General features: G+C 71.7%; 106 protein-coding genes and 3 pseudogenes (2 of these 109 cut by a window edge). 49 read left to right on the top strand and 60 right to left on the bottom strand.

Going from position 1 to position 111,967, the window contains the following annotated elements:
• Window positions 1-573 carry the 5' portion of a demethylmenaquinone methyltransferase gene (locus tag ACFYSH_RS01670; protein WP_359465321.1) on the bottom strand. It extends 120 nt beyond the left edge of the window, so the window shows 573 of its 693 coding nt (coding positions 1-573); its start codon is at window positions 571-573; its stop codon lies beyond the left edge, outside the window.
• A gap of 156 nt (window positions 574-729) precedes the next feature.
• Between ACFYSH_RS01670 and ACFYSH_RS01665 the strand changes: the two genes are divergently transcribed.
• Entirely contained in the window at window positions 730-894 is a 165-nt protein-coding gene (locus ACFYSH_RS01665) for a hypothetical protein (protein WP_359465322.1), read from the top strand.
• Window positions 891-1,829, top strand: a complete 939-nt coding sequence (locus ACFYSH_RS01660) for a DUF3152 domain-containing protein (protein ID WP_388750274.1) — start codon at window positions 891-893, stop codon at window positions 1,827-1,829. The genes ACFYSH_RS01665 and ACFYSH_RS01660 overlap by 4 nt, the downstream gene beginning before the upstream one ends.
• Window positions 1,830-1,844: 15 nt before the next feature.
• Here the strand turns inward: ACFYSH_RS01660 and ACFYSH_RS01655 are convergent, their stop codons facing one another.
• From ACFYSH_RS01655 to ACFYSH_RS01640, 4 genes are all read right to left on the bottom strand, one after another.
• Window positions 1,845-2,489 carry a hypothetical protein gene (locus ACFYSH_RS01655; RefSeq protein WP_388750271.1) on the bottom strand — a complete coding sequence of 215 codons (645 nt, stop codon included), beginning with the start codon at window positions 2,487-2,489 and terminating at the stop codon, window positions 1,845-1,847.
• An 8-nt stretch (window positions 2,490-2,497) separates the two neighbouring features.
• On the bottom strand, window positions 2,498-3,697 hold the full coding sequence (gene mqnC / locus ACFYSH_RS01650; protein WP_359465327.1) for a cyclic dehypoxanthinyl futalosine synthase: 1,200 nt from the start codon (window positions 3,695-3,697) through the stop codon (window positions 2,498-2,500).
• A 72-nt stretch (window positions 3,698-3,769) separates the two neighbouring features.
• The gene (locus ACFYSH_RS01645) at window positions 3,770-5,416 is read right to left on the bottom strand and encodes a serine/threonine-protein kinase (RefSeq protein WP_388750267.1); all 1,647 of its coding nucleotides are present in this window, start codon (window positions 5,414-5,416) and stop codon (window positions 3,770-3,772) included.
• Window positions 5,417-5,857: 441 nt separating this feature from the next.
• Window positions 5,858-6,736, bottom strand: a complete 879-nt coding sequence (locus ACFYSH_RS01640) for a menaquinone biosynthesis protein (protein WP_359465330.1) — start codon at window positions 6,734-6,736, stop codon at window positions 5,858-5,860.
• A 284-nt stretch (window positions 6,737-7,020) separates the two neighbouring features.
• Between ACFYSH_RS01640 and ACFYSH_RS01635 the strand changes: the two genes are divergently transcribed.
• From ACFYSH_RS01635 to ACFYSH_RS01625, 3 genes are all read left to right on the top strand, one after another.
• Complete coding sequence (locus tag ACFYSH_RS01635) at window positions 7,021-7,224, top strand: cold-shock protein (RefSeq protein WP_003967102.1); 204 nt, start codon at window positions 7,021-7,023, stop codon at window positions 7,222-7,224.
• A 321-nt stretch (window positions 7,225-7,545) separates the two neighbouring features.
• Window positions 7,546-10,512 (top strand): BTAD domain-containing putative transcriptional regulator, encoded by a 2,967-nt coding sequence (locus tag ACFYSH_RS01630; protein ID WP_388750264.1) that lies wholly within the window; start codon window positions 7,546-7,548, stop codon window positions 10,510-10,512.
• 196 nt (window positions 10,513-10,708) lie between these two features.
• A complete protein-coding gene (locus tag ACFYSH_RS01625; RefSeq protein ID WP_359465334.1) occupies window positions 10,709-10,882 on the top strand; it encodes a hypothetical protein in 174 nt (57 codons plus the stop codon).
• Between the two features lie 205 nt (window positions 10,883-11,087).
• Here the strand turns inward: ACFYSH_RS01625 and ACFYSH_RS01620 are convergent, their stop codons facing one another.
• Entirely contained in the window at window positions 11,088-11,615 is a 528-nt protein-coding gene (locus ACFYSH_RS01620; protein WP_359465336.1) for a hypothetical protein, read from the bottom strand.
• Window positions 11,616-11,843: 228 nt separating this feature from the next.
• Between ACFYSH_RS01620 and ACFYSH_RS01615 the strand changes: the two genes are divergently transcribed.
• The gene (locus ACFYSH_RS01615) at window positions 11,844-12,512 is read left to right on the top strand and encodes a hypothetical protein (RefSeq protein ID WP_359465337.1); all 669 of its coding nucleotides are present in this window, start codon (window positions 11,844-11,846) and stop codon (window positions 12,510-12,512) included.
• 23 nt (window positions 12,513-12,535) lie between these two features.
• On the opposite strand, the gene ACFYSH_RS01610 is transcribed toward ACFYSH_RS01615, so the two are convergent.
• Entirely contained in the window at window positions 12,536-14,911 is a 2,376-nt protein-coding gene (locus tag ACFYSH_RS01610; protein ID WP_359465338.1) for a PQQ-binding-like beta-propeller repeat protein, read from the bottom strand.
• Window positions 14,912-15,117: 206 nt separating this feature from the next.
• Window positions 15,118-15,912, bottom strand: coding sequence for a VOC family protein (locus ACFYSH_RS01605; RefSeq protein ID WP_359465339.1), 795 nt, complete (start codon window positions 15,910-15,912; stop codon window positions 15,118-15,120).
• Between the two features lie 433 nt (window positions 15,913-16,345).
• On the opposite strand from ACFYSH_RS01605, the gene ACFYSH_RS01600 reads away from it, so the two are divergent.
• The 4 genes and pseudogenes from ACFYSH_RS01600 to ACFYSH_RS01585 all read left to right on the top strand — a co-directional run bounded on the left by ACFYSH_RS01600 (window position 16,346) and on the right by ACFYSH_RS01585 (window position 19,401).
• Window positions 16,346-16,993: a TetR/AcrR family transcriptional regulator gene (locus ACFYSH_RS01600; RefSeq protein ID WP_359465340.1), complete on the top strand. Its 648-nt coding sequence runs from the start codon at window positions 16,346-16,348 to the stop codon at window positions 16,991-16,993.
• Between the two features lie 143 nt (window positions 16,994-17,136).
• Window positions 17,137-17,802 (top strand): pyridoxal 5'-phosphate synthase, encoded by a 666-nt coding sequence (locus ACFYSH_RS01595; protein WP_359465342.1) that lies wholly within the window; start codon window positions 17,137-17,139, stop codon window positions 17,800-17,802.
• Between the two features lie 89 nt (window positions 17,803-17,891).
• Window positions 17,892-18,119, top strand: a pseudogene (locus ACFYSH_RS01590) (hypothetical protein); the annotation flags it as partial.
• A 94-nt stretch (window positions 18,120-18,213) separates the two neighbouring features.
• Window positions 18,214-19,401 (top strand): NAD(P)/FAD-dependent oxidoreductase, encoded by a 1,188-nt coding sequence (locus ACFYSH_RS01585; RefSeq protein ID WP_359465344.1) that lies wholly within the window; start codon window positions 18,214-18,216, stop codon window positions 19,399-19,401.
• A 94-nt stretch (window positions 19,402-19,495) separates the two neighbouring features.
• Here the strand turns inward: ACFYSH_RS01585 and ACFYSH_RS01580 are convergent, their stop codons facing one another.
• Together ACFYSH_RS01580 and ACFYSH_RS01575 are read right to left on the bottom strand one after the other, a co-directional pair.
• Complete coding sequence (locus tag ACFYSH_RS01580; RefSeq protein ID WP_388750257.1) at window positions 19,496-20,818, bottom strand: MFS transporter; 1,323 nt, start codon at window positions 20,816-20,818, stop codon at window positions 19,496-19,498.
• A 79-nt stretch (window positions 20,819-20,897) separates the two neighbouring features.
• Entirely contained in the window at window positions 20,898-21,323 is a 426-nt protein-coding gene (locus ACFYSH_RS01575; RefSeq protein ID WP_359465347.1) for a DUF2809 domain-containing protein, read from the bottom strand.
• 62 nt (window positions 21,324-21,385) lie between these two features.
• Here ACFYSH_RS01575 and ACFYSH_RS01570 point away from each other — a divergent pair, with 62 nt between their 5' ends.
• A complete protein-coding gene (locus tag ACFYSH_RS01570; RefSeq protein ID WP_359465348.1) occupies window positions 21,386-22,384 on the top strand; it encodes a helix-turn-helix domain-containing protein in 999 nt (332 codons plus the stop codon).
• Window positions 22,385-22,480: 96 nt separating this feature from the next.
• On the opposite strand, the gene ACFYSH_RS01565 is transcribed toward ACFYSH_RS01570, so the two are convergent.
• The 3 genes from ACFYSH_RS01565 to ACFYSH_RS01555 all read right to left on the bottom strand — a co-directional run bounded on the left by ACFYSH_RS01565 (window position 22,481) and on the right by ACFYSH_RS01555 (window position 24,496).
• Window positions 22,481-22,942, bottom strand: coding sequence for an ATP-binding protein (locus ACFYSH_RS01565; protein WP_359465350.1), 462 nt, complete (start codon window positions 22,940-22,942; stop codon window positions 22,481-22,483).
• A gap of 560 nt (window positions 22,943-23,502) precedes the next feature.
• Window positions 23,503-24,039, bottom strand: a complete 537-nt coding sequence (locus ACFYSH_RS01560; protein ID WP_359465351.1) for an EF-hand domain-containing protein — start codon at window positions 24,037-24,039, stop codon at window positions 23,503-23,505.
• A gap of 82 nt (window positions 24,040-24,121) precedes the next feature.
• Entirely contained in the window at window positions 24,122-24,496 is a 375-nt protein-coding gene (locus tag ACFYSH_RS01555) for an STAS domain-containing protein (RefSeq protein ID WP_359465352.1), read from the bottom strand.
• Window positions 24,497-24,784: 288 nt separating this feature from the next.
• Between ACFYSH_RS01555 and ACFYSH_RS01550 the strand changes: the two genes are divergently transcribed.
• Both ACFYSH_RS01550 and ACFYSH_RS01545 read left to right on the top strand, forming a co-directional pair.
• The gene (locus tag ACFYSH_RS01550) at window positions 24,785-25,366 is read left to right on the top strand and encodes a sigma-70 family RNA polymerase sigma factor (protein WP_359465354.1); all 582 of its coding nucleotides are present in this window, start codon (window positions 24,785-24,787) and stop codon (window positions 25,364-25,366) included.
• Window positions 25,363-26,634, top strand: a complete 1,272-nt coding sequence (locus ACFYSH_RS01545) for a zf-HC2 domain-containing protein (protein WP_359465355.1) — start codon at window positions 25,363-25,365, stop codon at window positions 26,632-26,634. The genes ACFYSH_RS01550 and ACFYSH_RS01545 overlap by 4 nt, the downstream gene beginning before the upstream one ends.
• Window positions 26,635-26,643: 9 nt before the next feature.
• Here the strand turns inward: ACFYSH_RS01545 and purU are convergent, their stop codons facing one another.
• Both purU and ACFYSH_RS01535 read right to left on the bottom strand, forming a co-directional pair.
• Window positions 26,644-27,543 carry a formyltetrahydrofolate deformylase gene (gene purU / locus ACFYSH_RS01540; protein ID WP_359465357.1) on the bottom strand — a complete coding sequence of 300 codons (900 nt, stop codon included), beginning with the start codon at window positions 27,541-27,543 and terminating at the stop codon, window positions 26,644-26,646.
• A gap of 28 nt (window positions 27,544-27,571) precedes the next feature.
• On the bottom strand, window positions 27,572-28,018 hold the full coding sequence (locus tag ACFYSH_RS01535) for a hypothetical protein (protein WP_033297487.1): 447 nt from the start codon (window positions 28,016-28,018) through the stop codon (window positions 27,572-27,574).
• Window positions 28,019-28,192: 174 nt separating this feature from the next.
• On the opposite strand from ACFYSH_RS01535, the gene ACFYSH_RS01530 reads away from it, so the two are divergent.
• Window positions 28,193-29,461 (top strand): ABC transporter substrate-binding protein, encoded by a 1,269-nt coding sequence (locus ACFYSH_RS01530; RefSeq protein ID WP_388750249.1) that lies wholly within the window; start codon window positions 28,193-28,195, stop codon window positions 29,459-29,461.
• A gap of 61 nt (window positions 29,462-29,522) precedes the next feature.
• On the opposite strand, the gene ACFYSH_RS01525 is transcribed toward ACFYSH_RS01530, so the two are convergent.
• Window positions 29,523-31,010 (bottom strand): hypothetical protein, encoded by a 1,488-nt coding sequence (locus tag ACFYSH_RS01525; RefSeq protein ID WP_388750246.1) that lies wholly within the window; start codon window positions 31,008-31,010, stop codon window positions 29,523-29,525.
• A 195-nt stretch (window positions 31,011-31,205) separates the two neighbouring features.
• Window positions 31,206-32,588: a transcriptional regulator gene (locus ACFYSH_RS01520; protein ID WP_359465363.1), complete on the bottom strand. Its 1,383-nt coding sequence runs from the start codon at window positions 32,586-32,588 to the stop codon at window positions 31,206-31,208.
• 253 nt (window positions 32,589-32,841) lie between these two features.
• Here ACFYSH_RS01520 and ACFYSH_RS01515 point away from each other — a divergent pair, with 253 nt between their 5' ends.
• From ACFYSH_RS01515 to ACFYSH_RS01505, 3 genes are read left to right on the top strand one after another with little or no spacing between them, the layout of a single operon-like run.
• Window positions 32,842-33,519 carry a bifunctional DNA primase/polymerase gene (locus tag ACFYSH_RS01515; protein WP_359465364.1) on the top strand — a complete coding sequence of 226 codons (678 nt, stop codon included), beginning with the start codon at window positions 32,842-32,844 and terminating at the stop codon, window positions 33,517-33,519.
• Between the two features lie 38 nt (window positions 33,520-33,557).
• Complete coding sequence (locus ACFYSH_RS01510; protein WP_388750242.1) at window positions 33,558-34,379, top strand: ABC transporter ATP-binding protein; 822 nt, start codon at window positions 33,558-33,560, stop codon at window positions 34,377-34,379.
• Window positions 34,376-36,022: a transporter gene (locus ACFYSH_RS01505; protein WP_359465367.1), complete on the top strand. Its 1,647-nt coding sequence runs from the start codon at window positions 34,376-34,378 to the stop codon at window positions 36,020-36,022. Before ACFYSH_RS01510 ends, ACFYSH_RS01505 begins: the two co-directional genes overlap by 4 nt.
• An 84-nt stretch (window positions 36,023-36,106) precedes the next feature.
• Here the strand turns inward: ACFYSH_RS01505 and ACFYSH_RS01500 are convergent, their stop codons facing one another.
• Both ACFYSH_RS01500 and ACFYSH_RS01495 read right to left on the bottom strand, forming a co-directional pair.
• Complete coding sequence (locus ACFYSH_RS01500) at window positions 36,107-37,000, bottom strand: alpha/beta hydrolase (protein WP_359465605.1); 894 nt, start codon at window positions 36,998-37,000, stop codon at window positions 36,107-36,109.
• A 724-nt stretch (window positions 37,001-37,724) separates the two neighbouring features.
• The gene (locus ACFYSH_RS01495) at window positions 37,725-38,417 is read right to left on the bottom strand and encodes a metal-dependent transcriptional regulator (RefSeq protein WP_359465369.1); all 693 of its coding nucleotides are present in this window, start codon (window positions 38,415-38,417) and stop codon (window positions 37,725-37,727) included.
• A gap of 208 nt (window positions 38,418-38,625) precedes the next feature.
• Between ACFYSH_RS01495 and ACFYSH_RS01490 the strand changes: the two genes are divergently transcribed.
• Window positions 38,626-39,381 (top strand): SIS domain-containing protein, encoded by a 756-nt coding sequence (locus ACFYSH_RS01490; RefSeq protein WP_359465370.1) that lies wholly within the window; start codon window positions 38,626-38,628, stop codon window positions 39,379-39,381.
• A 13-nt stretch (window positions 39,382-39,394) separates the two neighbouring features.
• On the opposite strand, the gene ACFYSH_RS01485 is transcribed toward ACFYSH_RS01490, so the two are convergent.
• Together ACFYSH_RS01485 and pdxH are read right to left on the bottom strand one after the other, a co-directional pair.
• Window positions 39,395-40,753: a PAS domain-containing protein gene (locus ACFYSH_RS01485; RefSeq protein WP_388750238.1), complete on the bottom strand. Its 1,359-nt coding sequence runs from the start codon at window positions 40,751-40,753 to the stop codon at window positions 39,395-39,397.
• A 476-nt stretch (window positions 40,754-41,229) separates the two neighbouring features.
• Window positions 41,230-41,862: a pyridoxamine 5'-phosphate oxidase gene (gene pdxH / locus ACFYSH_RS01480; RefSeq protein ID WP_359465606.1), complete on the bottom strand. Its 633-nt coding sequence runs from the start codon at window positions 41,860-41,862 to the stop codon at window positions 41,230-41,232.
• 257 nt (window positions 41,863-42,119) lie between these two features.
• Between pdxH and ACFYSH_RS01475 the strand changes: the two genes are divergently transcribed.
• Window positions 42,120-43,229, top strand: a complete 1,110-nt coding sequence (locus tag ACFYSH_RS01475; RefSeq protein WP_388750234.1) for a citrate synthase 2 — start codon at window positions 42,120-42,122, stop codon at window positions 43,227-43,229.
• A 48-nt stretch (window positions 43,230-43,277) separates the two neighbouring features.
• On the opposite strand, the gene ACFYSH_RS01470 is transcribed toward ACFYSH_RS01475, so the two are convergent.
• The 4 genes from ACFYSH_RS01470 to ACFYSH_RS01455 form a co-directional block, all read right to left on the bottom strand.
• Entirely contained in the window at window positions 43,278-45,287 is a 2,010-nt protein-coding gene (locus ACFYSH_RS01470) for a WD40 repeat domain-containing serine/threonine protein kinase (RefSeq protein WP_388750231.1), read from the bottom strand.
• A gap of 189 nt (window positions 45,288-45,476) precedes the next feature.
• Entirely contained in the window at window positions 45,477-46,130 is a 654-nt protein-coding gene (locus ACFYSH_RS01465) for a hypothetical protein (protein ID WP_388750228.1), read from the bottom strand.
• 90 nt (window positions 46,131-46,220) lie between these two features.
• Window positions 46,221-46,535, bottom strand: coding sequence for a hypothetical protein (locus ACFYSH_RS01460; RefSeq protein WP_388750225.1), 315 nt, complete (start codon window positions 46,533-46,535; stop codon window positions 46,221-46,223).
• Window positions 46,532-46,765, bottom strand: a complete 234-nt coding sequence (locus ACFYSH_RS01455; protein WP_388750222.1) for a hypothetical protein — start codon at window positions 46,763-46,765, stop codon at window positions 46,532-46,534. The genes ACFYSH_RS01460 and ACFYSH_RS01455 overlap by 4 nt, the downstream gene beginning before the upstream one ends.
• A 155-nt stretch (window positions 46,766-46,920) precedes the next feature.
• Here ACFYSH_RS01455 and ACFYSH_RS01450 point away from each other — a divergent pair, with 155 nt between their 5' ends.
• Both ACFYSH_RS01450 and ACFYSH_RS01445 read left to right on the top strand, forming a co-directional pair.
• Window positions 46,921-47,745 (top strand): Scr1 family TA system antitoxin-like transcriptional regulator, encoded by an 825-nt coding sequence (locus ACFYSH_RS01450; protein WP_388750834.1) that lies wholly within the window; start codon window positions 46,921-46,923, stop codon window positions 47,743-47,745.
• Entirely contained in the window at window positions 47,732-47,956 is a 225-nt protein-coding gene (locus ACFYSH_RS01445; protein WP_359465381.1) for a DUF397 domain-containing protein, read from the top strand. The genes ACFYSH_RS01450 and ACFYSH_RS01445 overlap by 14 nt, the downstream gene beginning before the upstream one ends.
• Window positions 47,957-47,975: 19 nt before the next feature.
• Here ACFYSH_RS01445 and ACFYSH_RS01440 read toward each other — a convergent pair whose 3' ends face one another.
• A complete protein-coding gene (locus ACFYSH_RS01440) occupies window positions 47,976-49,343 on the bottom strand; it encodes an AAA family ATPase (protein WP_388750219.1) in 1,368 nt (455 codons plus the stop codon).
• 52 nt (window positions 49,344-49,395) lie between these two features.
• Window positions 49,396-49,551, bottom strand: a complete 156-nt coding sequence (locus ACFYSH_RS01435) for a hypothetical protein (protein ID WP_388750217.1) — start codon at window positions 49,549-49,551, stop codon at window positions 49,396-49,398.
• 394 nt (window positions 49,552-49,945) lie between these two features.
• Between ACFYSH_RS01435 and ACFYSH_RS01430 the strand changes: the two genes are divergently transcribed.
• Window positions 49,946-50,950: a MarR family transcriptional regulator gene (locus tag ACFYSH_RS01430; RefSeq protein WP_388750214.1), complete on the top strand. Its 1,005-nt coding sequence runs from the start codon at window positions 49,946-49,948 to the stop codon at window positions 50,948-50,950.
• A 338-nt stretch (window positions 50,951-51,288) separates the two neighbouring features.
• Complete coding sequence (locus tag ACFYSH_RS01425; protein ID WP_359465388.1) at window positions 51,289-51,939, top strand: DUF6461 domain-containing protein; 651 nt, start codon at window positions 51,289-51,291, stop codon at window positions 51,937-51,939.
• A 78-nt stretch (window positions 51,940-52,017) separates the two neighbouring features.
• Here the strand turns inward: ACFYSH_RS01425 and ACFYSH_RS01420 are convergent, their stop codons facing one another.
• The 6 genes from ACFYSH_RS01420 to ACFYSH_RS01395 form a co-directional block, all read right to left on the bottom strand.
• Window positions 52,018-54,579: a hypothetical protein gene (locus tag ACFYSH_RS01420; RefSeq protein WP_359465390.1), complete on the bottom strand. Its 2,562-nt coding sequence runs from the start codon at window positions 54,577-54,579 to the stop codon at window positions 52,018-52,020.
• 38 nt (window positions 54,580-54,617) lie between these two features.
• Window positions 54,618-55,553, bottom strand: a complete 936-nt coding sequence (locus ACFYSH_RS01415; protein WP_359465392.1) for an STM4015 family protein — start codon at window positions 55,551-55,553, stop codon at window positions 54,618-54,620.
• A 209-nt stretch (window positions 55,554-55,762) separates the two neighbouring features.
• Window positions 55,763-56,347: a TetR/AcrR family transcriptional regulator gene (locus ACFYSH_RS01410; RefSeq protein ID WP_359465393.1), complete on the bottom strand. Its 585-nt coding sequence runs from the start codon at window positions 56,345-56,347 to the stop codon at window positions 55,763-55,765.
• Window positions 56,335-57,072 (bottom strand): enoyl-CoA hydratase family protein, encoded by a 738-nt coding sequence (locus ACFYSH_RS01405; protein ID WP_388750210.1) that lies wholly within the window; start codon window positions 57,070-57,072, stop codon window positions 56,335-56,337. Before ACFYSH_RS01405 ends, ACFYSH_RS01410 begins: the two co-directional genes overlap by 13 nt.
• Window positions 57,073-57,187: 115 nt before the next feature.
• Entirely contained in the window at window positions 57,188-57,991 is an 804-nt protein-coding gene (locus tag ACFYSH_RS01400) for a MerR family transcriptional regulator (RefSeq protein ID WP_388750207.1), read from the bottom strand.
• A complete protein-coding gene (locus tag ACFYSH_RS01395) occupies window positions 57,984-58,520 on the bottom strand; it encodes a VOC family protein (protein ID WP_388750204.1) in 537 nt (178 codons plus the stop codon). Before ACFYSH_RS01395 ends, ACFYSH_RS01400 begins: the two co-directional genes overlap by 8 nt.
• A 104-nt stretch (window positions 58,521-58,624) precedes the next feature.
• On the opposite strand from ACFYSH_RS01395, the gene ACFYSH_RS01390 reads away from it, so the two are divergent.
• A complete protein-coding gene (locus ACFYSH_RS01390) occupies window positions 58,625-59,200 on the top strand; it encodes a YrhB domain-containing protein (RefSeq protein WP_359465399.1) in 576 nt (191 codons plus the stop codon).
• Window positions 59,201-59,239: 39 nt separating this feature from the next.
• Window positions 59,240-59,434, top strand: a complete 195-nt coding sequence (locus ACFYSH_RS01385) for a hypothetical protein (RefSeq protein WP_388750201.1) — start codon at window positions 59,240-59,242, stop codon at window positions 59,432-59,434.
• A gap of 74 nt (window positions 59,435-59,508) precedes the next feature.
• Here ACFYSH_RS01385 and ACFYSH_RS01380 read toward each other — a convergent pair whose 3' ends face one another.
• From ACFYSH_RS01380 to ACFYSH_RS01345, 8 genes and pseudogenes are all read right to left on the bottom strand, one after another.
• A complete protein-coding gene (locus ACFYSH_RS01380) occupies window positions 59,509-61,086 on the bottom strand; it encodes a 4-coumarate--CoA ligase family protein (protein WP_388750198.1) in 1,578 nt (525 codons plus the stop codon).
• A 93-nt stretch (window positions 61,087-61,179) separates the two neighbouring features.
• Window positions 61,180-62,343: an acyl-CoA dehydrogenase family protein gene (locus ACFYSH_RS01375; protein WP_359465402.1), complete on the bottom strand. Its 1,164-nt coding sequence runs from the start codon at window positions 62,341-62,343 to the stop codon at window positions 61,180-61,182.
• Entirely contained in the window at window positions 62,340-64,304 is a 1,965-nt protein-coding gene (locus tag ACFYSH_RS01370; protein WP_388750195.1) for a biotin carboxylase N-terminal domain-containing protein, read from the bottom strand. The genes ACFYSH_RS01375 and ACFYSH_RS01370 overlap by 4 nt, the downstream gene beginning before the upstream one ends.
• A 24-nt stretch (window positions 64,305-64,328) precedes the next feature.
• On the bottom strand, window positions 64,329-65,924 hold the full coding sequence (locus ACFYSH_RS01365) for a carboxyl transferase domain-containing protein (RefSeq protein ID WP_359465404.1): 1,596 nt from the start codon (window positions 65,922-65,924) through the stop codon (window positions 64,329-64,331).
• Window positions 65,921-67,624, bottom strand: a complete 1,704-nt coding sequence (locus ACFYSH_RS01360) for an acyclic terpene utilization AtuA family protein (RefSeq protein ID WP_388750192.1) — start codon at window positions 67,622-67,624, stop codon at window positions 65,921-65,923. Before ACFYSH_RS01360 ends, ACFYSH_RS01365 begins: the two co-directional genes overlap by 4 nt.
• Window positions 67,621-68,427: a TIGR03084 family metal-binding protein gene (locus tag ACFYSH_RS01355; protein WP_388750190.1), complete on the bottom strand. Its 807-nt coding sequence runs from the start codon at window positions 68,425-68,427 to the stop codon at window positions 67,621-67,623. Before ACFYSH_RS01355 ends, ACFYSH_RS01360 begins: the two co-directional genes overlap by 4 nt.
• Before the next feature lie 123 nt (window positions 68,428-68,550).
• Window positions 68,551-68,913, bottom strand: coding sequence for a signal peptidase I (locus ACFYSH_RS01350; RefSeq protein ID WP_359465409.1), 363 nt, complete (start codon window positions 68,911-68,913; stop codon window positions 68,551-68,553).
• Window positions 68,914-69,261: 348 nt separating this feature from the next.
• Window positions 69,262-70,218: pseudogene (locus ACFYSH_RS01345) on the bottom strand (DMT family transporter); the annotation flags it as partial.
• A gap of 141 nt (window positions 70,219-70,359) precedes the next feature.
• Here ACFYSH_RS01345 and ACFYSH_RS01340 point away from each other — a divergent pair.
• Window positions 70,360-71,331, top strand: a complete 972-nt coding sequence (locus ACFYSH_RS01340; protein ID WP_388750187.1) for a LysR family transcriptional regulator — start codon at window positions 70,360-70,362, stop codon at window positions 71,329-71,331.
• 89 nt (window positions 71,332-71,420) lie between these two features.
• Here ACFYSH_RS01340 and ACFYSH_RS01335 read toward each other — a convergent pair whose 3' ends face one another.
• Window positions 71,421-73,187 carry an LCP family protein gene (locus tag ACFYSH_RS01335; protein ID WP_388750184.1) on the bottom strand — a complete coding sequence of 589 codons (1,767 nt, stop codon included), beginning with the start codon at window positions 73,185-73,187 and terminating at the stop codon, window positions 71,421-71,423.
• Between the two features lie 437 nt (window positions 73,188-73,624).
• Here ACFYSH_RS01335 and ACFYSH_RS01330 point away from each other — a divergent pair, with 437 nt between their 5' ends.
• From ACFYSH_RS01330 to ACFYSH_RS01295, 8 genes are all read left to right on the top strand, one after another.
• Window positions 73,625-75,154 carry an ATP-binding protein gene (locus ACFYSH_RS01330; RefSeq protein WP_388750182.1) on the top strand — a complete coding sequence of 510 codons (1,530 nt, stop codon included), beginning with the start codon at window positions 73,625-73,627 and terminating at the stop codon, window positions 75,152-75,154.
• A complete protein-coding gene (locus tag ACFYSH_RS01325) occupies window positions 75,151-75,597 on the top strand; it encodes a roadblock/LC7 domain-containing protein (RefSeq protein ID WP_359465415.1) in 447 nt (148 codons plus the stop codon). Before ACFYSH_RS01330 ends, ACFYSH_RS01325 begins: the two co-directional genes overlap by 4 nt.
• The gene (locus ACFYSH_RS01320) at window positions 75,594-75,965 is read left to right on the top strand and encodes a DUF742 domain-containing protein (protein WP_359465417.1); all 372 of its coding nucleotides are present in this window, start codon (window positions 75,594-75,596) and stop codon (window positions 75,963-75,965) included. The genes ACFYSH_RS01325 and ACFYSH_RS01320 overlap by 4 nt, the downstream gene beginning before the upstream one ends.
• Window positions 75,946-76,605 carry an ATP/GTP-binding protein gene (locus ACFYSH_RS01315; RefSeq protein ID WP_359465419.1) on the top strand — a complete coding sequence of 220 codons (660 nt, stop codon included), beginning with the start codon at window positions 75,946-75,948 and terminating at the stop codon, window positions 76,603-76,605. The genes ACFYSH_RS01320 and ACFYSH_RS01315 overlap by 20 nt, the downstream gene beginning before the upstream one ends.
• On the top strand, window positions 76,602-77,837 hold the full coding sequence (locus ACFYSH_RS01310; protein WP_359465421.1) for a cytochrome P450: 1,236 nt from the start codon (window positions 76,602-76,604) through the stop codon (window positions 77,835-77,837). Before ACFYSH_RS01315 ends, ACFYSH_RS01310 begins: the two co-directional genes overlap by 4 nt.
• Window positions 77,834-79,042: a cytochrome P450 gene (locus ACFYSH_RS01305; protein WP_359465423.1), complete on the top strand. Its 1,209-nt coding sequence runs from the start codon at window positions 77,834-77,836 to the stop codon at window positions 79,040-79,042. The genes ACFYSH_RS01310 and ACFYSH_RS01305 overlap by 4 nt, the downstream gene beginning before the upstream one ends.
• Window positions 79,043-79,137: 95 nt before the next feature.
• Window positions 79,138-80,256: a phosphoserine transaminase gene (gene serC, locus ACFYSH_RS01300; RefSeq protein ID WP_388750177.1), complete on the top strand. Its 1,119-nt coding sequence runs from the start codon at window positions 79,138-79,140 to the stop codon at window positions 80,254-80,256.
• Window positions 80,257-80,405: 149 nt separating this feature from the next.
• On the top strand, window positions 80,406-81,017 hold the full coding sequence (locus ACFYSH_RS01295) for a Uma2 family endonuclease (protein WP_359465427.1): 612 nt from the start codon (window positions 80,406-80,408) through the stop codon (window positions 81,015-81,017).
• Between the two features lie 101 nt (window positions 81,018-81,118).
• On the opposite strand, the gene ACFYSH_RS01290 is transcribed toward ACFYSH_RS01295, so the two are convergent.
• From ACFYSH_RS01290 to ACFYSH_RS01280, 3 genes are read right to left on the bottom strand one after another with little or no spacing between them, the layout of a single operon-like run.
• Window positions 81,119-81,655, bottom strand: a complete 537-nt coding sequence (locus tag ACFYSH_RS01290; RefSeq protein ID WP_359465429.1) for a GNAT family N-acetyltransferase — start codon at window positions 81,653-81,655, stop codon at window positions 81,119-81,121.
• A gap of 21 nt (window positions 81,656-81,676) precedes the next feature.
• Window positions 81,677-82,507: an ABC transporter permease gene (locus ACFYSH_RS01285; protein WP_359465430.1), complete on the bottom strand. Its 831-nt coding sequence runs from the start codon at window positions 82,505-82,507 to the stop codon at window positions 81,677-81,679.
• Window positions 82,504-83,499, bottom strand: a complete 996-nt coding sequence (locus ACFYSH_RS01280) for an ATP-binding cassette domain-containing protein (protein WP_359465431.1) — start codon at window positions 83,497-83,499, stop codon at window positions 82,504-82,506. Before ACFYSH_RS01280 ends, ACFYSH_RS01285 begins: the two co-directional genes overlap by 4 nt.
• 100 nt (window positions 83,500-83,599) lie before the next feature.
• Between ACFYSH_RS01280 and ACFYSH_RS01275 the strand changes: the two genes are divergently transcribed.
• Both ACFYSH_RS01275 and ACFYSH_RS01270 read left to right on the top strand, forming a co-directional pair.
• Window positions 83,600-84,373 (top strand): TetR/AcrR family transcriptional regulator, encoded by a 774-nt coding sequence (locus ACFYSH_RS01275; RefSeq protein ID WP_359465432.1) that lies wholly within the window; start codon window positions 83,600-83,602, stop codon window positions 84,371-84,373.
• Window positions 84,374-84,416: 43 nt separating this feature from the next.
• Window positions 84,417-84,818, top strand: a complete 402-nt coding sequence (locus ACFYSH_RS01270; protein ID WP_359465433.1) for a PPOX class F420-dependent oxidoreductase — start codon at window positions 84,417-84,419, stop codon at window positions 84,816-84,818.
• Window positions 84,819-84,881: 63 nt separating this feature from the next.
• Here ACFYSH_RS01270 and ACFYSH_RS01265 read toward each other — a convergent pair whose 3' ends face one another.
• Window positions 84,882-85,880, bottom strand: a complete 999-nt coding sequence (locus ACFYSH_RS01265) for a WD40 repeat domain-containing protein (RefSeq protein ID WP_388750171.1) — start codon at window positions 85,878-85,880, stop codon at window positions 84,882-84,884.
• Here ACFYSH_RS01265 and ACFYSH_RS01260 point away from each other — a divergent pair.
• Window positions 85,879-86,637 (top strand): GDSL-type esterase/lipase family protein, encoded by a 759-nt coding sequence (locus ACFYSH_RS01260; protein WP_359465436.1) that lies wholly within the window; start codon window positions 85,879-85,881, stop codon window positions 86,635-86,637. The two genes, ACFYSH_RS01265 and ACFYSH_RS01260, sit on opposite strands and share 2 nt — an antisense overlap.
• A 109-nt stretch (window positions 86,638-86,746) precedes the next feature.
• Window positions 86,747-87,703: an endonuclease/exonuclease/phosphatase family protein gene (locus ACFYSH_RS01255; RefSeq protein ID WP_359465437.1), complete on the top strand. Its 957-nt coding sequence runs from the start codon at window positions 86,747-86,749 to the stop codon at window positions 87,701-87,703.
• Between the two features lie 22 nt (window positions 87,704-87,725).
• Here the strand turns inward: ACFYSH_RS01255 and ACFYSH_RS01250 are convergent, their stop codons facing one another.
• From ACFYSH_RS01250 to ACFYSH_RS01230, 5 genes are all read right to left on the bottom strand, one after another.
• A complete protein-coding gene (locus tag ACFYSH_RS01250) occupies window positions 87,726-88,322 on the bottom strand; it encodes a TetR/AcrR family transcriptional regulator (RefSeq protein ID WP_359465610.1) in 597 nt (198 codons plus the stop codon).
• Window positions 88,323-88,647: 325 nt separating this feature from the next.
• A complete protein-coding gene (locus tag ACFYSH_RS01245; RefSeq protein ID WP_388750167.1) occupies window positions 88,648-89,541 on the bottom strand; it encodes a DUF4429 domain-containing protein in 894 nt (297 codons plus the stop codon).
• A gap of 423 nt (window positions 89,542-89,964) precedes the next feature.
• Window positions 89,965-90,972 carry an LLM class flavin-dependent oxidoreductase gene (locus tag ACFYSH_RS01240; protein ID WP_359465439.1) on the bottom strand — a complete coding sequence of 336 codons (1,008 nt, stop codon included), beginning with the start codon at window positions 90,970-90,972 and terminating at the stop codon, window positions 89,965-89,967.
• A gap of 65 nt (window positions 90,973-91,037) precedes the next feature.
• A complete protein-coding gene (locus ACFYSH_RS01235) occupies window positions 91,038-92,372 on the bottom strand; it encodes an NtaA/DmoA family FMN-dependent monooxygenase (protein WP_388750163.1) in 1,335 nt (444 codons plus the stop codon).
• Between the two features lie 129 nt (window positions 92,373-92,501).
• Window positions 92,502-93,080, bottom strand: a complete 579-nt coding sequence (locus tag ACFYSH_RS01230) for a TetR/AcrR family transcriptional regulator (protein ID WP_388750160.1) — start codon at window positions 93,078-93,080, stop codon at window positions 92,502-92,504.
• Window positions 93,081-93,195: 115 nt separating this feature from the next.
• Between ACFYSH_RS01230 and ACFYSH_RS01225 the strand changes: the two genes are divergently transcribed.
• From ACFYSH_RS01225 to ACFYSH_RS01215, 3 genes and pseudogenes are all read left to right on the top strand, one after another.
• Window positions 93,196-93,678, top strand: a complete 483-nt coding sequence (locus tag ACFYSH_RS01225) for a flavin reductase family protein (RefSeq protein ID WP_388750157.1) — start codon at window positions 93,196-93,198, stop codon at window positions 93,676-93,678.
• A gap of 78 nt (window positions 93,679-93,756) precedes the next feature.
• On the top strand, window positions 93,757-95,097 hold the full coding sequence (locus tag ACFYSH_RS01220) for an NtaA/DmoA family FMN-dependent monooxygenase (protein WP_388750154.1): 1,341 nt from the start codon (window positions 93,757-93,759) through the stop codon (window positions 95,095-95,097).
• 48 nt (window positions 95,098-95,145) lie between these two features.
• Window positions 95,146-95,834, top strand: a pseudogene (locus tag ACFYSH_RS01215) (transposase); the annotation flags it as partial.
• A gap of 347 nt (window positions 95,835-96,181) precedes the next feature.
• Here the strand turns inward: ACFYSH_RS01215 and ACFYSH_RS01210 are convergent.
• The 3 genes from ACFYSH_RS01210 to ACFYSH_RS01200 all read right to left on the bottom strand — a co-directional run bounded on the left by ACFYSH_RS01210 (window position 96,182) and on the right by ACFYSH_RS01200 (window position 99,237).
• Complete coding sequence (locus ACFYSH_RS01210) at window positions 96,182-96,799, bottom strand: DUF1707 domain-containing protein (protein ID WP_359465446.1); 618 nt, start codon at window positions 96,797-96,799, stop codon at window positions 96,182-96,184.
• A 290-nt stretch (window positions 96,800-97,089) separates the two neighbouring features.
• On the bottom strand, window positions 97,090-98,430 hold the full coding sequence (locus ACFYSH_RS01205) for an FtsX-like permease family protein (protein ID WP_388750151.1): 1,341 nt from the start codon (window positions 98,428-98,430) through the stop codon (window positions 97,090-97,092).
• Between the two features lie 3 nt (window positions 98,431-98,433).
• Complete coding sequence (locus ACFYSH_RS01200) at window positions 98,434-99,237, bottom strand: ABC transporter ATP-binding protein (protein WP_359465450.1); 804 nt, start codon at window positions 99,235-99,237, stop codon at window positions 98,434-98,436.
• A gap of 211 nt (window positions 99,238-99,448) precedes the next feature.
• Between ACFYSH_RS01200 and ACFYSH_RS01195 the strand changes: the two genes are divergently transcribed.
• The gene (locus ACFYSH_RS01195; RefSeq protein WP_388750148.1) at window positions 99,449-99,727 is read left to right on the top strand and encodes a metal-sensitive transcriptional regulator; all 279 of its coding nucleotides are present in this window, start codon (window positions 99,449-99,451) and stop codon (window positions 99,725-99,727) included.
• Between the two features lie 30 nt (window positions 99,728-99,757).
• Here ACFYSH_RS01195 and ACFYSH_RS01190 read toward each other — a convergent pair whose 3' ends face one another.
• On the bottom strand, window positions 99,758-100,252 hold the full coding sequence (locus ACFYSH_RS01190; RefSeq protein WP_359465453.1) for a zinc ribbon domain-containing protein: 495 nt from the start codon (window positions 100,250-100,252) through the stop codon (window positions 99,758-99,760).
• Between the two features lie 278 nt (window positions 100,253-100,530).
• Here ACFYSH_RS01190 and nadE point away from each other — a divergent pair, with 278 nt between their 5' ends.
• From nadE to ACFYSH_RS01175, 3 genes are read left to right on the top strand one after another with little or no spacing between them, the layout of a single operon-like run.
• A complete protein-coding gene (gene nadE, locus ACFYSH_RS01185) occupies window positions 100,531-101,373 on the top strand; it encodes an ammonia-dependent NAD(+) synthetase (protein ID WP_359465455.1) in 843 nt (280 codons plus the stop codon).
• Entirely contained in the window at window positions 101,370-102,344 is a 975-nt protein-coding gene (gene pip, locus ACFYSH_RS01180) for a prolyl aminopeptidase (RefSeq protein ID WP_359465457.1), read from the top strand. Before nadE ends, pip begins: the two co-directional genes overlap by 4 nt.
• A 49-nt stretch (window positions 102,345-102,393) precedes the next feature.
• Entirely contained in the window at window positions 102,394-103,389 is a 996-nt protein-coding gene (locus ACFYSH_RS01175) for an aldo/keto reductase (RefSeq protein WP_359465459.1), read from the top strand.
• A 146-nt stretch (window positions 103,390-103,535) separates the two neighbouring features.
• Here ACFYSH_RS01175 and thpR read toward each other — a convergent pair whose 3' ends face one another.
• On the bottom strand, window positions 103,536-104,108 hold the full coding sequence (gene thpR, locus ACFYSH_RS01170) for an RNA 2',3'-cyclic phosphodiesterase (protein ID WP_388750145.1): 573 nt from the start codon (window positions 104,106-104,108) through the stop codon (window positions 103,536-103,538).
• A gap of 99 nt (window positions 104,109-104,207) precedes the next feature.
• On the opposite strand from thpR, the gene ACFYSH_RS01165 reads away from it, so the two are divergent.
• Entirely contained in the window at window positions 104,208-104,789 is a 582-nt protein-coding gene (locus tag ACFYSH_RS01165) for a Uma2 family endonuclease (RefSeq protein WP_388750143.1), read from the top strand.
• A 54-nt stretch (window positions 104,790-104,843) separates the two neighbouring features.
• Here ACFYSH_RS01165 and ACFYSH_RS01160 read toward each other — a convergent pair whose 3' ends face one another.
• The gene (locus ACFYSH_RS01160; RefSeq protein ID WP_359465462.1) at window positions 104,844-106,178 is read right to left on the bottom strand and encodes an MFS transporter; all 1,335 of its coding nucleotides are present in this window, start codon (window positions 106,176-106,178) and stop codon (window positions 104,844-104,846) included.
• A 94-nt stretch (window positions 106,179-106,272) separates the two neighbouring features.
• Entirely contained in the window at window positions 106,273-106,713 is a 441-nt protein-coding gene (locus ACFYSH_RS01155) for a MarR family transcriptional regulator (protein WP_359465463.1), read from the bottom strand.
• 134 nt (window positions 106,714-106,847) lie between these two features.
• Here ACFYSH_RS01155 and ACFYSH_RS01150 point away from each other — a divergent pair, with 134 nt between their 5' ends.
• Window positions 106,848-107,063, top strand: coding sequence for a hypothetical protein (locus ACFYSH_RS01150; RefSeq protein WP_359465464.1), 216 nt, complete (start codon window positions 106,848-106,850; stop codon window positions 107,061-107,063).
• A 36-nt stretch (window positions 107,064-107,099) separates the two neighbouring features.
• On the opposite strand, the gene ACFYSH_RS01145 is transcribed toward ACFYSH_RS01150, so the two are convergent.
• Window positions 107,100-108,554: an NCS2 family permease gene (locus ACFYSH_RS01145; protein ID WP_359465465.1), complete on the bottom strand. Its 1,455-nt coding sequence runs from the start codon at window positions 108,552-108,554 to the stop codon at window positions 107,100-107,102.
• A gap of 183 nt (window positions 108,555-108,737) precedes the next feature.
• Between ACFYSH_RS01145 and ACFYSH_RS01140 the strand changes: the two genes are divergently transcribed.
• Together ACFYSH_RS01140 and ACFYSH_RS01135 are read left to right on the top strand one after the other, a co-directional pair.
• On the top strand, window positions 108,738-109,034 hold the full coding sequence (locus ACFYSH_RS01140) for a DUF2530 domain-containing protein (protein WP_359465466.1): 297 nt from the start codon (window positions 108,738-108,740) through the stop codon (window positions 109,032-109,034).
• Window positions 109,035-109,126: 92 nt separating this feature from the next.
• Window positions 109,127-111,535 (top strand): HAD-IC family P-type ATPase, encoded by a 2,409-nt coding sequence (locus ACFYSH_RS01135; RefSeq protein WP_388750138.1) that lies wholly within the window; start codon window positions 109,127-109,129, stop codon window positions 111,533-111,535.
• A 13-nt stretch (window positions 111,536-111,548) separates the two neighbouring features.
• On the opposite strand, the gene ACFYSH_RS01130 is transcribed toward ACFYSH_RS01135, so the two are convergent.
• Window positions 111,549-111,967, bottom strand: partial view of a DUF5707 domain-containing protein gene (locus ACFYSH_RS01130; protein WP_359465470.1) — the final stretch only. Its footprint extends 433 nt past the window's final position; 419 of the gene's 852 nt are visible here — the last part of the coding sequence; the start codon falls outside the window, past its right edge; the stop codon is at window positions 111,549-111,551.

Here is a 111,967-nt window from a genome sequence, read left to right as displayed (position 1 = left end):
GATCGACTCCGCCAGGTAGACGTAGGCGTCCGGGTTGGACGACACCGCCCGGGCCACCGGGGGCAGCGCGCGCATCAGGTACTCGGTGTAGACGGTCCGGAAGGGCGTCCAGGTCGGCTGGGAGAACTCGCAGATGACCACGCGCCCGCCGCGCTTGGTGACCCGGTACAGCTCGCTCAGCGCGGCGCCGGTGTCCTGGATGTTGCGCAGCCCGAAGGAGATCGTGACCGCGTCGAAGGTCTCGTCCTTGAACGGGAGCTTCGTGCCGTCGCCCGCGGTGAACGGCATCCACGGGTGGCGCTCCTTGCCGACCCGGAGCATCCCGATCGAGAAGTCGCAGGGCACCACATAGGCGCCGGCCCGGGCGAACGGCTGCGAGGAGGTGGCCGTCCCGGCCGCCAGGTCGAGGATCTTCTGCGCCGGGCGGGCGTCGACGGCCCGGGCGACCTCCCTGCGCCAGAGCCGCGCCTGTCCGAGCGACAGCACATCGTTGGTGAGGTCGTAGTTCGCCGCCACGTCGTCGAACATCGAGGCGACTTCGTGCGGCTGCTTGTCCAGGGATGCTCGGGTCACCCTCCCATTCAAGCAGCCCGGCCCCCTGTCGCTCGCGGCGGCGTGGGACGGCGTCGGCCATTCGGACACGAAGTCCTCCTCGATCATCCGCGTTCGAGGGAACAGCACCGCCCTGATCGTCGTCTCTCCCGACGAGGGAAAGGGGTTTCCGCGCCGGTGACCACCCGGCAACTCCTGGACGGCGTACGGGAGAGCGGTCTGCCGGACGTCGTGCGGTACGCGGACGAGCACCCGGTGCTCGAGAAGCACACCAGCGTGCGGGCGGATGAAGCGTCCTCCTGCGCAGCCACACCGAGACCACGGATGATCACCAGGACATGAACAGTGACGACGCACCTCGAATACGGAACGCCGGTGCCCGCCGGACGGCCGGGAGACCTGCTCCGGGGGCCCGGCCCTCCCGCGCCCAGTCCCGGAAGCGCTCCAGGGCCCGCCGAAGACGGGTGCGGCGCCGGCGCGCCGGATTCGCCGGTGCGGTGATCGCACTGGCGGCGGTCGCCGCGTTCCTCTACCTCGACCCGCCGTGGCGGGACGACGGCGCCGCGGTCGCGGCCGGCCAGGAGACGCCCCCGGCCTCCCCTGAGCCCTCGGTCCCACCGAAGGCGTCGGCGGCGCCGAAGGCATCGGTGAGTCCCAAGGCGTCGGAGTCCGCCGAGAGCTCACCGAGCGCCGAGGAGTCCGTCGATCCGGACTCCGTGCCGAAGTCGGGTCCCGGCACGTTCACCGTGGCCCGTGAGGGCGTCTCGTCCGACGGCGGCGGCAGCCGCTACCGCGTCGAGGTGGAGGACGGCATCGGCGTGGACCCGGACAGCGCCGCCGAGGACATCGCGGAGATACTCGCCCACCCCCGCGGCTGGAGCAAGGGCGGGACCCGCACCTTCCGGCAGGTCGCGGACGGGTCGGCCGGGCTGGTGATCAAAATAGGAACGCCTGAGACCACCGACCGGCTCTGCGGGCAGTACGGACTGAACACCGGGGGCGAGGTCAACTGCCGCGGCGGGGAGAACGTCATGGTCAACCTGGCGCGCTGGCAGCTCGGTTCACCCACCTTCGACGGCCCGGCGACCGAGTACCGCGCGCTGATCATCAATCACGAGGTGGGCCACTGGCTCGGGTACGGGCACGAGACCTGCCCGGGCCCCGGGAAGCCGGCGCCCGCGATGATGCAGCAGATCAAGGGGCTGAAGGGCTGCAAGTCCAACGCCTGGCCCTACGACACGAACGGCCGCTACCTGAGCGGGCCCAAGGTCCCGTGACCCGTGCCCCCGTCCTCACCGCCGCCGGTGGACCAGCCGTCCGCCGAGCACCGTGGCGACGCAGGTGACGGCGCCCGCCGTGACCAGCGTCGCCTCGTCCGGTACGTCGAAGACGGCGAGGTCCGCGCGGCCGCCGACGGCCAGCGGGCCGTGCGCCGCTCCGGCGAGATCGTGCCCCCTGACGAAGGGGTCCAGGCCCGGTTCGCCGGCCGGGGGCCCGGCCGGAGGAACGACCGTCAGGCCGGCACGGCCCACGGCGGCACGTACGGCGTGGTCCTCGAACGGGCCCGCCACATGGGTGGTGCCGTGGCGCAGCATGCGCTGCAGTCCCCGGCGTACGCTGCCGGCCCGGCGGGGCTCGTCCATCCGCCCGTCCAGCCGCTCGAAGTCGGCTCCGGTCAGCGGTTGTTCGCCGAGCTCGTCCGCCTCACGCGGGTCGGGGTGGTAGAGGCGGGTCAGCAGGGCGACCCCGTCCCACTGGCGCAGGCCGGGCGTGAGGACGCCCGGCCACTGCCGGACCCGCGCCGCCGGGTGTGCGGCCGTCACCGCGGCGTACGGCCCGAGGGCGACGATCCGGTCGCCGTCCACCGCGACCGCTCCCCCGTCGATGCCCGCCGCGCCGGCCGGGAGGACCAGTGGCGCGGCGTGAACGGTCAGCACCGGCTGACTCAGTTGGCGTCGAGGAGCTTCAGCTCCGGGTGCGCCGTGCCGCCCGCGATCGCCGTGGAGGAGATGTGCGAGACGACGCGCTCGTCGACCGGGTCGTTCGCCGGGTCGTCGTGGACGACCAGGTGCTCGTAGGTCGTGGCGCGCTGGGCGGGGACGCGGCCCGCCTTGCGGATCAGGTCGATGATCTCGAGCCGGTTCGAGCGGTGCTTGGCTCCGGCCGAGGAGACGACGTTCTCCTCCAGCATGATCGAGCCCAGGTCGTCCGCGCCGTAGTGCAGGGACAGCTGGCCGACCTCCTTGCCGGTGGTCAGCCAGGAGCCCTGGATGTGGGCGACGTTGTCGAGGAAGAGCCGGGCGATGGCGATCATCCGCAGGTACTCGAAGAGCGTGGCCTGCGTCTGCCCCTTCAGCTTGTTGTTCTCCGGCTGGTAGGTGTACGGGATGAAGGCGCGGAAGCCGCCCGTCCGGTCCTGTACGTCGCGGATCATCCGCAGGTGCTCGATGCGCTCGGCGTTGGTCTCGCCGGTGCCCATCAGCATGGTGGAGGTGGACTCGACACCGAGGCCGTGCGCGATCTCCATGATCTCCAGCCAGCGCTCGCCGGACTCCTTGAGCGGGGCGATCGCCGTACGCGGCCGGGCGGGCAGCAGTTCGGCACCGGCGCCCGCGAAGGAGTCCAGGCCTGCCGCGTGGATGCGCTTGACGGCCTCCTCGGCCGAGACGCCCGAGATACGGGCCATGTGCTCGATCTCGGAGGCGCCGAGCGAGTGGATGACCAGCTGCGGGAACGCCTTCTTGATCGCGGAGAAGTGCTCCTCGTAGTACTCGACGCCGTAGTCCGGGTGGTGTCCGCCCTGGAACATGATCTGGGTACCGCCCAGCTCGACGGTCTCCGCGCAGCGGCGCAGGATGTCGTCGAGGTCGCGGGACCAGCCCTTGGCGGTGTCCTTGGGCGGCGCGTAGAAGGCGCAGAACTTGCAGGCCGTGACGCAGACGTTGGTGTAGTTGATGTTGCGCTCGATGATGTACGTCGCGATGTGCTCGGTACCGGCGTAGCGGCGGCGGCGCACGGCGTCGGCCGCGGCTCCCAGCGCGTGCAGCGGTGCCGACCTGTACAGGTCGAGCGCCTCCTCAGGAGTGATCCGCCCGCCTTCGGCGGCGCGGTCGAGGACGGGCTGGAGGTCGGCCTTCTCGGTCACCGGGCTGTCACCTTTCGGCGGTTTTTCAACGGATCGACGGACCGATTCAGCGTACGCCAGCCCCTGCCGGGCTCAGCCGCCGGACCGGGTGAGCGTGCCCTTCGGGTGGCCCGCGGCTTCCTCGTGGGACTGGTAGCGGAGTGTGCCGGCCTGCGTGAGTGTGAAGACGAGGTCGGCGTCGCCCCCGGTGCACAGGGAGCTGTCGGCGTTTCCCGGATCGGTCCGCTCCCTGATGTTCAGCTCCTTCGCCGTGCCGGAGACGAGGGTACCGATGCCCTTGCAGACGACGCTCGAGCCGAGCACGTCGAGCCGGTGGGTCAGCCGGACCACGTCCTCGCCCTTCGCACCCTCGGTGAACACGGCGGTGACCGTTCCGTGCGGCAGCCCGCTGCGTTCGGTGGCGGACCCCTTCCACGTACCGGCGAAGGCCGGGGGCAGCGCGTCGACCGGGGCGGACGCCCCGGCTTCCGGTGACCGGTCGGCTGCCGGGGGCCGCGCGGCGTCGGCGCCCTGGTCGTCGTCGCCGCCGCCGGCGAACAGGTCTCCCAGCGTCGCGACACCGACGGTCACCACGGCGAGCGCGCCCGCGACGGCCAGCGTGACCGTGCAGCTGATCCGCCGCCCCCGGCGCGTACCGGTCCGCGGACCCGTGTCCGCAAGGCCGGCGACACCGGCGTCGGGGCCCCGTTCCCCCGTGGTGCCGCCCGACGTGACCGGCGGCTCGGCCGGCAAGGGCGGCAGCGGCGGGCCGAAGGCTCCGAGCGCCGCGCTCCCCAGGGAGGCGTTGCTGAACGGCACGGGCCCGGACCGCACGGGTGCGTCCTGCGGCTCCAGGTCCAGCAGCGCCACCGCCGACCTGCTGACCTCACGCTCCAGCGGGCCCGGCAGCCAGCCGGGGGCCACCAGTGCCGCGGCCCCGCCGGGCGCCAGCCGGCGGGCGAGCGCGGTGGGGGCGGGCCGGTCGGCGGGGTCCTTGGCGAGGCACCGGATCACCAGCTCCCGCAGCTCGCCCTCCAGGTCGCCGAGTTCGGGTTCCTCGTGCACCACCTTGTAGAGGAGTACGGCGGAGGAGTCACCGAGGAAGGGCGCGGCGCCGGTCGCCGCGTAGGCGAGCACGGCGCCGAGGGAGAAGACGTCGGCCGCGCCGGAGATGTCCTGGCCGCGGATCTGCTCCGGCGCCATGTAGCCGGGCGAGCCCACGGAGACGCCGGTGGAGGTGAGGGAGACGGTGGCACCGAGGGCCCGGGCGATGCCGAAGTCGATCAGCCGGGGGCCGTCGAGGGCGAGCAGGACGTTGGACGGCTTCACGTCGCGGTGGATGAGTCCGTGGGCGTGCACGGCGTCGAGCGCCTCCCCGAGCCCGGCCCCCAGGGTCCGTACCGCGTACTCGGGCAGCGGGCCGTGGCGGGTGACCGCGTCGGAGAGCGGCGGCCCGGCCACGTAACCGGTCGCCACCCAGGGCACGGCCGCGTCGGGGTCGGCGTCCAGCACCGGGGCCGTCCACTGCGCGCCGAGACGCCGGGCGGCGTCCACCTCACGCCGGAACCTCTCGCGGAACTGCTCGTCGAGGGCGAAGTGAGGGTGCACGACCTTGACCGCGACGGTACGTCCGCCGGCGCTGCGGCCGAGATAGACCCGGCCCATCCCGCCTGCCCCGAGCCTGCCCAGGAGCCGGTAGGCGCCGATGGTGTGCGGTTCGCCGGCTTCCAGCGGCTGCATACGGTCTCCCCCTGTGGTCCCCGGGACTCGCACGGAAGCCTAGGCCGCCCGGGTCACACGGTCACCGAGACCCCTTCCGTCGATTTCGCCCCTATGGGCACGAAGCAGGGATTTCGCCACACGGAAAGGCGTGAATACATCGTTCGTCCCCACCGACCGGGGTTCGCCCCCACCGATCGGGCTTCACCGGAGGGATACCGGAAGGCACTCCGGGAGACATCCGCTATTCGCCCGCGCGTCCATGCGCCCGCCACTCGCGACGGAACTCCGGACACGCGCGCCCTTTCACGGGAACGGAATGCCGGAGTCACGCGTCAGGGGCAGTCGGGGGTAAAGGACGGCGGGGACGGGGAAGGACCGGGAAAGTACGGGATTCACCTTCTCTCCCGCACCATTCCCGTGTGCCCGATCCCGTGCGGTGGACCCCGCGTGCCGTGGGTGTCACCCTCCGAGCAGTTCGACCTTCACGTCCGCCGGGAAGCCGGTCGTCGGACCGGTCCGGCGGGCGAACTCGCGCACGCCCGCCAGCTGGTCCGGGCCGAAGCGGAAGTCCAGGGTGGTGAAGTAGCGCTCCAGCACCTCCGCGTCGAAGGACTCCCAGCGCGCCGCCTGCTCCGCGACCTTGGTGACCTCCTCCAGCGAGAGGTCCCGGGAGGCCAGGAACGCCTCGTGCACCTTCTCGACGTAGTCGGGGTGCGAGGCCAGATAGTCCTTGCGCGCCGCCCATACCGCGAAGACGAACGGCAGCCCGGTCCATTCCTTCCACATCGCGCCCAGGTCGTGGACCTGCAGTCCGAGCCTGGGGGCGTCGTGCAGGTTCGCGCGCAGCGCGGCGTCGCCGATGAGCACGGCCGCGTCGGCCTCCTGCATCATCAGGCCGAGGTCCGGCGGGCAGGTGTAGTAGTCGGGTTCGACGCCGTACCGCTCGGAGAGCAGCAGCTGGGCCAGCCGTACGGAGGTGCGCGAGGTGGAACCGAGGGCCACCCGGGCCCCGTCCAGCTGCTCCAGGGGCAGCTGGGACACGATCACGCACGACATGACGGGGCCGTCGCAGCCGACGGCGATGTCGGGGAGGGCGACCAGTTCGTCGGCATTGCGCAGGAACTCGACCAGGGTGACGGGACCGATGTCCAGGTCCCCCCTGACCAGCTGCTCACTGAGTCTTTCCGGGGTGTCCTTCGAGAGCTCCAGGTCGAGCAGGGTCCCCGTCCGCGCCAGGCCCCAGTAGAGGGGGAGGCAGTTCAGGAACTGGATGTGGCCGACGCGCGGCCTGCTGCGACGGTCGTCGCCTTCTACGGGAGAGACGGTTGAATTGTCCACATCGCGAGGCTAGACCTGTCCCTGCGGGCGCGCGCCAGCGGGGCGTCCGGACTGTTCCGCGGAGCCTTGTCCGTCAGCTCTCCGACGGCCCGATGAAACATCCGGGTGAAGTGATCTTTCCCTCTACCGCTCCCCACAGACTGCGTGCTAGGCTCGCCGCAAGTTGCAGTTTGGTTTCCCTTGCAGTACAGAGCCTGCGGAGCATGTAACCCGCAGGCTTTTGTAGTTTTCAGACTTGTTTGCAGGTTCTGGAGCAGGGCAACCCTTTGGCCCAAGGAGGGCTTATGGCTACCGGAACCGTCAAGTGGTTCAACGCTGAAAAGGGCTTCGGCTTCATCGCCCAGGACGGCGGCGGCCCGGATGTCTTCGTCCACTACTCCGCGATCAACGCGTCCGGGTTCCGCTCCCTCGAGGAGAACCAGGTCGTGAACTTCGACGTCACTCAGGGACCCAAGGGTCCGCAGGCTGAGAACGTCACCCCGGCCTAGTTGCCCGGGTCGGCCGATCGCGGCCGAGTGAGCAGTACCCAAGGAGCCCCGCTCCCCCGCTCCGGCGGAGGAGCGGGGCTCCTGCCTTTCCGGCAGGCGCCCCGGGACGCCGCGCCTGCACCGGGAACGACCACCCCCCGGCACATCGCCGGACACCCTGAACGGACCCTCGCCCCCCGGTCATTGAAGAGGGCCTGTGCAGAGCCACACCCGATGCTGACGAGCCCGCCCAAAACAAGGCAGACTGTTGACCGCGATACCAACGGTACGTCGCAGTGCGGGATGTGCAGGACCGGCGGGGCAAGCAGGACAGGGGGCATCATGGACCGCGACAACGGACCCGGTGTGCGTGTTCCGGAGCAACGCGCTCCACGGGAACGGGCGGCCGGCACCGAACTGCGCTTCACCGTGCTCGGCCCCGTACGCGCCTGGCGCGGCAGCGAAGCCCTGCCGTCGGGGTCCCCGCAGCAACGCGCCCTGCTGGCCGCGCTGCTCCTGCGCGACGGCCGCACGGCCACCGCCGCCGAACTCATCGACGCCCTCTGGGGCGAGGACCCGCCCTCCCAGGCACTGGCCACGGTACGGACGTACGCCTCCCGGCTCCGCAAGGTCCTCGGTCAGGACACCCTGGTCAGCGAGGCCGGCGGCTATGCCGTCCGCATCCCCCGCGCGGCCCTCGACCTCACGCTCGCCCAGGACCTGGCCGCCGACGCGGACAAGGCGCGTGGCGCCGGGGACCGCGGCCAGGCCCGCACCCTGATCAACAAGCTGCTCGGCCTGTGGGACGGCGAGGCGCTCGCCTCCCTCCCCGGCCCCTACGCGGAGAACCAGCGCACCAGCCTGGAGGAGTGGCACCTCCAGCTCACCGAGACCCGTCTCGACCTGGACCTGGAGCTCGGCTGCCACGCGGAGGCGGTGTCCGAACTCACCGCGCTCACCGCGGCGCACCCCCTGCGCGAGCGCCTGCGCGAGCTGCTGATGGTCGCCCTGTACCGCAGCGGCCGACAGGCCGAGGCCCTCGCGGTGTACGCCGACACCCGTCGCCTGCTCGCGGAGGAACTGGGCGTCGACCCGCGCCCCGCACTCGCCCAGCTCCAGCAGCGGATCCTCCAGGCCGACGAGGAACTGGCCCGCCCCGCGGACGAGCCGGCCCCGGCGCCCGCCCCGGTCCGCCCGGCCCAACTCCCGGCCACCGTCCCGGACTTCACGGGCCGCGCCGCGTTCGTACGCGAGCTCGGCGACCGGCTCGTGTCCGCCGAGGGATCGGTCATGGCGGTCTCCGCGCTGGCCGGCATCGGCGGCGTGGGCAAGACGACGCTCGCCGTCCACGTCGCCCACCAGGCACGCCCGCACTTCCCGGACGGCCAGCTGTACGTCGACCTGCAGGGCGCGGGCGCCAGAGCCGCCGAACCCGAGACCGTCCTCGGCGCGTTCCTCCGCGCCCTGGGCACCGCCGACTCCGCGATCCCGGACTCCCTGGACGAGCGGGCCGCGCTCTACCGCTCCACCCTCGACGGCCGCCGGATCCTGGTCCTGCTCGACAACGCCCATGACGCGGCGCAGATCCGGCCCCTGCTCCCCGGCACGGAAGGCTGCGCGGCGCTGGTCACCAGCCGCGTGCGCATGGTCGATCTGGCGGGCGCGCACCTCGTGGACCTGGACGTGATGTCCCCCGAGGAGGCCCTGCAGCTCTTCACCCGCATCGTCGGCGACGAACGCGTCCGCGCGGAGCGCGAGGCGGCCCTGGACGTGGTGGCCGCGTGCGGCTTCCTGCCGCTGGCCATCCGCATCGCCGCCTCCCGGCTGGCCGCCCGCCGCACCTGGACGGTCTCGGTGCTGGCTGCGAAGCTCGCCGACGAACGCCGCCGCCTCGACGAACTCCAGGCCGGCGACCTCGCGGTGAAGGCCACCTTCGAGCTCGGCTACGGCCAGCTGGAGCCGGCCCAGGCGCGGGCCTTCCGTCTCCTGGGCCTGGCGGACGGCCCGGACATCTCCCTCGCGGCAGCGGCCGCCCTCCTGAACCTGGACCACCACACGGCGGAGGACCTCCTGGAGACCCTGGTCGACACCAGCCTCCTGGAGTCAGCGGCCCCGGGCCGCTACCGCTACCACGACCTGGTGCGCCTCTACGCGCGTGCATGCGCCGAACGCGACGAACAGCCGCCGGTGGAAAGGGAGCTGGCTCTGTCGCGCCTGCTGGACTTCTACCTGGCGACCGCGGCGGGGGTGTACGCGTTGGAGCGGCCGGGGGACCGGACGGTCGATCATCTGGATGCCACCGAGCATCCCGGCCTCGAGTTCGCCGAGCACAAGGCCGCGCTGGACTGGCTCTACACCGAAGCGAGTTCACTTCTGGCCTGCGCGCAGCAAGCGGCTGTCTCGGGAAGGGTCCGGCGCGGCGTCGATCTCATGCTGGCGGCCAAGGATCTCGCGGAATCGGGAGCCAACTCCCGCCAGTACGAGTCCGCTGCCATCGCGGTGAGAGACGCAGCCGTCGTGGCGGGCGATCCGCGTTCCGAGGCACGCGCGCGCACCACGCTCGCCCAGGTGCACAGCATCGCGGGCCGTTTCGCCCAGGCTGAGGACGAAGCCCGACGCGCCATGCTGCTGGCTCCGGCGATCGAGGACGTCTGGACGAACTGCAACGCCCCGAACGAACTCGGAATCATCGCGGGGTACCAGAACCGGCTCAGCGAGGCGGAGCCCCTCCTGCAACAGACCATCGCCGCGTTCCGGGCCGACGGGAACCGGCCTGGCGAAGCCAGTGCCCTGTGCAACCTCTCGCGGATCCAGCTCGCCATCGGCCACACGGACAGCGCGGTGGAGCTCGCCGGCGAAGGGGTCGCCCTCTACAACCGCTTGGGGCTCACGCTGCGTCTGGCCAACGGACGATACGCACTCGGCCTCGCACTGGCACGTGCCGGCCGTCAGGGCGAAGCCCAGGAGAGACTGCATGAGGCACTCGCGGTCTTCCGGGAGAGCCGCCAGCGGCTGTGGGAAGGCATGACGCTCTTCCGGCTGGCCGAGGTACACCTCGACGCCGATCGCCCTGGTGAAGCCGCAGCTCTGTCCGAACAGGCCCTCGCGGTCCTCCTGCACATAGGCGGTGAGTGGCGACGCGCCAATGTCCTGACCGTGCTGGGCAAGGCGCTGCAGCGGATCGGGCAGGTGGACCGCGCGAAGGTGTGCTGGACCGAGGCCCTGTCGACCCTGGAGCAACTGGAGGCGACCGAAGCGGACGCCGTCCGCCTCCTGCTGTCGCCGGCGCCGTCCCCCAACAGCCGCTGACGACACGTTCATCGTTCGTTTATCACGACCCGGCACTCTGATTCGTGTCAGAGCGTCGCGTCGGGGGGCAGACGATCCGACCGGTCGGACCGCGCACTAAGGTGAACGGCTCTGAACAGCCCGTCCGGCAGTCCACGGGGGAACAGCCGGACGGGCTTCGCCGCCCATCCATGCACCGGAATATGGAGTTCACGACATGAGCGATGCCAAGAAGATCGAGCTCCCGAAGGCGGGCGCCGCGGGGGACGTCAAGCCGACGGACAGCCACATGACCGGCGAGCCCGAGATCACGACGCTGGACAGCCACATGACCGGCGAGCCCGACATCAAGCCGACGGACAGCCACATGACCGGTGGCGACCCGCTCTAGTCCTACAGAAGACGGGGGGAGCGGCCGCGGCGGCGCGGAGGGGGAGCCGTCGCGGCCGCTGCATGTCCGCGCACACGTGTGGGGCCCGAGCCGGCCGGCTCGGGCCCCACACGTGTGCTCCCCCGTCACGACGCCCGGACCGCGACCCCAGGCCGGCGCGGCTTCCGCATGTCGTCCTCGTCAGAGGCGAAGGCGGCGACCGGCGTCAGTAGCGCAGCTCCGCCGTCACCAGGCAGCGCTTCACGCGGGCGACCGAGCGCGGGCTGTCCATCCGCACCGTCACGGTCTCGGTCTCGCCGGAGTCGAGGTCGACCGTCGCCTCGCCCTGGTCGACGATCCGGCCCTGGGCGTCCTCGAACGTCACGTCCACGTCGTACGCGTGCATGAGGGCAGCCGTCGAGCGGATCTCGATCGTCGACGACGTCACCGCCTTGCGCTTCCCCTTCTTCGGCTGGACGCACCGGACGACGCGGATGTCGGGGGCCTCCGAGGCTGTGGGGGAGGGCGTCGGCGTGGAGTACGTGGAGCCACCGGAGGAACTCGACGAGCTGTCGTAGTCATCGTCGTCGTGATCCCGGTAGCTGCCGTTGCTCTTCTCGGAACTGGAGCAGCCCCCGCCGCTCGAACCGCCGCCGCTGCGGCTCTTGCCGCCGCTGCTGGACGTCGAGAATCCGGTGAGCGCGAGCACCACCACGACCAGTACCGCCGCGAACCTCATCCGTCGCCGCACCATCGATGCAGTCCCCCTAGCTGTAGTCGGCTTCTTGGCCGTCGCACGGCCGCGCGACACCGTAACGCACAGCGTTCCGGGCACGTCCCCCTGGTGCGGTCATGGCCCTGTCACGGTCTTGTCATGGTCTCCGCCGGCGTCGTCTCCGATGGCAGGGACAATCGGCCCGGCGTAGCGTCGATCCGGGGATTCGGTGCGCACAGCCGTGCGCCATGGCCCGGGAGGCTGTCGATGATCCGCAATGTCCTCGGCTCCGTCGTCGCACTCGTGGGGGCGGCGGCGGCCGTGCAGAGCCCCTTCCACACGTGGTTCGACAACCGCCTCGGGCGGGACTACCGCGTCCAGGACCTGTTCGACGGCATCAGCGACGCCTCGTCGTCCGTCCTGGGGTCGATCCTGCTGCCCTTCCTGTTCGCCGCGCTGGTGACCCTCGTGGGCGTCGTGTTCCGCTCGCGCCCGCTCGTGGCACTGGCCGGTCTGATCGTGCTCGGCTTCACCGTGCTGTGGATGGTCCGGCAGGGGCAGGAAGCCGGTGGCCTCACGGTCGACGGTGACGGGGACGGGCTCCGGTGGGGCGTCGCGCAGGCGCTGGCGGGCGGTCTGCTCCTCCTGCTGGGCGCGCTGCTGATGTCGGGGCGGCGGCGCACACGGGCGCGGCGTTCCCCCGACCCCTATCCCGTGCCGCCGGACGACCGCCCGGACACCTGGCCGCCGACGCAGGAGCCGGGGCCGGCCGCGCAGACCTCCCCCGGGCCGGAGCCCGAAGCGGATCCGTACACCGGGCCGGGCCGGCACCGGGCGGCCCCGTCCGGCGACGCGGACACCGCCCGGCACCCCGTCCAGTACCCCGACGAGGGGGACCAGCAGGACCGGGACAGGTACCACCCGCCCCACCCCTGAGGCCGCGCCGGGCCCCGCGGGCGTCAGGCCCGGGCCCGGTTCCCCGTGCCCGTGCCCTTCAGCGCGTCCAGGGCGTACACACAGCGGTCCTTGCTGCACGCGTAGACGACGCCCGCCTGCGCCACCGGGGAACCCGTGATCTCGCCGCCCGTGGCCAGCTTCCAGCGGAGCTGGCCGCCCGCCGCGTCCAGGGTGTACAGCACGTGGTCCGCCGAGCCGAAGTGGAGCCGGCCGTCCGCGACCACCGGTGCGCCGACCACGTCGCCTCCCGCCGCGAAACGCCACTTCGGGGTGCCGGTCACCGCGTCCAGGGTGTACAGCGCGCTGCCGCTGCCGACGTGCACGTTGCCCGCCGTCACCAGCACCGGTTCGACGGACTGCCGGGCCTCCGTCGCGATCCGCCAGCGGTCCTTGCCCGTCGAGGCGTCCAGGGCGTACACGGTGCCGAGGTAGTCCGCGAGGTACACCCCGCCGCCCGTGACCGCCGGTCCCGGCGCGAAAGCGGGCGGGGAGAGGAAGACGGCCGGTGACTCGAAGTGCCAGCGGACCCGGCCGGAGACCGAGTCCACGGCCAGCACCCGGGCCCCGGCCGCGACGTACACGAAACCGTCGGACGCGGGGGTCACCCGGACCGGCACACCGCCGCAGGAGGCGGCGTCGCCGATGGGGTACGACCAGCGCTCCGTGCCGGTACGCGCGTCGACGGCCCGCAGCCGGGCGTCCTGCCACAGGTACACCGTGCCGTCGTGGAGGACGGGGCCGGCCTCCGGCGTCTCGAAGTCCGTCTGGATGCCGGAGGTCTCCCACAGCTTCTCGCCGCTGGACGCCTCCCACGCCTGTACGCCGCCGCCGCGCGTCGCGGTCAGGACGGTGCCCCGGTCGGCCTTGAGGGCGTACACCCAGGCGTCGGTCCGCAGCCGCCACCGCTCGGCGCCGGTCGCCGCGTCCAGCGCGTACAGCGACGGACCGTCCGAGGCGTGGATCCGGCCTCCGTCCACGGCCATCGACCAGGCCACGTCACGGGTCTTGAACTGGCGGCGCCCGTTGCCCACGTCCAGGGCGTGCACCTCGAAGGACGTGACGTACAGCAGGTCGCCCACCACGACGGGCGTGCCCCACACGTCGTTCGACATACGGAACCGCCACGGCCGCCAGCGGTCCGGTGCGGCGGGCGCGGCGTCCGGGCCCGGCGCGGGGGCGGGCACGGGAGCGGTCGGCGCGGCCGAGGTCTGTCCGCCGGGAGCGCGCACCCAGCCGGTCGCCGGGTCGGCGTGCGCCGCGGCGGGGCCCCGTACGTCCACCGGGCGCGGACCGGGCCCGATCGGCACCTGGGCGCCGGGCAGCCGCACGGGGCCGCCGTCGGGGGCGGGCGCCGACACCGGCGCGGGGGTCGGCGCGGTCCGCAGATCGCCACCGCCACGCCAGGCCCCGCCCCAGTCGGCCCCGGGCGGGGGCTGCCGCGGGGGCGGCGGCACGACCACGGGGGCGGGTGCGGCGACGGCGCGCCCACCACCGCGGCGCTGCTCGATCATCGCGGTCGCCACGGTCGGCAGCCAGGCCGACGCCGTGCCGCTGTCGTCACCGCCGGAGGCGAACAGGTGCGGGGCCAGCTGCGCCTGCAGATCCGCCGGGCTGGGCCGCCGGGCCGGGTCCATCTGCATGCAGGACTCGATGAGCGGCCTCAGGTCGTCGGGCAGCCCTTCGGTGTCGGGGCCCTCCCGCAGCAGCATGAACACGGTCTCGACCGGATTCGCCCCGTGGAAGGGCGCGTGGCCCGTGGCCGCGAAGACGAGGGTCGAGCCGAGCGAGAACACGTCACTGGCGCCGGTGACGCTGCGCGAGTCACGGGCCTGCTCCGGAGACATGTACGCGGGCGTCCCCACCGCCACGTTCGTCATGGTCAGCCGGGTGTTGGAGACGCCTGACGCGATCCCGAAGTCGATCACCCGGGGTCCGTCCTCGACCACGAGGACGTTGGAGGGCTTCATGTCACGGTGGACGAGACCGGCCCCGTGGATCGACTGCAGGGCCTCCGCGATCCCCGCGGCCAGCCAGCGCACGGCCTGCGTCGGCATCGGCCCGCACTCACTCACTATCTCCTCGAGCGAGGGTGCGGGGACGTAAGCGGTGGCCAGCCAGGGCACGGCCGCCCTCGGATCGGCGTCGACCACGGCGGCGGTGTAGAAACCGCTGACCGCGCGCGCCGCCTCCACCTCTCGTGTGAAGCGGACCCGGAACAGCTGGTCCTCCGCCAGTTCCGTACGGACCGTCTTGATCGCCACCCGCCGGCCCGACGCCGACCTCGCCAGATAGACCAGCCCCATGCCGCCGGCCCCGAGCCGTCCCAGCACCTCGAACGGGCCGATCCGCCTCGGGTCATGCTGCGTCAGCTGCTCCACTTGCCTGCCACCTCCCCGTACGGACCTCAGGAACAGAAGCCCGCGAAATCCCGCCCTGTGCAGCGTCTCACCACTGGGCACCACTTGGCGGTGCGCACCCTGATTCTTCCTGTCCGCGGGCCTGGTTGCGAACCCGGGGGCGGATCAGGGTGTTGTGTGTCACTCCATCCCTTTCAGGACACCGCGGGACGGACACCGCGGGTCGGCTACGGCAGCCGCTCGGCCGGCTGGAGCACGGCGAAGGCCGCCCCCTGGTCGTCCTGGAGGACCGCCGTCCGCCCGTACGGGATGTCCAGGGGCGGGGACGTGATCCGGCCACCGAGGCGTACGGCCGTCTCGGCGGCGCGTTCGCAGTCGGCGACGGCGAAGTAGACGAGGAAGTAGCTGGGCAGCATCGCGGGGAACGCGTCCGTGAGGACCGCGCGGCCGCCGACCGCGGTGTCCTCGCCCGGTTCGGTCCCGGCGGGGGACCACATCCGGAAGGGCTCGACGGCGCCGTCGGCACCCGGCAGTTCGATGTCCGTCCCACGGAATCCGAAGACCTCCTCGTAGAAGGCGTCCACCCGCTGCGGCTGCCGGGTGTACACCTCGGTCCAGCAGAAGGCGCCCGGTGCGTTCCGCTTCTCGAAGCCCGCGCGCTCACCCGCCTGCCAGAGGCCGAAGACCGCGCCGCCGGGGTCGGCCGCCTGCGCGAGGAACCCGGCCGCAGCGGCCCGTACGGGATCGGTGATCACCTGGCCGCCCGCCTTGCGGACCAGGGCGACGGAGGCGCGGATGTCATCGGTGGCGAAGTAGACGCCCCAGGTCGTGGGCATGCGGCCGTCCTGCTTCGCGGCGAGCGCGGCGACGAGTGCACCGTCGCTGCGGGCGTCGGCGAAGGGCATGCCGTCGCCGGCGTGGAAGGTCCAGCCGAAGAGCCCGCCGTAGAAGCGCTTGCCGGCCTCCAGATCGGCGAGTTGCACATCGACCCAGCACGGCGCGGACTGCGCGAATACGGCCATGGCCCGGCTCCTTCCGGTCGCTGCGAGGTCGCTATGGCGTTTCCGCGGCACCACGGCGGTGGCGCTGTGGAGCACCGGTGCGCTCAGCACCGGGGCAGCCGTGATGCCCGTCACACTCAACGTAACGTCGGGAGCCTTCCGGCGCGCCCCGAGGGTCGTATGGAACCTTTGCCCGAATCGTGAAGGCGGGGCGGTCCGTGTGGACGCAGGTTGTCCACCGAAGTTATCCACAGGCTGTTGATAACAACATCACTCCGGAGCACGCCCGGCGCCGACGGCGCGGACGGCGGGGCAATTCCATAAACACTTACGCCCGCGTGAATAGACGCGTACCCCCACGGAGAATTGGCCCGTCCGCCCGCCCCGCACCGGGGCGTTCCCCATTTGCAGTCGGCCAGATCGCGCTCGGATCACCCCTCGGTAAGCTGACGGCATGACAGGACAAGTGCGCACCGTCGACGGCCGCGTGGCTGGTCGGCGAGGTCAGGCGACGCGGCAGAAGCTGCTCGAATGCCTCAGCGATATGCTCAGCTCCTCGCCGTACCGGGACGTCAAAGTCATCGACGTGGCTCGGAAGGCGGGGACTTCACCCGCGACTTTCTACCAGTATTTCCCCGCCGTCGAGGGCGCCGTTCTCGAACTCGCCGAGGAAATGGCCAAGGAAAGCGCCGGACTGACCGAACTGGTCGGCGGCCGCTCCTGGGTCGGCAAGGCCGGCTGGCAGGCCTCCGAAGAACTCGTCGAGGGATTCCTCGACTTCTGGCGACGCCACGACGCGATCCTCCGTGTCGTCGAGCTCGGCGCGGCCGAGGGCGACAAGCGGTTCTACAAGATCCGCATGAAGGTCCTGAACTCGGTCACCAACTCCCTGACGGACGCGGTCAAGGAGCTCCAGGCCAAGGGCAAGGTGGACAAGGACGTCAGCCCCGCCGCGGTGGCGGGCTCCCTGGTCGTCATGCTGTCGGGGGTCGCCTCGCACCAGAAGGGCTTCACCGGCTGGGGCGTGAAGCAGGCCGAACTCCGCCCGAACCTCGCCCTGTTGGTGCACCTGGGCATCACCGGCAAGAAGCCGGCCAGGTAGGCCCCGGCAGCCCCGTCCCCCCGCACCCGCCGGGCGCCGCGCCCTCCGCGGCGCCCCACGTCCTGTCTCACCGACGGCGGACCACTCCCGTGGTCCGCCGTCGGCGTTTTCCGCATCGGCGCGCGAGGCTGTGCAATGGGGGCATGAGCGATGCACAGAAGGACTTCCGCGACCTGCTCCACGCACAGCGCGTCTGGGACGTGCCCCTCCCCGGCTTCGACCCGTCGGCGGCACCCGCCACTCCCCTCCCCCTGTTCCACACCTGGTTCGCCGAGGCCGTGGCGGCCGGGCAGCCGGAACCGCACACCATGACCCTGGCGACCGCGGACGCCGAGGGCCACCCCGACGTGCGCACGCTGATGCTGCACGACGCGGACGAGCGCGGCTGGCACTTCGCCACGCACGCCACCAGCGCGAAGGGCCGCCAGCTGGCCGCCCGCCCGTTCGCGGCGCTCGGCTTCTACTGGCCCGCCCAGGGCCGCCAGGTACGCGTGCGGGGCACGACCGCCCCCGCGAGCCGCGAGGAGAGCCGCGCCGATCTGCGGGCCAGGTCCACCGGCGCGCTGGCCGCCGCGCTGACCGGGTCGCAGAGCGAGGTGCTGCCGGCGTACGAGGACCTCGTACGGGCCTCCGAGAACGCCTGGGAGCGCGCGCAGGCCGAGCCGGACGCCGAGGCGGGGACCTGGACGCGGTATGTGGTCGAGCCGCAGGAGGTGGAGTTCTTCCAGGGCGACGCCCGGCGCCGGCACGTACGGCTGCGCTACCGCCGGGACGGTGCGGGCTGGACCCGCGAGCTCCTCTGGCCCTGAGCCCGGCACCTGTCCGGTTTCACCGGGAGAGGCGCACCATGGTGCGGCTACACCTGGCTCCTCGCTCGTCAGGAACCCGGTGCCGAGGGCACCTGCTCTGCTCGATGATCGGGTTCCGGAATCCGGAGGGCCGTGCACTGGCGCTGGTCCACCTCTACAAGCGGGGCACCTTCTATCCGTTCGCCCCGGCCACGGGCGGCGGGGAGAAGCGCGACAACCAGCTGGAGCTCCAGGTGCGGGCCGTGCTCGGTGACGACCTACGGGTGGAGGGCGACCTCGCGCGCTGGTTCCCGGTGTGGGGCGCTCCGGGGCTCTGAGCGGGCCCGGGAGCGCGCCCCCGTGATCATTTCGCAACCGATTCCCGTCCGGACCGGGAACCCATCATGTTCATGTCCTATTACGCTCCGGAGCATGCCCGCATCCACCCCCGCCCCCGGTGACGCCCTGACCTCCTCCATCGACCGCACCGACGACCGGCCGGTCTATGTGATCGGCGGCGGACCGGGCGGCCTCGCCGCCGCGGCGGCCCTGCGGGACCAGGGCGTACGGGCGGTGGTGCTGGAGAAGTCCGACCGCGTCGGGGCGTCCTGGCGCCGGCACTACGACCGGCTGCACCTGCACACGACCCGTCGCTGGTCCGCCCTGCCGGGGCTGGCCATGCCCCGCAGGTTCGGGCGATGGGTGTCGCGCGACGACATGGTGCGCTACCTGGAGAAGTACGCCGAGCACCACGAGCTGGACGTGGTGACGGGTGTCGAGGTGTCCCGGATCGACCGGACCGCCGACGGCACCGGCTGGCAGCTGAGCGCGACCGGTGGCCGGGTGCTCACCGGGCGGGCGGTGGTGGTGGCCACCGGCTTCAACCACACCCCGCTAACCCCCGCGTGGCCCGGCCGTGACGGCTTCACCGGCGAACTGCTGCACGCCGCGGAGTACCGCCACCCGGCTCCGTACGCGGGCAAGGACGTCCTCGTCGTCGGGATCGGCAACACCGGGGCGGAGATCGCCGTGGACCTGGTCGAGGGCGGCGCGTCCCAGGTGCGGATCGCGGTGCGCACGGTCCCGCACATCGTGCGCCGCTCCACGGCCGGCTGGCCCGCCCAGGCGACCGCCGTCCTGGTCCGCAGGCTGCCGGTCCGTCTCGTCGACGCGGCAGGCCGCCTGATGTGCCGCGTCTCCGTACCCGACCTGGCGGACCGGGGCCTTCCCCGCCCGGACACGGGCCTGTACTCCCGGGTCGAGGAGGGCGCGATCCCCGTCCAGGACGTCGGGCTGATCAAGGCGGTGAAGGGCGGACGGGTGGTGCCCGTGGCGGCGGTCGAGTCGTTCGACGGGGACGCCGTGGTGCTGGCCGACGGCACCCGGCACACCCCGGACGCGGTGATCACGGCGACCGGCTACCAACGCGCCCTGGAGGACCTGGTCGGCCACCTCGGCGTACTGGACGCGAGAGGCCGCCCGGTGGTGCACGGCGCCCGCACCCCGGACGGGGCACCGGGCCTCTACTTCACCGGGTTCACCAACCCGATCAGCGGGATGCTCCGCGAAATGGCCCTGGACGCGCGGAGAATAGCCATCCGCCTGGCCAGGAAGGGCTGAGCCCGCACGCTGAGCGCAGGGCCTGGGCGATCTCCGGAACAAGGCACTGTCGCCTCCTCACGCACACGAGTCCTGTCCCCGGGGGACCGCCCTCTCAGCCGACCCGTGCCGGCGCGGCCTCACCCGCCTTGCGGCGGATCACCAGGGCCATCAGGGCGGCCGTCGCGCACAGCGCCCCCGCGCCGTACCAGACCAGGTCGTACGATCCGGTCACGTCCCGGACCACCCCGCCGAGGAAGGCCACCAGGGCCGCCCCCAGCTGGTGCGACGCCAGGACCCAGCCGAAGACGATCGCGCTGTCCTCGCCGTACTGCTCCCGGCACAGGGCCAGGGTCGGCGGCACCGTGGCGACCCAGTCCAGCCCGTAGAAGACGATGAAGAAGACCATCGGCGGATGCACCGTCGGGGCCATCAGCACCGGCAGGAACAGCAGCGACACACCACGCAGCGCGTAGTAGACCGCCAGCAGCCGGCGGGCGTCGAAGCGGTCCGTGAGCCAGCCGCTGAAGATCGTGCCGATGACGTCGAAGACGCCGATGACGGCCAGCAGCGAGGCCGCCGCGGGAATCCCCATGCCGTGGTCGTGGGCCGAGGGGACGAAATACGTGCGGATCAGGCCGTTGGTGGACGCGCCGCAGATCGCGAACGAGCCCGCCAGCAGCCAGAAGGGCCCCGTGCGGGCCGAGGTGAGCAGGACGCGTACGGCGCGGGTCGCGGCGCCCCTGACGGGCGCCGGCTTCTCCACGTACGTGCCGCCGTACGGGGCGAGCCCCACGTCCGCCGGGTGGTCGCGCATCAGCAACCAGACGAACGGGACGACGACGAGCGCCGCCAGCGCCACCGTCACCGAGGCCGGGCGCCAGCCGTGGTCGACGACGATCCAGGCGCACAGCGGCAGGAAGACCAGCTGGCCGGAGGCGCCGGCCGCGGTCAGGACACCGGTCACCAGACCGCGGCGGGCCACGAACCAGCGGTTGGTGACGGTCGCGGAGAAGGCCATCGCGATCGAGCCGGTGCCCAGGCCGACAAGGAGGCCCCAGTAGAGCATCAGCTGCCAGGACGCCGTCATCCACACACTCGCCAGCGCCCCTGCCGCCACCGCGCCGAGTGCGACGACCACGACCCGGCGCATGCCGAAGCGGTCCATCATCGCCGCGGCGAAGGGCGCGGTCAGCCCGTACAGCGCCATGTCGAGGGAGACGGCGAGACCGATCTCGCCGCGCGACCAGCCGAACTCCTCGTTCAGGGGCTCGATCAGGAGCCCCGGCAGGGAGTTGAAGGCGGCGCCTCCGATGATCGTCACGAAGGCCACGGCGGCGACGATCCACGCACGGTGCACCCGTGGCCCGGAGTGGCTGCGAGGAACGCGCCCGGCCGCCGCGCCGCCGGGTGTCGTGCTGTCGGTTGTCTGCGTCACGCCGCTCAGCATCCGGCCGGGAGCCACCCCCCGACGAGTGGCTGGACGGACACGCTTCGCAGGAATCGGGCCACCGCGGTCAGGACCGCGCCAGGGCGCGTCCGGACCGCAGGCGGCTGTGGGCCGCCCAGGCCAGGGCCGCCCCCACCCCGTACCAGAGCAGGTCCGGTGCGTTGAACGTCGAGCCGAGCACCAGCCGCGCCACCGCGCTCTGCCGCGCCAGGTCGGCCGGTACGCCCGTCAGCTGGGCAAGTTCCACCGCCCAGCTGAAGGCCAGCGCGGCGCCCGCGGCCGTCGGCGGCCGCACCCGGGGCACCACGACGACGACCAGGACGTGGATCAGCACGGTGTAGAGGGCGTCGCCCGCGTACTTCGCCACGTCGCCGCCCGCCGCCGCACGGACGCCGAGCCCCGCCGCCACGGTCAGGAGTGCCGCCGCCGCGGCCGTCGCACGGATGGCGGCGGCGCGGGGAACGACCGTGCGAACGGTCTGCGTTTCCTTCATGACCGGTACGTTTATCAGGCCGCAGCCGGTCCTACCCAATCCGCGGGAGAGCAGGAGCCCAGATGCGCCACCGTGTCGTCGTCCTCGCGCTCGACGGGGTGATCCCCTTCGAACTGGGCATCCCCCAACGGATCTTCGGCCGCGCGCGGGCCGCTGCGGAGGCCCCGGCCCCCGGCACGGGCGAGAAGCTGTACGACGTCGTGACCTGCTCCGTGCGCCCGCCGGGCCCGGTCCGCACCGACGCCGACTTCAGCATCATGGTCGAGCACGGCCCCGACGCCCTCGCCACCGGCGACACCGTCGTCGTCCCGGCCTCGTACGAACTCGGTCCCGTGTACGACGAGGGCCGGCTCACCGACGAACTGGCCGCCGCGCTCGCGTACATCAGGCCGGGGACCCGCATGGTGTCCATCTGCACGGGCGGCTACCTCCTCGCCGCGGCCGGATATCTCGACGGGCGCCCCGCCACCACCCACTGGTCCTCGGCCGACCACTTCCAGCGGCTCTTCCCCCGGATCCGCGTCGATCCGGACGTCCTGTTCATCGACGACGGGGACGTGCTGACCTCGGCCGGTGTGGCCGCCGGGATCGACCTCTGCCTGCACATCGTGCGCCGCGACCACGGCACCGCCGTCGCCAACGACGTCGCCCGCCGCACCGTCGTGCCCCCGCACCGCGACGGCGGCCAGGCGCAGTTCATCCGGCGTCCGATGCCCGAGGCGGGGCTCGCCACGACGACGGCCGCACGGACCTGGGCGCTCGGGCGGCTGGAGCAGCCCATCTCCCTGCGCGACATGGCCGGGCAGGAGTCGATGAGCGTACGCACCTTCACCCGCCGCTTCCGCGAGGAGGTCGGCATCAGCCCCGGACAGTGGCTCACCCGGCAGAGGGTGGAGCGGGCACGACACCTGCTGGAATCCACCGCCCTGTCGATCGACCAGGTGGCACGGGACGCCGGTTTCGGTACGGCCACCTCCCTGCGGCAGCATGTGCAGGCTGCACTGGGGGTCTCGCCCACGGTCTACCGGCGGACATTCCGCTCGACGCTCGCGGGGCGCTGAAGGGAGCCCTTGAGGGCTCTCCCCTGTGCGAGCGCAGCCGAGAGCCCGGGGAAGCAGCTGTCCTCGCGCGCCCGCCCGGGATCAACGGGACAGCCCTCAGAGACAGGCCCGGTCGCCGGGCTGCTCCTGGACCACCGGGATCATCACCGGGCCACCGCGGTCGACCTCGCACCAGATCCGCTTTCCGGCGCCCTCCCGCTGCCAGCCCCAGCGGTCCGCCAGGCCGTCCACCAGCTCCAGGCCACGGCCGCCCGTGTCCTCGCCTGCCGCGTGACGCGGCTGGGGCGGACAGCAGCTGGTGTCCGCCACCTCGACGCGCACCGTCCCCGCCGATCCGGCCGGATCCGCCGCACCGACCAGCATCCGCAGTACGGCCGGACAGCCGGTGTGGACCACCGCGTTGGTGACGAGCTCCGAGATCAGCAGGATGAGCGTCTCGGCGAGCGGCTCGTCATCCCCCAGCCCGGACCCGGCCAGCCGTGACCGCGCCCATCTGCGGGCCCTGCCCACCTCCGCGGGGTCGGGCCCGACCTCCATCTGCACCTGAAGCACCTGCACCGCTCACACCATCCGAACCGGCGGACACATCGCCTAGCGCCTCCTCAGGGTCACGGAACGTGACTCCTCTGCGAGACAGCATGGTTGACGTACAGTCACCGCAACAAGCGCTTCGGGCATATTCCAGCGCGAAGGAGTACGCGTGGTCCATACTGTGCGACGCGTGCTGCGGAGAGTCGAACAGAAGCGCGCCGGAGCGTCGGAGACCGGGTCCCCGTCGAGCCCGTCGCAGCTCCGTGCGTTGCGAGCAGGGCACCGTGCGCCATCCGGGGCGGCCGCAGGGGCCGTACCCGGAACCTCCGGTTCCAGTACCACTCGCATCCCACGGAGGGTACCCGAGCGGGGGCCGCCGACTCCGCCCGGTGACGGGTCGCTCCGGGGGCGCACCCGCGCTCCGGATGCGTTGAGTGACCCGCGGAGTACGGTCCGCGCGCCCCCCGGGCAGCCCCGACCACCCCGGATGCACCGCGGCGGCCCGGCCCGGGGCGGCACCGGGGCCGGGCTGTGGGAGGCCACGAACTGCTCACATCGTTGGGCGTGTTGACGGGTACCGGCGGGGATTACGCGTCGGGCTCGATCACGGTGAAGTACGCGGAGAAGGCGGCGACCGCCTCCGCCTCGGCGATCCGGCCGTCCTGGTCGGTGTCCAGGCTCCGGGCCGCGACACTCGCGATGTCGCCCGGGGCGCCCAGCACCAGGAGTGCGCGCTCCACCGCGGCGACCGGGGCCGAGGTGGGCGCGGCCCCCTCCGGGTCCGCTCCGGCGGCGACGGCGATCGCCGCGCGCAGGAAGGGGCGCGCGATCTCCGCGAAGCGTTCGGGGCTGTCACGCAGCCTCTTCACGGCCCCGCCGACGAACTCCTCCCGGGTGACGCGCTGGTCCCCGTCCACGTCGGCGATGCCGGCCATGCCCTGCCAGAAGGCCTCGGCACCCGTGTAGAGCGACTGGCCCCGGTCGCAGCGGGCCGTCGTACCGAACTCGGTGAGCAGACGGGCCGCGGCGGCGTTGAAATCGGCGCGATCGATGTAGCCGTTGCCGTCCTGGTCGAAGGCGGCGAAGCGGTGGGCGATCTTGCGCTCGTACTCTGCGCTGTCCATGCGGGGAGCGTACGACGCCGGGAGGCCTCACGTGTCACCACCGGTCTTCGGCGGTGTGACAACTCCGCGTCGATCCGCCCGGTCAGGCGGTGAGCGGCCTGGACACGTCGTCGGTGGCCGCGTCCGCGTCGGAGTAGACGTCGAACAGACGGCGTACCCCCAGGGCGCCGAGCACCTTGTTGACGTGTGAGCCGTCGACCGCGCCGCGGGCCGGGAGGATCAGCCGCAGCCTGCCGCCGCAGGACTTCATGAGGCGGCGGGAGGCGATCAGGACGTTGACGCCGCTGGAGTCGCAGAAGAGGACGCCGGAGAGGTCGAGGACGACGTCGTGCCGTCCCGCGGCCACCGCCCCATGGACGGACTGGCGCACGACGGGTGAACTCACGAGGTCGAGCTCGCCATGGATCCGCAGCACGGTCCACGCGTCCTGCTCGGTCTCGTACACCTTCAGCGTCACGCGACTCGGCCTCTCGTTCCGGGGGCTCCGGAGGATCCGGAAGTTTCCGTTCCACCTCGCGGCTTCCCGCTCACCCGCCCGTGAAACGCCTTTGCGCTCACGGGCCTGGCACAGGTTCGTCCCAAAGATGATCACTTCAGGATCGTTTATGTGATCACTCAAGGGCAAGGGGAAAACGTCCCCTATCATTCAGCGCCACTCGAGGGACGTACTTACCGCAAAGGTACGTGTTCGAACTGTGCGTCCGACTACATTCGGGGTGACGCGAGGCACAGGGCTGGGGGCTGGATGGCGAAGGACGCACCACCGCGCTGGGACCGCCGGATGCAGCAGCGGCTGGCACACGGCGAGGCGGCGGCGCTCGGCGAGCTCTACGACCGGTTCGCCGCCCTCGTGCACAGCCAGGCCCACCGCATGCTCGACGACGAGGACGCGGCGGACCAGGTCACACGTGAGGTCTTCGGCTACGTCTGGGAGAACCCCGACGCGTACGACCCCCGGCACGGCTCCATGCGCTCCTGGGTGGCGCGGCTCACCCACCGCCAGTCCGTACGGCGGCTCCGCAGCGAACACGGCGAGGCGGGAGGGCCCGACGCGGACGCGCGGGCGGAGGAGCTGGACCACCGGGTGCTCAAGGCAACCGCCGCGGCCCGCGCCGACTACATCGTCGCCTCCATGCCCGCGCCGCTGCGCGCCGCCCTGGAGCTCGCGTACGTCCAGCGCCGGGACTACCGGCAGACCGCCGCCGACCTCGGCGTCACCGGGGACGAGGCCAGGCGCCGGCTGCGGCTGGGCCTCCAGCTGCTCTCCACCGCGAACACCCGGCCGTCGGCGGACTCGGCACCTCCCGGATACGGACCGACACCGTGACCGGGGGCCACGGCGGCGAAGGCCGTGACGGGGACCCGCCGGCCGGGCCGCGCATACCGAAACCCCGGGCGGCCGCGGACGCCCGGGACGAGCTGCCTCCGGTCCGGTCCAGGGGCGCCGAGCCGCCGGAACCACCCGGGCCACCGGATCCGCCCGCCGCACCGCTCCCCCACCAGGTGCTGAAGTCCCTGCTCGGCGCCTGGGCCCTGGCCGCCTGCTCCGCCGAGGAGACGGCCGCCGTCGAGGAGCACCTCACGTCGTGCGCGCCCTGCGCCGAGGAGGCGCTACGGCTGCGCGACGCCGTGGGACTGCTGCACACCGACGGCACCCTTGACCTGGACCCGATGCTCCGGTCCCGCGTCCTGGAGGGCTGTCTGGGCCGCCGCCCGGCACGCGTCCCCGTCCCGTCGTGGGCCGCGCCGTACGACGCGGAGACCGCACGGCTCGACGCGCTGCTGCGGGACATCGGGGACGCGGAGTGGCACGCGCCGGTACGGCTGAAGTGGTTCGAGGACGACCGGCAGGTGAACCGCAGGACGACCGTCGCCGGAGTGATCGGCCATCTGATGGCCGTCGACGGCCTGGTGTCCAGGGCCCTCGACCTGGACGACCCGCTCGGCAGAAGTGACCGGCCCCTGCCCCCGACGCCGACGGAGCGCACCGAGGCGTGCTGGTCCGCCGCCACCCGGCCGCTCACCCGGACCGTACGGGAGCCCTGGCGTGAGCAGAGCCACTCCCTCGTCCGTACGGTGTCGTTCGCCGGCCGCGCCATCGCGGAGCGCTCCGTCCCGTACGGGTACTTCGCCCTTCCGCTGCAGGACTCGCTCCTGGAGCGGGCCTTCGAGTGCTGGGTGCACGGCGGTGACATCGCGCACGCCGTGGACTACCCCTACGAACCGCCCGCCGCCGCCCATCTCCACCGGATGATCGACCTGGCGGCCCGGTTGCTGCCCGCCACGCTCGCCGGGCGCCGCCGCGCGGGGCTGGCCGCACCGGCCCGCCACCTGGTCACGGCGGGCGCTCCGGGACGCTCCCTCCACCTGGAGGTCGAGGGGCGTGGTGGCGGCGACTGGTACATCGCGCTGGACTCACCGGCCGCCCTCGGCTCCCCCGACCACACGGTCGCGCAGGTGGCGCTCGACGGCGTGGAGTTCTGCAGACTGGTCGCCGGCCATGTGCCGCCGGCCGAGGCCGCGGCCGGCCAGCAGGGCGACCGCGAGGCGATCCGCGACGTCCTGTTCGCCGCCGCCTCCCTCAGCCGGCTGTGAACACGGTCCTCAGGGGAAGACGACCGTGCGACGGCCGTTGAGCAGGATGCGCTGTTCCGCGTGCCACTTGACCGCGCGGGCCAGTGCCTGGCACTCCACGTCGCGCCCGATGGCGACGAGCTGGTCCGGCGTGACGCCGTGCCCGACGCGCTCGACCTCCTGCTCGATGATCGGCCCCTCGTCGAGGTCGGCGGTCACGTAGTGCGCCGTCGCACCGATCAGCTTCACACCGCGGGCGTGGGCCTGGTGGTACGGCTTCGCGCCCTTGAAGCTCGGCAGGAAGGAGTGGTGGATGTTGATGATCCGGCCGCTCAGCTGCTTGCAGAGATCGTCCGAGAGCACCTGCATGTAGCGCGCCAGGACGACGAGTTCGACGTTCTCGCCGCGGACCAGTTCCAGCAGCTGCGCCTCGGCCTCCGCCTTGTTCTCCCTGTTCACAGGGATGTGGCGGAAGGGGACGCCGTACGAGGCGACGAGTTCGGCGAAGTCCGTGTGGTTGGAGACGACCGCCACGATCTCGACCGGCAGGGCGCCGGTGCGGGAGCGGAACAGCAGGTCGTTGAGGCAGTGCCCGAACTTGCTGACCATCAGCACGATCCGCATCCGGTCGCTCGCCCGGTGGATCTGCCACTCCATCCGGAACGAGTCCCCGATCGCGGCGAAGCTCGCCCGCAGCTTGTCCACGGTGACCGTGGCGTCCGCGGAGAAGTGGACACGCATGAAGAAGAGACCGGTGTCGCGGTCGCCGAACTGCTGGCTGTCCTCGATGTTGCAGCCGGTCATGAAGAGATAGCTCGACACGGCGTGCACGATGCCCTGTTTGTCGGGGCAGGAGAGCGTGAGGACGTACTGCTCGGCGGCGGTGTCCGAGGCAGCGGATACGGGTTCGGCGGGCTGCGGCGCGGTCATCCCCGTAGGGTGCCACACCACCCGCCTGTCACGCCGATCTGGTCATGATGCGGAGCACGTCCAGGGACCTCGGCGGCGTGTCGGGATCCTCGGCATCGTTGGTGGCGAGCATCACGTGGGCCTCGCGGGCGGCCACGACGGCCTCCTGCCAGCCCGGGTGCTCCAGGTAGGCGGAGACGGGGGCGTCGGCGCCTATCTGGTGCATGATGCGCAGCACCCGCAGCGCCGCGACGTCCACGAGGGCGGCCTCGGCGGAGTCGCGGAAGATCGTCCCGACGTACTTCTCGGCGGACCAGTTGTCCAGCCAGGTGTCCTCGACCAGGCGGTACACGGCGTCGGTGACGTCCCCGTACCCTTCCCGGCCGGCCAGCCAGCACTCGTGGTGGAAGACGGGGTCGGAGAGCATGTGCAGCGCCGAGCGCACGTTGCTGCGCCAGCGCCACCACGGCATGTCGTTGAGCGGCATGCCGCCCATGGTGGAGGAGCGGCGGCCGCGACGGGAAGTGTTCTCGGAACCTTGCTGCACGGTTGCCGATCGTACGTTCCCTCCCGGCGCCCGCGTGCGGCCCCCCGTAATTCACCTCCACGTCACGGAGCGTTGACCGGAGCACGCGGCGGCGTTATTCCTGCACCGCGAGAGTTCATGACCATGACCGGATGGCGACGCCTCACCCCTCCACATTCCTACAGAATCCTCACCACGGTGGCGGCCGGGGCGCTGCTGGTATCCGGCTGCGGAATCCTCCCCGGGGACTCGGGGGACTCCAGGGAGCCGGTCACCGTGATGACCTGGGCGCCGGACACCACCGAAGCCGACACGGTGAACATGGCGGGCATGTCGGCCATGGCGACGGCCTACGCCCGCTGGACCGACGAGAAGGGCGGGATCGACGGCCACGAACTCCGGGTGCTCACCTGCAACGAGCAGGACACCGCGACCGGGGCCTCGAAGTGCGCCCGGCGGGCGGCCGACGAGGACGTGGCCGCGGTCGTCGGCTCGTACAGCAGGCACGGCCGGGCGTTCCTGGCTCCGCTGGAGGCGGCCGGGATCCCGTACATCGGCGGGTACGGCGCCTCCGCCGACGAATTCACCAGCTATCTCTCCTACCCGGTCAACGGCGGCCAGCCGGCGCTCCTCGCGGGCAACGGCAGGCAGCTGGCGCCCAGTTGTGAGCGGGTGTCACTCGTGCGGCCCGACACCCTGGTCGGCGACACCATGCCCGGGCTCCTCGACGCGAGCCTCAGCCGGAGCAAGCGCCCCGCGTCCTACGACATCAGCACCACCGAGGAGGCCACCTCGTACGACGCCGAGGCGGCCGAGGCCCTCGACCGGGCCGGCGACGGCTGTGTGACCGCGGTGCTCGGCAAGGGAACGGAGACGTTCTTCGACTCCTTCCGCCGGCTCGAGCCCGAGGGCAGCGAGGTGCGGGTCTCGTCGGTGCTCGGCAGCGTCGGCCAGGGCCTCATCGACCGTACGGGCGGGCCGGCCAGCCCCTTCGAAGGGGCTCTCGTCACCGGCTGGTACCCGGCACCCGGCGACGCCCGCTGGAACGAGATGCGCGACGTGATCGAGAAGTACGCCTTCGGTGACGACCGGATCGACCCGTCGGACACGGGCGTGCAGACGACCTGGATCGCCTACACCGTGCTGAAGGCGGTCGTCGAGGCGATGGACCGGCCGGACATCACGGCGGGCGGGATCTCCGTCGGTCTCAACCGCGGGGCCGAGGTGGACACCGGTGGCCTCACCCCGGTCCTGCGCTGGCGCTTCCAGGACATGGTCGGCACGGCCGCCTACCGGCGCATCGTGAATGGGCGGGTGACGTTCCAGGTCGTCCGCGAGGGACGGCTGACCGCCGAGAGGAAGGGGTTCGTGGACGTCACGGAAACCCTCGTGAACGCCCCTGCGGGCGGCTGACGCGCGCACACCGGCCTCCCGGGTCCCCGAGCCGACGCCGGTGCCCGGGAGGCCCGCCGTGTCAGAGCTGTGTGGGAGCGTGCTCCGTGAGCCCGTACTTCTGGGCGATCTTGTTCCACAGTGCCGAGGCCTTGCGCTTCTCGACGGTGGCGTCGCTGCTCGACACACCGGCCTGGACGGTCGCGTCGGTCGAGCGTGCCTTGCCGCCCTTGCAGACCTTCTTGTCGTTCTTGGCCTGGCCTGCCCACGTGGCGTAGTGGTCGTCGGCCTCCGCGGACGCCTGCCAGGCCTTGGTCAGCGAGGTCTTCAGCTGGGCGTTGTCGGGGAGCTGGTCGACGCTCAGCGCCTCGAGCCGGGTCACCAGTCCGCGGCGCTGCGCCGCCGCACCCGTCAGGTCGGTGGCCGCCTGGTCGAGGGCCTGGCAGTTCTTGATCTTCTCCACGGCGCTGATCACCGCGGAGCGACTGTCGTTGCTGTCGGCGAGGAGCTCGTCGAGCGCCTCGGCCTGGGGCTTCGCGGGGTCGTCCGCCGTCTGCCCGGCCGTGTCGCCGGCGCCCGGACTCTGCACGGCCACCGGCTGCTTGTCGTCCGAGGACGTGTCGTCCCCGCCGCTCATCAGCGCACCGGCACCGAGCCCGATGACGGCGCAGCCGATGACGACGGCCGCGATCAGCGGGACGGCCGCGGACCGTCTGCGCGGTTCGCCACGGTCCTGGTCCGGCCCCTGCCCGCCGTGGGCGCCCTGCGGGCCCGACCGGTAGGGCTGGGCGCCCTGCGGTGGCTGCTGAGGGGTCTGGTGCGGCTGAGGGGTCTGGTGCGGCTGCTGGGGTCGCTGCTGCCGGCGCCCGTCGACGTGCGGCATCTGCTGTGTGGCGCCCGCGGGCCCCTCGCTGCGGAAGAGGCTGTCGAACTCCGCGGGCGGCTGCCGGTCGCCCGGGGCTCCCGGCCGGATCCCGTACGGAGCGCCGCCGGGAACCGGGGGTATGTACTGGGTCGCGTCCGCGTCGGACGGCTGCGCGGAAGTGGCGGACTGCCCCAGGTACCGGGTGGACTCCGCCGGATTCTCGGGCGGCAGCCCGCCGGGAAGGGGGCCGCCGGGGACGGGCGCGATGTACTGCGTGGCGTCCGCGTCCCCGCCCTGCCCCATGCCCTGGCCCAGGGGACCGGCCTCGGGCGGCAGTGGCTGGGCGTACGGCTGCTGGTGCTGCTGCTGCTGATAGGGGTCCTGCTGGTACGTACCGCCCTGCTGGGGCCCGTACTGCTGCTGCGGGGGCTGGTACTGCCCGTGCTGCGGCTGCTGCTGGTACCCGCCCTGCAGGGGCTGTTCCGGTGGCAGCTGTCCCGGTGGCGGACCGTCCTGGTGCGCGGGCTGCGGCCCCCAGGGCTGACCCCACGGCTGGCCGCCCGCGGGGACGGCCTGGTCCGGCTGCCCGCCCGCCGGTCCCCCCGCGTTCCAGGGGGCACCACCCTCCGCGGGCAGCACGACACCTTCGTGTGCGGGCCGTACAGCGGGAAGCTGCGGCTCGTCACCCTGTCCGCTCTGCGTCACCGGGACTCCTACGTGTGAACCGTGTGAACCTATGGAATCGTCGGCTCACGCTACCGGGTGCCCGGCGCCAAGCGCCAAGCGCCCAAGGGCGCTCACCACCCCTTCACACGACCGGTGAGAACAGTGGGTAACACCTGGGCCGCCCACGGCGCTGTTCATGGTCGGCCCGCCCGGGCGGCGTCCGGGCGGGGCAGGTCAGGCAGCCTGGAGCTCCAGCCTGGCGCCGAACTCCCGGACCGCGGGCTCGTCTCCGTACGGCTCGAGCCGCTGCTGGAGGTCGTCGAGATATTCAGCACCCCGGCTGGAGCGCACCGTCCCCAGCAGTTCCATCGCCCGCAGCCCCGTGTGGCACGCACGCTCCACCTCACGCTGCTGCACCTGTGCCGTGGCCAGCAGCACCAGACCGATGCCCCGGCGCCGGGTCCGGGACTCGGGGAGAGCCGCCAGGGCCTCCTTCGCCCGGCGGGCGGCCGGTTCGGCCTGCCCGAGGTCCCGGTGGCAGTGGGCCAGTTCGTCGGCGAGATAGCCCGCGTCGAAGTGGGCGATCCAGTCCGGGTCGTCGCCCTTCTCCGGGTCGGCCTGGTCCAGCGCGGCCACCGCGCGGCTCGCCACGGTCTGGCAGGTGCGGGCATCGCCCATCAGCGCGTGGCCCCGGGCCTCCGCGGCGTGGAACATCGCCTCCGCCCGCGGGGTCACCCGGCCCCGCGCGCCCTCCTGCGCGGCCCGTGCCAGCTGGGCGATCTCCCGCGGATTGCCGAGCTGAGCCGCGAGGTGGCTCATCGAAGCGGCCAGCACATAGCCCCCGTACGCCCGGTCGCCCGCGGCCTGGGCCAGGCGCAGCGCCTGGATGTAATACCGCTGGGCGAGCCCCGGCTGACCGGTGTCGACGGCCATGTAACCGGCGAGTTCGGTGAGCCGGGCGGCCGCGCCGAACAGCTCGCGGCCCACCGATTCGCGGTACGACCCCGAAAGGAGCCCGGACACCACGCTGTTGAGGTAGTGCACCAGGACGGGGCGCACATGCCCGCTGCCGAAACGGTGGTCCAGGTCGACGAGCGCGGTCGTCATCGCCCGCACCGCCGCCACGTCCGGCATGCCGACCCGGCTCCCCGCCGTCCGCGCCACCTGCGGGTCGGCGCCCGTGATCAGCCAGTCACGACTGGGTTCGACGAGGGCGGAGGCGGCGACCGCCGATCCGGTCAGCAGGTCACGACGGCCCACGTCACTGCGCCACAGCTCACAGACCTGCTCGATGGCACCGAGCACGGTCGGCGCGAACTGCAGGCCGATGCCGGAGGCCAGGCTCTTGCCGTTGGCCATGCCGATCTCGTCGATCGTGACCGTGCGGCCGAGCTTGCGACCGATCGCCTCGGCGATGATTCCCGGTGCCCTGCCGCGTGGTTGTTGTCCGCGCAGCCAGCGGGCCACGGAGGTCTTGTCGTAACGGAGATCGAGTCCCCGCTCCGCCCCGACCATGTTGACCCGTCGTGCGAGACCGGCGTTGGAACACGCCGCCTCCTGGATGAGCGTCTGGAGCCGTTCGTTCGGCTGGCGGGCGACGAGAGGCCTGGCTGCCATATTTCCCCCTGAGACCGCAGTGATTCAGTGAGGCATCACTGCCCGGCACGGCACAAGAAATGCGCATATTCATCTGTATCGGGTACGAGCGGTGGTGAGTTGGCGCAGTCCTGCAAGTGGTTACCCCGCATCGGTGCGCTTCCTCCCGCGCGCCCCCGCCCATGCATCCGTGCGCCCCGCATGCAGGACCGATCCGCCACGAAGGGCTCACGCGCGCCCGTAACCCCAGGTGACGCCGGTAGTTGAGTGGGGCGTGGAAGAGACCATCGGAGTGACGGAAGCCCCTCAGGTCCCCCAACAGCGAGGTGAACAGCTGCTCGAGGCCGCGGCCTGGTACGCCCAGGAGCGGCACTGGGACGTGTTCCCGGGCACCTGGCTCGAGACCGTCGGCGGGACGGAGCGCTGCTCGTGCGGTGACGCCGGCTGCGCCGCCCCCGGAGCCCACCCCGCCCGGCCGGACTGGGCGGGCCAGGCGACCGGCAGCGCTGCGGCGGCCCGCCGGATGTGGTCCGGGCAGCCCGGGTCGTCGGTCCTCATGCCCGCCGGCCGGACGTTCGACGCCCTGGACGTGCCGGAGTCCGCCGGTTTCCTCGCGCTGGCCCGGATGGAGCGGATGGGCCTCACGCTCGGCCCGGTGACCCGGACCCCGGACCGCCGCATGCTGTTCTTCGCCCTGCCCGGTGCCGCGGCCAAGGCGCCCGCGCTCGTACGGCAGTTGGGCTGGGACACCGAGGCGATCGGCATGGTGGGGCGCGGTGAGGGCGATTACGTGGCCGGGCCGCCCACCCGGCTGGCCGGGCGTGGAGCCGTGCAGTGGGCCCGCCGCCCGTCCCGCGCCAACCGGTGGCTGCCCGAGGCGGAGGAGCTGATCACCCCGCTCGCGTACGCCTGCGCCCGGGAGGCGGCGGACGCCCGGACCCGTCTTTCGTAGGGTGGTCCCCACACGTGGGGACTTCGAAAGGCAGTGCCATGCCGGACCAGGCGGACAGTGCGGGCGGGACGGACACGACCGGCGGGGCAGCGACGCCGCCCGCCGTGCGGGTGGAGGGGCTCTGGAAGCGGTTCGGGGAGCAGGTCGCGGTCGCGGGTATCGACCTGGACCTGCCCGCGGGCAAGTTCATCGGCCTGGTGGGCCCCAACGGCGCGGGGAAGACCACCACGTTGTCGATGGTGACGGGGCTGCTCAGGCCCGACATGGGCAGGATCGAGGTCGGCGGCCACGACGTGTGGCGGGACCCGGTCGAGGTGAAGTCCCGGATCGGGGTGCTCCCGGAAGGGCTGCGGCTCTTCGAGCGGCTCTCCGGGCGTGAACTCCTCGCCTACACAGGACGGTTGCGCGGCCTCCCGGGTGCCGAGGTGGACAAGCGGGCCACCCAGCTCCTCGACGTCCTGGATCTCGCCGGGGCCCAGCACAAGCTGGTCGTGGACTACTCGACCGGGATGCGCAAGAAGATCGGGCTGGCGTCCGCCCTGCTGCACAACCCCGAAGTCCTGTTCCTCGACGAGCCGTTCGAGGGCGTCGACCCGGTGTCGGCGCAGACCATTCGTGGGGTGCTGGAGCGCTACACCCGCTCCGGCGCCACCGTGGTCTTCTCCAGCCATGTCATGGAACTCGTCGAGTCCCTCTGCGACTGGGTCGCCGTCATGGCGGCCGGCCGGATCCGGGCCCAGGGCACGCTCTCCGAGGTACGGGGTGCATCGGCCTCCTTGCAGGACGCCTTCCTCGAACTGGTCGGCGCGGGCGCCCGGGACACCGGGGAGTCCCTGGACTGGCTGGGCGGTGCCCGGTGACGGTCCTGGACGCCGCCCCCACGGGTTCCGCCGTCCCGGCCGTACGCGGTCAGGGCCTGGTCCCCGTCTTCGTACGGCTCAAGCTGACTCTGCTGCGCAACGGACTGCGCCAGTCGTCCGGCCGGCGGGCCGCGTACATCTCGTCCCTCGTGGTCACCCTGCTGCTCGCGGTGGGCCAGGTGATCGGCCTGGTCGCCCTCCGCGGGCACGCGCAGGCGGACACCCTGGTGGTGCTGCTGACCGCGGTGGTGGCGCTGGGCTGGACCGTCATGCCGCTGTTCTTCCCCAGCGGCGACGAGACCCTGGACCCCGGCCGCCTGGTGATGCTGCCGCTGCGGCCCCGCCCGCTGGTCGGGGCCCTGCTCGTGGCCTCGCTGATCGGCATCGGCCCGCTCTTCACGCTCGCCCTGGCCCTCGGTTCCGTGACGGCGACGGCGCACGGCGCGGCGGCGGCGGCGTTCGCGGTGGTCGCCGTGCCGCTGACGCTGCTGGTCTGTGTGGCGCTGGCCCGGTCCGTCGCCACGGCCAACATCCGGCTGCTGACCTCACGCAAGGGCCGCGACCTCGCGGTGCTGAGCGGGCTGGTGATCGCGGTGGGCATCCAGTTCGTCAACTTCGGCGCGCAGCGTCTGGGCCGGGCGGGCGGGTTGTCCACGCTCGAGCCGGTCGCGGACGTGGTCCGCTGGCTGCCGCCGGCCTCGGCTCTCGGGGCCGTGGGCTCCGCCTCCGACGGGGCGTACGGCACCGCACTGGCACAGCTTCTGCTCTCGGTGCTCGCACTGGGCGGCCTGATCTGGCTGTGGCAGCGAAGCCTGGTGAAGCTGATGACGTCACCGGACGGCTCCACGGTCGCCGCCGCCGAACCCTCGGCCGGCCGGTCCGGCGCCGACCGCTCCGGGCTCTTCTCGCTGCTCCCCGACGGGCGCACGACCACGGTGATGCGGCGGAGCCTGCGGTACGTCGTACGGGATCCGAAGACCAAGGCGTCCTGGGTGACGGCACTGGCGATCGGCCTGATCGTGCCGGTGCTCAACGCGGTGCAGGGGACGGGCTCCGTCTACTTCGCGTGTTTCGCGGCGGGGATGCTCGGCATGCAGATGTACAACCAGTTCGGGCAGGACACCTCCGCCTTCTGGATGGTGGCACTGTCCATCTCGACGACCCGGGACGCCTGTGCGGAACTGCGGGCGCGGGCCCTGGCACTGCTGCTGATCACCCTGCCGTACACCGTCCTGGTGACGGTGGTGACGGCGGCGGTGCTCGGGGACTGGGCCGCGCTGCCGGGGGTCATGGGGCTGTCGTTCGCCCTGCTCGGCGCGATGCTGGCGACCGGCGCCCTGGCCTCGGCGCTCTTCCCGTACTCGATCCCGCAGGACGGGGCGTTCAAGAACGTCGTGCCGGGGCAGGCCGGGCTCGCCTGGATCTCCATCCTCGGCGGCATGGTGGCGGCCGCCGTGCTCAGCGGGCCCGTGATCGGGCTGACGATCTGGATGCACGTCGCGGACCAGCAGGGCTGGTCGTGGCTGCTGCTGCCGGTGGGGGCGGTGTACGGGGCGTTCATCGGTTGGCTGGGTGTACGGCTGGCCGCGCCGCGGACGGCGGACCGGCTCCCGGAGATCCTCGCCGCGGTCAGCAAGGGCTGAAAGGCGTCCGGGCCCGGAGGGCCGCACGGGCCGGCGGGTTCGAGGCCGGCGGGTTCAGGGCTGACGGGTTCGGGGCCGGCGGGTTCAGGGGCTGACGGGTTCCCGGTCGTCCCGTCGGTCCTCGGCGAGCTGCTCCAGGAAGGGCTCCACCGCCCTGCGCCAGCCCTCCGGCCGGTCGTAGTGCACGAGGTGGCCGGCGTCCTCCACCTCGGCGTACTGCCCGCGCGGCAGTACGCGCACCATCTCCTGGGCCTCGGCCCTGCCCAGCTCCCCGTCGATCCCGCGCAGGACCAGGGTGGGGCAGCGCACCTGCGCCAGCTCCTCCCAGTGGGCGTCGTAGACCCACGTGGCCCGGGACGTCAGCATGTGTTCCTGGGAGAAGACGGGCCGCCAGCCGTCGGAGCTCTCGGCCATCACCTCCGCGAAGAACGCACCGCGGGAGGGGTTCGGCCGTTCCACCCAGGGGTCGTCCTCACCGAACCACTTCCGCACATCGGCGAGTGTCGCGAAGGGAAGGGGCCAGGTCGTGAACCAGTCCTCCCACTCGCGCTGTGAGGCCGCCCCGAGCGCGGAGGCCCGCATGTCGCAGATGATCAGGGCCTTGACCAGGTCGGGGCGCTTCGCGGCGAGCTGCCATGCGGTGAGCGCTCCCATCGAGTGCCCGATGAGGGTGACCGGGGCGAGGTCGAGCTGTTCGATCGCGGCCTCGACGTCCGCGACGTAGGCGTCGCGGGTGTACGGGCCGTCGGCCGGCTTCTCGCTGCGCCCGTGACCGCGCTGGTCGAGGCCGACCGGGCGGTGGCGCTCGGAGAGCCAGCGGGCGGTGGAGGCCCAGTGGGCCGCCCGGCCCATCAGCCCGTGCAGCATCAGGATCCCGGGGGCCCGCGCGGCCTCCGCACGGCCCTTGGGCGGATCGGCGAACTCCCAGGCCGCGAGGCGTACGCCGTCCGATCCGGTCACATCGATGCGCCGCACCATAGGTTCTGGCACCTCCTTCTGGTCCTCGGTCATCCTGGTCCTCGATCACCGTGTCCGTGCACGCCAGAGTATCGAACCTTTATTCGAAAGCCTGCTTCTGGCTCGCAACATCCCACGATTGAGTGACAACGGTTCAGGGTTGACGACGGCCCCCCAGGGGAGACCTTTTCCGGGAAGCGGATCACTCGGGGACAGGGGTCCGCGGGGACTGACCTCGAGAGCTCGGGGCTCCAGGTCAGCGCAGGGGAGGACCGGCCCCGGCACCTACGGGCGCCGGGGCCGTCCCCTGTTCCGGAACGCACATACGCGCGCTCGTGCCGGTCCGTGCCCGGCCGGGCGGGCGGGACTTTCGAAACACGCCCTGGAAGGCCCACCGGGGCGGAGCGGACATCCCGCGCGGCGACGAGGGCGCGGGAGGGTGCGAGGGCCCAGGGACGAGCCAGGGCGGAGAACGGCCCGGCCGCCACTCCACGGGGCGCGTGCCAGTACGACGGGCGCATTCCCTGCTCCCTCCCCGACCGCGCGGCGGCGAACTCCGCCGGCACCCTCAGGTCACGTGCCTGGCCACAGCCTGGCACGCGTTCCGCCCGGGCGCTGCGATTCCGGGCGGAAAACAGAAAGCGGGCTTACCCGCTCAGATCTGCATGTGCATCCGCATCGGCACCCGCACGCGTGGCCGGGCACCGATAGACGGACACAGTGTCCGAAGCCGCGCTCGCACCGCTCAGCGCTTGGCGACGAAGACGTGCGAGGCGACCTCGGTGTTCAACTCGGCCGCCTCCCCGCTGGAGCCGACCAGCACTCCACCGGCCGACTCGGTCACGCTGACGACCGAGCCGGGCTGCACGCCCGCCCGCCGCAGCGAATACATCAGCTGCGCGTCGGTCTGGATCGGCTCACCGATCCGGCGTACCACCACGGTCTTGCCCTCGGCGCCCGGATCGAGCTCGGCCAGGCTCACCATGCCCTCGTCCAGGAACGGATCGGCCTCGGACTTCTCGCCCAGCTCCTCCAGGCCCGGGATCGGATTCCCGTACGGGGACTCCGTCGGGTGCCGCAGCAGCTCCAGGACGCGGCGCTCCACCGCCTCGCTCATCACGTGTTCCCAGCGACACGCCTCGGCGTGGACCTGCTCCCACTCCAGTCCGATGACGTCGACCAGCAGGCATTCCGCGAGCCGGTGCTTGCGCATCACCCGCGTCGCCAGGCGGCGCCCCTCCTCGGTCAGCTCCAGATGGCGGTCCCCCGCGACCTGGACCAGCCCGTCCCGCTCCATGCGCGCCACCGTCTGGCTGACCGTCGGACCGCTCTGGTCCAGCCGTTCCGCGATCCGGGCGCGCATGGGGACCACGCCTTCCTCTTCGAGCTCGAGGATGGTGCGGAGATACATCTCCGTCGTATCGATCAGTCCGGACATTCGTGCCCCTCGATGCTGTGACCTGAAGTCGTCGTGCGATGGCCCTCCACCAATTCTGACGCATAGTGCCGACAACCGTGCCCCGCCGTCAGGGATCCGTGCCGACGGTCGGCCCCGGGCGCTATTGACAGCCCACTGGTCCAGACCGCAACGTGATCCGCGACATGGGCGCCGCACGGGGCCCCACCCCGCAGGAAAGGCCTCCTCGATGAGCGACAGCAAGCTCGCCGGTCAGTTCTTCGACGCAGCGATCGGCCTGCTGGAGCGGGTGCGCGACGAGGAGTCCGGGTCGATCGCCGCCGCGGGGACCGCGATCGCCGACACCGTCGCGTCGGGCGGCCGGCTCTTCGCCTTCGGCGCCGGGCACTCCTCGCTCGCCGCCCAGGACGTCGTCTACCGTGCGGGCGGACTCGCCCTCATGAACCTGCTCGCCGTGCCGGGCACCCTCGGAGTCGACGTCATGCCCGCCACACTCGGCTCCGCGCTGGAGCGGGTCGACGGTCTCGCGAGTGCCGTCCTCGACAGCAGCCCGGCCCGTGCCGGTGACCTCCTGGTGATCATCTCCCTGTCCGGCCGGAACGCCCTGCCCGTGGAGATGGCGCAGAACGCGCGGGCGCTCGGGCTGACGGTCGTCGGGGTCACCTCGCTCGCGTACACGACGGGCACCAGGTCCCGGCACGTCTCGGGCGGATTCCTCCGCGACCACTGCGACATCGTGCTCGACAGCAAGATCGCGATCGGCGACGCGGAACTGACCGCGGAGGGCGTCGAAGCACCGTTCGCGCCCGCATCGACGGTCGTCACCAGCGCCCTGATGCAGGCCATGATGGCCACCGCGGCGGAGGAACTCGTCGCCCGGGGGATCGAACCGCCGCTGCTGCGCTCGGGCAACGTCGACGGCGGACACGAGTGGAACGGGCGCGTGATGCGGGAGTACGGCGACCGCATCTTCTACCGCCACTGAGGAACCGTCGGGTTCAGGCTTCCGGCCCGGCCGTCAGCCGGGCCAGGTCGACCGCCGAGGCGACCCGGACCGCCACGCTCTCCGCGTACATCACGTCGGGGCGTTCGAACGCGCTCCGGTTCGCGGCGCGCAGGAACGTCACCACACCCAGCGTCCGCCCCCGGCTCCGGAGCACCGCGCAGAGGGCGTGCACGGAGTCACCCGGCCACTGCTGCTCCACGGCCCACGCCGCCCCCGCACCCGCCGGCGCGGCGACCCGGACGGAACCCGTACGCTCCACGGCCTGGACGGCCGGGTGCCCCGGCGCGTAACGCACGGGGAGCGGACCACCGGAGACCGGCAGGCAGGGGCCCGGCGCGTCGGACGGCGTGGCCGCGGCCCGTACGAGCCGCTCCCCCGCCGCCAGATCCGCCAGCAGATCGACGACGACATGGTCCGCGAACCCCGCCAGGGCGTAGTCCAGCGACGTGGTCGCCGCCTCCATCGGGTCCTCGCACTCCGATGCCTGGCGGGCCGCCCGGTGCAGCTGGTTCGCGCGGAAGCGCATCCGGTCCGCGTCCTGCTCCGCGAGCTTCGCCGCCGTGACGTCCCTGAACAGCCAGCCGACCCCGAGCGGCACGGGCTCGTGCGCCAACGGCGAGGCCAGCCTCAGGAATCCGCTGCGCCAGCAGCGCCGCCGGTCGCCTTCGGCGGTCCGCAGCGTCACCCACAACTCGGCCGGAGCGGACGGTGCGCCCTCGGCGAGGACGTGCTGCAGCGCGCCCTCCAGATCCTCCACGCCCTGCACGATCAGCTCGCCCAGCGGACGCCCCAGCGGCGCGGTGCGTCCGCCGCCCAGCGCCCGGGCCGCATAGGCGTTGACCATGGTGGGGCGCAGGTCGACGTCGACGAGGACCACCCCCCAGGACGCGTCCTCGAACAGGGCCTCGCTGAGCGCGATGGACCGTTCCAGATCGATCTGCGCGTGCACCTCGCTGAACGCGCAGTACACCCCGGCGGGCTTCCCGTCCTCGCTCCGCACCCTCGACGACTGGGTCCGCACGAGGACCCTCCCGCCGTCCTTGCGCAGCAGCGCGAACTCGTGGACCTGCCGCCCGGGCGCGTCCATGACGGCCAGCAGCCGCCCCTGTACGTCCTCCGCGTCCGCGCTCCGCACGGCCCACCCCGCGAAGCCGTGTCGTCCCACCGCCTCCGCGGCGGTCCAGCCGAGGACGCGCTCGGCCTCGCGGTTCCAGTGGGTGATGGTGCCGTGCGCGTCGAACGCGCAGAGCGCGGCGTCCATGCCGTCGAGCAGCGCGGCGAGGAGCTCCGCGCCCTCGAGCCCGCTCGGACCGCCGGGGACAGTGGTCCCGCTGCTGCTGGAAGGACTCATGGCATACCCCCGCACGTCTTCGCACGTCAGGCTTCCATTCAACTCGAACCCGGCGCGGACCACAGCACGTTCCGGAAAATCGGCGTCCCGGGTGCGAGGAGCGCTCCACAGGACACGCGGAAGGGCACGCGTGGCAGCCGGTGGGCCGGGTCCCGCCGTATTCCCCGGGGGGCCGTTCTTCCTCTCACGGATAAATCGCTTGTCCCGTGCCGGGCGGGTTCCTAAGGTGGACGCACACGCGAAAGGAGGTGTTCCGGAAGTGATTTCTTTTCGGACTCGTGAGGTGACTGCGGGCTGACGCCCGTCGTCGCGCTCTGTGCAGTGCAGGCCGGTCGCCGGCCAATCCCAAGCAGTCACCGACCCGCAGGCTCGCCGGTAAGTCCGGCCGGCTCCTCCGCAAGGAGGACCCAGAGCCTGCGGGTTTCTGCGTGTACGGGTGGTGCACGGGCCGCCCGGTGGGGAGGCGGCCCGACGGGTCAGGGGCAGAGCCGCTCCACCCGCCAGTCCGCGGCCGGGCTCTCCCGGACGTACCGCAGCCGGTCGTGCAGCCGGTTCTCCCGGCCCTGCCAGAACTCGATCGCGTCCGGGACGACGCGGAAGCCTCCCCACTGCGGCGGGGCGGGGACCTTCTCGCCCTCCGGGTAGCGGGCCGCGAGCTCCTCGTAGCGTGCGGTCAGCTCCTGCCGGGAGCCGACCACCGTCGACTGGTCGCTGGCCCAGGCACCCAGCTGGGACCCGTGGGGGCGGGTACGGAAGTAGGCGACCGTCTCCTCGCGTCCGACGCGGGCCGCGGTGCCGGTGATGATGACCTGGCGGGCGAGCGGGTGCCAGGGGAAGAGCAGCGAGACGTACGGGTTGGCCGCCAGGTCGCTGCCCTTGCGCGAGCCGTAGTTGGTGAAGAAGACGAAGCCGCGGTCGTCGTAGTGCTTCAGCAGCACGGTCCGGGAGGAGGGCCGGCCCCGGGAGTCCGCCGTGGACACCACCATCGCGTTCGGCTCGTGGAGCGCGCCGCCCCCGGCGACCTGGCGGAACCAGCGGGCGAACTGGTCCATGGGGTCCGCGGCGAGGTCCTTCTCGCTGAAGTCCTCGGAGCGGTACTGCTCGCGCATCGCGGCCGGATCGGTGGTGCAATCGGATGACGGGACGCGAGAGGAGGCGGACACGGAAGACGGAGTGGCATCTGCTGTGGGCACGGGGCCATCCTGCCGCAGCGGACCGAATTCCTTGCGGGAAGGGCCGCGATCGCCGGTCCGCGAGCCGGGAGGCTGTGCCGGACGTCACCCTTCCCCGCGTCGTGGTAACCCGCCAGTATCGTGGAACGGCCTCTGTGGCCGTCAGACAGCCGCCGAGTCGAGGGAGCCGCCCCATGTCCGACTTCGTACCCGGACTTGAAGGAGTCGTCGCGTTCGAGACGGAGATCGCCGAACCCGACAAGGAGGGCGGCTCGCTCCGGTACCGCGGCGTCGACATCGAGGACCTCGTCGGCCATGTGTCGTTCGGCAACGTCTGGGGTCTGCTGGTGGACGGGGCGTTCAATCCCGGTCTGCCGCCCGCCGAGCCCTTCCCGATCCCCGTGCACTCCGGCGACATCCGCGTCGACGTACAGTCCGCGCTCGCCATGCTGGCGCCGGTGTGGGGTCTGAAACCGCTGCTCGACATCGACGAGCGGACCGCGCGCGACGACCTGGCGCGGGCCGCCGTGATGGCCTTGTCGTACGTCGCCCAGTCGGCCCGTGGCCAGGGTCTGCCGATGGTCCCGCAGCGTGAGATCGACAAGGCCGGATCCGTGGTGGAGCGGTTCATGATCCGCTGGCGCGGTGAGCCGGATCCGAAGCACGTGAAGGCCGTCGACGCCTACTGGACGTCGGCCGCCGAGCACGGGATGAACGCCTCGACGTTCACCGCCCGTGTCATCGCGTCGACCGGCGCCGACGTCTCGGCGGCGCTGTCCGGGGCGGTGGGCGCGATGTCGGGCCCCCTCCACGGTGGTGCCCCGTCCCGGGTCCTCGGCATGATCGAGGAGATCGAGCGGACGGGCGACGCCACGGCGTACGTGAAGCAGGCCCTGGACAAGGGCGACCGTCTGATGGGCTTCGGCCACCGCGTCTACCGCGCCGAGGACCCCCGCGCCCGCGTCCTGCGCCGCACGGCCCGTGAGCTGGCCGCCCCGCGCTTCGAGGTGGCCGAGGCCCTGGAGAAGGCGGCCCTGGAAGAGCTCCACGCCCGCCGCCCGGACCGTGTCCTGGCGACGAACGTCGAGTTCTGGGCGGCGATCGTGCTGGACTTCGCGGAGGTCCCTGCACACATGTTCACGTCGATGTTCAGCTGCGCCCGCACGGCGGGCTGGTCGGCGCACATCCTGGAACAGAAGAGGACGGGCCGCCTCGTGCGCCCCTCGGCGAGGTACGTCGGTCCGGGCACCCGCGACCCCCGCTCGGTCGAGGGCTACGAGCAGCTGGCGGACCTGGGGAACTGACGGACGGGACGGCACGGTCCGGCTGGCCGGCCCGCCGAGGCGGGCCGGTCAGTCGAGCTTCCACAGCCAGCATCCGGGGGAGAAGTCCTCGGACTCGTCCTCACCTGCGGCGGCGACAGCCTTGCCGTCCGGGCTGAATGCCGCGTACTGGACGTGTTTGTCGGAGAGTTCGCGGGTGAGTCGGCCGGTGCCGGTGTCCCATAGCCGCACTCCGCCCATCCCGGCGGTCAGCAGTGCCTTGCCGTCCTGGCCGAACGCCAGGGCGTGCGTCTGCTCTGCGGTGAAGGTGCTCCTGATGTCGCCGGTGTTCACGTCCCACAGCCGCACGCCCGCCTCTCCCGCCGTGGCGACGGTGTTTCCGGTCGCGCCGAACGCCACCGAGGAAGTGGGCTCCGCGAGGAGGACGGACAGCACTCGGCGACGGGCTACGTCCCACACCGTGCAGCCGTGCTTCTCCATCGAGATCCAGTCCGTGTCCCTGGAGGGCAAACTGCCAGCAACCGCGAGACGCTTCCCGTCAGGGCTGAACGCCAGTTCGTTCACGCCTCTCACCGGGCGGCCGGATTCATGGTCCTCCGGGACCAGGTTGGCGACGACCTCGCGGTCGGCGATGTCGACGATCGCGGGGCCGTCGGTGGACGTGCCGATGACGAGGAGCTTGCCATCGGGACTGACGGTGAAGCACGTAATGTCGGGGTCGGCAGCAAAGACCGACATGTCCGCTCTGTCGGCGAGCGCGTAGGTGCCGTCCACGACGACGCCGGTACGCACATCCCGCAGGACGAGCTGATCCGCCTCATTCATGGCAAACGTCTTCCCGTCGGGGTTGACCACCGGAAAGCCGGCACCGGTGGTGTCTCCATCGACCGCTGCCGTCCGCTCTTCGGAGCCGACGTCCCAGAAACGGACCATTCCGGCTGAGGCGGGGTGGGTGGATATGAGCGTCCTGCCATCGCGGCTGAACGCGATCCCGCTGGTGGAGTCGTCGGTCAACTCCCCTGCCTCCGGCCAGAGGAGCCAGGTCGCCCCGCCGGCCGCGACGGCGCCCACCAGCCCGACCGCTCCGAAGACGAACCCGCGCCGTGACAGGGCACGTCGGCCACGTGCCGTGGGCCCGGTGAACTCCGGCACCGGTGGGGCCGACGGCGGTTGTGCCGCAGGCTCCCGGCTCGTCGGGACAGTGGGCGGGGGCGGCTCTGCCAGGAGGGTCAGGGGGGAGGTCTCGCGTAGACGCGTCAGGACCTCGGTCGCGTCTTCCGGACCGGCCAGCGCAGAGAGGATCGCGACCGGTCCGGGGCGCGACTCCGGGTCCTTGGCCAGACAGGCCTCGATCAGGGCACGCAGCTCGCCGGAGACGCCGTCGAGGTCGGGGGTCTCGTTGCAGATCCGGTGGGATATCGCCAACAGCGTCGGGGCCGCGAACGGACTCCGCCCGGTGGCGGCGAAGGCGAGCACGCTCCCGAGCGAGAAGACGTCGGCGGCAGGACCGACCGACTGCCCGCGCACCTGTTCGGGCGAGGTGTACGACGGCGTGCCCAGAACCACTCCCGTGGTGGTCATGAATGCGCCGGCGTCGGCGACCTGGGCGATCCCGAAGTCGATGATCCGCGGTCCGTCCGCAGCCATGATCACGTTCCCGGGCTTCAAATCCCGGTGAACCAGGTCGCCGGCGTGAATGGCACCCAGCCCTTCCGCGAGTCCTGCCGCCAGCGCCAGCACCTCACCGGCCGACAGAGGACCGCCCTCGGTCACCACGGCGTGCAGGGACGGCCCGTCGATGAACGCGGTCACCAGCCATGGCGCTTCCGCCTCGGTGTCGGCGTCCACGACCTGCGCCGTATGGAAACCGCCGACCCGCCGCGCCACCTCGACCTCACGCGCGAACCGGGCGCGGTACGAGGGCGTCTGTGCGAGCTCCGCCCTGATGACCTTGACCGCGACTTTCCGGCCCCCGGGTGAGACACCCAGGAAGACGACGCCCATACCGCCCGCGCCCAGGCGGCCTCGCAGCCGGTAGCTCCCGATCCGCTCTGGATCGTCAGCACGCAACGGCTCCACCGGTTCCTCCTCACACGCGAGAACTCGCGCCCCGGACCGACGCGAGAATGGACGATCACACAAGCAACTGCCGTCGGCACCTCTCCGGTCTACGCCCTACCTGGCAGCCCTGAAGTCCGAAGTGCCCAGTCGACGAGGCACGTTAACACTGCACGGGTGGAGGAAACGGCTTGCCGGGCATAGGCGCCCTCACTCGTCGAGGACGTGGGCGATGGCCAGCGCCACCCGGTCGATCCAGTCGATCGCGTCGGACACCTCGGCGTCCGTGAGGGTGCGGCGCTGCTTGAGGTCTCCGCCGAGGAGGTCGGCGTCGTGGGCGATCTTGTTGCGGCGGTCGGTGATGGCGAAGAACTGCTTCTTCAGCGTCTTGTCCGTGTGCGCGGTGCGCTGACCGTGCCAGGTGTTGATCTGGACCGCCGCCTCCTGCCACACGTTCTTCTCCGTCACGAGTTTCAGCGCCTCGCTGATCTTGCGCGGATTCTGGAGCGAGGCGTTGCTCCACTTGTCCCGCACATGCTCGACGACAGCTTCGGAGAGCGTGATGTCCGCCCTGGAGACGGCTTCGATCCGGTGCAGCGGCAGCTCGAAGTTGCGCAACTGGACCGGCATGTCCGGACTGTCCTTCGCCGCCAGCAGTCCTACGCGGTGGAACAGCTCCTCGTGGAACCAGTGATCGATGGCGGCGACCGCCTGCACCCAGGCCGCACGGTAGAAGTCGTCGACATCGATCTCCGGCGAGCGGAAGGGGGCCAGGTACTTGCCGGCGTTCACCATCTTCCTGGCGTAGGCGAGGTTGGCGGTGAAGGCGTCGAACTGGTGGGTGTTCGGCCTGGGAATGGCCATGAGGGAGCCCCCGTGCTGTGACGTACGCGCGTGATCGGTTCGATCAGCATTCGCGTGCCGCAACGGGTGGTCAAGGCGATTGACGGCCAATCACCTCTCGTTCGTTCCGTCGGCGTTCGAGCCCTCGTCCAGCCTTCGCCCCCGGCTCTCGGCCACACGCCGTACGTCGCCCAGCGACTCGGCCAGGCGGCACGCGAGGTAGTGCACCTGGACGCCGGTCGACCGGCGGTCGGCCAGAAGGTCCGCAGCGTGGCCGAGCAGATCCCCGGCCATGGACAGTTGGGCCCTCTCCACCCGGTCCGCGATCCGCGACACCGTGCCCGCGCCGTCTCCGAGGAGGTAGCAGGGCTTGCCGTCCACCGTCGTCCACGGGAGCAGCCGCGCTTCCTCGGATTCCGTCCTCACGCCGTCTCCTCCCGTCCGCGCCGGGCGACCACGAGCACACGCCGCCGCCTCAGCTCCGCGAGCCGTTCCCGCTCGTGGGCCACGTAGTACGGACGCACCAGCGGGCTGTCCTCGCCGCGCGGCGGACGCTCACCGGTGCAGCGTGCCGTGATCCCGCCGGGACGATGCTCCGTGTCCGGCGCCGGCCTTCTCACCAGCAGCCCGTAAAGCCGGGCGATGCGGTCCCTCATGTCTTCCTGCCTTCCTCGCGTTTCGTGGACACGCCATACGAAGGAGCGAACAACTGCGCTCCGTGACGGATCATTCACAGCATGAGGTCGCTCCTCGCTACGCTGCCAGGGGTGCGCGCATGACAGCGCGCCTGTCATCCCGGGGAGTTGGTCGCATGGCGTCGCACCACAGGCCGCGCACGGCACGAGCGAAGTACGGCGAGGAGTTGCGGCTCAGGCGCACCACGGCCGGGCTGACCCAGGAGGCGCTGAGCGAGCGGATCGTGTGCTCGCCGACACTCATCAGCCACTTCGAGGCCGGCCGCCGACTGCCGAACCCGGATGACGCCCAGCGGATCGACCGAGCCCTGGCCACGGACGGGTTCTTCGCCCGGTGGCTGGAGGACCTGGACACGAAGTTCGTCGACCACTTCGCGGCGGTGGCCGAACTGGAACGGCAGGCGACGGAGATCCGGCAGTTCGGCCTCACGCTCGTGCCTGGCCTTTTACAAACGGATAGCTACGCGCGGGCACTCTTCCAGGCCTACCGGCCGAACCACCGGCGCGAGGAACTTGACAGAGATGTCGTCATCCGAACGGAACGCGCCCATATTCTCGACAGTCCGCTTCGCCCCACCGTATGGACAATGCTGGACGAAGCCGCTCTCCGTCGCCGGATCGGTGGAGCCCGCGTCATGGCCGAGCAGCTCAACAGCGTCGCCGACTTGGCCGACGCAGGGCGAATTCGGCTGCACGTGGTTCCGTACGAAGCCGGGGCCCACGCGCTCCTCCAGAGCCTGGTCACTCTGCTGAGTTTCACGGACTCGGCCCCTGTGGCTTACGTCGAAGGCTTCCGCACAGGGCACTTGATGGACGACCCAGCGCTGGTGAGTGCCAGTCAGACGGCCTACGCTCTTTCGCTAGGCGACGCGTTGTCGCACAAGGATTCACTGGCCCTGATCAGGGCCGCAGCGGAGGAACACCAACATGCCCAACAGTGAGCGCACCGTCGCCGATTCATCAGCCATCTCCGGGTGGCACAAGTCCACCTACAGTGGTGGTGACCAGGGTGAATGCCTTGAGGTAGCTGTCGGCTACGACGTGGTCCCTGTGCGGGACAGCAAGGCCGTGAACGGGCCGGCAGTGATGGTCTCAGTCGACAGTTGGTCGTCCTTCGTCGCCGCCATCAGGAGTGGCTGCCTCGACGCCTGACCGCCATCGTTCTGCCCGGTCAGTCGAGAAATCCCGCGCGCAGTGCCGGATCGCGGAGCCGGGCTGCCGGCGAGCTGGTGAGCAGCCGCTTGAGCTTCCTGTGCCGGTCGGTCGTCCCGGTATCAGCGTGGCCCCGGAGCATGTCCATCTCCAGAGCCACCAGCTCGCCCCGCTTACGCTCGGCCTGCTCGGAGTACGGGGTGTCCAGGCCGAAAAGGTCGGACAACACCGCGTCGTCCCCGCTGCCGTAGACCACGCGTTCGTACAGGTCCTCTCCGACGACCTCCGGAGGATCCTCCTCGTCGACCCCAGGAAGTCGGATGAGCCCACCCGGGTCTGCGGATTGGCAGACGTAAGGGCTGTGCGTGGTGACGATGAACTGGATGTTCGGAAAGTGTCTGGTCAGCCATGAACCGATGCGGCGTTGCCAGGAGACGTGGAGGTGGGCGTCGATCTCGTCGATGATGACGATGCCCGGCACCCGGTTGAAGAGCATCCCCTCGTCGGCGTCCGCCACCACCGCGTCACCGAAGGTGTTGTGGATCTGCTTGAGGATGTCGACGACCAGCGCGGCCACGGTACGGAAACCGTCGCTCATCTCTCGCAGGGGGAAGCGGATGCCGTCCCGCTCCACCCAGAGGCCCTCCGAGTCGACGTCGATGATGCGGTACCCGTCGGGCAAGAGCCCGTCCTGGAGGATGGCGAGTGCCGTGTTCTTCAGGACGGCCGCCCCGGCCCGGCCCTCCAGCGCACGCAGGTGCTGTTCGATGAGCCAGGCGACTCCCTCGGCGAGTGAGGCGTCCTCATGGAAGAGGCTCGCCAGCCGCGCCACCGGCCCGGAAGCGAGCATCAACCGCTGGACCTCGCCCGACCCGCCCGCCATCCTGCGGAACGGCCCATACCCGGCACAGAACCAGCCGACGGGGTTGTCCGCCCAAGGTCCCCGCCGGGCGTTGCTGCTGGCGGCTTCGGTGTAGGTGATCTCTTCCAGTGAGGGCTGTACCCCGCGTCGCCCGATCGGCCTGCCGTCCGATCCACCGTCACTGGGGGCGGCCCACAGGAGTCCAGCCTTGCACGGGCCGGCAGGCGGGCGACCGTGCGAGAACTGGTCGTACTCGGTGTCCCGGGTGACCTCCAGCTCGATGCGTCCTTCAGCGGCTCCGTGCGCCACCCAGTTGTCGAATCCGGGGACCAGTCCACGGGCGGCTACCGGACCGCTGAGTGCGAACGCGATCGCCCGCAGCAGAGTGGTCTTACCGGCGCCGTTCCGCCCTGCCAGGACCGTCCATCCGGCGTGGGTGCCGTCCGGGCGGGTCAGACGCAGGTCGACCTGGCGCGGACCGTTGAACGACTTGATGTCCTGGACGGAAACCCGGCTGACGTACATGAGAGCGGTGTCCGTTCGATCGGTGGGGGCGTGAGGTGCTGGGAAGAGTCTCCTACTCCACCTCGGCGCCGGCCGGGATTTCGCCGCCGAGGGCCTCGGCGGTGATCGCGAACTCGCTGAGCGCCCCTTGGAGGTCCTGAACGATCTCCTGGGCAATGACCTCGGGCTGCAGTCGGCTGTCCGTATCGTCCAGAGCCGAGTCCTTCACCTACCTGATGTCGAGGCTGACCTTGTCCCGGTCCCGGGTGCGGGATGCGTCCGGCGCTCGGATCTCGCATCTCGTGACCCGAGCGCCGGAGACGCCCGGTTCACTCTTCAGGGTGTACGCGGAGAAGGGCTCGCCCGAAGCTCGGGCTTCGGGATCCGGGCGTCGGGATGCGAGCGCCGAGATCCGAGCGGCGTCTTACAACCGGTAGGGAAAAGAAGGGTTTGGGGAAACCTCCCCCACCTCCCCCACCCGTCACGGCCAGCAAGTATGACTATTCGTGACCGACTTGCCGCGAAGCGTCACGGCTGCTTACGGTGCGACCAAACGAACGACCCCGACGCGGTGTTGGACGCACCGGCCGGGGTCTCACCCCAAGATCGAAAGCAGCGATCCCGTGGCTAACCAGCAGCCTAGTCCCGCCCCCTGCGCCCCCGCGCTCTCCCGCCCGTACCCGATGGCCAATCCCGGTTACGGCAAGCGGTCCATGCCGGACCGACCCGAGCCGAGCGCCCACGACTTCGCGCTCCTGCCCGAGCGCGAGCGGTACGTCGCCGGGTTCGTCGACCACCTCCCCGACGGCGCGGCCATGGACGTGAAGAGCCTGGCCAAGCAGTTGCCGCTCTACGGCCAGCAGGCGGTCGGTTCCGCTCTGCGGGCCCTGTCCGTCGCCGGGCACCTGCGGCGCGTACGGTGCCTCGTCGGCGAGGGTGACCAGGTCCGCTGGGTCTTCCGGACGTTCTGGTCCCGTACCGCCCGCGACAACGAGTGGTGGGCCTCCCACCTCGTCGCCGAGGACCGCGAAGCGGCGCCGGACGACACCACGCCCCCGCCGCCTCCCTGGGGCCCCGTAGAGGAACCGGCCCCCGTGGCGGCTCCGCCCGCCGCCCCGGCCGTACCGCAGCAGCGGGCCACGGAGCCCGCGCCCGTCCCGCCGTCCGGCGCTCCCTCGCCCGCTTACCTGGCCCTGGCGCAGCTCGGCCGCGTCGATCCCCGGCTGGCGCTCTCCGCCGCCGACTGCGCGGTCCTGGAGGCGCGGGCCGCCGAGTGGCTGGCCCGGGGCGTGAGCACCGAGTACCTGACCCGGGCCCTCGTCGCCGGGCTCCCCCCGCAGGTCGGCTCACCCGTGGGGCTCGTCCGGCGGCGCCTCGACGACAAGATCCCGCCGCGCGTGGCCCCCGCCGTCGCACCGCCCGCACCCGGCGGGCCCGTCCACCACACGATGCTGGAGTGCACCAAGTGCGGTGTGCCCGGGCGCCCGGAGGCACTGCCCGACGGGCTGTGCCGCCCCTGCCACCGGCCCGGCCCCCCGGAGCCGATGGCCCTCCCGGCCGGGGGCCTCGCCGAGTCCGACGTCCGCGCCCGCGCGGGCCACGTGCGCGAACTGCTGAGGTCGCGCTGAGCCGGCACCGCCTCCCGAGCCGGAAGGCGCTGTGCTCGCACCGGCCACGGCGGACGGGCCCGTAGCGCCGCGACACACTCGGGGCCGCAGCACCCGCGAGGGCCGGTGGCACTGCGGACAGCGGTGGTGGGTTCCCCTCCATGACCGGCCGATCCGGCCTGCACTGCCTGACGCCCTCTCAAACACCGGCATGAGTGCAGGAGTTACCGACCCCGAGCCCTTATCGTGATCATCGCGGCCCACGGTGCGCGATCCGGCCACCGTGGTGGTGTGGACGCGTCCACCGCGGCAGCGACGGAAGGGCGGGGCGCCGCTCGTGCCGATGACGAGAGAGGCCGATGATGCCCACCCCTGGTTTTCCGCCGCACACGCTCGACTCCGAGGGAACGCCGATATGGATCAGTGAGCTGGCCAACTGCGACCCGAACCACATCCTGCACGTCGTGCGCGGCATCGAGCCGGCGGAAGCGCTGCGGGTGCTGGGCGCCAAGCCCGGGTTGATCCGGTCCTGCGAGCTGCCCGACAGCAGGCCGGACGAGTGGACGTCACTGCCCTGTGCGGCCCTCGGCATCGAACCGGGAACCGCTGCCGCACTGTTGGCGGGACGCATCGGTGAGTGGACCTTCGTCTACGACGACTCCGGGTTCACCTACGACGACGAGATGACGAAGGCGCTGTCCGCCGATGGGCGGACAGCGGCCATGAGCGTGTACACCATCAACGGGGACGCCAGTCTCATCCATGCCGTCGACGGCGAGCAGATCGAGTGGGTCGACGTGGACAGCCTCGATCCGGAGAAGGACATCCCCGCCATGCCCGCCGGACTGCGCGCGGCGTTCGAGGCCGCCGGCACCGTCGAGATGGAGGACTTCGAGCCCGGCGAGGCCGATGGGCTGATCACCATGCGTGCCGCCTGCGCACTGGCGGGCCTCGCGCTCACCCTGAACGACGTACGCCGACTCCCGCTGCTGATCGTGCCGTTCGGCTGACGACACCGGGAAGGACGCCCGGGAAGGACGCGCGGTGCCGGGGCCCGGGGGCGGTCCGCTACCGGGGCCCCGGCACGGTCAGGGCCTGCCCGGCGCGGTGGGGGCGGGCCGCCGGGTCGGGTAGGCGGCGTCCGGCACGTCGTAGCCCAGCGCCCTCAGGCTCGCGGCCACCTCGGCGGGGCTCCGGCCGGTGCCGCTCGCCATGGTCAGGACGTGCTCGACCCCCGGGGCGTGCCTGGCCCGGCCCATGGCCTCCAGCAGGGGGATGTCCTCCGACCCGACCGGTCCGGGCAGGGTGACACCGTGGCCGAGCCGGGCCAGTCGCGCGGCGGTCTCCTGAGGGCTGCGGCCGGTCGCCCGGGCCGCGCGCAGCACGTGGAGCAGCGACGGGGTGCTGTCCCAGGCGAACCAGGGAGCCCGGGAGTCGAGGTTCTCGCTGAGCACGAGGACGTCCTCGTCGTCGAAGCCCGCCGTCTCCGGCAGGTCATGCCAGGCGCAGCCCAGTTCCGCCCTGCGGGTGGCGATCTCGGCGGGCGTCCGGCCCAGGGTCTTCGCGGCGAGCAGGAGGTGCCCGATGCCTGCGGACGACGACCAGGGCGCACCTCCGTCGGCGTTGAGGCTGAAGAGCAGGCGGTCCTCGGGCCGCAGGGCGAAGGGGAGGGTGTACCCGAGGGCGAGCAGCCGGTTCGCGACGTCGTACGGGTTGATGTCCAACGTCCGGGCGGTCGCCCACACGTGATCCGTCGACACGGTGCTGTGCGGGTCGAGCCAGGGCTCCGCGGGGCGTCGTGCCGCGCTGACCACGACGGGATCGCCGGGGAACGGGGTGTCGGGCAGCGCGGCGGGAAGGCCGCGGAACCCCAGGCTGCGCAGGCGCCGGCCGATCTCGGCGGGCGGGACGGCCTCGGCGCTCGCCCTCAGGAGGATGTGCGGCAGCGGGATCTCCCCGTCCACGCCCGGCCAGTCGGGTTGCCAGGTGTGCTTCCCGAGCCGGAACAGGAGGAGGTCCTCCTCGGACACCGCATCGGGAAGCGGGGTGTCCGGAAGGGCGAGACCGGTGTAGCCGAGCTCCCGGTACCGGTCCACGGCCTCCTGGACGCCGTGGCCGGTGGTGGCGGCCTCGAACAGGACACGCCCGTACGGCACGGTGTCGCCCAGCCAGTTGCCGGAGGCCCGTCCGTCCACGCTGACGAGCCGGAGGTCGTCCTCCGTGACGGTCCGGTCCGGGACGGTGGGCAGGCGGGTGAGTCCCAGCTCCGCCAGCCGGGTCAGGACGTCCCGGGGGGACGTGCCCCGGGCGTGCGCGGCCCGTAGGACGTGGGGGATCGACACGGGCGCCAGGGGGTCGAGCCATGCCGCCTCACCGTCGAGCGACCTGCTGACCAGGCGTACGTCCTCGTCGGACACCGTGGAGGGCGGTGTCACCTCCGGGATGCGGTAGCCGAGTGCTCGCAGGCGTGTCATGACCTCGGCGGGGGGCTTCCCGGTCCGGACGGAGACCTTCAGGACGTGGGGCAGCCACTGGGGGTCGTCCTGTTCGAGCCATCGCTGCGTCGTGTCGTTGCCCCGTTCCGTGCGTCTGGCTCCGGCCAGGGCCAGCTCCTCGGCGGTCACCCGGTCGGCCAGCGAGCCCTGGGGGACCTCGCGGTACCCGAGGGCGGTGAGTCGCATGACGAGCGCGTTGGGGTTGCCGTCCTGCTTCTCCGCCAGGCGCAGGACATGGGCGACCGGCACGGGCTGGGTCTCGTCCAGCCAGGGGGGTGCGCCGTTCATCTCCCGGCTGACGAGCAGGAGATCGTCGGTGGTGAGCCCCGCGACGCCGGGCTCGACCCGGTAGCCGAGTGCGGCGAGGTCCCGGCACGCCAGGCCGGCGGCGGCCGCCGTCCTCTCCGGATCCTTCGTGTCGTCCTTGTCCCCGGTGCGGTCGACGATCAGGAGTATCCGGCTGAGCGGCACGGGGGCGTCGTCGGCGAGCCAGGGGGCGTTGCCGTCCACGCGGTCGGCGGCCAGGCGGAGTTCGCGGTGGCCGATGCGCTCAGGCGCGTTCTCCAGGCCGGGCGTCCGGTATCCCAGCCGGGCGTACCGGGCGGCGACCTCGGCGGGTGGCGCCTCCAGCCGTTCGGCAGCCCGGAGGATGCGGCCCCGCATGGTGGCGGGGTCGGTCTCCTCGTACCAGGGCCACTCGCCGGTCATCCTTTCGCTGACCAGGATCAGGTCGTCCTCGTACACCGAGGCGGGGAACCGCCCGGGGTCCCGTACCGGGAGGCCGAGTGCGACGTACTCGGCGGCGAGTTCGGCGGGCGAACGTTTCAGCTCTGCGGCCGCCCAGAGGATGAAGCCGCGCATCCTGGAAGCGAAATAGGGCCGCACCCAGGGGAAGACGCCGTCGAGGTTGAAGCTGACCAGCTTCTCGGCATCGGCCGGGAGCGCGGCCAGTTCCTCGGGCGTGGGCACCTGGTAGCCGAGCTCGGCGAACCGGTCCCTGGCCTCGGCGGGGCTGCGGCCGGTGGTGAACGCCGCTTGCAGGAGGTGGTAGGGCGGCACGGGTCCGGTGGGGTCCAGCCAGGGTGCACGGCGGTCCAGGTGGGCGCTGGCGAGGAGCTGGGCGTCGGGGTCGAAGCCGTCGGAGGTGTGCGACACGGAAGGCCTTTCGCGGGGGCGGTGTCCGGGGAGGGGATTCATTCGGAGGCGGCGACGTAACGCCCGCCGTCCTCGTCGTCCTCGTCGTCGTCCTCGTCCTCCCGACCGGACAGGTCGACCCGTACGCCGGCGGGCTCGAGCGCCTCCCAGACCCGCAGCATCATGGCGTCGCTCAGGAAGTGGTGGTGCAGGTCGAGCGCGCGCAGGTGGGTGAGCGGCTGTCCGTTCAGCAGCGCCTGTGCCCCGACGTCGCCGAGCGTCCCCAACGACAGGCTGAGCGATTCGAGGCGGGCCACGACCGGTGCGTGTGCCACGGCGGCGGCTATCTCGTCCTGGAAGTAGCTGTTCTGGATCCCCAGGTGCCGCAGCGCGGGGAAGCGCGTGCCCTCCAGCAGCGGCGCGAGGTCCTCCAGGGTCGTGTCACAGCCGTAGTACTCGTCGCCCAGCCACAGCTCCAGGTGTTCCAGGGCCGGCAGGTCGGAGGCCAGGACACCGCGCACCACCTCGGCGGGCAGCCCGCCGCACTCGAAGCGCAGGGTGCGCAGGGCCTCGTGGCGCACGGCCGGGAACTTCAGGCCGGAGCTGCCCCGCACCGAGAGCTCCCGCAGCCGGGGGTAGGCCTCGAGGACGGGGGTGACGTCGGAATGCGCCATCCAGGAGAGCTCGCACTGTTCGGAGACGACGTCGCCGAGGAACAGTGCCTCCAGATTGACGAGCCGGGAGCTCGCCTCGACCAGCCCCTCGGTCATGCCGCCCAGGCCGTGCTCCGTGTACCACGGGTTGCCGATGATCAGCGCGCGTACGTCCTCGGCCGGCATGGTCGTGAGGAAGCGCTCCCAGTAGACGTCCGAGGCCTCGTCGCCGTCCCCTTCGCTGAGCTCGACACGCCAGGCCGCGGCGTCGGCGGCGGGCAGAGGCCCGCTGTGGGTGAACGGCGGGAAGGTAAGAGCGGGCAGGCCATGGAAGTGCCTCACACAATCGATCACAGTCGTCCTTCGGTGGCGGCTACAACTCCCCTTGTTCTACCAGCCGGTGACGACACAGCCGCTCACGCACCCTCATCGCCGCCCCCGCCGCCCGGGTGCGCGGCGAACGCCTGCCGACCGCGCACGATCCGCTTCGTCGTGGGGGAGTTACGGACACCCATATCGGGCAAAAGAGGCCGCTCTCTGTCCGTGACTTCTCAACGACTGCCCAACGCCTCGTCCAGGAGGGCCGCCCACTGCGCCACGACCCTGCCCCGGCGGGCGGCGTCGTCGGTCAGCAGGTTGGCGAGCCCCAGCCCCCGGGCCATGTCCAGGAGGCCCTGCACCGTCTCGCGCACCCCGGGCCGGGTCTCGTCGGCGCCGAGCAGTTCCACGGCGATGTGGTGCGTCTCGCGGCCCACGCGCGCTTCGAGTTCGGTGACGCGGGGCCGGAGCGGGGCTTCGTTGGAGGCGGCGACCCAGAGTTGGAGCGCGGCGCGGAACAGCGGTCCGGTGTAGAGGTCGACGAGCGCGGCGACGACCTCGGCGCGGCCCTGGACGGGCAGGGCGCGCAGGGCGGCGGAGCGTTCCTCGGCGACGTACTCGACGGCGCCGGTGAACAGGTCCTCCCGGGTCGGGAAGTGGTGCTGGGCGGCGCCCCGCGAGACCCCGGCGTGTTCGGCGACGACGGAGACGGTGGAGCCCGCCCAGCCGCGTTCGGCGAGACAGGCGACCGCCGACGCCAGGAGTCGCTGCCGGGTGGCGCGGCTCCTGTCCTGCTTCGGGGGCGTCACAGCACCCATGCGGGATCCCGTCGTTCCAGGAAGGCCGTCATCCCCTCCCGTGCGTCGTCGGAGGCGAAGAGCGCTGCGGAGCGGGCGATGAGGTCTTCGGCGTGACTGTCGAAACTCCGCAGCACAGTAGCCGTGACCAGCTCCTTCGATGCGGCCAGCCCCTGCGGTGACGCCCTGCGCAGTCCGTCCAGTACCGGTTCGAGCGCCTTGTCCACCTCGTCCGCGGCGACGCTCACGAGGCCGATGCGGGCCGCTTCCGCAGCGCCGAAGCGTTCCCCGGTGAGGTAGTAGCGGCCTGCGGCGCGTGGGTCGAGGCGCGGCAGCAGCGGCAGGGAGATCACGGCGGGGGCGAGGCCCAGGCGGGACTCGGTGAGGGCGAAGGAGGACTCGGGGCCCGCGACGGAGATGTCGCACGCCCCGAGCAGCCCGAGACCGCCGGCCCGGACATGTCCGGTGACCCGGGCGACGACAGGCTTGGGCAGGGCGACGACGCGCCGCATGAGGGCGACGAGGTCGTGCGGATCGGGCGGCGCGGTGAGGTCGGCGCCCGCGCAGAACGTGTTGCCGGTGTGGGTGAGGACGACGGCCCGTACGGCGTCGTCGGCCGCGCAGACGTCGAGGGCCTCGCTCACTTCCCGCACCAGCCCCGCGCTCAGGGCGTTCCGGTTGGCCGGGTTGTCGAGGGTGAGGGTGGTGACGCCCCGCTCGTGGGCGGGTGGGGCGAGCAGCGGCATGCGGTGCGCCTCCTTCTGGCCGGACCGTCCCACCGAGCGTCGCAGCAGTGAACAGAACAAGCAAGCACGCTTGCATGATTCTGTCCCCGCGACACCTCCGGGTCGGCCCCGGCCGCTACTCCCAGGTCGCGGTGTCGGGGTCGATGCCGTGGGCGCGCGCACCGGCGTCGACGATGCGACGGAACCACGTGGCGAGACCGGCGCGGATGCCGTCGTAGTGGGCGGCGAAGGCAGGATCGGCCTCGTACATCCGGCCGAGACACACCTGCATCTGCCGGGTGAGGGGGAAGTACGCGGCGAAGACTTCGCGGTGCCGCTCGACGAGTCGGTTCGCTTCCGGGCTGCCAGGGGCGACGCCGGCGTCCATCGCGTCGGCGAGGGCACGGTCGAGGTCGGTAACCGTGCCGACGACGTCCCGCCATTCCTGCGGACCACGGGAGGCCGAGCGTTCGGCGTACTGCTGCCACTGCGCCGTGGCTCCGTAGCGCTGCCGGGCTTCCGCGGCCCAGTCCGGGTTCCACCGGGGGCCGAAGATCGCGGTCTGCTGCTCGACGGTCAGCAGCAGACCGCGCTCATGGGCGTCGATCATCCGGTCCAGTCCGGTGCTCAGCCGCTGGAGGCGGTCGATCCGTTCGGCGACCTGGGTGCGCTGCGCGCGCAGTGCGCCGGGCACGTCGACGGCGGAGTCGTCCAGGACCGCCCGGATCCTGTCCAGGCCGAGACCGGTCTCGCGGTAGACGACGATGCGGTGGAGGCGTTCCAGATCATCGGCGGTGTAGAGCCGGTATCCGGCAGCCGTGCGCAGTGACGGTCGCGCGAGACCGATCTCGTCCCAGTGGTGCAGCGCGCGGACGGTCACGCCCAGTCGCGCCGAGACCTGACCGACGGTCAGGCCGTCGGGAGCAGTGGCATCAGGCATGCTCCCCATTGTCTCCGGGATCGGCGTCCGGTGGGGTGATCCCGATCGCTTCGAGGTTCCGCGCCTCCTGACTTGCCGGATCGAAGGGCTTCGCCGCGGTGAGCACGATCCGTGCGTTCTCCGGGGTGATCACGGTGATGTCGCGGGTGTTCCAGGGGGTGTCCCGTGGACCGTCGACCGAGTCCGGGCGCAGCGCTCGGCAGTCCTCGACGAGGGAGTCGACCTGACTGAGCACACACGAGAAACTGACGCTCATCGCGGGTGCCTGCTCCGGAACGCTCGCCGCCGAGACGAGAAGTACGTCCTGGAAGGCCCACCGGCGCAGATGCACCAGCGTGCCGGGGATGCCGAACAGCTCGAAGAACCCGAGCCCACGCACCCAGAAGTCCACCGACGCCTCCAGGTCGCTCGTGGGGATCGTCGCGAACGCGGGCATTCCGTAGATGCCGCGGAACAGCTCCGGCGGCACCGCGTCCGGGCCGGGAGCGGGGACAGGGCTCGTCTCGAACGCGTTGTAGTAGTCGCTCATGTGCACCACCCTCCGGCCTCACGCGACGTGAGGGTCAAGCCGAGTCCGTGACCGCGGGCCGAAACACGCCGGCCGGCAGCTGTCGCGTGGTGGATGCTGGTCGGGTGATCGGGCGAGAGACCGCAGTGCGCATCGTCGAGGAAGAGCTGGACCGCGTGTACCGGAAGTCGGCGGCTCTGGGCGTGGACCCGGTGCGCACGACAGTGCTGGGGGTGACGCCGCACGAGCTGGTGTGGAAGGTCCACTGGCAGTCCGAGGAGTACGCGCGCACCCAGGACCGCGCTGCCCTGCTGATCGGCCACGGCCCCTATCTGGTCGACCGCGTCGACGGATCGTTGCACCTCATCGGGGCCGTCTCAGCAGTCGGCGGGGAATGGGAGGCCGACTACCGTGTCCGCATCCGTGGGCTGGCCGTCCGCACTCCTGTGGACGACCTGCACGACGGGATACGCGAGGTCACCGCCGCACTCGGACGCATGCGCGCGGCGCGCGAACTGCGCCGGAGACTGCCGATGCTGTCCCCGTCCCAGGCCCTCGCGTACGTCGGCGGGCTGACGCACGGCGATGCCCCGGCCCGACTCGTGGCTGTCGCCGTCGAGGCGCTCGTCGAGCCCGTCGACCCGGTGCTCGCCGTGACGACCGTCCGTCAGGGGCGGTCCGGCCAGGCCGGTTCGTCGTGACCGCTTCCGCCGGCCGAGGCCGTCGGGGACGATGTCCGTATGGCACACCGCATCAGCGCTCTGATCTCGGCCTTCGGCGTCCTCACCGGCACGGTGTTGCTCGCCCTCGCTGTTCGTGAGTACCGCTCTGGGGCATCGGCCCTCTGGGTCGGGGCTGGAGCTCTGATCGTCCTCAGCGCTTCGTGCACGCTCGTACGGGACGTGCGGCGCCTGCGCACCGGGGCAGCCGCCTGACGCCCGGCGCCGTTCCGGCCTCGGACATGAGGCCGGGAGTGCGGCGGGCGCGCGAGGGGCGGCCCGCCGACGTGTCAGGGCCGCTTCTCCCGGTCGCGCAGTTCGCGCCGCAGGATCTTGCCGGACACCGCGCGGGGTACGGCCTCGATGAACTCCGCCCGTCTGACCTTCTTGTACGGGGAGACGCGGTCGGCGACGTACGTGATGACGTCCTCCTCCGTGAGGTCCCCGGCGCCGGGGCCACGCACCACGTAGGCCTTCGGGACCTCGTTGCCGTCGGCGTCCTGGACCCCGATGACGGCGGCGTCGGCGATCTCGGGGTGAGTGAGGAGGAGGGCCTCCAGGTCGGCGGGGGCCACCTGGTAGCCCTTGTACTTGATGAGCTCCTTCACCCGGTCGACGACGTACAGCCAGCCGTTGTCGTCGACCCGGCCGACGTCCCCGGTGTGCAGCCAGCCGTCCTCGTCGATCATGGCCGCGGTGGCGTCGGGGCGGCCGAGGTAGCCCTTCATCACCTGGGGGCCGCGGATGAGGATCTCGCCGGCGGTGCCGGTGGTCACGTCGATGCCGGGGTCGGTGAGCGAGACGATCCGCATCTCGGTGCCGGGCAGCAGCTTGCCGACCGTGCCGGGCGGCGGGTTCTGCGCCGAGAGGGGGACGACATGCGTCCCGGGCGAGAGCTCCGTCATGCCGTACGCCTGGCGTACGGCGGGTACGCCGAGCCTGGTGGAGCAGGCGGCGGCGAGCTCGGCGTCCAGCGGGGCGGCGGCGCTGACGACGTACTCCAGCGACGAGAGGTCGTAGTCGCCGACGAGCGGGTGCTTCGCGAGGGCCAGCACGATGGGCGGGGCGACGTACAGGCCGGTGATGCGGTGGGTCTGGATCGTCTCGAGGAACTGGGCGAGGTCGAAGCGGGGCAGGACGACGACCGTGGCGCCGTAACGCAGCGGCCCGTTCATGAGTGCGGTCAGTCCGTAGATGTGGAAGAAGGGCAGCACGGCCAGGATGCGGTCGCGCTCGCCGAGGGGGACGAAGGGTCTCAGCTGCTCCAGGTTGGTGGCGATGGAGCGGTGGGTGAGCATGACGCCCTTGGGCGTACCGGTGGTCCCCGAGGAGTACGGGAGTACGGCGACGTCCTCGGCCGGGTCGAAGGTGATGCCGGGTTCGGGGGCGGTGGAGCCCAGCATGTCGAGTACGGAGGTGTGACCCTCGGCCTGGTCGCAGACGTAGATCTCCTCGATGCCGCCCGCGAGTTCGGCGGCCCGGCGGGCGACGTCGAGGAGCGGGGACACGGTGACGATCCAGCGGGCGTCGGAGTCCTGGAGCTGTTTGGCGAACTCCTCGGCGGTGGCGAGCGGGTGGATGGTGGTGACGGTGGCGCCGGCCCGGGTCGCCCCGTAGAAGACGGGCGGGTAGGCGATGGTGTTCGGGCTGTGCACGGCGAGGACGTCACCCTTGCGCAGGCCCGCCGCGGCGAGGTGGGCGGCGATGCGCCGGTGGAAGGTGTCGAGCTGGCCGTACGTGACGGTCATCCCGCTGGTCCCGTCGATCAGGGCGGGGGTGTCACCGAAGTCCGCGGCGTTGCCGAGGACGGCCTCGTGGATGGGTGTTTCGAGGGGCGGGACGTCTGCGTACTCGCTGTGGAACACCATTGCGGTCCCCTTCGACGCGGGTGGAGAGCCAGAATCGCCCCTGCCGGGGCGGATGGGGAGACCTGGGACCTGACCGGACTCGTCGGGAGGACGTCAGTACGACTTCGGCAGGCCCAGCGTCTGGTGGGAGACGTAGTTCAGGATCATTTCCCGGCTGACGGGTGCGATACGGGAGACACGCGCGGCCGTGATGAGCGAGGCGAGCCCGTACTCGCGGGTGAGGCCGTTGCCGCCGAGGGTGTGGACGGCCTGGTCGACGGCCCTGACACAGGCTTCGGCGGCGGCGTACTTCGCCATGTTGGCGGCCTCGCCCGCGCCGATGTCGTCGCCGTCGTCGTAGAGCTTCGCGGCCTTCTGCATCATCAGCCGGGAGAGCTCCAGCTCGATGTGCGCCTGGGCGAGCGGATGCGCGATGGCCTGGTGCGCGCCGATGGGGGCGCCCTTCCAGACGGTGCGGGTCTTCGCGTAGTCCACGGCCCGTCCGACGGCGTAGCGGCCCATGCCGATGGAGAAGGCGGCGCCCATGATGCGTTCCGGGTTCAGTCCGGCGAAGAGCTGGAGCAGGCCCGCGTCCTCGTCGCCCACGAGCGCGTCCGCGGGCAGCCGTACGTCGTCGAGGACCAGCTCGAACTGTTTCTCGGCCGCCTGGAGTTCCATGTCGATCCGGGTGCGGGAGAAGCCCGGGGCGTCACGGGGGACGATGAAGAGGCAGGGCTTGAGGCTGCCGGACCTCGCGTCCTCGGTGCGGCCGACGATCAGGGTGGCGTCGGAGATGTCGACGCCGGAGATGAAGACCTTGCGACCGCTGAGGACCCAGTCCCCGCCGTCGCGGCGGGCGGTGGTGGTGATGCGGTGCGCGTTCGATCCGGCGTCGGGCTCGGTGATGCCGAACGACATGGTCAGGGAGCCGTCGCAGAGCCCGGGGAGCCAGGCCCGTTTCTGCTCCCCGGTGCCGAAGCGGGCGATGACGGTGCCGCAGATCGCCGGGGAGACGACCAGCATGAGGAGCGGGCTTCCGGCGGCCCCCAGCTCCTCCAGGACGATGGACAGCTCGGCCATGCCGGCGCCCCCGCCGCCGTACTCCTCGGGGAGGTTGACGCCGAGGTAGCCGAGCTTGCCCGCCTCTTCCCACAGTGCGCGGGGGTGCTCGCCCCTGCGGGCCAGGCCGGTGCTGTAGTCGCGGCCGAAGCGCTTGCCGAGCGCGGCGACGGCGGCGCGGAGGGCCTGGTGCTCCTGGGTCTCGAGGACGGTGCTCATGGGGTCGTCTCCTCCTGGTGCGCGGATGCGTCCTGTACGACTACGACGGCGAGCAGAGCGCCGACCTCGACCTGGATTCCGGGGGCGGCGTGGAGCGCGGTGAGGGTGCCGGAGGCGGGGGCGAGGATGCGGTGCTCCATCTTCATCGCCTCCAGCCAGACCAGCGGTTGCCCGGCCTCGACGGCCGTCCCCGGAGCGAGCCCGTCCGCGAGACGGACGACGGTGCCGGGCATGGGCGCGAGCAGGGAGCCGGGTTCGGTGCGTTCGGCGGGGTCGGTGAAGCGGGGCAGGGCGGTGAAGGTGTACGAGCCGGCGGCCGTGTCGACATGGGCCCGGTCGCCGTGGGTGGTGACGGTGAAGTGCCGGGTCACCCCGCCGGCCTCGAGGGTGACCGCGTCGGGGCGGGTGGCGAGGACCCGCTCGCCGGTCACGGGGGCAGGGACGCCGTCCCGGCCGGTGCGGTAGGCGATCGCGTACTCGGTGCCGTCGGGCTCACCCCGGTAACGCCTGGTCTGCGGCTGCGAGGCGAGGTTGCGCCAGGCGCCGAGGCGGAGGGGGCCCGAACCGCTGCCCGAGGCCGCGGCGAGCGCGGCGGCGGTGGCGGCGAGCCGGTGCGCGGAGTCCTCGCCGGGGCCGCCGGTCGCCGTGAGAGCGGGCAGGTGCCGGTCGTAGAAGCCGGTGTCGAGGAGCCCCGCGACGAAGTCCGGGTGGCGCAGGGAGCGTACGAGCAGGTCCCGGTTGGTCACCGGGCCGTGGATACGGGCGCGTTCCAGGGCGCGGGCGAGGAGCCGGACGGCTTCGGTGCGGGTGGGGGCGTGGGCGATGACCTTGGCGAGCATCGGGTCGTAGTGCACCCCCACGGTGTCGCCGCCCGTGTATCCGGTGTCCAGGCGGACACCGAGTTCACCGGGCACGTCGAGCGCGAACAGTGCTCCGGTCTGCGGCTGCCAGTCCCGGGCCGGGTCCTCCGCGTACAGCCGGGCCTCGACGGCGTGTCCGGACGGCTCCGGCGGTGCGGCGGCCGGCAGGGGCCCGCCCTCCGCGACGCGCAGTTGCAGGGCGACGAGGTCGAGGCCGAACACCGCTTCCGTGACGGGGTGTTCCACCTGGAGCCGGGTGTTCATCTCCAGGAAGTACGGGCGGCCCTCGGCCGATACGAGGAACTCGACGGTCCCCGCGCCCTGGTAGCCCACCGCCCGCGCGGCGGCGACGGCAGCGTCGTGCAGCCGCTGCCGCAGTACGCCGTCGAGGCCCGGGGCCGGGGCCTCCTCGACGACCTTCTGGTGCCGGCGCTGGAGCGAGCAGTCGCGGGTGCCGAGCGCCCACACCGTGCCCTGGGTGTCCGCCATGACCTGGACCTCGACGTGCCGGCCGCGCTCGACGTACGGCTCGGCGAAGACCTCGCCGTCCCCGAAGGCGGAGGCGGCCTCGGCGGTGGCAGCCGCCAGCTCCGCCGGCAGTGCGGCCAGTTCCCGTACGATCCGCATCCCGCGCCCGCCTCCGCCCGCCGCGGCCTTCAGCAGCAGCGGAAGATCGGCGGCGGTGGCGCTCCCGGGGTCCACGGGGGCCAGGATCGGCACGTCGGCGGCGGCCATCAGCTCCTTGGCCCGGGTCTTGGACGCCATCAGCTCGACGGCCTTGACCGGGGGTCCCACCCACACGAGTCCCGCGTCCTGCACGGCCTGGGCGAAGCCCGCGTTCTCCGAGAGGAAGCCGTAGCCCGGGTGCACGGCGTCCGCGCCGGCGGCGAGCGCGGCGGCGACGACGAGGTCGCCGCGCAGGTACGTGTCGGACGCAGCGGCTCCCGGCAGACGTACGGCGGTGTCGGCCTCCCGCACGTGCAGAGCGCCGGCGTCCGCGTCGGAGTACACGGCCACGGTGGAGATGCCCAGCTCACGGCAGGTACGGAAGATCCGGCAGGCGATCTCGCCCCGGTTGGCGACCAGCAGTGCGGTGATCATCCTCTGCCTCACATCCTCACACCCTCACATCCGGAAGACGCCGAAGCCGCGTGCGCCTTCGACCGGTGCCGTATGGATCGCTGACAGGCACATCCCGAGGACGGTCCTGGTGTCGCGCGGGTCGATGACCCCGTCGTCGTAGAGCCGCCCCGACAGGAACATCGGCAGCGACTCGGACTCGATCTGCTGTTCCACCATGGCCCGCAGACCGGCGTCGGCCTCGTCGTCGTAGGGCAGCCCCTTCGCGGCGGAGGAGGCGCGGGCGACGATCGAGAGGACGCCCGCGAGCTGCTGGGGGCCCATGACGGCGGACTTGCTGCTGGGCCAGGCGAAGAGGAAGCGGGGGTCGTAGGCCCGGCCGCACATGCCGTAGTGCCCGGCGCCGTAGGAGGCACCCATCAGCACGGACAGGTGGGGGACCCGGGAGTTCGACACCGCGTTGATCATCATCGCGCCGTGCTTGATGATGCCGCCCTGCTCGTACTCCTTGCCGACCATGTAGCCGGTGGTGTTGTGCAGGAAGAGCAGCGGGATGTCGCGCTGGTCGGCCAGCTGGATGAACTGGGCGGCCTTCTGCGACTCCTCGCTGAACAGCACACCCTGCGCGTTGGCGAGGATGCCGACGGGATAGCCGTGCAGGCGGGCCCAGCCGGTGACCAGGCTGGTCCCGTAGAGCGGCTTGAAGGCGTCGAAGTCCGAGCCGTCGACGAGCCGGGCGATGACCTCGCGGGGGTCGAAGGGGACCTTGAGGTCACCGGGCACGATCCCGACCAGCTCGTCCTCGTCGTACTTCGGTGGCTCGGCGGGGCCCGGGTCCGGGTGTGCCTTCCGCCAGTTGAGCCGGGCGACGATCCGGCGGGCCTGGCGCAGCGCGTCGTGCTCGTCGAGGGCGTAGTGGTCGGCGAGGCCGGAGGTGCGGGCGTGCATCTCGGCGCCGCCGAGGGACTCGTCGTCGCTCTCCTCGCCGGTGGCCATCTTCACCAGCGGCGGGCCGCCGAGGAAGACCTTGGACCGCTCTTTGATCATCACGGTGTGGTCGGACATCCCGGGGACGTACGCCCCGCCGGCCGTCGAGTTGCCGAACACCACGGCCACGGTGGGGATTCCGGCGGCGGACAGCCGGGTGAGGTCGCGGAAGAGCGCCCCGCCGGGGATGAAGATCTCCTTCTGCGAGGGCAGGTCCGCACCTCCGGACTCCACCAGTGAGACGCAGGGCAGTCGGTTGGCGAAGGCGATCTCGTTGGCGCGCAGGGCCTTCTTCAGCGTCCAGGGGTTGGAGGCGCCTCCGCGTACGGTCGGGTCGTTGGCGGTGATCAGGCACTCGACGCCCTCGACGGTCCCGATGCCGGTGACGAGCGAGGCGCCGACCGCGTAGTCGCTGCCCCAGGCCGCGAGCGGGGACAGCTCCAGGAAGGGGGTGTCCGGGTCGACCAGCAGCTCGATCCGCTCGCGGGCGAGGAGCTTGCCGCGTTCCCGGTGCCGCGTCACGTACTTCTCGCCGCCGCCCGCCAGGGCCTTGGCGTGCTCGGTGTCCAGCTCGGCGAGTCTCGCGAGCATGGCCTCGCGGTGGGCGGCGTATTCGGGCCCCGTGGTGTCGAGCGCGGTGGGCAGGACGGTCATGCGGTCACCTCCGGTCGGTCCAGCAGCCGTACGGGCACGGTGACGTGCCGGGACCGCAGCCACTCCCCCACCGCCTTGGCCTGCGGGTCGAAGCGCGCCTGCGCGGCGACACCCTCGCCGAGGAGGCCGTGGACGACGAAGTCGAGCGCCCGCAGATTCGGCAGGACATGGCGTACGACGGTGAGCCCGGCGGTCTCCGGCAGCAGTTCCCGGAACCGCTGGACGGTCAGCTCATGGGCCAGCCACCGCCAGGCCTCGTCCGTGCGGACCCACACCCCGACATTGGCGTCCCCGCCCTTGTCGCCGCTGCGGGCGCCCGCGACGTGTCCGAGAGGGGCGGTCCGGGTGGGCCCTGGGGGCAGTGGTGCGGGCAGGTCCGGTTCCGCCACGTCCTCGAGGTCCTTGTACAAGCCGGCCGCCGGCACCACCGTGCGCGAACCGTCGGGCAGTACGGCGACGTGGGTGACCTCCTCGGCCGCCACGTACGCGGCCTCGAACACCCCGTACGGCGCGCCTTTGCCGGGCGGGGCGGTCACGTGGAAGCCCGGGTAGCTGCCGAGTGCCAGCTCCACGGCCGCCCCGGACACGGCGCGGCCGACCGCCTCCGCGTCCGGGTCGCGCACGACGAGCCGGAGCAGGGCGCTCGCGGTCTCCTCGGTGGCGGCGTCGGCCCGGTCGGTGCGGGCGAGCTCCCACCGCACCTCGGCGGGTCGCGAGCCCGCGCGGTCGAGGGCGTCGGCGAACTGGGTCCGCACGAGCCGGGCCTTGGCCTCGACGTCGAGTCCCGTCAGCACGAAGACGACCTCGTTGCGCCACCCGCCGAGCCGGTTGATCCCGACCTTCAGCGTGGGCGGCGGCGCCTCGCCGCGTACACCGCTGATCCGCACCCGGTCCGGCCCCTCCCGCGTCAGCGTCACGGTGTCGAGCCGGGCGGTGACGTCGGGTCCGGCGTAGCGGGCGCCGCCGGTCTCGTACAGCAGCTGGGCGGTGACGGTGCCGATGTCGACGACGCCGCCCGTGCCGTCGTGCTTGGTGATGACGGCGGCGCCGTCCTCGTGGATCTCGGCGAGCGGGAAGCCGGGGCGCCGGATGTCGTGGTCGCCGAAGAAGGCGTAGTTGCCGCCGGTGGCCTGGGTGCCGCATTCCAGGACGTGTCCGGCGACGACGGCTCCGGCGAGGGCGTCGTGGGAGTCCGGCCCCCAGCCGAAGTGGGCGGCGGCCGGCCCGGTGACGAGGGCCGCGTCGGTGACGCGGCCGGTGACGACGATGTCGGCCCCGGCACGCAGACAGGCGGCGATGCCGCCACCGCCGAGGTAGGCGTTGGCGGTGAGGCAGCCGTCGGGCACGGGGCGGCTGTCGCCCTCGACGTGTGCGACACGCACCGGTACGCCGGTCCGGTCCGCCAGTGCGCGTACGGCGTCGGCGAGTCCGGCCGGGTTCAGCCCTCCGGCGTTGGTGACGATCTTCACGCCGCGTTCGTGGGCGAGCCCGAGGCTCTCCTCCAGCTGCCGCAGGAAGGTCGAGGCGTAGCCGCGGCCCGGGTCCTCGAGCCGGCTCCGGCCCAGGATCAGCATGGTGAGTTCGGCGAGGTAGTCGCCGGTGAGGACGTCCAGCGGGCCGCCGGTGAGCATCTCGCGCAGGGCGTCGAAGCGGTCGCCGTAGAAGCCGGACGCGTTGCCGATGCGCAGCGGCCGGGTCACCGGTCCGCCTTCCGGGGGCGCCCTGGCCCGGCGGGTCCGGCGAATGCCTGGGCGATGTCCAGCCACTGCCCGGCGTCGGCGCCCACCGCCTCGACGGCCAGGTCGTCCCGGTGCGCGCGCTGGGTGACGAGCAGGCAGAAGTCGAGGAGTGGCCCGGTGACCCGCTGGGCGGCGTCCTCGGGTCCGTACACGGTCAGCCCGCCGTCCTCGGCGCGCAGTTCCACCCGGAACTGCTCGGCGGGCGGGCGCAGGCCGCGCACGGCGTAGGCGTAGTCCCGGGCCCGCACCCCGATCCTGGCGACGTGCCGCAGCCGGGCGGTCGGTTTCCTGGTCACGCCGAGCGCGTCGGCGATGTCCTGGCCGTGCGCCCAGGTCTCCATGAGCCGCGCGGTCGCCATCGAGGCGACACTCATCGGCGGGCCGTACCAGGGCAGCTTCGTCCCCGCGGGGGCCGCACGAAGGGCCTCCTGGAGCCGGGCCCGCCCTTCGCGCCACTCCACGAGGAGGGCCTGCGGGGTCAGGGCGGTGACGGCTTCCCGGGCCGCGTCGCCGACGAAGGTCTCGGGGGCGGCCAGCGCCTTCTCGACCTCGGCGGCGAAGGCGTCGGGCTCGGTGGCGGCGACCAGGGCCACCTCGTCGGTCCAGTTGAGGTGGGCGATCTGATGCGCGACGGTCCACCCCTCGGCGGGAGTCGCCGCGGCCCAGCCCTGTGCGCTCAACCCCGCGACCAGCAGGTCGAGTTCGTCGCTCTCCTCACGCATGTCGTCGAGCACGGCGGCGGTCACGGCCGATGCGTCGGGCACGGTGCGCTCCCCTCGGGGCGTGGCGTTGTGCCCCGGAGCATGCCAGCGCCCCGCAAAACAAGCAAGCATGCTTGCATGATTTGATCGGCGGTCCACGCCCCCGCCTCCGGCGGCGGAACGGAATCAGTCGGCCCGGTAGCCGGGGACGGACGGCCAGCGCACGGTCAGCACCACGGACTCCTCCTCCGCGCACCAGGAGTGGTCGACTCCCCGGCCCCACACGGCGTAGTCGCCCTGGCGTTCCAGCAGGACGTCGCGCCCGGGGAACCGCAGCCGGAAGCGGCCGCTGATCAGCACGAGCAGCGCCGTGCGTTCCTCGCCCCGCACCCATCGGGCGCGCTCGTCGCCCCGGGGGTGGACGCCCCACTTGATCTCCAGGGCCTCGCTGTGACGCGGATCGGAGGGCTCCCTGAAGTGGCCGAGCAGCCATCCGTGGTCCAGCGCCGCGTCCTGCTCCGCATGGCCCACGTACACACCATCGTTCATGGTCCGGAAACTAGCAGCCGGTCCGGGCCGCCCCTCGTCCGACGGAACGTCAGCCGCCGGACCCGTGACGCCCGGCCCGGCCCCGTTCCGGAGCCTCCCGGCCGAGCCGCCCTACTCCGTCCGCTCCCCCTCGGCCTGTGACGGCTCGGTCCTGGCGACGTCGGGGTGGGTCTCGGGGGCCCGGCCGCGCACGGCAGGCTCGTCGCGTTCGCCCTCGGCCTGCGAGGGGGTGTGCGAGTACAGCCCGGCGTACTCGTCGGTTTCTTTTGCGGCTCCCATGCGCGGGCCTCCTTCCTTCGCTCCCTTCCATCGTGCCTCCGACCCCCGCTCCCGGCGCGGTGACGCCGTGCGGGCCGTCTGGCTGCGCACCGCGCCCATGCTCGCGCCGATGACCAGGGCGATGGCCAGGGCGTCCGTCGAGGAGAGGGCCTGGTCGAGGATGAAGAAGCCCGCCGTGGCGGCGATGGCCGGTTCGAGGCTCATCAGGATCGCGAACGTGGGAGCGGGCAGCCGGCGCAGGGCCATGAGTTCCAGGGTGTACGGAAGCACCGAGCTCAGCAGCGCCACGGCGATGCCCAGGCCCAGCGTGGAGGGGACCACGAGTTTCGAGCCCGCCTCCATGATGCCCAGCGGCAGCGAGAGGACCGCCGCCACCACCATGGCCAGGGCCAGCCCGTCCGCCTGCGGGAAGCGGCGGCCGGTGCGGGAGCTGAAGATGATGTACGCCGCCCACATGGCGCCCGCGCCCAGGGCGTACGCCACCCCGACCGGGTCCAGCCGGTCGAAGCCCTCCCGGGACCCCATCCCGCTGAGCAGGGTGACGCCGCCGAGCGCCAGTACCGCCCAGACGAGATTGACCAGGCGGCGGGAGGCGAACACGGACAGGGCCAGCGGACCCAGCACCTCCAGGGTGACGGCCGCACCCAGCGGGATGCGGTCGACGGCCTGGTAGAAGAGCGTGTTCATGCCGCCCATGGCGACGCCGAACGCCACCACCGTGCCCCAGTCGGCGCGCGAGTGCCCCCGCAGCTTCGGCCGGCAGATCACCAGCAGGACCAGCGCGGCCGCGGCGAGACGCAGGGTGACGACGCCGAGTGCTCCCGCCCTCGGCATCAGCAGGACGGCGACCGCCGCGCCGAACTGGACGGAGAGCCCGCCCGCCACCACCAGAGCGACCGGCCCGAGTGCGGCTCGGCGGTCGGCGGGGCGGCCCGGCCGACCGTGGCCGGGCTCGTCGAACGCGGACACCGCCTCGGGTACGGCAACGGCAGCGGCCGGCTCTGCGGCAGCGCGCGGGTCGTTCACCGGAGACCTTCCCTCAAGTCCAATGGAGTGCACTGAAGAGTTCACTTTACGGCACCGCGAAGGCGGCGCTCGCACGCTCACCGTAGGGAGCCGCGCGCCTCCCGTGAAATGCCCCGTGCGCTCCCGTTATGCTCCGGAAGCATGAGCACTGGACACGGCGCCGGAAACGGTGGCCGCGGGATCGAGGTCCGGCATCTGCGAGCCTTCCTCGCCGTCGCCGACGAGGGCAGCGTCACCCGTGCCGCCGCCCGGCTCCGGGTCAGCCAGCCCGTCGTCTCCCGTACGCTCGCCGCCCTCGAGAGGCACCTGGGCGCCCGGCTGGTCGACCGGTCCACCCATCACCTCGCCCTCACCCCCGAAGGCGTCGCCTTCCGCGACAAGGCCGCCGCCGCGGTCGGCGCCTTCGCCGAGGCCGTCGATCCCGGCCGGCTGCGCCACTGGCCGCTGCGGCTCGGGCACGCCTGGTCCGCGTTCGGCCCGTACACCACGCCACTGCTGCGGACCTGGCAGCAACGCGATCCGGGAACCCCGCTCGAACTCCTGCGCATCGACGACCGTACGGCCGGCCTCACCCGCGGCGAGGTGGACGCGGCGCTGCTCCGCGGACCGGTGGACACCCCGGGGCTGGTCACCGAGGTGCTGTTCACCGAGACCCGGGTGGCGGCCGTGGCCTCCGACGGCCCGCTCGCCGCCCGCACCTCGCTGCGGCTGGCCGATCTGACCGGCGGCGCGGTCGTCCTGAACACCGTCTCGGGCGCCACCACGCTCGGCCTGTGGCCCCCGCACGCGCGTCCCGCGGCCACCTTCACCGTCGCCAACACCGACGACTGGCTCACCGCCATCGCGGCCGGCCGGGGCAGCGGGGTCTCGGGGGCTTCCACCGCCCAGATGCATCCGCACGCGGGCGTCACCTACGTACCGCTCGACGACGCCCCGCCGCTGCCCGTCCTGCTGGCCCGACGGGACGGGCCCGGCCATCCCGCGCTGCCCCGACTGGCCGCGCTCGCCCGGGAGATCGTCGCGCGCGGCCGGCGGACGTCACCCGGCGATTCCCCCGCCGACGGGAATGCGACCGCTCCGCCCCGGAGAACGGGCGGCTCTCCGCGGCGGTGAGCGAGGCCGTCGCGACGCTCCGAGGCCCTTGGGCCGCCCGAGAGGCCCCGGTCGCCGGGGCCCCGCACGTGGTGCGGGGCCCGTCGGGCCTACTTGGCGCAGACCGCCTTGTCCGCCTCCACGCGCTGGATGTCGTCCGGTGCCTTCGCCGGGGCCGAGAGCGGGCTGCCCGCCTTCGTGAAGTCCGGGCCCAGTGTCAGAGTCATCGGGTCCATCTCACCCGCGTCCGTCGTCGTCGGCTTGAGCGCCGAGGCCGACAGGCCCATCATGTCGGCCAGCCGGCGGGCCTGGTCGGCCTGGTTGGGGGCGTAGACGAGCTGGGTCTTCTTCACGTCCTCCGGCGCGTTCGCCTTGTTGGTGGACTTCAGCACGCCCTGTTCGTTCTGCAGCCAGTCCAGGGCGTTCTGCGCGGAGCCGGCAGGGGCGCCGCCGTTGTAGACGTCGACCCGCACATCCGCCGCCTCGGCCATCTCGCCCTTCAGCTTGGCCTGCTCCTTGGCCTTCGCCGCGGCCTTCTCCTGCTTCTCCACCGCGGTGAAGGAGACGTCCTCACGCACCATCGAGAAGACCTGCGGCGCCTTGGACTCGTCGAGGACGACGGTGGCCTTGTCGTTGAGGTTGTCCAGCACCGGGACCGTGGTGAACGTGATGTTCTTGGGGTCGACCGACGCCAGCTCCATACCCAGCTTGCGCAGCTGGTTTATGTCGCCGATCTTCTGGTCCACGGTGAGCGCCTTGGTGGCCGCCTCCGCGAGCGACCACATCTTGGTGGGGCTCGTCAGGGTGTCGTTGGACTTCAGCTTGCGCATCAGCGAGCCCAGGAACTGCTGCTGGATCTCGATGCGGCTCAGGTCGCTGCCGAATCCCACGGAGTGCCGGGTACGCAGGAAGGCCAGTGCCTGCTCGCCCTGGAGGGTGTGCTCCCCCTGGGACAGCTTGAGGTGGGAGTCCTTGTCGTCGATGTCCTTGGCGAGGCAGACGTCCACGCCGCCGACGGCGGTGGTCAGGGACTTGACCGCGTTGAAGTCGGCCACCATGAAGTGGTCGACCTCGATGCCGGTGAGCTCGGTGACGGTGCGCATGGTGCAGCTGGGCATGCGGTCGTTCTGCCCGAGACTGGTGTTGAAGCGCCCGCCGGGCGTCCCGGGGATCTCCTTCTTCTCCCCGTTCTCCAGCTCCGTGGGACAGTTCGGGATGTCCGTTATCAGGTCACGCGGGATGCTGAGCGCGGTCGCGTTCGTGCGGTCCTTGGAGACGTGGAAGAGGATGGTGGTGTCGGCGTGGCCGACGCTCCCCGCGTCCCCGTAGCCCTCGTTGCCCTCGCCGGTCCGCTTGTCGGTCCCGATCACCAGGACGTTGATCGCCCGGTCCTTGCTGAAGCCACCGGTGCCCGCCCCGTCGGTGGAGACGGCGGTGATGTTGCCGTTGAAGTGCTGGTAGACGAGGTAGCCCGCCGTGCCGACGCCCAGCGTCAGGAAGGCGAGCACGCCACCGGTCCACGCGAGGGCCTTCTTCTTGCCGGACTTCCTGGGCTTCGCCTTCCGGCGCCCGGTGGCCGCCGGTGCGGCGGCCCGGCTCCCCTGCTTCCGCGTCTCGTCACGGTCGCCGCGCCCCCCGCCGGCGCCCCTGCGCCCGCCACGCTGAGCCGGTACGGAGGCCCGCTCGCCGGGCGGCGCGGCCTTCGGCTTCGACCTGCGGCGCGGCCCGGGCGTTCTGGCATCGGACGTACCGGCCGGTGCGGTTGATCGCCCTGAGGAGGCAGTCAGTCGCAGTTCGTAATCGCCGGTGTCAGGGTTGAGTACCCACTGGTCTGCGGGGTCGATGCCCTCGTCCCGCCCACGGCCTTGCGCGTCCACGGTTGCCTGCGTCCTCCGTCGGGGCCACGCGGCGCCTCCCCCTTCAAGGCGCGCGGTGTGTCTTACGGCGGTGTCGACCTGGCAGGCCGACTGCACCGGAGCGCTCACACTAGCTGGCCACCGGCCCACGGGCGACGATCGTGACGAATCAAGCATCACACAGCGGACATACCGCAGGATTTACCGCCACTCGACCGGCCAGCCCCGGGGAACATGCGCCGCAAAACCGGACGGTAATCAGTTCAAGCCGGATTCCACACAGAAGTAGCCACAGGGAATCCCCAAACAAGACCTCAATTCTCCTATAGTTGCCGAGACTTGATCGGGAACAATCAGCTCCAGTTGTGGTTCTTTCACCGACACCGCACCGAAATGAGCCGATTGTCCCTCCCGCTGTACCCGCCCTCACTCCGCACCGTCCGCCCCGAGGACTCCGATTGCGCCCTTCACTCCGGCCGACCGCACTCGCCCTGCTGATATCGGCAGCCGTTACCGGTGCACTGTGCCTGTGGGCCGTCGCCGCCGCTCCCGCCTCGGTGAGAACCCCGCTCGGCTGGGGGGCGGGCGCGGCCGCCGTGCTGCTGAGCACCGCGATGGCCGTCACGGTGCACGCCCTCGCCACCGCGCGCAATCTGCGCGCCCTGCGGGTCGCCGACTCCGAGCGCTTCACCGCCGAGACCTCCCGCCTCGTCTCGACCTCCGCCGCCGAGGCCCAGCGCTTCACCGCGGAGACCGCCCGGATCAGAGCGGCCGCCTCCGCCGAGGCGGCCCGGGTCACCGCCGCCGCGGACGACCAGGTCGCCCGGGTCGTCGTCGAGGCCGCCGAGCAGCACGAGCGGCTCACCGCCGAGGCCGCCCGGCTCACCGCCCGCGCCCGGCGCGCCGAGAACGAGCGCTCAGCGGCGATCGCCGCCTGCGCCAACGCCGCGGGCCGCATACAGGCCCTGGCCACGAGCATGCTGGCCGACCTGCGCGAGATGGAGCACCGGCACACCGCCGAGGACGTGCTCGGCGACCTGCTGCACCTGGACCACCGCACGGCCCAGGCCGGCCGTCTCGCCGACTCCGTCGCCGTGCTGACCGGTGCGCGCTCCGGGCGCCGCTGGGCCAAGCCGATCGTCATGGAGTCGATCCTGCGCGGCGCGATGGGCCGCATCGGCGGCTATCAGCGCATCCGCCTCCACTCGACCAGTGAGGTGGCGATCGCGGGGCACGCCGCCGAAGGCGTCATGCACGCCCTGGCCGAGCTGCTCGACAACGCTGCCAACTTCTCGCCGCCCACCGCCGAGGTGCACGTGTACGTCGAGGAGGTCCCGGCAGGCATCGTCCTCACCGTCGAGGACAGCGGCCTGGTGATGAGCGATGTGCAGCTGCGCCGCGCCGAGCGGGCCGTGTCCGCCGACAACCAGGACCTCACCGGGATCTCCGGCACCCGGCTCGGCCTCGCCGTCGTCGGCCGGCTGGCCAGGAAGCACGGCCTCACCGTCTCCTTCCGGCCGTCGGCACGCGGCGGCACGGGCGCGCTGATGATGCTGCCGCAGGAGCTCATCGCCCGTACGCCCACGCCCGCTCCCCGCCCCGAGTCCGCCCGGCACCCCGAGCCCGAGCCGGACCACTCGACGCCGGGCACGGACGCCCGGTCCCCGGCCCCCGCGGTGACGGGCTCCCCCGGTCCCGTGCCGCGCACGGACGCCGCACCGGGGGACCAGGAGTCCGGGCCCGGGAGCCAGGAGTCCGCGTCCGAATCGACCGGTGGCGTCCCCCAGTTCGGTGAGAGCGGTCTGCCCAAGCGCCGCCGTGGCCGTACCCTGGCCGCCGCCGAAGCCCGTACCGGCAATGCCACCCCCGGCGGAGCCGAGTCCCCCCGGCCCCGTACCACCGACCCGAAGGTGCAGGCTGCCCGCTTCAGCACCTTCAGCCAGGCGGTACGAGCCAATTCCCCGCACCCGGAAGGCCACACCCGATGACCGCGACCACCGACGAGAAGCTCAACTGGCTGCTGGAGGGGCTGCTCGACCGCACGCCCGGCGCCCGGCACGCCCTGGTCCTCTCCCGGGACGGCCTGAAGCTGTGCCGGACCCCCGAACTCTCCGTCGACCAGGCGGACCAGCTGGCCGCGATCTCCGCCGGTATCCAGAGCCTGTCGCACGGCGCGTCCATCGAGTTCGGTGACGGCACCGGTGGCGTACGGTCCGCGATGACCGAGTTCTACGGCGGCGTGCTGTTCATCGTCGAGGCGGGCGCGGGCGCCCACCTGGCGGTCGTGGCGGCGGAGGACTCCGACGTCGGCCTCGTCGGCCACAACATGAGCGAGCTCGTCGAGCAGCTCGGCACCTACCTCGTCGCCCCGCCACGCGACCCTGCCGGGCCCGACACGGCGGCGCCGGCCGCGGGAACCACGGGCGTATGACGTCCGTCCCGCGCCCCCGCCCAGGACGCGACGACGACCCGGACCGGCTGTACACCCTCACGGGTGGCCGCAGCCGGTCCGGCTCGGCCGCGTTCGACCTCGTCACACTCATCGTCACCGAGTGCGAACCGAGCCCCGGGATGCAGTCGGAGCACGTCGCGATCCTGCGGATGTGCCACAGCCCCACCGCGGTCGTCGAGATCTCCGCCACCCTGAGTCTGCCCGTCAGCATCGTCCGCATCATGCTGTGCGACCTGCTCGACACCGGCCGGATCAGCGCCCGCCACCCCCGTACTGCCCGTGTCGAGGACCGGCTCCCCGACACCGACACCCTGGAACAGGTGCTCGTTGGACTCCGCAAGCTCTGACCGTGCCGCCCTGCAGGCGACGGCCGACAACGGACTGAAGATCGTCGTCGTCGGCGGCTTCGGGGTCGGCAAGACCACCATGGTCCGATCCGTGAGCGAGATCCGTCCGCTCAACACGGAGGAGACCATGACCCGCGCGGGCGAGGCCGTCGACGACCTCGGCGGTGTGCACTCCAAGTCGTCCACCACGGTCGCCTTCGACTTCGGCCGGATCACGCTGGACGCGCGTTCGGTCCTCTATCTCTTCGGCGCCCCCGGACAGGAACGCTTCTGGTTCCTGTGGGACCGCCTCTTCTCCGGCACCCTGGGCGCCGTCGTCCTCGTCGACACCCGTCGGCTCGCCGACTCCTGGTACGCGATCGACCGGCTGGAGCAGCACGGCACGCCGTTCATCGTCGCGTGCAACGACTTCGGCGGGCCGCTCCACAGCGATCAGCAGATCCGCGAGGCCCTCGACCTCTCCCCCGACGTCCCGCTCGTCGAGTGCGACGCCCGGGACCGGTCCTCCAGCAAGTACGTCCTGATCACGCTGGTGGAGCACCTCCACGCACTCTCCGTCGCCCGTGCGAAGGCCGCCACCGCGGCCCCGGCAGGCAGTCCTGCCCCGGCGGCCGCCAAGACCCCGGAGCCCACACCGTGACCCAGTGCCCCGTGTCCCACGGTCCCGTGCCCCTGTCCGGCCCCCGGTTCCAGACCGACCCCGTACGGCTGTACCGGGAGATGCGTCGTGACCACGGTGCCGTGGCCCCCGTCGTCCTCGCCGGCGACGTACCCGCCTGGCTGATCCTCGGTTACCGCGAGCTGCACCAGGTCACCGGCGACCCGGTGCTCTTCAGCCGCGACTCGGAGCTGTGGAACCAGTGGGACGACATCCCGGACGACTGGCCGCTGCTGCCGATGATCGGCCACAGGCAGCCGTCGATCCTCTACACGGTCGGTGAGCGGCACACCGTGCGTGCGGCGATGATCAGCAACGCCCTGGAGGCCGTCGACCCGTTCGCGCTCAAGCGGTACGCGGAGGAGTTCGCCGACGACCTCATCGACCGCTTCTGCTCCACCGGCCGCACCGACCTCATCGCCGCGTACGCGATGCTGCTCCCGGCCCGCGTCCTCGCGAAGCTCTTCGGCTTCAGCGACGAGGTCGGCGGACCACTCGTGGGCGCGCTCAACGACATGATCGACGGGGGCGAACGGGCCCTGGCCGGACAGCAGCACCTCGGCACGGCCATGTACCAGCTCCTCGTGGACAAGCACGCCGAACCCGGCGACGACGTCGCGACCCGGATGATCCAGGACTCGAGCGGCTTCACCGACGAGGAGGTCGCCCAGGACCTCATGGTGATGATCACCGCGGGCCATCAGCCGACCGCCGACTGGATCGGCAACTCGCTCCGGCTGATGCTGACGGACGACCGCTTCGCCGCTTCCCTGTCGGGCGGCCGGCACAGCGTCGGCGAGGCCATGAACGAGGTGCTCTGGGAGGAGACCCCCAGCCAGAACGTCGCCGGACGCTGGGCGTCCCGCGACACCCACCTCGGCGGACGCCACATCCGCGCCGGTGACCTGCTGCTCCTCGGTATCGCCGCCGCGAACGGCGACCCCCAGATACGCACGGACGGCTCCACCCTGACCGGTGGCAACAGCGCGTTCCTCTCCTTCGGCCACGGCGAGCACCGCTGCCCGTTCCCGGCCCAGGAGACGGCCGAAGTCATCGCCCGTACGGGGATCGAGGTGCTCCTGGACCGGCTCCCGGACGTGGACCTCGACGTCCCCGCGGACCAGCTGACCCGGCGCCCGTCCCCGTGGCTGCACGGGCTGACGGATCTGCCGGTGCACTTCACGCCCACCCCCGCACTTGGAGGCTCGAAATGACCCGGATCGCCCTCGATCCCCTCGTCGCCGACCTCGACGGCGAAAGCGCCGCGCTGCGGGCCGCCGGGCCGCTGGCCGAGGTGGAGCTCCCCGGCGGGGTTCACTGCTACGCGGTGACGCATCACGCCGAGGCGCGCCAACTGCTCACCGACAGCCGCGTGGTGAAGGACATCGGCGTCTGGAACGCCTGGCAGCGCGGCGAGATCCCGATGGACTGGCCGCTGATCGGTCTCGTCAACCCGGGCCGCTCCATGCTGACGGTGGACGGCGCCGAGCACCGCAGGCTGCGCGGCATGATCGCGCAGGCGCTGACGGTGAAGCGGGTGGAGCGGTTACGGACCGGCATCGAGGCCATGACGAACGCCTCCCTGGACCGGCTGGCAGCCATGCCGAAGGGCGAGACGGTCGACCTGAAGGCGGAGTTCGCCTATCCGCTGCCGATGAACGTCATCAGCGAACTGATGGGCGTGGACGCGTCCGACCATCCCCGGCTCAAGGAACTGTTCGAGAAGTTCTTCTCGACGCAGACCCCGCCGCAGGAGGTCCCGCAGATGATGGCGGACCTCGGCGCCCTCTTCACGAAGATCGTCGACGGCAAGCGTGCGAACCCGGGCGACGACCTCACCAGCGCCCTGATCGCGGCCTCCGAGGACGGTGACCACCTCACCGACGAGGAGATCGTCAACACGCTGCAGCTGATCATCGCGGCCGGTCACGAGACGACGATCAGCCTGGTCGTCAATGTCGTCGAGGCACTCCAGACCCACCCCGAGCAGCGCGAGCGCGTGCTGAGCGGTGAGGTGCCGTGGGAGAACGTGATCGAGGAGACCCTGCGCTGGAACACCCCGACCTCGCACGTCCTGATCCGTTTCGCGACGCAGGACATCGAGGTCGGCGACAAGGTCCTGCCGAAGGGCGAGGCCCTGATCGTCTCCTTCGGTGCGCTGGGCCGCGACGAGGCGCAGTACGGGCCCACCGCCGGTGAGTTCGACATCACCCGCTCCCCCAACCGCCACATCGCCTTCGGCCACGGCCCGCACGTCTGCCCCGGTGCCGCGCTGTCCCGGCTGGAGGCGGGGGTCGCGCTGCCGGCGCTGTACGAGCGCTTCCCCGACCTCGACCTCGCGGTACCGGCCTCCGAGCTGCGGAACAAGCCGATCGTGACCCAGAACGACCTGCACGAGCTGCCGGTCGACCTGGGCTGATCCGGGCCCGCACGGGTCGTCCATGGTCCGGAGCGCGTGTCTCATCCGACGGACACGGTCCTCCACCGGGTCCGGGAGGGACTACGCTCCGGATCGTGGCTGACATCCAGATTCCCGCTGACCTCAAGCCCGCCGACGGACGTTTCGGCGCCGGGCCCTCCAAGGTGCGGACGGAGGCGGTCGACGCGCTGGCCGCGACCGGCACCTCCCTTCTCGGTACCTCCCACCGCCAGGCCCCGGTCAAGAACCTGGTCGGCGAGGTACGCGACGGCGTACGCGGTCTCTTCTCCCTCCCCGAGGGATACGAGGTCGTCCTGGGCAACGGCGGGTCCACCGCCTTCTGGGACGTCGCGACGCACGGCCTGATCGAGAACAAGTCCCAGCACCTGAACTTCGGCGAGTTCTCGTCGAAGTTCGCGAAGGCCGCCAAGCTGGCCCCGTGGCTGGCCGACCCGACCGTCATCGCCTCGGACCCGGGCACCCACCCGGACCCGAAGGCCGAGGCGGGCGTCGACGTCTACGCCTTCACCCACAACGAGACCTCCACCGGTGTCGCCGCCCCGGTCGAGCGGGTCGCAGGCGCCGACGAGGGCTCCCTCGTCCTGGTGGACGCCACTTCCGGCGCGGGCGGCCTGCCGGTCGACATCACCGAGACGGACGTCTACTACTTCGCCCCGCAGAAGTCCTTCGCCTCCGACGGCGGCCTGTGGATCGGTGTGTTCTCCCCGGCCGCCCTGGACCGCGCCGCGCGCGTCCACGCCTCGGGCCGGCACATCCCGGAGTTCTTCTCGCTGCCCACGGCGATCGACAACTCCCTGAAGAACCAGACGTACAACACCCCGGCACTGGCCACCCTCTTCCTGCTGAACGAGCAGCTGAAGTGGATGAACACCCAGGGCGGCCTGGACTTCACGACCGGCCGCACCGCCGCGTCCTCGCAGGCCCTGTACGGCTGGGCCGAGGAGTCCAAGTACGCCACCCCGTTCGTCACCGACCCGGCGAAGCGCTCGCAGGTCATCGGCACGATCGACTTCGAGGACGGCATCGACGCGGCGGCCGTCGCCAAGGTGCTCCGCGCCAACGGCATCGTCGACACCGAGCCGTACCGCAAGCTGGGCCGCAACCAGCTGCGCGTCGCGATGTTCCCGGCGATCGACCCGGCGGACGTCCAGGCGCTCACGGCCTGCATCGACTACGTGATCGACAAGCTCTGACGGTCATCCGTCCGGACGGCTCCGCACACCTCGGTGTGCGGAGCCGTTTCTGCTTCACTCGGCCGGGTGACGAACCGCCTACCGGACGAATCCGGGCACCCCGCCCTACGATGATGTCCTCGACACCAGCCATTCCAGGAGGGCCCGCCATGTCTGCTGCCGCAGTCGAGCACCCCTGTGACGATGAGCCGGAACCGATGCTCGTGACGGCGAACCGTCTCATGGAGCAGCTTCCGGGTTATCGCGTCGAGATCATCGGAGGCGTCATCACCGTGGCCCCACCCCCGGACGGCCCGCACGCCAATGCACTGACCACGCTCATGATCCCGTTCCTTGCCGCGGGGCTCCACAGCGACGAGTCCAGGGTCCTCCAGGCCATCGGCCTGTGGCTGCCCGGCGGGCCGGAGGACTACGCCATCCCGGACCTCGCCGTCGTGGACGCGGACTTCGACGGGCATCTGATCGAGAACAACTGCTACGACCCGGCCGTCTTCCGCCTCGTCCTGGAAGTGACCTCCGGCAACTACAAGAGCGACCTGCGCAACAAGGTCTCCGCGTACGCCGAGGCCAAGATCCCGGTGTACGTGATTCTGGACCGCCGCCACGGCCGCCTCCACGTCCTGACGGAGCCCACCGGCTGCACCTACGACAGCCACGAGGTCTACGCCCCCGGCCAGTCGGCCGTGCTTCCCGCGTCGATCGGTGCCGACATGACCCTCGACGTCGCCGAGCTGGTCAAGGCGGGCCGCCCCCGCTCCTGAGGCTGTGTCGCATGGACATCGGCCGCGAGCTCATCGACGGCTCTACAGGCGCTCAGCCAGCTCGCTGAGCTTCCGCCGCCTCCCGGCGCACGGCCTCCCCGTCACCTCCCGGCCTCCGTACGGCGGACGGCGACCAGGTCCCGCCGCCATCGCACCTCGCCGTCCTCCCGCTCGCCCGTCGGCCGGAGCCCGGCGGCTGCGGCCACGGCGGCGGAGGCCGCGTGGTCCGGGTGGACATGGGCGACGACGGTACGGACGGAACCCTGGTCCAGCAGATGCCGGACCAGGCCGGCCGCCGCCTCCTTGGCGTACCCCCTGCCCTGCCACCGGGTCCCGACCACCCAGGCGACCTCCGCCCGGGCCCCGCGCACGGTGGCCTGGACGTAACCGGCCAGGCATCCTTCGGCACGCACCCGCAGCACCCAGTTCCACCAGCGCTCGGCGGGGTCGGGCGAGCCGGCGCCCTGCCGCTCGTAGCGGGCGCGCAGGGTGCCGGCGTCCTCCGGAGTGCCTCCGATGTAGGTGTGCAGGGCGGGGTCGAAGAGGACCAGAGCCATTTCCTCCGCGTAGGCGACGTCGAGCGGGAGCGCGTCGAGACGGGAGGTGGAGAAGGGCTCGGGGGCCCCGATGACCTGCATGGGTGGGAGCCTACGCGGGGCTCAGCGGCTGAGCCGCTGGAATCTGCGCACCGCGAGCGGCAGGAACACCATCGTGATCGCCAGGGGCCACACCAGCGCCATCAGCAGGGCGTGCTCCTCGACCCAGGTGCCCCCGCTCGCCACCGGGTTGCCGAACAGCTGCCGGGCCGCGGTGACCGTGGAGGACACCGGGTTCCAGGCGGCGAGCGTGCCCAGCCAGCCGGGCATCAGCGAGGGGGCCACCATCGCGCTGGAGATCATCGTGACAGGGAAGGCGATCGCGTACAGCCCGCCCGCCGATTCCGCGTTCGGGACGAGCAGGCCGATCCAGACCCCTACCCAGATCAGGCTGAACCGCAGCAGCAGAAGCAGACCGAACGCCGCCACAGCTGCCGGCGGGCCGCCGTCCGCCCGCCAGCCGATCGCGAGCGCCGTGGCCGCCAGGATCACCAGTTCGGCGCAGGCCACCACGAGGTCCGCCACGCCGCGTCCGGTCGCGACGGCGGACGGGGCCATCGGCATGGACCGGAAGCGGTCGACGACGCCCTTGCCCGCGTCGGTGACCACGGCCATGGCGGTGTTCATGAAGCCCATCGTCATGGTCGTGGCGAACATGCCGGGCATCAGGAACTCCCGGTAGTCGCCGCCCCCGGGCACCTTCATCGCGCTGCCGAAGACGTAGCCGTACAGGAGCACGGAGATGATCGGGAAGCCGAGCTGCCAGAGGATCGCGAGAGGCTGCCGCTGGTAGTGGGTGAGGCTGCGGCGGGTGACGTTCCAGCAGTCGGCGAGCGCCCAGTACGCCCGGCTCCGCTCGCGGCCGGTGGTGGCGGGCAGTTCGAGCGCGGTCATGCCGCGACCTCCGTTCCGGTGGGGGCCTGCGCACCGTGTCCCGTCAGGCGCAGGAACACGTCGTCCAGGCTCGGCCTGCGCAGTCCGATGTCCTCCACCGCGATCCCTTCGTCCTGGAGGGACCGCGCCACCTCGGTCAGCGCCGCCACCCGGTCGGCGACCTGGGCGTGCACACGACGGTCCGGCGCGTCCGTCACCACCGTTCCGCCGCCCGCCACCCGGTCCACGGCCTTCGCCACCACCGGGAGGTCGGCCGGGTCGGCGGCGACGACCTCGATCCGGTCACCGCCGATCCGGTCCTTGAGCCCGTCCGGAGTGTCGTCCGCGATGGCGCGTCCCCGGTCGATGACGGTGATGTGCGAGGCGAGCTTGTCCGCCTCGTCGAGGTACTGCGTGGTCAGCAGCACCGTCGTGCCGCCGGACACCAGTGCCCGGACGGCGTCCCAGACCTCGCCACGGCCGCGGGGGTCGAGCCCGGTCGTCGGCTCGTCCAGGAACAGCACGGTGGGCGCGAGGATCATCGAGGCGGCCAGGTCGAGCCTGCGCCGCATCCCTCCGCTGTACTCCTTGACGCCCTTGGCCGCGGCGTCCACCAGGTCGAACTGCTCCAGCAGTTCGCCGGCCCGCCGCCGCGCCGCGCCGCCCAGGTGGAAGAGGCGGCCGAACATCTCCAGGTTCTGCCGGCCCGTGAGGACCTCGTCCACGGCGGCGTACTGCCCGGCGAGCCCGATCCGGCTCCGGACCCGCTGCGGCTCGCGCGCCACGTCCAGGCCGGCGACCTCGGCCCGGCCCGCGTCGAACCGCAGCAGGGTCGCGAGGACCCGCACGGCGGTGGTCTTCCCGGCGCCGTTCGGCCCGAGCAGCCCGTGCACGGTCCCGGGACGGACGGCCAGGTCGAACCCGTCGAGCGCGCGTTTCTCCGTGGCCCCCCTCTTCGCCCCGTACCGCTTCACGACCCTCTCGGCCAGCACGGCATGTCCGGAATCGGACATGGCTCACTCCCCTCTCCGACTCACCGATGAAACCGAGTACACCGTACCCGATTACGGGTACACCGTACCCAGTTTCGCGTCGGCGGCTTACCCTGAGGCCATGACGAAGAGCGAACCAGCAGGCGGCAGCACCACAGGGAGCGGCGACCTCGCCCGTAGCCTGGAACTCCTCTGGGGCACCGGCGAGCGCCCCAGCCGCGGCCCCAAGCCAGGCCTCACGCTCGACCGGATCGTCACGACGGCCGTGGAGGTCGCCGACGCCGAAGGTCTCGACGCCCTCTCGATGCGCCGGCTCTCCACGGAGCTGGGGACCGGCACGATGACGCTCTACCGCTACGTACCCGGCAAGGCCGAACTGCTCGACCTGATGCTCGACCGCGTCCAGGGCGAACCCCTCGCCACGGACGCCTCACAGGTGCCGGAGGACTGGCGGACGGCCCTCGACGTCATGGCCCACACCTACCGGGCCACCCTCCACGCCCACCCCTGGCTCCTCAAGATCAACCAGGCGCGCACGGTCCTCGGTCCGAGCGCCCTGCGCGGCCTCGAACTGGCGCTCACCGGACTCCGGGGGACGGGGCTCACCGACCCCGAGCTGATCAGCGTGATCATCACGGTGAACAGCTTCGTCGAGGGCCTGGCCCGCACCGAGAACCACGCCGCGGAAGCCGCCCGGGAGACGGGCCTGAGCGATGCCGCCTTCTGGCAGGGACAGCAGCCCTACTTGGAGCGAGCCATGCTGAGCGGCGACTATCCACGCATGGCCGCCCTGTCGGAGGACGCGTTCGCCTACGACTTCGACCATTTCGCGTTCGGCCTCGGCCGCATCGTCGACGGCGTCGAGACCCTGGTCCGCCGGCGCTCGGGGCAGTGAAGAGAAAAGCCCGGATCGCCCCGTTTTCATGCACCATGGACTCATGGAGACGATCCGTGAGCTAGAGCCTTTCGTGAAGCAGTACACCGTCCTGCTCAGCAGCCGCAGGCCGGACGGATCAGCTGCCCGTACCCCCGTCAGCATCGCCGTCGAGGGTGACCACGCCTACATCCGTACCTTCTCCTCGGCCTGGAAGGTCGACCGGATGCGCAACCACCCGGTGGTGGAGATCGCCCCGTGCACCGTGCGGGGCGCACCGACCGGGCCGCCCGTGAAGGCCTGGGCGCGGCTCCTGCAGCAGGACTCCAAGGAGAACACCCACGCCTCCCGGACGCTCTCCCGGAAGTACCCCGCACTCCAAGGCGTGGCGGTCCCGCTCACCCACCGGCTGAAGCGTGACCGCACGCTCCACTACGAGCTGCGGCCGGTCACCGAGGACTTCTGAGCGGAGCGGGCGGGTGGCCCGGACGCCGGGGCGGCGGGCCGGGTGGCCCGGACGACGCGCGCCCTACCCCCGGCGGCGCTTCACCGCGAGCAGGGCCAGCACGATGACGACGACGGCCACGGCGCCGCCCGTCGCGGTGCCGTGCTTCGACACGCCGTCCTCCTCGCCGTCCCCGGACGACGAGGAGGACGGCCCGCCGCCATCGCCGTTCGGGGACGCCTTGCCGCCGCCCCCGCCCTCCACCTCCACGCGCACCACTTCGCTGTGCTCCCCCTCGGAGCCGACCATCATCGCCGAGCCGTCCGCCGTGTACGTCACCGACTCGGACTGCCCCTGGAGCGGCACGCTCACCGCCCGGTCGTCACCGAGGCGGCCGTTCTCGAACGCGTACCCCCGGGCGCTGAAGTAGGAGCGCAGCACCAGGTCCTCGCCGTCCGGCGAGAACGCCCCGTCCGTCACCCACGGCACCTCGCCCACGCGCCGGAAGACGTTGGCCCCGCCGGCCGTCAGCTTCTCAGGGCCCTCGTAGAGGCCACCGCCGTCCTCGTTCTTCGAGGCGATGTACACCCGCCCGGTCTTCGGGTGGACCATCATCGCCTCGGCGTCGCGCGCCCCGTCGGCGTACGTCACGTCGAACTGCGTCGCCCGCACCGTGGCGTCCGCGAGCCGCTTCGGCTCGGGGAAGCGGTAGATCCAGACGTGGTCCCAGGAGCCGCCGAGGTTGTCGCCGATGTCGCCGACGTACACGTTCCCGTCGGGTCCGATCGATATCGCCTCCACGTCGCGGGGCTCCCCCACGCCCTTCATGGTGATCGTCGCGACGGTCTTCCCGGTCCGGGAGTCGATCGCGTAGACGTACGGCCCGTCCTCGCTGTCGTTGTGCGTCCAGTAGACCCCCGGGTGGAGTCGGCTGGCGGCGAGCCCGCTGGACTCGGTGATCCGGGAGTCCTCGATCGTGAAGGTCCGGTCCGCCCCGTCCCCGTCGTCCGCGACGGCGGGCAGCGCCCCCGGCAGGAACAGGAGGGCGGCGGCAGCGGCGGAGACGGTCAGCAGCGATCTCATGGCTCAAGTGTCCACTGTCACGTCGCAGGGCGGAGCGGTGATCGGCCATGATGGCGCCATGCGTTTTCTCTTCGTCGGCGACAGCATGACCGTGGGCAAGGCCGGCGACTTCACCTGGCGTTACCGCATGTGGCAGCACCTCGAAGCAACCCTCGGCGACGACGGGTACACGATCACGGGCCCGCGCACCGCGCTGTACGACACCGAGGCGAACGCCCCGTGCTCCCACGCCTACGGCGATGCCACCTTCCCCGCACCCGCGCGCCGGCACCTGGCCGGCTGGGGCGAGGGCTGGCTCCACATGGCCCCCGTCATCGCGGACACGGTCACGGCGGCCCGCGCCGACGTCCTGCTGGTCTCGCTCGGCCTGATAGACCTCGGCTTCTACACGGACAGCACGCAGACAGCCGCGAACGTACGGGCGTTCATCACCGCGGCCCGCACCGCGAACCCCCGGATCAGGCTGGTGCTGCTCCCCGTCATACCGAACGTCCGGGCGGAGTCCGACGCCCCCTTCGCCGCCGAGTGCGACCGCTTCAACACGCTCCTCGCGCGGGCGGTCGCCGACCTGGACCTCCCCTCGTCCCCGGTCCTGCTGGCCTCGCACCCCACGGGCTACGACATCCGCACGGACACCTACGACGGCACCCACCCCGGCCCCACCGGCGAACACAAACTGGCCGGAGCCTTCGCCGACGCGATGCACCAGGCCTGGGGCGTGGGCGGCCCGTACGCGGGAGCACTGGCGGCGGCCTGACCCTCCCCCGCGCGCACCGGCGTTCCGGACCGGAACCGGAGCAGGGGCCCTCGCGTCGTCGTCATGTGCGGGGCGCGGCGAGGAGACGTCCGGACGGGAGCATGGGCGCGTGACGAAGAGGCGGGCAGGCCGGGCACCGGCCTGGAGCTGGCGGCGGGGCCGTCTGGTCGCCCTGCTCTGCCTCCTGTCGGCGGTCCTGCTCGTCTTCCCCCGCCTGGTCCCCAACACCCCCGGCCACCTGGGCAGTCTGCTGGAGACCTTCCTCCCCTGGCTGGGCCTGGCCGTCCCCCTCCTGCTGGTCCTCGCGCTCCTGCGCCGCTCGTTGCTGGCTTCGGCCGTGCTCCTGGTGCCCGTGGTCGCCTGGTGCTCCCTGTTCGGGGGCCTGCTGCTCTCCGGAGGCCGGGCCCCGGCCGGCGCGTTCACCGTGGTCCAGCACAACGTCAGCGACGTGAACCCCGACCCCGGCGCCACGGCACGGGCGTTGGCCGGGACGGATGCCGACCTCATCGCCCTGGAGGAGCTGACGGCCCCGGCCCTGCCCGCTGTCGGGGCGGCGCTGGCCGCCGACTACCCCCACCACGCGACGAGGGGCACGGTCGGCCTCTGGTCGAAACACCCCCTCACCGGCGCACGGCTGGTGGACATCAGGCCGAAGGGCGTCGGGGAGGGCTGGAACCGGGGCCTGCGGGCGGCGGTCCGTACACCGCGGGGCGAGGTCGCCGTGTACGTCGCGCACCTGCCCTCGGTACGGATCGGCGGGACCGGACTCACGTCCGGGCGGCGGGACGAGAGCGCCGCTCTCCTGGGCGAGGTGATCGCCGCCGAGCCACTGGACCGGGTCATCCTCCTCGGGGACCTCAACAGCACGCTGGACGACCGCGGTCTGGAACCGGTCAGTTCGCTGATGACCCCGCCGGGGCCCGGCTTCGCGTTCAGCTGGCCGGCGACGTTCCCGGTGGCCAGGATCGACCAGATCCTCACCCGGTCGGCGACGGTCACCCGCCTCCGCCCGCTGCCCGCCACCGGAAGCGACCACCTGCCCGTGGCGGCGGACATCAGACTCTGAACGGCCGGGAGTCCGTTGCCGCTCAGTCCGTCGGCTCGACCCCGAGCATGGCCAGCCCCAGTTGCGTCAGCTCCTCCGACACCTCGTCCGGCCGGGCCCTGCGCGGGCGGCGGGCGTGATGGGCCATGAGCTCGTGGACCGTACCGACCATCACCATCACCACGACCCGGTGATCCCGTTCCTCCACCTCCCCGCGCACCGCCGCACGCTCGGCCTCACCGGTCAGGAAGTCGGTCCACAGATCACGCCACCGCTTGCAGTGCGCGTCCACCGCCGGACTCACGCCCAGCACCTCGACGAACGTCACCCGCGCCTCACGCAGGTCCCTGGTCACCGCCGACACGTACGCGTCGAAGAGCCGCCGGAAGCGCTGCCCGATCGGACAGTCGTCCATCCCCTCGGAGAGCAGAGCCGCTTCGGACGCCCGCAGTCCGCTGGTCGTGATCTGGTTGTGCAGGGCCGTCAACAAGCCCTCGCGGGAGCCGAACTCCTCCCAGAGCACCTCCTCCGGCACCCCGGCCGTGTCGCACAGGGCCTGCTCCGAGGTCTTCGCGTAGCCGTACACCCCGAAGAGCTCCAGGCCCGCTTCGAGGAGCCGTTCACGGGCCCGCGTACGCATGCCGTCGACAGCTCCGGTCACTTGGTCCACCGGGACATCCACCACGGGTCCTCCTTGGTCTGCCCCCGTCCGGTACGCACGCCCGCGGTCGAGCGGGTCGCGAGAGCCCGAGAGGGCTCGGGCGCCCCTGGACAGCGCGTGCGCCATTGTCCGAGTATGGGCCGCCGCGCGCACCCCACGCCGCGCCGTTGCGCACAAGTCCCCCGGTACCGGTGAGCGCTCGCACAGCTGTACACGATCGACCTGATCAGCGGAGGCGTCCCCGCGACGCGGGCCGCCCGAGCCCTTCGGCCGATGAGGTGTCGCCTGAGCCGGTGACGGGCCGTCAGAGGCGCTTCAGGACGGCTCGCTTGGCCGTGGCGAACTCCTCGTCGGTGAGGATGCCGGCCTCGTGCAGCTCCCCGAGTTCACGGAGCCGCCGCAGCAGCACGTCGTGGTCGTCGGCGGGCGGGGCGGGGGCAGACCCGAGCGCCGGGGGGGCCGTGGTGGCGGCTTCCGGCGCGGCGCCCGGTCCGGCAGGGTCGGACGGTACCGGCAACCGTACGAGAACGGCGGCGGCGACCAGGACCGCGGTGTACTCCCGCTTCGACAGCCCCCACAACTCCAGGGAGTACGGGTCGAACTTGGCAGGTGCGGGCGAGACGGCGCCTCCCCGGTCGAAGCGCAGGGAGCCGTTCTCCAGTCCGATGGCGGGCACCCAGCGCACCCCGGTGACGTCCGACAGCGGGAGGGTGACCGCGCCGCCCGCGGTCTTCGACTCCGCGGCCTTCCAGTTCCAGGTCAGCCGGACCGCCTCCCCGTCGAAGGACGCCGTACCGTCCCCACCGCCGCCGGACACCGGCACGGACGGCCCGGGCAGCAGGAACCGGTCCACCGGGCCGTCGGGGACCTGCTCGATCAGCAGCGCGTTGCGTATCTCGTCGACGAGATACTCCGCGACGCCGGTGCGGTCCTTCTCCACCACCAACTGGTACGGGTCGGCGGCGTCCTTCAGCCGCCCGTCCGCGGCCCGCAGGACGGGGCAGGCGCCGGTGCGCAGCCGCAGCCGGAGCCGGCCGCCCCTGCGGTCCGGCTCGTACGAGACGCCCGCCACCGCGTGCAGCGGGACGGCGAACCCGCCGAGGCCCTGCCGCACCGGATGCGCCTTGCCGCCGGGGACGATGCGCACCGCGTCCCCGTCGAAGCTCCACGTTCCGTCGCGCGAGATGATGTCCGCCATACGACGGATTCTGCCAGGCACACCCGCGTACGTGACCGGCTGAACCCGCCGTCGGCCCGAAGGCCGTGCACCGCCGTGGGCGCCGTGCGGACTCGGCCCTCGGCCTCCCGGAAGAGCGGGATCCCGCTGCGGCACCTGCTGGCTGACGGCATGCGCCGGCGAATGCCGCGTCCGTTCGCGCTCCGCACGGACGGACGCGTCGGCCCCAGAAGAGTCAGGTCGAAGAGCAACCGGGTGGTGGCAGTGGTTGTCAGTGCCCGGCTCACGCGAACCGGAAGTTGTACGCCGCCCAGGAGCCGATACCCCTCCGGCCGAACCGAACGCCGTCCCGCGACGCCGGCCCCCCGACCACGATCCGTGGCCACCGTGCCAGGAGCTCCCTCCCGGCCAGCACGTCGAGACGCTGGCGCGCCGACGTGGCCCTCAGATCCAGGCCTTGTGGTCCGGGGCGAGCAGCTCCAATGTGCGGCGCATGTGGTCCTCGCCGGGGGCGTGGTTGACGAGGATCAGCTCGTCAGCGTGCACCCGCGCTGCGATGTCTGCCAGCCTGGTGCGGACCTGCTCCCCCGTTCCGGCGAGCGTGGCGTCGAGCATCCGTAGCATCTGCCGTGCCTGCGGTGTTTCGCGCACCGCGGCGATCTCCTCGTCGGAGAGCGGCCGCTTTCTGCCGAAGAACGCATCGAGGGAGGCGTCCTCGGCTTCGCGGCGCAGCCGCGCCGCCGTCTCGGCGTCGTCTGTGGCGATGACGTTGAGCGCCACCATCAAATGGGGCTTCGCGTCCGGCCCGGCCAGTGGCCCGTCAGGAGCGAATCCGCTGCGGTACGCCTGTGCGGCATGGTCCAGCAACCCGGGGGCGAAGTGGGACGCGAAGGCGTACGGAATGCCGAGCTGCGCAGCCAGCTGCGCCCCGAATATCGAGGATCCGAGCATGTACAGGGGCACGCGACTGCCGGTGCCGGGGTAAGCCCGGACGCCGGGAACCGGCGATTGGTCGCCGAGGAATCCGTGGAGCTCGAGCACGTCGGAGGGGAACCGTTCGGCTTCATCGCCGGTGCGTCGCAGGGCACGCACGGTGGCACCGTCCGTGCCGGGGGCCCTGCCCAGCCCCAGATCGATGCGTCCCGGGTAGAGCGCCTCGAGAGTGCCGAACTGCTCGGCCACCATGAGCGGCGAGTGATTGGGAAGCATGATCCCGCCGGCGCCGACGCGGATGCGCTCGGTGCGGGAGGCCACGTGCTGGATCAGGAGCGCGGTGGCGGAGGAGGCGATGGTCCGCATGTTGTGGTGCTCGGAGAACCAGACCCGGTGATATCCGAGCCGATCCGCATCCTGGGCCAGTCTCTCGCTGCGCCGGATGGTGGCGGATGCGTCCGGGTCGGTCCGCTCCACACGGACGAGATCGAGAACGGAGAGGGGCACGACGGATGACACGGGGACGACCTTTCGGACAGAGTTCAGCGGGAACGGAACGGAACGGGCTCGGTCGATGAGCGGCTTCAGCTCTCGGCACCGCGGATGCGCGGGTCCAGTCCGAGCTGCTCGGGCAGCCCGAGCCGGCCCCTCAGGGTGGTGGGTCCGTCGTCGGCGCGCAGGAGACCGCGTTCGCGCAGGATCGGGCTCACCTGGTCCGCGAAGGCATCGACGCCGTCGTGGAGGTCATCGATGATGAGGACGAAACCATCCACGGCCTCGGCCTCGAACCACTCCTGCATCATGTGCGCGGCAGCTTCGGGAGTCCCGACGAGCCCGGGGTGCGGATCCAGGACGCCGTGCGCGAGGATGTCCTTCGGGGAGAAGCCCTCGTGGGCCAGTGCGAGGGCCTGCTGTGCGCGAGCCGCGCGGGGATGCGCGGCGGCCTGTTCCAGCTGCTCAGCGGGGAGCGGCCGATCCGCTGCGGCTGGGTCGATGTGCACGCCCAGCATCACGGACAGCTGCGCCAGGCGGGGCCTCGGATCCGTCCGGTCCTCGAGAGTTCGGCGGCGCTCGAGCGCGCTCTCGTGCGTCACCCCGAGCCCGAATCCGATGAATGCGAAGAACAGGATCTCCTCGGGGGCCCGTCCGGCCGCGATCGCGGACCTGCGGACCATGTCGCGCTGCGCGCGCCCGTCCTCGATGGTGTTCGGCATGCCGATCACGGCGCCGGCATACATTCCTGCCGCCTGGATCGAGGGCCCGCCGGCGGCGGGCATGAAGACCACCGGCTGGCCCTGCGGGGAGGGCGGGATCTGGAGCGGTCCGCGAGAGCCCACATGGCGACCGTGGAGATCGATCGGTCGGATGCGGGACATGTCCGCGAAGGTCCCGGAGACGGGATCGGGGTCGCCGGCCTCCCGCTCCCAGCTCCCCCAGAGGGCCTGGACGATCTGGACGGCCTCGTGGAGCCGTTCGTACTTGCCCTCCCTCGGGGGCATGGGGCGGCCGTGGTTCGCGAACGCCTCGGGCTCGTAGCTGGGTATGGCATTCCATCCGGCGCGTCCGTGGCTGATGACGTCGAGGGCTCGCAACTGCCGCGCGAGGGCGTACGGCTCACTGAAGGACGTGGATGCGGAGGGCACCAGTCCGATGCGTTCGGTCTCCCGGGCCACGGCCGTCAGGACCATCAGTGGCTCCATGGAGAAGGTCGGCGGGCCGGCATCCAGGTCGTCGCGGAGGAAGGCGCGGTCGGGCAGGAAGGCGAAGTCGACGCCCCCTCGTTCGGCCGCCTGTGCGGCGCGGACCTGCACTCCCACGTCGGTGTAGGCCCCGGGGTCGGCATGCGGCATTCGCCAGGCTCCGGGATGGACGCCGAAGCTGCCCCCGAGCGCCACGCCGAGCGAGATGGTCCTTGTCATGGGCGGTCCCTCCGCGGCCGATGGATGAGGGGACGGAAACGGAGGATCCGTCCGCTTCACACCATACGGAGGGCATCTCCGTTTCGCAAAAGCGTCATCCCGGTGCGCGCGGGACCGCCGCCCATGACCTCAGACTCCGGGTGCGGCACGCCATCCGTCACGGACGAAGCGCTCCAGGGCATCCGCGTCCGCCTCGCGAGGGTCGTCCGACGCCGACGCCGCCCATGCCGCACCGAGGACGGCCCGGTAGAACCCCCGGCCGGTGACGAAGTCCTGCACCGCGCCGTCCCGCCGGGCCTGATCGACCAGTGCGTCCGTCCATGCGATGACGGTCGAGCACTTCACCCCCAGAGGTCCGGCCTTGGCGTCAAGGGACGCCCTCAGAGGGTCCGGAAGACCGGCATAGCTGGTCATCCACAGCCGCAGCGCGACGGACCACCGCTCCAGCCGCTCCTCGCCCCCCAGGTCTGCGCTCCTCAGGGATGCATAAACCTGCTCAAGGTCTCCCAGCTCGGCAGTGAGAACTTCAGCGATCAGATCCTCGCGCGAGGGGAAGTGCCGGTAGAGGGTGCCGGGCCCTACGCCGGCGCGCTTGGCGACCGCATCCAGCGACACCTCGAGGCCCTGCTCGACGAAGCACTCCCGAGCGATGCTCGCGATCTTCTCCTTGTTTCGCGCGGCGTCCGCGCGCACCGGAGCCTTTGCCATGGCCCACCTTCCCCGGGTACCGAAGCTCGACGTTGACAAAACGGAGAGCGCCTCCATATCGTCACAAGCGGAGACAGTCTCCATTAGCTAGGATCGTACATCCCGAGGAGCCCTCATGCCGTCACTACTGGGCACGGATCTCCGGCACACCTTCGCCGCCTACCCCACCGGCATGGTCATGATCGCGGCCGAGGTGGATGGACGCGACGAGGCGATGCTGGCCAACTCGTTCGCCACCGTGAGCCTGGACCCGCCGCTCGTCTCCATGGCCTTCACTCACGTCTCCACGACCTGGCCGCGCCTTCGCAGGGCCGCGGAGCTCGGAATTACGGTGCTCGGCGAACCGCAGCGGGATCTCGTGCCCCAGCTGCGCCGCTCGGGTCCGGCCCGCCTGGCGGGCATCGATCTGGAGCGCGCGTCGGACCAGGCCCGGACGCTGACCGGCGCCGCGGCCGTGCTGGTCGTCAGACCCCACCACTTCATTCCTGCCGGAGACCACGAGCTCGTGCTCTTCGAGGTCGTCGGCCATCACCGGGACGAGGTCGTCTCCCCGCTCACCTACTTCGGACGAAGGGTAGGAGTCGCCGCCCGTGACTGACTCGCACCCCTGCGTGGACGACGCCTCGCCGCACCACCCCACCGCTCAGCACGCCATCACTCCCGGAAGGGCTCATCGATGACCGACAGGAAGGCCGTCCTCGGCCTCGCATTGACCGACGGCTACGGCGCCCTGGCCGGAGCCTGGCGCGCACCCCGTGTCGACGCCGACAACTACGCCAGGATCGAGGCGAACATCCGCTACGCGCAGGCCGCCGAGCGAGGAGGATTCACGTTCCTCTTCACCCCGGACTTCCCCGCCGTGCGCGGGGATGTAGAGCACTCGCCGCTCAGCAACGTCATGGATCCGATGATGCAGCTGGCCGCCATCTCGCAGGCCACCTCCCGGATCGGCTTCGTCGCGACAGGTTCCACCACATTCCAGGAGCCGTTCAACACCGCACGCCAGTTCAAGGCACTCGACGTGATGAGTCACGGTCGCGCCGGATGGAACGCCGTCACCACGAGCGATCCGGCCGTGGCGGCGAACTACGGCAAACCCGTCGTTGAGCGCGCCGTGCGCTACCAGCGCGCACATGAGTCGATCCAGGTCGTCGAGGCGCTCTGGGGCAGCTGGCAGGAGGACGCCTGGATCAAGGATCAGGCCTCCGGACGCTTCATCGACGCGTCGAAGCTTCGGCCTGTCAACCTGGAGGGCGAGCATGTCGCCTCGCGCGGGCCTCTCGCGATCCCGCCGTCGGAGCAGGGCCAGCCGGTGATCTTCACCTCCGGGGGGCCCAGCCCCCACCTGCTCCAGCTCGCCGGCCGCTACGCGAGCGGCTTCATCGCCGAGGTGTGGACGATCGAGGAGGCCCGCGCACAGCGGGAGATGGTGCGCAACGCCGCACGGGAGGCCGGACGCGACCCCGACGACATCAAGTACTTCGCGGGGCTGATGACGACAGTCGCCCCGACAGTGCGCGAGGGCCTCGACCGCCGCCTCGCCCTGGCCGGTGACGTCATCGAGGCGCGCCTGCCGCACCTCGGCGCGCTGCTGGGACTGCACATCGAGCCGAGCCACTATGACAAGCCCCTCACATCCGATCAGCTGGCCTCCGCTCACGCGTCCCCCATGGATCCGCGCTCAGGAATCGCCTTGGAAGTCGCGCGCGGGGGCTGGTCACCCCGCGACATCCTCGCCCACGGGGTGATCGACTACCACCCGACGACGGTCGGCCCCGCAGAGGTACACGCCGATCACCTGCAGGAGTGGTTCGAGGCGGGCGCCGCCGACGGGTTCTGGCTCTCTCCCGACATCTACGAGGACGGCGTCGACGCATTCGTCGACGAGGTCGTCCCCATTCTGCGCGCACGCGGTATCTACCCTGAGCACTACGTCGGCGCAACGCTGCGTGAAAATCTCGGCGTGCCCAGGCAGTACGGTCCCGACCCCCGCATCATGAATGCTGCGGCGCGGTGACGACCAGCCACTAGGTGTATTGACCCGCAGGGTTGTTGACGCGGGTGACTGGGGGGCCTGCTGCTGGACGGCGGGCGCAAGTCGGTGGAGCCGATGGCCGCCCGCCTGGGCGAGGACGGGAACCGGCAGGCTCTGGCCCACTTCGTCACGTCCAGTCCGTGGGATGCGGCGCATGTGCGGGCCCGGCTGGCCTGGCGTATGCAGCCGGTCGTCAAGCCCACCGCGCTGGTCATCGATGACACCGGGTTCCTCAAGGACGGGGACGCGTCGGCGTGCGTGACCCGGCAGTACACCGGAACCGCGGGCAAGGTCACCAACTGCCAGGCCGGAGTTTCGCTGCACCTGGCTTCCAACGGCGCCTCGGCGGCGGTGAACTGGCGTCTGTTCCTGCCCGGGAGCTGGGATCCCGCCTCGCCGAAGGCCGATCCGGCCGTCTCGACCTCGACCACCGCGCAACCCGAGGACACACAGCCATGCACCCCGGCTTACACAGGCCGGGGGCGACAGCCGGTTCCTGCCTACCCCGAGTCGGCACAGAGGGTGAAGAGCCTGGTCATCGCGGCCGTACATCCTCCGCACAGCCGGTGCAGTGGAGGGAGGGATCACGGCCGGGCAGTGGCCGCAGCGGAGTGAAACGCATGTACTCCCGCTTCGTGGCTCTGCGGGTCCGGCCCGCCGGGCGTGAGATCCGCACGGCCACGGCCGCCCCCGGGCCTCCGACACGCTGGCTGCCGGCCGCCCACCACGTCACCCTCGTCTCGGTCAGGGGTGCATCAAGGTGGGGCATGAGGGCCTTTCGGGCTGGTGTAGACGTCGTAATCCACACCGAACCCGGAAGGCCCTCACTCGTTCAAGATCCCAAGACGGTGATCACTGTCACCGCACCCAACCTCCGTGGACAGAACACCTAGGGCGTGTTTCGAAAGTAGCGCCGTCCGCCCGAAGGGCGGGCCTGGCGGCGTCTGGTGCGTGCGATCGCAAGGCGGAGGGTCGCCCCGATACTGGATCTATCGGGGTGATCCCGACAACGCGGCGAGCGTGCGTGCCAGACGCCGCCAGGCAGGCGGGACTTTCGAAACACGCCCTAGTGCTCCGTCGGGTTGCCGCGCAGCTTGCGCCGCTCCCAGCGGCTGGGATGGCGGATGGTCACGCCCGCCATGCCGCCGGTCCCGGTGAGCCGGATCAGCGGGGTCCCCGGGAGCCGGTCGGGAGTGGTCCTGTCCTTCAGTCCGCCGATACCGGGGTCCATGCCACCCGTGTCCACGGCCCAGGCGTCAGGGACGACGATCGTGACACCGGCCATCTCCCCGTACGCCTCGACCGCGATCTCGGTGAGGCTGCACCGGGCCCGGGTGAAGTCGAGCTTCACACCGCCCATGCCTCCGTGAGCGACGACGCGGCCGGGGACCTCCCAGAGGCCGGGGCCCCGGGACGCGCCGTGCATACCGCCCTTGAGGACCAGGGGCGGCCGGCTCTCGGGGAGAACCGGCCTCGGCAGGTCCTCGGTCAGGACCGCCAGCTCGGCGTGGGTCTTCGCCGTCAACGCCTGCTCCAGGCGCGCGTCCAACTCCTCGAAGTCGATCCGCCCCTCGGCTGCGGCGTCGCGCAACTGCTCCACCACAGCGTCCCGGTCGTCGTGCGAGGCGCGGAGCCCGGGTGAAGGAACAGGGCGCACGGAGGGCTCCGGAGGCTGGGCGGTCATGACCACAAGGATAGGCAGCCCAGCGTTCGTTGGACAGCTTTTGCCCATGGTCGCCGGGCTTCACCGGCCTCGGCCCCGTGCCAGGGATGCCAGGAAGACCGGCGATGCGCGCGCCGCCTTCGATCGGGCGCAGTGCGGCACCGACCATGCCGCCGCCGTCGGCGGTCAGCACGGCGGCGGGGTCGGCATCGCACACCTACCGTCGGTCCATCTCCCCCTGGGCGTCCTGATGTCCGGGCTGATCCTGCCGGCGTTGGCGCGGCCCCCTGAAGTCCGGTACGGGCCACGGGTCACGCGGCCACGGTGACGGCGTCGACGGCCGGCGTGCGCAGGGTCATGCGCGCCGTTCCGAGGCTCGTACCGAGGGTGACCACGGTGGCGACGGCGATGACGGCCAGCCACGTCGCGGGCCCCTCGTCGGGTACGACCTGGTCGGTGCGGGCCATCGTGAAGGGGATGATCCCCGCGATCGCCGCGACGGTGCCCAGGACCAGACCGGTCAGCGTGAGGATCGCCGCCTCCCGGCCGACCACGCCCAGGACCTGGCCGGGGGTCGCCCCGGCCAGGCGCTGCCGGCCGAACTCCCGGCTGCGGTAGGAGGTGGAGGCGTACAGGCTGTTGGCGAGCATGATGCAGGAGAAGACGACGATGATGCCGACGACCACCAGGTTGAGGGTCTCCACGTTCTTGTCCTGGACGGTCTTCGCGAGTCCGGAGGCCGCGACCCGGTCGGTCTCCACCGCCTGGATGTAGAGGGTGGCGGTGGCCATGCCGGTGAAGGTGATCATCGGCATCAGCACGCCGGCCGACTCCGCACCGCGTCGCCGTAGGTTGCGGGTGCTCAGGTAGGCGCCCGCGCCGCCCACCGCGGCGAGCGGGCCCCGCAGCAGGTCCAGGATCCGGCCCAGCAGGGACGGGGCGAGGACCGCGAAGCCGACGGAGAGCAGGATGGCCCCGTAGGCGGGGAACGCCATCAGCATCTCCTCCGTGCTGTCGACGGCGTACGTGGTCAGGACCGCCCCGGTCCCGGCCACCAGCGCGGCGCAGCCCGCCAGGGTGCGGAGCCGGCCGCCGGACGGGCCCCGGGTGTCGGTGGCGGCCCTGGTGGCGCGGCGTACGGCGAGGAACGCGGCGCCTACGGAGGCGAGGACCGCGATGCCGAATCCCGAGCCGACGGCCATCGCGCCGAAGGCCGGATCGACGTGCGCGGCGACCTGGCCGCTGTCCTGGAACAGGTCGAGCAGGAGCCGTCCGCCGAGCATCGCGGGGCCGATGGCGAGCACCGCTCCGGCGAGGGCCACCACGGCGGACTCCCCGACGACCATGCGCGTGATCTGGGCGGGTGTGGCCCCGGTGCAGCGCAGCAGGTGGATCTCCTCGGCACGCCGGCGGACGTTGACGGTGAGGGTGGAGGCGATGGCGAAGAAGACGAGGAGGGACCCGTAACCGCCGACGACGCTCGCGGAGGTCGTCATGGACTGCGAGCTCACCTCGTCGACGCCGGGTGCCGCGGCGGTGTCGTGCAGAGAGCTGAACGTCATGACGATCACGGCGCCGAGGAACGCCGAGAGCAGGGTGGCGAGGAAGCGCCCGGGGCGCTTGCGGACCGAGCGCATGGCCAGGAACAGCATCGCTCACACCTCCATCAGGGGGCCGTGGTCCGCGCGCCGTCCGGCTGTCCGGTCCCCGAGGTGCGTGATGCGCTCGGCGACCGCCTCAGCGGTGGGGGCGGAGAGGTGTCCTGCCAGCCGTCCGTCCGCGAGGAAGACCACCGAGTCGGCGTAGGAGGCGGCGACCGGGTCGTGGGTGACGAGCACGACGGTGCCGCCGTGCAGGCGGACGGTCTCCTTCAGCAGGGTCAGCACATCGCGTGCGCTGCGCGTGTCCAGGGCGCCGGTCGGTTCGTCGGCGAAGATCACGCCCGGCCGGGTGACCAGGGCGCGTGCGATCGCGACGCGCTGGCGCTGGCCGCCGGAGAGTTCGTCGGGGAGGTGGCCGAGGCGCTCACCGAGCCCCACCTGCGTGAGGATCGCGCGGACGCTCTTCCGGTCGGCCTTCCGGCCGGCCAGCCTGAGCGGCAGCGAGGTGTTCTCCTCCACGGTCAGGGTGGGCAGCAGGTTGTACTGCTGGAAGATGAAGCCGATCCGGTCCCGCCGGAACTTCGTGCGCGCCGCCTCGCTGCCGCCGTGCATCTCCTCGCCTGCCACGAGGATCTGTCCCCGGTCGGGGCGGTCCAGGCCCGCCGCGCACTGGAGCAGCGTGGACTTCCCCGAGCCGGAGGGGCCCATGACCGCGGTGAAGCTTCCTGTCGGCAGGCTGAGGGTCACCCCGTCGAGGGCGGTCACCGCACTGTCCCCTGTTCCGTACACCTTGCTCACCGAGACCAGCCGCAGGGCCTCGGCGGCCCGGCTCGCGGGCTGCCGTTCGCGATCGAACATCGTCGTCCCCCTTGCTCATCGGGCGCGCTCTGCGCCACGTCGACGACGCTACGGACGGGAGCGGGCGAGCACATGGGGCGCAGGGCCCCGAGTGCGGGGTGGCGTTGGGTACACCTGACGCGGGGGAAGGCAACAGGCTCTATACCCCCGGGGGTATAGACTCACGGGCGAGCGAGCATCCGCGAGTGGTACGTCGGACCCGGGAGGAAGCATGCGACTCGACATGGCTGCGGAGGAGTTGAAGTCCGTCCTCAACCGGCTGCGCCGGGCTCAGGGGCAGATCGCCGGGGTCATCAGGATGATCGAGGAAGGCAGGGACTGCGAGGACGTGGTGACACAGCTGGCCGCCGCCTCCCGGGCCTTGGACCGGGCGGGTTTCTCCATCATCGCCACCGGGCTCGAGCAGTGCCTGGCCGACGAGGGGCAGACGCCCGCCGACAAGGACCGGATGCGCGCCCGCCTGGAGAAGCTGTTCCTCTCCTTGGCCTGAGACGGCCGGGCCCGAGCGGACCCCGCCCCGTCAGCGCTCCGGGAACGGCTCACCGCACGCGCTGCAGAACTTCGGCGCCCGGTCCGCCGAGAGCCGTCCGCACTCCGGGCAGACCAGATCCAGCATGCAGGGGGCCTCGCCACCCTCGTACGCGGGCGTGCGTACGGCCGGCTTGATCGTCAGCCCGGGGCGGCGGCGGTGCACCGTGAGGTACGTCAGCCCCTCCGGTCCCGCCTCCAGGGCGCGGCGCGAGGTACGGGGCAGCCAGATGACGGTCGTCGGGGCGAGCTCCAGCGTTTCTCCGGCGCCCGTACGCAGGCTGCCCGCGCCCGCGAGGACGACGAGGAGCACGTCGAGGACGTCCTCCTGGTGCTCGCCCACTCCTGCACCCGACGGCAGACGGACGACATTGGCGTCCAACTCCCGCCCCTGCTCCGCGAGATGCCACAGCGCGCCGCGCTCGTCGGGAGCGGCGGAGGCGAGGAGCCCGTCCAGCACCGTCAGCACCTGCGGGGTGGCGTCCATGCCGCGGCCTCCTTGTCGTTCCGCTCGCGGACCTGCCCGGAGTGGGTCCCCACCAGTTTTCCACGGCCGCCAGGAGGCCGTGGCTCTCGGGGCCGGGCTCCGCGGCCGGCCTGTCCGAGGGGAGCGTGCGCGCCGTGGTGGGCCTGGCGTCGGCGGTGACGCTGTGGGTCTCCGCGTACCACGTGGCCGTGAGGGGCTGACCTGCCCCGGCGGTGCACACACCGGTGCTGGGTAGGCTGAGCGCGACAGCGCACCGCGAACCGGACCGAGGAGCAGACGTGAGCGAGCCGGCGAACATCGCCCTGCAGCAGGAGATCGCCCGAGAGCTGGAGGTCGCGGAGGTCTTCGACGCCCACCAGGAGATCGAGCGCCGGGTGGCCTTCCTCGCCGAGCGGCTGACCTCGACAGGACTGCGCTCCCTGGTGCTCGGCATCAGCGGAGGCGTCGACTCCACCACCGCCGGCCGGCTGTGCCAGCTCGCCGTCGAGCGTGCCCGGGCCGCGGGCCACGAGGCCCGGTTCCACGCCATGCGGCTCCCCTACGGGGTCCAGGCCGACGAACACGACGCCCAGCTCGCGCTGTCCTTCATCCAGGCCGACCAGGTCCTGACCGTGGACATCAAGCCCGCGACCGACGCCACGCAGGAGTCCCTGCTCGACGGCGACGTGGCCTTCCGCGACCCGCACCACCAGGACTTCGTGCTGGGCAACGTCAAGGCCCGGCAGCGCATGATCGCCCAGTACGCGGTGGCGGGCGCGCACAACGGCCTCGTCGTCGGCACGGACCACGCGGCCGAGGCGGTCTCCGGCTTCTTCACCAAGTTCGGGGACGGCGCCGCCGACCTGGTCCCGCTGACCGGCCTGACCAAGCGCCGGGTGCGCGCCGTCGCGGAGGCGCTGGGCGCCCCCGCGGAGCTGGTCGGGAAGGTACCGACGGCCGACCTGGAGACGCTCGACCCGGGCAAGGCGGACGAGCAGGCCCTCGGGGTCACCTATGACACCATCGACGACTTCCTGGAGGGCAAGCCGGTGGACGAGCAGGCCTTCGACACGATCGTCGGCCGCTACCGCCTCACGGACCACAAGCGCCGGCTGCCCATCGGCCCTCCGCAGCAGCGGTGAACCGGGAGCCCGACGAGAAGTACCCACCGATCGAGCCGCACGACCAGGGGATGCTGGACGTCGGCGACGGCAACCTCGTGTTCTGGGAGGTCTGCGGCAGCCCGGCGGGCAAGCCCGCCCTCGTCGTCCACGGCGGCCCCGGCTCGGGGTGCGGCACCGGGCCCCGGCAGGACTTCGACCCGGACCTCTACCGCGTCGTGCTCTTCGACCAGCGCAACTGCGGCCGGTCGACCCCGCACGCGAGCGACCCCGGCGCCGACATGCGGCACAACACGACGGCCCACCTGATCGCCGACATGGAGCGCCTGCGCGAGCACCTCGGCATCGAGAAGTGGCTCCTGTACGGGTGGTCCTGGGGCTCCACGCTGATCCTCGCGTACGCCGAACAGCACCCGGAGCGGGTCTCGGAGATCGTGATCCCGGCGGTGACGACGACCCGGCGCAGCGAGATCGACTGGCTGTACCGGGGGGCCGGGCAGATCTTCCCCGAGGCCTGGGACCTCTTCCGGGCGGGCGCCCCGGAGGCCGAGGACCCGGCGGACCTCGTCACCGCGTACGCCCGGCGGACGGAGAGCCCCGACCCGGAGGTGCGGGCGAAGGCCACGGCCGACTGGTGCGCCTGGGAGGACGCGGTGCTGTCCATGGAGGCGCACACCGGCCCGGCCCCCTACAGCGGCCGGCCCGGCCGGGACCAGCTGGCGTTCGTACGGATCTGCGCGCACTACTTCTCGCACGCCGCCTGGCTGGAGGAGGGCCGGCTGATCCGCGACGCGGGACGCCTCGCGGGCATCCCCGGCGTCCTGGTGCACGGCCGCTTCGACCTGGGCGGTCCGCTAGGCACCGCCTGGGAGCTGGCCAAGGCCTGGCCGGACGCCGTGCTGACGGTGATCGACGATGCGGGCCACCTGGGCGGCGCGGCGACCTCCCGGGCGGTGCGGGCTGCCCTGGACCGGTTCGGGCGGCGCGGCTGAGCACGTCGCTCTTGCTTCGAGCGCGCTCGAAGGAGTTGGGTTGGGGACCATGAAGTACACGCAGCTCGGACGCACCGGACTCAAGGTCAGCCGCCTCGTGCTGGGGACGATGAACTTCGGCCCCCAGACCAACGAGAGCGACAGCCACGCACTCATGGACGCCGCCCTGGAGGCGGGCGTCAACTTCTTCGACACCGCGAACGTCTACGGCTGGGGCGAGAACAAGGGCCGCACCGAGGAGATCCTCGGTACCTGGTTCGCGCAGGGCGGCGACCGCCGTGACAAGGTCGTCCTCGCCACCAAGGTCTACGGCAACATGGGCGCGGACGGCGAGGCGTGGCCCAACCACGACAAGCTGTCCGCCCTGAACATCCGCCGTGCCGTCGACGCCAGCCTCAAGCGGCTGCAGACGGACCACATCGACCTGTACCAGTTCCACCACGTCGACCGGGACACCCCGATCGACGAGATCTGGCAGGCCATCGACGTACTGATCCAGCAGGGCAAGATCCTGTACGCGGGCTCGTCCAACTTCTCGGGCTACAAGATCGCCCAGGCGAACGAGCGGGCCCGTCAGCGGGGCAGCTACGGCCTGGTCAGCGAGCAGTGCATCTACAACCTGATGGAACGCGGCGCCGAGATGGAGGTCATCCCGGCCGCCCAGGAGTACGGCCTCGGGGTCATCCCGTGGTCGCCGCTGCACGGCGGGCTGCTCGGCGGCGCGATCCGCAAGGAGCGCGACGGCGGCGGCGCCCGCTCCACCTCCGGCCGGTCCGGCGACGCGCTGGCCGACCCGAAGGTGCGGGCGCAGATCCAGGCGTACGAGGACCTGCTGGAGAAGCACGGCCTGGAGCCGGGCGAGGCCGGCCTGGCCTGGCTGCTGACCCGGCCCGGCGTGACCGGCCCGATCTCCGGCCCGCGCACGCGGGAGCAGCTCGACTCGGCGCTGCGCGCGGTGGAGCTGGAGCTGTCGGACGAGGTGCTGTCGGCGCTGGACGAGATCTTCCCGGGCCCGGGCCCGTCGCCGGAGAACTTCGCCTGGTAGGTACGCGGCGCGCGTGCGGCCTTCGCCCCCGGGTTCAGCCTCCGAGGGCGGAGGCCGCCGCCACGACGATGAACATCAGCACGAGCACGGCGGCCATGATGCGGTTTCTGGTCTTCGGGTCCACCCGACGAGCGTAACCGCCCCGCTCACCGGCCCAGCGGCCAGGCCCGCACCACCTCGTACCTCGGCTGCTCCCCCGGCACCCCGTCGACCGGAAGGTCGCTGCGTACGAGAGTGAGCTCGGCGGCCTGCCAGCGCATGCCCTCGAAGCCTTCCAGTACCGCCGTGTACGGGGTCAGGTCCGCCGGGACCCGGCTGCGGGCCAGGGTGAGGTGCGGGGTGTGGTGGCGGTGCTCCTCCATCGGGATCCCGGCCTTGCGCGCGGCGGCGTGCGCCCGCTGCGCCAGCAGCCGCAGCGTGTCGGTGCCGCCCTCGGCCCCCGCCCAGAACGTCCGCCCGTCGAACCTGCCGCCGCCCTGGATCCGCAGCGCGAAGGGCTCGGTCCGGTGCGCCGCACGCTCCAGCCGGGTGTACAGCTCGGGCAGCAGATCGTCGTCGACGTTCCCCAGGAAGGCCAGCGTGTAGTGCCAGCCCGCCCGGGCGGTCCAGCGGAGGTTCACGGCTCCGGGCAGCCCGTGCAGGGGGGCGACGGCCCCCGCCAGCTCGTCGGCGGCGGGCTCCGGCGGCAGGACGGCGGCGAAGAGTCTCTGGCTGCTCATGCGGCGAGTGTCCCAGCGTCCCCGCGTGTCCGGGGGTCCGGGCCTATCGTTGTACTACGTGGCTGCCCGCGCCGTGCGGCAGCGGGGAGGAGCGCCACGATGACCGTCGTCGACGACAGGATCGAGATGGCCGACACCAGCGACGCGCGCACCCTGGACATGATGTTCGAGTGGCTTGAGCCCACCCCCGAGGGATTCAAGGTCGAGATCGTCGAGGGGAACGTCTACATGTCGCCGCAGAGGGGCACTCACTGGCAGATCATTCTCTCGATTGTCAGGCAGCTGTTCGCCACGTACCAGGAGGAGCAGCTGCTGTCCGACGTGCGTATCGACTTTCCCGGCCGCCTCAACGGCTTCGCGTCCGACGTCGTGGCTCTGTGCGAGGGCGCCTCGGCAGATGCCAAGGGCCACTGGCGCTACCAGGACATCGAATTCGTCGCCGAGGTGATCTCCAAAGACACCGCCGCGAACGACTACGGCCCGAAAAAGGCCACGTACGCCACCGCAGGCGTACCCGTGTATCTGATCATCGACCCTTATAAGGGGACCTGGCATCTCCACACCATTCCCAAGGACGCCGAGTACCGCAGTGTGCTGAGCCTCGACTTCGGCACCGCGGTCGACCTGACCGACACCCCCGTCGGCCTCGCTCTCCGGACGGACAGGTTCCCCCGCGACTGAGAACGGGAATGCCGCCCCCTCCGGCGTGGAGGGGGCGGCGTACGCGGGCGGCGCTCAGGCAGCCGTGGCCAGCTGCTCGCGCGGAACTATTCGCACGTGCGGGCGACCTGGGCGCAGGTCGACCTTCACGCGCAGGCCGCCGACACGCGTCAGCATGAAGCCGACGCCGAGCGCCGCGACCATCGAGACCGCGCCGCCGAACGCCATTGCGACGCGCGCACCGTAGGCGTCACTGATCCAGCCGACGATCGGGGCCCCCACCGGCGTGCCCCCGGCGAAGACCATCATGTAGAGGCTCATCACGCGGCCCCGCATCTCCGGGTCCGAGGCCATCTGGACGCTCGTGTTGGCGCTGATGTTGGTCGTCAGTCCGATCATGCCGATCGGGACCAGCAGCAGCGAGAACAGCCAGACGGTCGGGGACAGGGAGGCGGCGATCTCCAGCAGTCCGAACAGCGTGCCCGCGGCCACCAGCATCCGCAGTCGCGAGGAGCGGCGGCGGGCGGCGAGCAGGGCACCCGCCAGGGAGCCGGCCGCCATCAGGATGTTGAAGAACGAGTACATCCCGGCGTCGCCGTGGAAGACGTCGTCCGCGAAGGCCGTCAGGAAGATCGGGAAGTTGAACCCGAAGGTGCCGACGAAACCGACCAGGACGATCGGCCAGATCAGGTCCGGTCTGCCGGACACGTAGCGCAGGCCCTCACGCAGCTGACCCTTGGCGCGCTTGACGGTCACGGAGGCGTGGAGCTCGCTTGTCCGCATCATCGACAGGCCGACGAGCGGGGCGATGAAGGACAGCCCGTTGAGCATGAACGCCCAGCCGCTGCCGACCGTCGTGATCAGGACGCCCGCGACGGCGGGGCCGATGAGCCGGGCGGACTGGAAGTTCGCCGAGTTCAGGCTGACCGCGTTGCGCAGCTGCGCGGGGCCCACCATCTCGGAGACGAACGACTGGCGCGCCGGGTTGTCCACGACGGTCACCATGCCGAGGAGGAAGGCGATCAGATAGACGTGCCAGACCTCCACGACGCCGGAGAGGGTCAGGACGGCGAGCGCGATGCCGCACAGGCCGAGTGCCGCCTGGCTGATGATGAGCAGACGCCGCTTCGGGAGCCGGTCGGCGATCACGCCGCCGTACAGGCCGAAGAGCAGCATCGGGAGGAACTGGAGGGCCGTGGTGATGCCGACGGCGGCGGCGGACCCGGTGAGGCTCAGGACGAGCCAGTCCTGCGTGATGCGGGACATCCAGGTACCGGTGTTGGAGATCACGGCGCCCGTGGCGAACAGGCGGTAGTTGCGGATCTTCAGCGACGAGAAGGTCCCGCCGGTCTTGCTCTCGTGGGTGGAAGTCGGTGCGGGGGCGGAGTCTGCTCCGGATCCCGTACTCAAAAGAGTTCGCCTCCTCGGACGTGTACGGCGTTCTGGCTGACGAGGACGTGACGGCGGGGCGCGACGGGCGAGGAGCCCGCGCGCCCCGCCGGAGTCACAGGTGGGCGAGCTTCTCCAGCACGGGCGCGGCGGCCCGCAGCTTCTCCCACTCGTCCTCGTCCAGGCCCTCGGCGAGGTCGGCCAGCCAGGCGTTCCGCTTGTCGCGGCTCTCGGCGAGCATGGCTTCCGCCTGCTCGGTCCGGCTGACCATCTTCTGCCGACGGTCTTCGGGGTGCGGTTCCAGTCTGACCAGGCCCTTGGCTTCCAGCAGCGCGACGATGCGGGTCATCGACGGCGGCTGCACGTGCTCCTTGCGGGCCAGCTCACCGGGGGTGGCGGACCCGCAGCGGGCGAGTGTGCCGAGCACCGACATCTCGGTGGGGCTCAGCGACTCGTCGACGCGCTGGTGCTTCAGGCGCCGGCCCAGCAGCATCACGGCGGAGCGAAGGGAGCTCACGGCGGCGGCACTGTCACCGTCGTGGATCAGGTCAGGCATGTTCATTAGCGTAACTCATTAGCTGCGCTAAATACCAGCGGGTGGTACACGCGCGGGTAACTGATCACCCGAACGAGTGAGTGTGGGGCGGAAATAGCCGCGAAAAGACCATGAGTGCCGCGAACCTGCTTGGCATGGGATCGACAGTGCTCAGCCTGCGTATAGACGGTGAGCTGCTCGACCGGCTCCGCCGGCACGCCGCCAGACGCGGCATGAGCGTCCAGGACTACGTGGTCCGGACGCTCGTCCGCGACGATTTCGACGAGCGCTTCCACGCGTCCGTCGACGAGACGGAGAAGTTCTACGGGGCGGATCTCCGCCACGCCGACCCGGCCGACCGGGTCACGTGACGGAGATCCGCCCCGTAGGAGTGGGGACGTCCGCGCCTACGTGAGGCCGAGCGCCGGCATCGCGTAGTAGAAGACGAAGACCGCGGACACCACGTACATGGCCGCCGGGACCTCCCGGCCGCGGCCCGCCGCCAGCCGCATCGCACTGAAGGCGATGCAGCCGATCCCGATGCCGTTGGTGATCGAGTAGGTGAGCGGCATCATCAGCATGGCCAGGAAGGCCGGGATGGCGAGCGTGAAGTCGCTCCAGTCCACATCGCGCACATTGCCCGCGAGGATCAGGAACCCGACCGCCACCAGCGCCGGAGTGGCCGCCTGCGAGGGGACCATCGTCGCCAGGGGGGTCAGGAGCAGCGCCACCGAGAACAGCAGACCGCTCACCACGCTGGCGAGCCCGGTACGGGCGCCCTCGCCGACGCCCGCCGTGGACTCCACGAAGCAGGTCGACGCGGAGGAGGAGCTCACACCACCCGCGGCGACGGCGACACCGTCGACCAGCAGGACCTTGTTGATCCCCGGGAAGTGACCGTCCTTGTCCATCAGCTTCGCCTCGTCCCCGACGCCGAGGATGGTGCCCATCGCGTCGAAGAAGCAGGACAGCAGCACCGTGAAGACGAAGAGGATGCCGGTCAGCAGGCCGACCTTCCCGAACCCGCCGAACAGGCTGACCTCACCGATGAGACCGAAGTCCGGGGAGGAGACGGGGTTGCCCGGCCACTCCGGGACCGTCAGCCCCCAGGCACCGGCGGGCAGATCCGCGACCGCCTCGATGACCAGCGCGACGACCGTCATGACGACGATGGAGAGCAGGATCGCGCCCGGCACCTTGCGGACGATCAGTGCCAGGGTCAGCAGCACGCCGAGGACGAAGACCAGGACCGGCCATCCGTTGAGGTGACCGTCGTTGCCCAGCTGCAGCGGCACCGTGGTGTGCGCGGCGTCCGGGATGCGGGAGACGAAGCCCGAGTCGACCAGGCCGACCAGCAGCACGAAGAGGCCGATGCCCATCGCGATGCCCTTGCGGAGCGAGCGCGGCACGGCGTTCATCACGCGCTCACGCAGTCCGGTGGCGACCAGCAGCATCACGACGATGCCCGCGAGGACGACCATGCCCATCGCGTCGGGCCAGCTCATCCGGGGGGCGAGCTGGAGGGCGACGACGGTGTTGACGCCGAGACCGGCGGCGAGCGCGATCGGCACGTTGCCGATGACACCCATCAGGAGCGTGGAGAACGCGGCCGCCAGCACGGTGGCCGTGACGAGCTGGCCCCCGTCCAGCTGGTTCCCGTACATGTCCTTCGCGCTGCCGAGGATGATCGGGTTGAGCACGATGATGTACGCCATCGCGAAGAAGGTGGCGAAACCGCCACGGACCTCGCGGGCGACCGTCGACCCCCGCTCGGAGATCTTGAAGTAACGGTCGAGTACGCCATGAGGCTGCTGCTGCGGCGTCGGCGGCTGTTCGACCGGAGCGGTGGCCGAGGAGGACATGTGTGACCTTCAGTCGTGCGAGAGGATGAAAGTGGTCATTTTTGGATGTTCACACGAATAAATCGAGTCACCCATGAGCAGATTCAGTATGAATACATAAGTCGAAGATCGCTATCTCCGCGCGTAGATCCTTGGGCCGACTGGCCTGCGGCCCCCGCCCGCCACAGCCCATAGACTTGCCCCATGGAGAAGTGGACACCGAAGCACGAGGCACCCGAGCCCCTGGAGGGTCCCGTCGTCGCCACCATCACCGGCGGCACGATCCTCTGGTTCGTCCTCTTCCTCGTGCAGGTTCCCTTCTACGGCTGGTTCGACGACCGCGGGCACGCATGGTGGATCTGGGTCTGCCTGGCCGGAGCGGGACTGGGCCTGATCGGAATCTGGTACGTCCGGGGACGTGCCGCGGCGATCGAGCGGGCCGCGGCGCAGGCCGATGCGGCCGCCGCCGGGCCGGCGCCGTCCGGCACCGCGCGTTCCTGACGTACGACCCCGGTACCGTTGCGGTCCCCCCACGGTCGGATCCTCGGCCGCCCGGAGGGTGAAGCACGGCTTCCGCCCGTACGGTCGGACTCATGACGCAGCGGGCACTCGACTCCTCCGGTGAACAGCCGGAATCCGTACGGACCTCTCCCGCGATCGCGGCGCCCGGCGGGCTGACCACCGCCGAGGTCGCCGAGCGGGTCGCCCGGGGGGAGGTCAACGACGTACCGGTCCGCTCCTCCCGTTCGGTCACCGAGATCGTCCGCGCGAACGTCCTCACCCGGTTCAACCTGCTCATCGGCGTGCTCTGGGTGATCATGCTGGCCGTCGCGCCGATCCAGGACAGCCTCTTCGGCTTCGTGATCGTCGCGAACACCGGGATCGGCATCGTGCAGGAGTGGCGCGCGAAGAAGACCCTGGACAGCCTCGCGGTGATCGGCGAGGCGAAACCGACGGTGCGGCGCGACGGAAGCGCCGCCGAGGTCTCCGTCTCCGAGATCGTCCTCGGTGACCTGGTCGAACTGGGCCCCGGGGACAAGGCCGTCGTCGACGGCACGGTCGTCGAGGCGGACAGCCTGGAGATCGACGAGTCGCTCCTGACCGGCGAGGCCGACCCCGTGCTCAAGCGGCCCGGCGACCCGGTGATGTCCGGCAGCTTCGTCGTCGCGGGCGGCGGGGCGTTCACCGCCACCAAGGTCGGCCGCGAGGCGTACGCCGCGCAGCTCGCCGAGGAGGCGTCCCGCTTCACCCTCGTCCAGTCCGAACTCCGCAGCGGCATCAGCACGATCCTCAAGTACGTGACGTGGATGATGGTGCCGACGGCGATCGGGCTCATCATCAGCCAGCTGGTCGTCAAGGACACCGACCTCAAGGACTCGATCGCCCGCACGGTCGGCGGCATCGTCCCGATGATCCCCGAGGGCCTGGTCCTGCTCACCTCGGTCGCCTTCGCGATCGGGGTCATCCGGCTCGGCCGCAAGCAGTGTCTCGTGCAGGAGCTGCCCGCCATCGAAGGCCTGGCCCGGGTCGACATCGTCTGCCTGGACAAGACCGGCACCCTCACCGAGGGCGGCATGGACGTCACCGAGGTCCGTCCGCTGAACGGCACCGACGAGGACTACGTCCGCCGCGTCCTGGGCGCCCTGGGCGCCTCCGACCCCCGGCCCAACGCCAGCCTCCAGGCCATCGTCGACGCCTACCCGGACGGCGAGGGCTGGGGCGTCACCCAGGCCATGCCCTTCTCCTCGGCCCGCAAGTACAGCGGCGCCGCCTTCACCGAGGGCGACGGAGCGGCGTCCGCCTGGCTGCTCGGCGCCCCCGACGTGCTGCTGGGTGCCGACGACCCGGCCCTCGCCGACACCGGTCACCTGAACGAACAGGGGCTGCGGGTCCTGCTGCTCGCCCGGGTGCCGGGCGAACTGGACGCCCCGGACGCCGCCTCCGGCGCCGTACCCACCGCGCTCGTCGTCCTGGAACAGCGGCTGCGGCCCGACGCCGGGCAGACCCTGGCCTACTTCGACGACCAGAACGTCGCCGCGAAGGTCATCTCCGGTGACAACGCCGTCTCGGTCGGCGCGGTCGCCCAGAAGCTGGGGATGCCGGGCGCCGAGCACCCCGTGGACGCCCGCCGGCTTCCGGAGGGGCGTGACGACATGGCGACGGAGATCGAACGGAACGCCGTCTTCGGGCGGGTCACACCCCAGCAGAAACGGGACATGGTCGGAGCCCTCCAGTCACGCGGGCACACGGTCGCGATGACCGGCGACGGGGTCAACGACGTGCTCGCGCTGAAGGACGCCGACATCGGGGTCTCGATGGGCTCCGGCTCGGAGGCGACCCGCGCGGTGGCCCAGATCGTGCTGCTGGACAACAGCTTCGCGACGCTGCCGTCGGTCGTGGCGGAGGGCCGCCGCGTCATCGGCAACATCACCCGGGTCGCCACCCTCTTCCTGACGAAGACGGTCTACTCGGTGCTGCTGGCGATCCTGGTGGTCTGCTTCCAGGTGGAGTACCCGTTCCTGCCGCGCCACCTCACGCTGCTGTCCACACTGACGATCGGCGTCCCGGCGTTCTTCCTGGCGCTCGCCCCCAACAAGGAGCGGGCCCAGCCGCACTTCGTACGCCGTGTCATGCGCTACGCGATCCCCTCCGGGGTCATCGCGGCGGCGGCCACCTTCACCACGTATCTGATCGCCCGCCACCACTACGCCGGTACGGGCGCCCTCGACGCGGAGACGAGCGCGGCGACCCTCACGCTGTTCCTGGTCTCCATGTGGGTCCTGGCGATCATCGCGCGCCCGTACACCTGGTGGCGGGTCGCCCTGGTGGCGACGATGGGCCTGGGCTTCCTCGTCGTGCTCGCGGTGCCGTGGCTCCAGGACTTCTTCGCGCTGAAGCTGGTGGGCACGACGATGCCGTGGGCCGCGGTGGGGATCGCTGCGGCAGCGGCGGCCGTCCTGGAACTGGCCTGGCGTATGGTCGGCCGCCGCTTCCGCCCGTAGTGCGGGAGCTTGTCTACTTCACGTCGACGAAGTCACCCGCGGTCGTGACCGCCGGGGTGGTCGACGTGCCGGCGAAGCTGTAGCGCCAGTAGCCGTCCACCGAGGCCTTGGCCGTGGTCTTCAGCACGCCGGTGCTGTTCGTCTTGATGGTCCTGACGGTGGTGTAGGTGCTGCTGGTCTTCTTGCGGAACTGCAGCTTGACGGGCTGCCCGGTGTAGCCCTTGTAGGTGCCGGTCTCCCAGTTCGCGCGGGAGAGCTTGCCGGTGACCGTGATGGTCCTGCCCTTCTTGACGGGCTCCGGCGCGGCGTTGACGGTCAGCTTGGAGAGGCGCTGGACCTTCGCCCTGGCGAAGGCGTCCTTCTGGACGACCTGGCCGTCCTTGCTGAGCACCGCGGCGCCGACCTTCCAGCTGGTCGCGTCGGAGTTGATCA

The organism is Streptomyces sp. NPDC005791 (assembly GCF_042871485.1).
Lineage (GTDB): Bacteria > Actinomycetota > Actinomycetes > Streptomycetales > Streptomycetaceae > Streptomyces.
This window is presented reverse-complemented; position numbering and strand designations above follow the sequence as displayed.

Bases quoted from the DNA above. Each gene is read 5' to 3' on its own strand.
- ACFYSH_RS01660 (WP_388750274.1), top strand. From the start codon at position 891: ATGAACAGTGACGACGCACCTCGAATACGGAACGCCGGTGCCCGCCGG.
- ACFYSH_RS01645 (WP_388750267.1), bottom strand. From the start codon at position 5,416: ATGCAGCCGCTGGAAGCCGGCGAACCGCACACCATCGGCGCCTACCGG.
- ACFYSH_RS01635 (WP_003967102.1), top strand. From the start codon at position 7,021: ATGGCTACCGGAACCGTCAAGTGGTTCAACGCTGAAAAGGGCTTCGGC.
- ACFYSH_RS01630 (WP_388750264.1), top strand. From the start codon at position 7,546: ATGGACCGCGACAACGGACCCGGTGTGCGTGTTCCGGAGCAACGCGCT.
- ACFYSH_RS01625 (WP_359465334.1), top strand. From the start codon at position 10,709: ATGAGCGATGCCAAGAAGATCGAGCTCCCGAAGGCGGGCGCCGCGGGG.
- ACFYSH_RS01620 (WP_359465336.1), bottom strand. From the start codon at position 11,615: ATGGTGCGGCGACGGATGAGGTTCGCGGCGGTACTGGTCGTGGTGGTG.
- ACFYSH_RS01615 (WP_359465337.1), top strand. From the start codon at position 11,844: ATGATCCGCAATGTCCTCGGCTCCGTCGTCGCACTCGTGGGGGCGGCG.
- ACFYSH_RS01605 (WP_359465339.1), bottom strand. From the start codon at position 15,912: ATGGCCGTATTCGCGCAGTCCGCGCCGTGCTGGGTCGATGTGCAACTC.
- ACFYSH_RS01600 (WP_359465340.1), top strand. From the start codon at position 16,346: ATGACAGGACAAGTGCGCACCGTCGACGGCCGCGTGGCTGGTCGGCGA.
- ACFYSH_RS01595 (WP_359465342.1), top strand. From the start codon at position 17,137: ATGAGCGATGCACAGAAGGACTTCCGCGACCTGCTCCACGCACAGCGC.
- ACFYSH_RS01585 (WP_359465344.1), top strand. From the start codon at position 18,214: ATGCCCGCATCCACCCCCGCCCCCGGTGACGCCCTGACCTCCTCCATC.
- ACFYSH_RS01575 (WP_359465347.1), bottom strand. From the start codon at position 21,323: ATGAAGGAAACGCAGACCGTTCGCACGGTCGTTCCCCGCGCCGCCGCC.
- ACFYSH_RS01570 (WP_359465348.1), top strand. From the start codon at position 21,386: ATGCGCCACCGTGTCGTCGTCCTCGCGCTCGACGGGGTGATCCCCTTC.
- ACFYSH_RS01560 (WP_359465351.1), bottom strand. From the start codon at position 24,039: ATGGACAGCGCAGAGTACGAGCGCAAGATCGCCCACCGCTTCGCCGCC.
- ACFYSH_RS01550 (WP_359465354.1), top strand. From the start codon at position 24,785: ATGGCGAAGGACGCACCACCGCGCTGGGACCGCCGGATGCAGCAGCGG.
- purU (WP_359465357.1), bottom strand. From the start codon at position 27,543: ATGACCGCGCCGCAGCCCGCCGAACCCGTATCCGCTGCCTCGGACACC.
- ACFYSH_RS01535 (WP_033297487.1), bottom strand. From the start codon at position 28,018: ATGGGCGGCATGCCGCTCAACGACATGCCGTGGTGGCGCTGGCGCAGC.
- ACFYSH_RS01530 (WP_388750249.1), top strand. From the start codon at position 28,193: ATGACCGGATGGCGACGCCTCACCCCTCCACATTCCTACAGAATCCTC.
- ACFYSH_RS01520 (WP_359465363.1), bottom strand. From the start codon at position 32,588: ATGGCAGCCAGGCCTCTCGTCGCCCGCCAGCCGAACGAACGGCTCCAG.
- ACFYSH_RS01510 (WP_388750242.1), top strand. From the start codon at position 33,558: ATGCCGGACCAGGCGGACAGTGCGGGCGGGACGGACACGACCGGCGGG.
- ACFYSH_RS01500 (WP_359465605.1), bottom strand. From the start codon at position 37,000: ATGGTGCGGCGCATCGATGTGACCGGATCGGACGGCGTACGCCTCGCG.
- ACFYSH_RS01495 (WP_359465369.1), bottom strand. From the start codon at position 38,417: ATGTCCGGACTGATCGATACGACGGAGATGTATCTCCGCACCATCCTC.
- ACFYSH_RS01490 (WP_359465370.1), top strand. From the start codon at position 38,626: ATGAGCGACAGCAAGCTCGCCGGTCAGTTCTTCGACGCAGCGATCGGC.
- ACFYSH_RS01485 (WP_388750238.1), bottom strand. From the start codon at position 40,753: ATGAGTCCTTCCAGCAGCAGCGGGACCACTGTCCCCGGCGGTCCGAGC.
- pdxH (WP_359465606.1), bottom strand. From the start codon at position 41,862: ATGCGCGAGCAGTACCGCTCCGAGGACTTCAGCGAGAAGGACCTCGCC.
- ACFYSH_RS01475 (WP_388750234.1), top strand. From the start codon at position 42,120: ATGTCCGACTTCGTACCCGGACTTGAAGGAGTCGTCGCGTTCGAGACG.
- ACFYSH_RS01465 (WP_388750228.1), bottom strand. From the start codon at position 46,130: ATGGCCATTCCCAGGCCGAACACCCACCAGTTCGACGCCTTCACCGCC.
- ACFYSH_RS01455 (WP_388750222.1), bottom strand. From the start codon at position 46,765: ATGAGGGACCGCATCGCCCGGCTTTACGGGCTGCTGGTGAGAAGGCCG.
- ACFYSH_RS01450 (WP_388750834.1), top strand. From the start codon at position 46,921: ATGGCGTCGCACCACAGGCCGCGCACGGCACGAGCGAAGTACGGCGAG.
- ACFYSH_RS01445 (WP_359465381.1), top strand. From the start codon at position 47,732: ATGCCCAACAGTGAGCGCACCGTCGCCGATTCATCAGCCATCTCCGGG.
- ACFYSH_RS01440 (WP_388750219.1), bottom strand. From the start codon at position 49,343: ATGTACGTCAGCCGGGTTTCCGTCCAGGACATCAAGTCGTTCAACGGT.
- ACFYSH_RS01425 (WP_359465388.1), top strand. From the start codon at position 51,289: ATGATGCCCACCCCTGGTTTTCCGCCGCACACGCTCGACTCCGAGGGA.
- ACFYSH_RS01410 (WP_359465393.1), bottom strand. From the start codon at position 56,347: ATGGGTGCTGTGACGCCCCCGAAGCAGGACAGGAGCCGCGCCACCCGG.
- ACFYSH_RS01405 (WP_388750210.1), bottom strand. From the start codon at position 57,072: ATGCCGCTGCTCGCCCCACCCGCCCACGAGCGGGGCGTCACCACCCTC.
- ACFYSH_RS01400 (WP_388750207.1), bottom strand. From the start codon at position 57,991: ATGCCTGATGCCACTGCTCCCGACGGCCTGACCGTCGGTCAGGTCTCG.
- ACFYSH_RS01395 (WP_388750204.1), bottom strand. From the start codon at position 58,520: ATGAGCGACTACTACAACGCGTTCGAGACGAGCCCTGTCCCCGCTCCC.
- ACFYSH_RS01385 (WP_388750201.1), top strand. From the start codon at position 59,240: ATGGCACACCGCATCAGCGCTCTGATCTCGGCCTTCGGCGTCCTCACC.
- ACFYSH_RS01380 (WP_388750198.1), bottom strand. From the start codon at position 61,086: ATGGTGTTCCACAGCGAGTACGCAGACGTCCCGCCCCTCGAAACACCC.
- ACFYSH_RS01375 (WP_359465402.1), bottom strand. From the start codon at position 62,343: ATGAGCACCGTCCTCGAGACCCAGGAGCACCAGGCCCTCCGCGCCGCC.
- ACFYSH_RS01370 (WP_388750195.1), bottom strand. From the start codon at position 64,304: ATGATCACCGCACTGCTGGTCGCCAACCGGGGCGAGATCGCCTGCCGG.
- ACFYSH_RS01365 (WP_359465404.1), bottom strand. From the start codon at position 65,924: ATGACCGTCCTGCCCACCGCGCTCGACACCACGGGGCCCGAATACGCC.
- ACFYSH_RS01350 (WP_359465409.1), bottom strand. From the start codon at position 68,913: ATGAACGATGGTGTGTACGTGGGCCATGCGGAGCAGGACGCGGCGCTG.
- ACFYSH_RS01340 (WP_388750187.1), top strand. From the start codon at position 70,360: ATGAGCACTGGACACGGCGCCGGAAACGGTGGCCGCGGGATCGAGGTC.
- ACFYSH_RS01325 (WP_359465415.1), top strand. From the start codon at position 75,151: ATGACCGCGACCACCGACGAGAAGCTCAACTGGCTGCTGGAGGGGCTG.
- ACFYSH_RS01320 (WP_359465417.1), top strand. From the start codon at position 75,594: ATGACGTCCGTCCCGCGCCCCCGCCCAGGACGCGACGACGACCCGGAC.
- ACFYSH_RS01305 (WP_359465423.1), top strand. From the start codon at position 77,834: ATGACCCGGATCGCCCTCGATCCCCTCGTCGCCGACCTCGACGGCGAA.
- ACFYSH_RS01295 (WP_359465427.1), top strand. From the start codon at position 80,406: ATGTCTGCTGCCGCAGTCGAGCACCCCTGTGACGATGAGCCGGAACCG.
- ACFYSH_RS01290 (WP_359465429.1), bottom strand. From the start codon at position 81,655: ATGCAGGTCATCGGGGCCCCCGAGCCCTTCTCCACCTCCCGTCTCGAC.
- ACFYSH_RS01285 (WP_359465430.1), bottom strand. From the start codon at position 82,507: ATGACCGCGCTCGAACTGCCCGCCACCACCGGCCGCGAGCGGAGCCGG.
- ACFYSH_RS01280 (WP_359465431.1), bottom strand. From the start codon at position 83,499: ATGTCCGATTCCGGACATGCCGTGCTGGCCGAGAGGGTCGTGAAGCGG.
- ACFYSH_RS01275 (WP_359465432.1), top strand. From the start codon at position 83,600: ATGACGAAGAGCGAACCAGCAGGCGGCAGCACCACAGGGAGCGGCGAC.
- ACFYSH_RS01270 (WP_359465433.1), top strand. From the start codon at position 84,417: ATGGAGACGATCCGTGAGCTAGAGCCTTTCGTGAAGCAGTACACCGTC.
- ACFYSH_RS01260 (WP_359465436.1), top strand. From the start codon at position 85,879: ATGGCTCAAGTGTCCACTGTCACGTCGCAGGGCGGAGCGGTGATCGGC.
- ACFYSH_RS01265 (WP_388750171.1), bottom strand. From the start codon at position 85,880: ATGAGATCGCTGCTGACCGTCTCCGCCGCTGCCGCCGCCCTCCTGTTC.
- ACFYSH_RS01250 (WP_359465610.1), bottom strand. From the start codon at position 88,322: ATGCGTACGCGGGCCCGTGAACGGCTCCTCGAAGCGGGCCTGGAGCTC.
- ACFYSH_RS01245 (WP_388750167.1), bottom strand. From the start codon at position 89,541: ATGGCGGACATCATCTCGCGCGACGGAACGTGGAGCTTCGACGGGGAC.
- ACFYSH_RS01235 (WP_388750163.1), bottom strand. From the start codon at position 92,372: ATGACAAGGACCATCTCGCTCGGCGTGGCGCTCGGGGGCAGCTTCGGC.
- ACFYSH_RS01230 (WP_388750160.1), bottom strand. From the start codon at position 93,080: ATGGCAAAGGCTCCGGTGCGCGCGGACGCCGCGCGAAACAAGGAGAAG.
- ACFYSH_RS01225 (WP_388750157.1), top strand. From the start codon at position 93,196: ATGCCGTCACTACTGGGCACGGATCTCCGGCACACCTTCGCCGCCTAC.
- ACFYSH_RS01220 (WP_388750154.1), top strand. From the start codon at position 93,757: ATGACCGACAGGAAGGCCGTCCTCGGCCTCGCATTGACCGACGGCTAC.
- ACFYSH_RS01210 (WP_359465446.1), bottom strand. From the start codon at position 96,799: ATGACCGCCCAGCCTCCGGAGCCCTCCGTGCGCCCTGTTCCTTCACCC.
- ACFYSH_RS01205 (WP_388750151.1), bottom strand. From the start codon at position 98,430: ATGCTGTTCCTGGCCATGCGCTCGGTCCGCAAGCGCCCCGGGCGCTTC.
- ACFYSH_RS01200 (WP_359465450.1), bottom strand. From the start codon at position 99,237: ATGTTCGATCGCGAACGGCAGCCCGCGAGCCGGGCCGCCGAGGCCCTG.
- ACFYSH_RS01195 (WP_388750148.1), top strand. From the start codon at position 99,449: ATGCGACTCGACATGGCTGCGGAGGAGTTGAAGTCCGTCCTCAACCGG.
- ACFYSH_RS01190 (WP_359465453.1), bottom strand. From the start codon at position 100,252: ATGGACGCCACCCCGCAGGTGCTGACGGTGCTGGACGGGCTCCTCGCC.
- ACFYSH_RS01175 (WP_359465459.1), top strand. From the start codon at position 102,394: ATGAAGTACACGCAGCTCGGACGCACCGGACTCAAGGTCAGCCGCCTC.
- thpR (WP_388750145.1), bottom strand. From the start codon at position 104,108: ATGAGCAGCCAGAGACTCTTCGCCGCCGTCCTGCCGCCGGAGCCCGCC.
- ACFYSH_RS01165 (WP_388750143.1), top strand. From the start codon at position 104,208: ATGACCGTCGTCGACGACAGGATCGAGATGGCCGACACCAGCGACGCG.
- ACFYSH_RS01155 (WP_359465463.1), bottom strand. From the start codon at position 106,713: ATGCCTGACCTGATCCACGACGGTGACAGTGCCGCCGCCGTGAGCTCC.
- ACFYSH_RS01150 (WP_359465464.1), top strand. From the start codon at position 106,848: ATGGGATCGACAGTGCTCAGCCTGCGTATAGACGGTGAGCTGCTCGAC.
- ACFYSH_RS01145 (WP_359465465.1), bottom strand. From the start codon at position 108,554: ATGTCCTCCTCGGCCACCGCTCCGGTCGAACAGCCGCCGACGCCGCAG.
- ACFYSH_RS01140 (WP_359465466.1), top strand. From the start codon at position 108,738: ATGGAGAAGTGGACACCGAAGCACGAGGCACCCGAGCCCCTGGAGGGT.
- ACFYSH_RS01135 (WP_388750138.1), top strand. From the start codon at position 109,127: ATGACGCAGCGGGCACTCGACTCCTCCGGTGAACAGCCGGAATCCGTA.